At 35.2% G+C, this 115,343-nt stretch carries 108 protein-coding genes, 4 tRNA genes, 3 pseudogenes and 1 riboswitch (2 of these 116 cut by a window edge); of the genes and pseudogenes, 38 read left to right on the top strand and 77 right to left on the bottom strand.

Annotated elements, in window-relative coordinates:
- From speB to MKY00_RS27035, 4 genes are all read right to left on the bottom strand, one after another.
- On the bottom strand, nucleotides 1-115 hold the beginning of the coding sequence (speB, locus tag MKY00_RS27020) for an agmatinase (RefSeq protein ID WP_001209831.1). 758 nt of this gene lie to the left of the window's left edge; 115 of the gene's 873 nt are visible here — the first part of the coding sequence; its start codon is at nucleotides 113-115; its stop codon lies beyond the left edge, outside the window.
- A gap of 217 nt (nucleotides 116-332) precedes the next feature.
- A complete protein-coding gene (speE, locus tag MKY00_RS27025) occupies nucleotides 333-1,160 on the bottom strand; it encodes a polyamine aminopropyltransferase (RefSeq protein ID WP_000424696.1) in 828 nt (275 codons plus the stop codon).
- Nucleotides 1,161-1,324: 164 nt separating this feature from the next.
- The gene (locus MKY00_RS27030; RefSeq protein ID WP_000444220.1) at nucleotides 1,325-2,488 is read right to left on the bottom strand and encodes an MFS transporter; all 1,164 of its coding nucleotides are present in this window, start codon (nucleotides 2,486-2,488) and stop codon (nucleotides 1,325-1,327) included.
- Nucleotides 2,489-2,493: 5 nt separating this feature from the next.
- Nucleotides 2,494-2,901: a MerR family transcriptional regulator gene (locus MKY00_RS27035; RefSeq protein ID WP_000276568.1), complete on the bottom strand. Its 408-nt coding sequence runs from the start codon at nucleotides 2,899-2,901 to the stop codon at nucleotides 2,494-2,496.
- A 152-nt stretch (nucleotides 2,902-3,053) separates the two neighbouring features.
- Here MKY00_RS27035 and MKY00_RS27040 point away from each other — a divergent pair, with 152 nt between their 5' ends.
- On the top strand, nucleotides 3,054-3,779 hold the full coding sequence (locus MKY00_RS27040) for a glycerophosphodiester phosphodiesterase (protein WP_016719026.1): 726 nt from the start codon (nucleotides 3,054-3,056) through the stop codon (nucleotides 3,777-3,779).
- Nucleotides 3,780-3,878: 99 nt separating this feature from the next.
- Nucleotides 3,879-5,930 (top strand): transglycosylase domain-containing protein, encoded by a 2,052-nt coding sequence (locus tag MKY00_RS27045; protein ID WP_074585753.1) that lies wholly within the window; start codon nucleotides 3,879-3,881, stop codon nucleotides 5,928-5,930.
- A 129-nt stretch (nucleotides 5,931-6,059) separates the two neighbouring features.
- Here the strand turns inward: MKY00_RS27045 and MKY00_RS27050 are convergent, their stop codons facing one another.
- Complete coding sequence (locus MKY00_RS27050) at nucleotides 6,060-6,569, bottom strand: YwhD family protein (RefSeq protein WP_000136687.1); 510 nt, start codon at nucleotides 6,567-6,569, stop codon at nucleotides 6,060-6,062.
- 25 nt (nucleotides 6,570-6,594) lie between these two features.
- Nucleotides 6,595-7,269, bottom strand: coding sequence for a site-2 protease family protein (locus MKY00_RS27055; RefSeq protein ID WP_016719027.1), 675 nt, complete (start codon nucleotides 7,267-7,269; stop codon nucleotides 6,595-6,597).
- 112 nt (nucleotides 7,270-7,381) lie between these two features.
- Between MKY00_RS27055 and MKY00_RS27060 the strand changes: the two genes are divergently transcribed.
- Nucleotides 7,382-7,567: a 2-hydroxymuconate tautomerase gene (locus MKY00_RS27060; RefSeq protein ID WP_001147171.1), complete on the top strand. Its 186-nt coding sequence runs from the start codon at nucleotides 7,382-7,384 to the stop codon at nucleotides 7,565-7,567.
- Nucleotides 7,568-7,606: 39 nt separating this feature from the next.
- On the opposite strand, the gene MKY00_RS27065 is transcribed toward MKY00_RS27060, so the two are convergent.
- The 6 genes from MKY00_RS27065 to MKY00_RS27090 form a co-directional block, all read right to left on the bottom strand.
- Nucleotides 7,607-8,911, bottom strand: a complete 1,305-nt coding sequence (locus tag MKY00_RS27065; RefSeq protein ID WP_016719028.1) for an HD domain-containing protein — start codon at nucleotides 8,909-8,911, stop codon at nucleotides 7,607-7,609.
- 146 nt (nucleotides 8,912-9,057) lie between these two features.
- Nucleotides 9,058-10,002, bottom strand: coding sequence for an ABC transporter substrate-binding protein (locus MKY00_RS27070; protein ID WP_016719029.1), 945 nt, complete (start codon nucleotides 10,000-10,002; stop codon nucleotides 9,058-9,060).
- Between the two features lie 190 nt (nucleotides 10,003-10,192).
- Nucleotides 10,193-11,005: an ABC transporter ATP-binding protein gene (locus tag MKY00_RS27075; protein ID WP_000212064.1), complete on the bottom strand. Its 813-nt coding sequence runs from the start codon at nucleotides 11,003-11,005 to the stop codon at nucleotides 10,193-10,195.
- Nucleotides 11,006-11,020: 15 nt separating this feature from the next.
- Nucleotides 11,021-12,037 carry a FecCD family ABC transporter permease gene (locus MKY00_RS27080; protein WP_001260778.1) on the bottom strand — a complete coding sequence of 339 codons (1,017 nt, stop codon included), beginning with the start codon at nucleotides 12,035-12,037 and terminating at the stop codon, nucleotides 11,021-11,023.
- The gene (locus MKY00_RS27085; RefSeq protein WP_000388276.1) at nucleotides 12,034-13,089 is read right to left on the bottom strand and encodes a FecCD family ABC transporter permease; all 1,056 of its coding nucleotides are present in this window, start codon (nucleotides 13,087-13,089) and stop codon (nucleotides 12,034-12,036) included. The genes MKY00_RS27080 and MKY00_RS27085 overlap by 4 nt, the downstream gene beginning before the upstream one ends.
- 318 nt (nucleotides 13,090-13,407) lie before the next feature.
- Entirely contained in the window at nucleotides 13,408-13,632 is a 225-nt protein-coding gene (locus MKY00_RS27090) for a DUF1450 domain-containing protein (RefSeq protein ID WP_000526077.1), read from the bottom strand.
- 387 nt (nucleotides 13,633-14,019) lie between these two features.
- Between MKY00_RS27090 and MKY00_RS27095 the strand changes: the two genes are divergently transcribed.
- Complete coding sequence (locus MKY00_RS27095; RefSeq protein ID WP_000868373.1) at nucleotides 14,020-14,712, top strand: RsfA family transcriptional regulator; 693 nt, start codon at nucleotides 14,020-14,022, stop codon at nucleotides 14,710-14,712.
- 128 nt (nucleotides 14,713-14,840) lie between these two features.
- Nucleotides 14,841-15,686 carry a lipoate--protein ligase family protein gene (locus MKY00_RS27100; protein WP_000071956.1) on the top strand — a complete coding sequence of 282 codons (846 nt, stop codon included), beginning with the start codon at nucleotides 14,841-14,843 and terminating at the stop codon, nucleotides 15,684-15,686.
- A gap of 48 nt (nucleotides 15,687-15,734) precedes the next feature.
- Here the strand turns inward: MKY00_RS27100 and pta are convergent, their stop codons facing one another.
- A complete protein-coding gene (pta, locus tag MKY00_RS27105) occupies nucleotides 15,735-16,706 on the bottom strand; it encodes a phosphate acetyltransferase (RefSeq protein ID WP_000067214.1) in 972 nt (323 codons plus the stop codon).
- Nucleotides 16,707-16,961: 255 nt separating this feature from the next.
- Between pta and hemQ the strand changes: the two genes are divergently transcribed.
- The 4 genes from hemQ (at nucleotide 16,962) to gerQ (ending at nucleotide 20,232) form a co-directional block, all read left to right on the top strand.
- Entirely contained in the window at nucleotides 16,962-17,705 is a 744-nt protein-coding gene (hemQ, locus tag MKY00_RS27110; RefSeq protein ID WP_001287585.1) for a hydrogen peroxide-dependent heme synthase, read from the top strand.
- 196 nt (nucleotides 17,706-17,901) lie between these two features.
- Entirely contained in the window at nucleotides 17,902-19,179 is a 1,278-nt protein-coding gene (locus MKY00_RS27115) for a serine hydrolase (protein ID WP_175574673.1), read from the top strand.
- 173 nt (nucleotides 19,180-19,352) lie between these two features.
- The gene (locus MKY00_RS27120) at nucleotides 19,353-19,775 is read left to right on the top strand and encodes a cell wall hydrolase (protein WP_016719031.1); all 423 of its coding nucleotides are present in this window, start codon (nucleotides 19,353-19,355) and stop codon (nucleotides 19,773-19,775) included.
- 28 nt (nucleotides 19,776-19,803) lie between these two features.
- The gene (gerQ, locus tag MKY00_RS27125; RefSeq protein ID WP_000068646.1) at nucleotides 19,804-20,232 is read left to right on the top strand and encodes a spore coat protein GerQ; all 429 of its coding nucleotides are present in this window, start codon (nucleotides 19,804-19,806) and stop codon (nucleotides 20,230-20,232) included.
- Between the two features lie 30 nt (nucleotides 20,233-20,262).
- Here the strand turns inward: gerQ and MKY00_RS27130 are convergent, their stop codons facing one another.
- From MKY00_RS27130 to MKY00_RS27140, 3 genes and pseudogenes are all read right to left on the bottom strand, one after another.
- Nucleotides 20,263-20,631, bottom strand: coding sequence for a DUF423 domain-containing protein (locus MKY00_RS27130; protein ID WP_000688322.1), 369 nt, complete (start codon nucleotides 20,629-20,631; stop codon nucleotides 20,263-20,265).
- A gap of 64 nt (nucleotides 20,632-20,695) precedes the next feature.
- Entirely contained in the window at nucleotides 20,696-20,980 is a 285-nt protein-coding gene (locus MKY00_RS27135; protein WP_016719032.1) for a YwdI family protein, read from the bottom strand.
- 6 nt (nucleotides 20,981-20,986) lie between these two features.
- A pseudogene (locus tag MKY00_RS27140) lies at nucleotides 20,987-21,286 on the bottom strand (cation:proton antiporter regulatory subunit); the annotation flags it as partial.
- A gap of 139 nt (nucleotides 21,287-21,425) precedes the next feature.
- Between MKY00_RS27140 and MKY00_RS27145 the strand changes: the two are divergent.
- The 3 genes from MKY00_RS27145 (at nucleotide 21,426) to MKY00_RS27155 (ending at nucleotide 24,261) form a co-directional block, all read left to right on the top strand.
- Nucleotides 21,426-22,709: a purine/pyrimidine permease gene (locus tag MKY00_RS27145; protein WP_000847022.1), complete on the top strand. Its 1,284-nt coding sequence runs from the start codon at nucleotides 21,426-21,428 to the stop codon at nucleotides 22,707-22,709.
- Between the two features lie 225 nt (nucleotides 22,710-22,934).
- Nucleotides 22,935-23,756 (top strand): Cof-type HAD-IIB family hydrolase, encoded by an 822-nt coding sequence (locus tag MKY00_RS27150; protein WP_016719034.1) that lies wholly within the window; start codon nucleotides 22,935-22,937, stop codon nucleotides 23,754-23,756.
- A 211-nt stretch (nucleotides 23,757-23,967) separates the two neighbouring features.
- Nucleotides 23,968-24,261, top strand: a complete 294-nt coding sequence (locus tag MKY00_RS27155; protein WP_000953390.1) for a DUF3817 domain-containing protein — start codon at nucleotides 23,968-23,970, stop codon at nucleotides 24,259-24,261.
- Between the two features lie 38 nt (nucleotides 24,262-24,299).
- Here MKY00_RS27155 and MKY00_RS27160 read toward each other — a convergent pair whose 3' ends face one another.
- Genes MKY00_RS27160 through MKY00_RS27180 form a run of 5 tightly spaced genes read right to left on the bottom strand, consistent with a single transcriptional unit; the run spans nucleotide 24,300 to nucleotide 28,765 of the window.
- Nucleotides 24,300-24,977 (bottom strand): uracil-DNA glycosylase, encoded by a 678-nt coding sequence (locus MKY00_RS27160; protein WP_000432538.1) that lies wholly within the window; start codon nucleotides 24,975-24,977, stop codon nucleotides 24,300-24,302.
- Nucleotides 24,978-24,996: 19 nt separating this feature from the next.
- On the bottom strand, nucleotides 24,997-25,989 hold the full coding sequence (locus MKY00_RS27165; RefSeq protein WP_001206473.1) for an ABC transporter permease subunit: 993 nt from the start codon (nucleotides 25,987-25,989) through the stop codon (nucleotides 24,997-24,999).
- Entirely contained in the window at nucleotides 25,982-26,899 is a 918-nt protein-coding gene (locus tag MKY00_RS27170; RefSeq protein WP_016719035.1) for an ABC transporter ATP-binding protein, read from the bottom strand. The genes MKY00_RS27165 and MKY00_RS27170 overlap by 8 nt, the downstream gene beginning before the upstream one ends.
- Nucleotides 26,896-27,777: an SGNH/GDSL hydrolase family protein gene (locus MKY00_RS27175; protein WP_141114906.1), complete on the bottom strand. Its 882-nt coding sequence runs from the start codon at nucleotides 27,775-27,777 to the stop codon at nucleotides 26,896-26,898. Before MKY00_RS27175 ends, MKY00_RS27170 begins: the two co-directional genes overlap by 4 nt.
- Before the next feature lie 10 nt (nucleotides 27,778-27,787).
- Nucleotides 27,788-28,765: a LacI family DNA-binding transcriptional regulator gene (locus MKY00_RS27180; RefSeq protein ID WP_000181973.1), complete on the bottom strand. Its 978-nt coding sequence runs from the start codon at nucleotides 28,763-28,765 to the stop codon at nucleotides 27,788-27,790.
- A 98-nt stretch (nucleotides 28,766-28,863) separates the two neighbouring features.
- Here MKY00_RS27180 and MKY00_RS27185 point away from each other — a divergent pair, with 98 nt between their 5' ends.
- The gene (locus MKY00_RS27185) at nucleotides 28,864-29,490 is read left to right on the top strand and encodes a YczE/YyaS/YitT family protein (protein WP_000946665.1); all 627 of its coding nucleotides are present in this window, start codon (nucleotides 28,864-28,866) and stop codon (nucleotides 29,488-29,490) included.
- A gap of 23 nt (nucleotides 29,491-29,513) precedes the next feature.
- On the opposite strand, the gene MKY00_RS27190 is transcribed toward MKY00_RS27185, so the two are convergent.
- The 4 genes from MKY00_RS27190 to MKY00_RS27205 form a co-directional block, all read right to left on the bottom strand.
- A complete protein-coding gene (locus tag MKY00_RS27190; protein WP_016719037.1) occupies nucleotides 29,514-30,809 on the bottom strand; it encodes a homoserine dehydrogenase in 1,296 nt (431 codons plus the stop codon).
- 141 nt (nucleotides 30,810-30,950) lie between these two features.
- The gene (gene metA, locus MKY00_RS27195) at nucleotides 30,951-31,856 is read right to left on the bottom strand and encodes a homoserine O-acetyltransferase MetA (RefSeq protein WP_016719038.1); all 906 of its coding nucleotides are present in this window, start codon (nucleotides 31,854-31,856) and stop codon (nucleotides 30,951-30,953) included.
- A complete protein-coding gene (locus MKY00_RS27200; protein WP_016719039.1) occupies nucleotides 31,840-33,138 on the bottom strand; it encodes a bifunctional O-acetylhomoserine aminocarboxypropyltransferase/cysteine synthase in 1,299 nt (432 codons plus the stop codon). Before MKY00_RS27200 ends, metA begins: the two co-directional genes overlap by 17 nt.
- Before the next feature lie 92 nt (nucleotides 33,139-33,230).
- Nucleotides 33,231-33,336: riboswitch (SAM riboswitch) on the bottom strand.
- A gap of 271 nt (nucleotides 33,337-33,607) precedes the next feature.
- Entirely contained in the window at nucleotides 33,608-34,303 is a 696-nt protein-coding gene (locus MKY00_RS27205) for a YjjG family noncanonical pyrimidine nucleotidase (RefSeq protein WP_000760168.1), read from the bottom strand.
- A 106-nt stretch (nucleotides 34,304-34,409) separates the two neighbouring features.
- Here MKY00_RS27205 and MKY00_RS27210 point away from each other — a divergent pair, with 106 nt between their 5' ends.
- Complete coding sequence (locus tag MKY00_RS27210; protein WP_000868835.1) at nucleotides 34,410-35,081, top strand: transcriptional regulator YeiL; 672 nt, start codon at nucleotides 34,410-34,412, stop codon at nucleotides 35,079-35,081.
- A 61-nt stretch (nucleotides 35,082-35,142) separates the two neighbouring features.
- Here the strand turns inward: MKY00_RS27210 and MKY00_RS27215 are convergent, their stop codons facing one another.
- The 3 genes from MKY00_RS27215 to MKY00_RS27225 form a co-directional block, all read right to left on the bottom strand.
- The gene (locus tag MKY00_RS27215; protein ID WP_000246724.1) at nucleotides 35,143-35,769 is read right to left on the bottom strand and encodes an FMN-dependent NADH-azoreductase; all 627 of its coding nucleotides are present in this window, start codon (nucleotides 35,767-35,769) and stop codon (nucleotides 35,143-35,145) included.
- Between the two features lie 189 nt (nucleotides 35,770-35,958).
- Nucleotides 35,959-36,606 carry a response regulator gene (locus MKY00_RS27220; protein WP_000695782.1) on the bottom strand — a complete coding sequence of 216 codons (648 nt, stop codon included), beginning with the start codon at nucleotides 36,604-36,606 and terminating at the stop codon, nucleotides 35,959-35,961.
- Nucleotides 36,607-36,626: 20 nt separating this feature from the next.
- Nucleotides 36,627-38,198 carry a GAF domain-containing sensor histidine kinase gene (locus tag MKY00_RS27225; protein WP_000485089.1) on the bottom strand — a complete coding sequence of 524 codons (1,572 nt, stop codon included), beginning with the start codon at nucleotides 38,196-38,198 and terminating at the stop codon, nucleotides 36,627-36,629.
- A 135-nt stretch (nucleotides 38,199-38,333) separates the two neighbouring features.
- Here MKY00_RS27225 and pdxK point away from each other — a divergent pair, with 135 nt between their 5' ends.
- Nucleotides 38,334-39,158 (top strand): pyridoxine/pyridoxal/pyridoxamine kinase, encoded by an 825-nt coding sequence (gene pdxK, locus MKY00_RS27230; RefSeq protein WP_000174249.1) that lies wholly within the window; start codon nucleotides 38,334-38,336, stop codon nucleotides 39,156-39,158.
- An 83-nt stretch (nucleotides 39,159-39,241) separates the two neighbouring features.
- On the opposite strand, the gene MKY00_RS27235 is transcribed toward pdxK, so the two are convergent.
- The 8 genes from MKY00_RS27235 to MKY00_RS27270 form a co-directional block, all read right to left on the bottom strand.
- Complete coding sequence (locus MKY00_RS27235; RefSeq protein WP_016719040.1) at nucleotides 39,242-40,300, bottom strand: GGDEF domain-containing protein; 1,059 nt, start codon at nucleotides 40,298-40,300, stop codon at nucleotides 39,242-39,244.
- A 145-nt stretch (nucleotides 40,301-40,445) separates the two neighbouring features.
- The gene (locus MKY00_RS27240) at nucleotides 40,446-40,649 is read right to left on the bottom strand and encodes a YbdD/YjiX family protein (protein ID WP_000919824.1); all 204 of its coding nucleotides are present in this window, start codon (nucleotides 40,647-40,649) and stop codon (nucleotides 40,446-40,448) included.
- Nucleotides 40,642-42,717: a carbon starvation protein CstA gene (gene cstA / locus MKY00_RS27245; protein ID WP_341035406.1), complete on the bottom strand. Its 2,076-nt coding sequence runs from the start codon at nucleotides 42,715-42,717 to the stop codon at nucleotides 40,642-40,644. Before cstA ends, MKY00_RS27240 begins: the two co-directional genes overlap by 8 nt.
- Nucleotides 42,718-42,838: 121 nt before the next feature.
- The gene (locus MKY00_RS27250; protein ID WP_016719042.1) at nucleotides 42,839-43,555 is read right to left on the bottom strand and encodes a LytR/AlgR family response regulator transcription factor; all 717 of its coding nucleotides are present in this window, start codon (nucleotides 43,553-43,555) and stop codon (nucleotides 42,839-42,841) included.
- Nucleotides 43,556-43,821: 266 nt separating this feature from the next.
- Nucleotides 43,822-45,021, bottom strand: a complete 1,200-nt coding sequence (locus MKY00_RS27255; protein ID WP_016719043.1) for an MFS transporter — start codon at nucleotides 45,019-45,021, stop codon at nucleotides 43,822-43,824.
- A gap of 293 nt (nucleotides 45,022-45,314) precedes the next feature.
- Nucleotides 45,315-46,055: a WecB/TagA/CpsF family glycosyltransferase gene (locus MKY00_RS27260; protein ID WP_016719044.1), complete on the bottom strand. Its 741-nt coding sequence runs from the start codon at nucleotides 46,053-46,055 to the stop codon at nucleotides 45,315-45,317.
- Nucleotides 46,056-46,076: 21 nt separating this feature from the next.
- A complete protein-coding gene (locus MKY00_RS27265; protein WP_001221234.1) occupies nucleotides 46,077-47,186 on the bottom strand; it encodes a glycosyltransferase family 4 protein in 1,110 nt (369 codons plus the stop codon).
- Nucleotides 47,187-47,281: 95 nt separating this feature from the next.
- On the bottom strand, nucleotides 47,282-48,754 hold the full coding sequence (locus tag MKY00_RS27270; protein WP_016719045.1) for an O-antigen ligase family protein: 1,473 nt from the start codon (nucleotides 48,752-48,754) through the stop codon (nucleotides 47,282-47,284).
- Nucleotides 48,755-49,248: 494 nt separating this feature from the next.
- Between MKY00_RS27270 and MKY00_RS27275 the strand changes: the two genes are divergently transcribed.
- From MKY00_RS27275 to MKY00_RS30270, 3 genes and pseudogenes are all read left to right on the top strand, one after another.
- Nucleotides 49,249-49,881, top strand: a complete 633-nt coding sequence (locus MKY00_RS27275) for a trimeric intracellular cation channel family protein (protein ID WP_000924376.1) — start codon at nucleotides 49,249-49,251, stop codon at nucleotides 49,879-49,881.
- Nucleotides 49,882-50,131: 250 nt separating this feature from the next.
- Nucleotides 50,132-50,509: pseudogene (locus tag MKY00_RS30265) on the top strand (protoglobin family protein); the annotation flags it as partial.
- Nucleotides 50,507-51,313, top strand: coding sequence for a methyl-accepting chemotaxis protein (locus MKY00_RS30270; protein ID WP_369805093.1), 807 nt, complete (start codon nucleotides 50,507-50,509; stop codon nucleotides 51,311-51,313). The pseudogene MKY00_RS30265 and the gene MKY00_RS30270, both read left to right, overlap by 3 nt.
- An 84-nt stretch (nucleotides 51,314-51,397) precedes the next feature.
- Here the strand turns inward: MKY00_RS30270 and MKY00_RS27285 are convergent, their stop codons facing one another.
- Nucleotides 51,398-52,711: an ArnT family glycosyltransferase gene (locus tag MKY00_RS27285; RefSeq protein WP_016719046.1), complete on the bottom strand. Its 1,314-nt coding sequence runs from the start codon at nucleotides 52,709-52,711 to the stop codon at nucleotides 51,398-51,400.
- A gap of 298 nt (nucleotides 52,712-53,009) precedes the next feature.
- On the opposite strand from MKY00_RS27285, the gene MKY00_RS27290 reads away from it, so the two are divergent.
- From MKY00_RS27290 to MKY00_RS27310, 5 genes are all read left to right on the top strand, one after another.
- Nucleotides 53,010-53,522, top strand: a complete 513-nt coding sequence (locus MKY00_RS27290) for an acyl-CoA thioesterase (protein WP_000412121.1) — start codon at nucleotides 53,010-53,012, stop codon at nucleotides 53,520-53,522.
- Between the two features lie 212 nt (nucleotides 53,523-53,734).
- Nucleotides 53,735-54,463: a glycosyltransferase family 2 protein gene (locus tag MKY00_RS27295; RefSeq protein WP_000151538.1), complete on the top strand. Its 729-nt coding sequence runs from the start codon at nucleotides 53,735-53,737 to the stop codon at nucleotides 54,461-54,463.
- Between the two features lie 6 nt (nucleotides 54,464-54,469).
- Nucleotides 54,470-54,820 (top strand): DUF2304 domain-containing protein, encoded by a 351-nt coding sequence (locus MKY00_RS27300; RefSeq protein ID WP_001121774.1) that lies wholly within the window; start codon nucleotides 54,470-54,472, stop codon nucleotides 54,818-54,820.
- A gap of 344 nt (nucleotides 54,821-55,164) precedes the next feature.
- Nucleotides 55,165-56,145 carry a glycosyltransferase family 2 protein gene (locus tag MKY00_RS27305; protein ID WP_016719047.1) on the top strand — a complete coding sequence of 327 codons (981 nt, stop codon included), beginning with the start codon at nucleotides 55,165-55,167 and terminating at the stop codon, nucleotides 56,143-56,145.
- A 95-nt stretch (nucleotides 56,146-56,240) separates the two neighbouring features.
- The gene (locus MKY00_RS27310) at nucleotides 56,241-57,653 is read left to right on the top strand and encodes an oligosaccharide flippase family protein (RefSeq protein ID WP_016719048.1); all 1,413 of its coding nucleotides are present in this window, start codon (nucleotides 56,241-56,243) and stop codon (nucleotides 57,651-57,653) included.
- Between the two features lie 46 nt (nucleotides 57,654-57,699).
- On the opposite strand, the pseudogene MKY00_RS27315 reads toward MKY00_RS27310, so the two are convergent.
- Nucleotides 57,700-58,185: pseudogene (locus tag MKY00_RS27315) on the bottom strand (short chain dehydrogenase); the annotation flags it as partial.
- 88 nt (nucleotides 58,186-58,273) lie between these two features.
- Here MKY00_RS27315 and MKY00_RS27320 point away from each other — a divergent pair.
- The 4 genes from MKY00_RS27320 (at nucleotide 58,274) to MKY00_RS27335 (ending at nucleotide 62,970) form a co-directional block, all read left to right on the top strand.
- Nucleotides 58,274-59,827 (top strand): ABC-F family ATP-binding cassette domain-containing protein, encoded by a 1,554-nt coding sequence (locus MKY00_RS27320; RefSeq protein WP_029141243.1) that lies wholly within the window; start codon nucleotides 58,274-58,276, stop codon nucleotides 59,825-59,827.
- Nucleotides 59,828-59,919: 92 nt separating this feature from the next.
- Entirely contained in the window at nucleotides 59,920-61,371 is a 1,452-nt protein-coding gene (locus MKY00_RS27325) for an ArnT family glycosyltransferase (protein ID WP_016719052.1), read from the top strand.
- A gap of 201 nt (nucleotides 61,372-61,572) precedes the next feature.
- Entirely contained in the window at nucleotides 61,573-61,962 is a 390-nt protein-coding gene (locus tag MKY00_RS27330; RefSeq protein WP_016719053.1) for a GtrA family protein, read from the top strand.
- Nucleotides 61,963-61,998: 36 nt separating this feature from the next.
- A complete protein-coding gene (locus tag MKY00_RS27335; RefSeq protein WP_016719054.1) occupies nucleotides 61,999-62,970 on the top strand; it encodes a glycosyltransferase family 2 protein in 972 nt (323 codons plus the stop codon).
- 29 nt (nucleotides 62,971-62,999) lie between these two features.
- On the opposite strand, the gene MKY00_RS27340 is transcribed toward MKY00_RS27335, so the two are convergent.
- Nucleotides 63,000-63,872, bottom strand: coding sequence for a TetR/AcrR family transcriptional regulator (locus tag MKY00_RS27340; protein WP_061184145.1), 873 nt, complete (start codon nucleotides 63,870-63,872; stop codon nucleotides 63,000-63,002).
- Nucleotides 63,873-64,014: 142 nt separating this feature from the next.
- Here MKY00_RS27340 and MKY00_RS27345 point away from each other — a divergent pair, with 142 nt between their 5' ends.
- The gene (locus MKY00_RS27345; protein WP_016719056.1) at nucleotides 64,015-67,131 is read left to right on the top strand and encodes an efflux RND transporter permease subunit; all 3,117 of its coding nucleotides are present in this window, start codon (nucleotides 64,015-64,017) and stop codon (nucleotides 67,129-67,131) included.
- A gap of 28 nt (nucleotides 67,132-67,159) precedes the next feature.
- Here MKY00_RS27345 and msrB read toward each other — a convergent pair whose 3' ends face one another.
- The 6 genes from msrB to lytS all read right to left on the bottom strand — a co-directional run bounded on the left by msrB (nucleotide 67,160) and on the right by lytS (nucleotide 73,363).
- Nucleotides 67,160-68,125, bottom strand: a complete 966-nt coding sequence (gene msrB, locus MKY00_RS27350; protein WP_016719057.1) for a peptide-methionine (R)-S-oxide reductase MsrB — start codon at nucleotides 68,123-68,125, stop codon at nucleotides 67,160-67,162.
- A 99-nt stretch (nucleotides 68,126-68,224) separates the two neighbouring features.
- The gene (locus tag MKY00_RS27355; RefSeq protein ID WP_001166015.1) at nucleotides 68,225-69,259 is read right to left on the bottom strand and encodes an AI-2E family transporter; all 1,035 of its coding nucleotides are present in this window, start codon (nucleotides 69,257-69,259) and stop codon (nucleotides 68,225-68,227) included.
- 325 nt (nucleotides 69,260-69,584) lie between these two features.
- Nucleotides 69,585-70,277, bottom strand: coding sequence for an antiholin-like protein LrgB (gene lrgB, locus MKY00_RS27360; protein WP_000168869.1), 693 nt, complete (start codon nucleotides 70,275-70,277; stop codon nucleotides 69,585-69,587).
- Between the two features lie 34 nt (nucleotides 70,278-70,311).
- Nucleotides 70,312-70,743 carry an antiholin-like murein hydrolase modulator LrgA gene (gene lrgA / locus MKY00_RS27365; RefSeq protein WP_000104901.1) on the bottom strand — a complete coding sequence of 144 codons (432 nt, stop codon included), beginning with the start codon at nucleotides 70,741-70,743 and terminating at the stop codon, nucleotides 70,312-70,314.
- Nucleotides 70,744-70,875: 132 nt separating this feature from the next.
- Nucleotides 70,876-71,616 (bottom strand): LytR/AlgR family response regulator transcription factor, encoded by a 741-nt coding sequence (locus MKY00_RS27370; protein ID WP_000921835.1) that lies wholly within the window; start codon nucleotides 71,614-71,616, stop codon nucleotides 70,876-70,878.
- On the bottom strand, nucleotides 71,594-73,363 hold the full coding sequence (gene lytS, locus MKY00_RS27375) for a two-component system sensor histidine kinase LytS (RefSeq protein WP_016719058.1): 1,770 nt from the start codon (nucleotides 73,361-73,363) through the stop codon (nucleotides 71,594-71,596). The genes MKY00_RS27370 and lytS overlap by 23 nt, the downstream gene beginning before the upstream one ends.
- Nucleotides 73,364-73,691: 328 nt before the next feature.
- Here lytS and MKY00_RS27380 point away from each other — a divergent pair, with 328 nt between their 5' ends.
- Entirely contained in the window at nucleotides 73,692-74,990 is a 1,299-nt protein-coding gene (locus MKY00_RS27380; RefSeq protein WP_029141244.1) for an MFS transporter, read from the top strand.
- A 108-nt stretch (nucleotides 74,991-75,098) separates the two neighbouring features.
- Here the strand turns inward: MKY00_RS27380 and MKY00_RS27385 are convergent, their stop codons facing one another.
- Together MKY00_RS27385 and MKY00_RS27390 are read right to left on the bottom strand one after the other, a co-directional pair.
- Nucleotides 75,099-76,667, bottom strand: a complete 1,569-nt coding sequence (locus tag MKY00_RS27385) for a BCCT family transporter (RefSeq protein ID WP_016719060.1) — start codon at nucleotides 76,665-76,667, stop codon at nucleotides 75,099-75,101.
- Nucleotides 76,668-77,030: 363 nt separating this feature from the next.
- A complete protein-coding gene (locus MKY00_RS27390; protein WP_016719061.1) occupies nucleotides 77,031-78,101 on the bottom strand; it encodes a nitric oxide synthase oxygenase in 1,071 nt (356 codons plus the stop codon).
- A 215-nt stretch (nucleotides 78,102-78,316) separates the two neighbouring features.
- On the opposite strand from MKY00_RS27390, the gene sodA reads away from it, so the two are divergent.
- Entirely contained in the window at nucleotides 78,317-78,943 is a 627-nt protein-coding gene (gene sodA / locus MKY00_RS27395; RefSeq protein ID WP_000094046.1) for a superoxide dismutase [Mn], read from the top strand.
- A gap of 88 nt (nucleotides 78,944-79,031) precedes the next feature.
- Here sodA and MKY00_RS27400 read toward each other — a convergent pair whose 3' ends face one another.
- The 3 genes from MKY00_RS27400 to MKY00_RS27410 all read right to left on the bottom strand — a co-directional run bounded on the left by MKY00_RS27400 (nucleotide 79,032) and on the right by MKY00_RS27410 (nucleotide 81,863).
- Nucleotides 79,032-79,913 carry an NAD-dependent epimerase/dehydratase family protein gene (locus MKY00_RS27400; protein WP_033678606.1) on the bottom strand — a complete coding sequence of 294 codons (882 nt, stop codon included), beginning with the start codon at nucleotides 79,911-79,913 and terminating at the stop codon, nucleotides 79,032-79,034.
- A gap of 105 nt (nucleotides 79,914-80,018) precedes the next feature.
- Nucleotides 80,019-80,609, bottom strand: a complete 591-nt coding sequence (locus MKY00_RS27405; RefSeq protein ID WP_016719062.1) for an AmiS/UreI family transporter — start codon at nucleotides 80,607-80,609, stop codon at nucleotides 80,019-80,021.
- 435 nt (nucleotides 80,610-81,044) lie between these two features.
- On the bottom strand, nucleotides 81,045-81,863 hold the full coding sequence (locus tag MKY00_RS27410) for a putative glycoside hydrolase (RefSeq protein ID WP_016719063.1): 819 nt from the start codon (nucleotides 81,861-81,863) through the stop codon (nucleotides 81,045-81,047).
- A gap of 290 nt (nucleotides 81,864-82,153) precedes the next feature.
- On the opposite strand from MKY00_RS27410, the gene MKY00_RS27415 reads away from it, so the two are divergent.
- From MKY00_RS27415 to pelG, 5 genes are read left to right on the top strand one after another with little or no spacing between them, the layout of a single operon-like run.
- Nucleotides 82,154-83,377, top strand: a complete 1,224-nt coding sequence (locus MKY00_RS27415; RefSeq protein ID WP_000559343.1) for a hypothetical protein — start codon at nucleotides 82,154-82,156, stop codon at nucleotides 83,375-83,377.
- Nucleotides 83,377-84,297: a tetratricopeptide repeat protein gene (locus MKY00_RS27420; protein ID WP_016719064.1), complete on the top strand. Its 921-nt coding sequence runs from the start codon at nucleotides 83,377-83,379 to the stop codon at nucleotides 84,295-84,297. The genes MKY00_RS27415 and MKY00_RS27420 overlap by 1 nt, the downstream gene beginning before the upstream one ends.
- Nucleotides 84,281-86,113, top strand: coding sequence for a DUF2194 domain-containing protein (locus MKY00_RS27425; protein WP_016719065.1), 1,833 nt, complete (start codon nucleotides 84,281-84,283; stop codon nucleotides 86,111-86,113). Before MKY00_RS27420 ends, MKY00_RS27425 begins: the two co-directional genes overlap by 17 nt.
- A 3-nt stretch (nucleotides 86,114-86,116) precedes the next feature.
- Nucleotides 86,117-87,538 carry a GT4 family glycosyltransferase PelF gene (gene pelF / locus MKY00_RS27430; protein ID WP_016719066.1) on the top strand — a complete coding sequence of 474 codons (1,422 nt, stop codon included), beginning with the start codon at nucleotides 86,117-86,119 and terminating at the stop codon, nucleotides 87,536-87,538.
- Nucleotides 87,526-88,980: an exopolysaccharide Pel transporter PelG gene (gene pelG / locus MKY00_RS27435; protein WP_016719067.1), complete on the top strand. Its 1,455-nt coding sequence runs from the start codon at nucleotides 87,526-87,528 to the stop codon at nucleotides 88,978-88,980. Before pelF ends, pelG begins: the two co-directional genes overlap by 13 nt.
- 50 nt (nucleotides 88,981-89,030) lie before the next feature.
- Here the strand turns inward: pelG and galE are convergent, their stop codons facing one another.
- Both galE and trhA read right to left on the bottom strand, forming a co-directional pair.
- Entirely contained in the window at nucleotides 89,031-90,047 is a 1,017-nt protein-coding gene (gene galE / locus MKY00_RS27440; protein ID WP_000996533.1) for a UDP-glucose 4-epimerase GalE, read from the bottom strand.
- 186 nt (nucleotides 90,048-90,233) lie between these two features.
- The gene (trhA, locus tag MKY00_RS27445) at nucleotides 90,234-90,881 is read right to left on the bottom strand and encodes a PAQR family membrane homeostasis protein TrhA (protein WP_000995364.1); all 648 of its coding nucleotides are present in this window, start codon (nucleotides 90,879-90,881) and stop codon (nucleotides 90,234-90,236) included.
- Between the two features lie 164 nt (nucleotides 90,882-91,045).
- On the opposite strand from trhA, the gene MKY00_RS27450 reads away from it, so the two are divergent.
- The gene (locus tag MKY00_RS27450) at nucleotides 91,046-91,606 is read left to right on the top strand and encodes a DUF1836 domain-containing protein (protein WP_016719068.1); all 561 of its coding nucleotides are present in this window, start codon (nucleotides 91,046-91,048) and stop codon (nucleotides 91,604-91,606) included.
- 39 nt (nucleotides 91,607-91,645) lie between these two features.
- Here the strand turns inward: MKY00_RS27450 and dbpA are convergent, their stop codons facing one another.
- Nucleotides 91,646-93,091, bottom strand: coding sequence for an ATP-dependent RNA helicase DbpA (dbpA, locus tag MKY00_RS27455; RefSeq protein ID WP_016719069.1), 1,446 nt, complete (start codon nucleotides 93,089-93,091; stop codon nucleotides 91,646-91,648).
- A gap of 476 nt (nucleotides 93,092-93,567) precedes the next feature.
- Between dbpA and guaC the strand changes: the two genes are divergently transcribed.
- Nucleotides 93,568-94,551, top strand: coding sequence for a GMP reductase (gene guaC, locus MKY00_RS27460; RefSeq protein ID WP_000432432.1), 984 nt, complete (start codon nucleotides 93,568-93,570; stop codon nucleotides 94,549-94,551).
- 137 nt (nucleotides 94,552-94,688) lie between these two features.
- The gene (pepF, locus tag MKY00_RS27465; RefSeq protein ID WP_016719070.1) at nucleotides 94,689-96,506 is read left to right on the top strand and encodes an oligoendopeptidase F; all 1,818 of its coding nucleotides are present in this window, start codon (nucleotides 94,689-94,691) and stop codon (nucleotides 96,504-96,506) included.
- 37 nt (nucleotides 96,507-96,543) lie between these two features.
- Here the strand turns inward: pepF and MKY00_RS27470 are convergent, their stop codons facing one another.
- From MKY00_RS27470 to MKY00_RS27585, 24 genes are all read right to left on the bottom strand, one after another.
- Entirely contained in the window at nucleotides 96,544-97,422 is an 879-nt protein-coding gene (locus MKY00_RS27470; RefSeq protein WP_000713634.1) for a radical SAM/SPASM domain-containing protein, read from the bottom strand.
- A 136-nt stretch (nucleotides 97,423-97,558) separates the two neighbouring features.
- Nucleotides 97,559-98,038, bottom strand: coding sequence for a 23S rRNA (pseudouridine(1915)-N(3))-methyltransferase RlmH (gene rlmH / locus MKY00_RS27475; protein ID WP_001027003.1), 480 nt, complete (start codon nucleotides 98,036-98,038; stop codon nucleotides 97,559-97,561).
- Nucleotides 98,039-98,097: 59 nt separating this feature from the next.
- On the bottom strand, nucleotides 98,098-98,283 hold the full coding sequence (locus MKY00_RS27480; protein WP_001052835.1) for a CxxH/CxxC protein: 186 nt from the start codon (nucleotides 98,281-98,283) through the stop codon (nucleotides 98,098-98,100).
- A gap of 53 nt (nucleotides 98,284-98,336) precedes the next feature.
- Nucleotides 98,337-99,512, bottom strand: a complete 1,176-nt coding sequence (locus MKY00_RS27485) for a S1C family serine protease (RefSeq protein ID WP_000008058.1) — start codon at nucleotides 99,510-99,512, stop codon at nucleotides 98,337-98,339.
- A 63-nt stretch (nucleotides 99,513-99,575) separates the two neighbouring features.
- On the bottom strand, nucleotides 99,576-100,370 hold the full coding sequence (locus tag MKY00_RS27490) for an MBL fold metallo-hydrolase (RefSeq protein WP_000522836.1): 795 nt from the start codon (nucleotides 100,368-100,370) through the stop codon (nucleotides 99,576-99,578).
- Nucleotides 100,354-101,196, bottom strand: coding sequence for a two-component system regulatory protein YycI (locus tag MKY00_RS27495; protein ID WP_000383736.1), 843 nt, complete (start codon nucleotides 101,194-101,196; stop codon nucleotides 100,354-100,356). The genes MKY00_RS27490 and MKY00_RS27495 overlap by 17 nt, the downstream gene beginning before the upstream one ends.
- Nucleotides 101,177-102,493 carry a YycH family regulatory protein gene (locus MKY00_RS27500; protein WP_029141246.1) on the bottom strand — a complete coding sequence of 439 codons (1,317 nt, stop codon included), beginning with the start codon at nucleotides 102,491-102,493 and terminating at the stop codon, nucleotides 101,177-101,179. Before MKY00_RS27500 ends, MKY00_RS27495 begins: the two co-directional genes overlap by 20 nt.
- Nucleotides 102,490-104,331: a cell wall metabolism sensor histidine kinase WalK gene (gene walK, locus MKY00_RS27505; RefSeq protein WP_000755380.1), complete on the bottom strand. Its 1,842-nt coding sequence runs from the start codon at nucleotides 104,329-104,331 to the stop codon at nucleotides 102,490-102,492. The genes MKY00_RS27500 and walK overlap by 4 nt, the downstream gene beginning before the upstream one ends.
- Nucleotides 104,332-104,334: 3 nt before the next feature.
- Entirely contained in the window at nucleotides 104,335-105,042 is a 708-nt protein-coding gene (gene walR, locus MKY00_RS27510) for a cell wall metabolism DNA-binding response regulator WalR (protein WP_000971872.1), read from the bottom strand.
- 403 nt (nucleotides 105,043-105,445) lie between these two features.
- Nucleotides 105,446-105,518, bottom strand: a tRNA-Phe gene (locus MKY00_RS27515).
- A gap of 41 nt (nucleotides 105,519-105,559) precedes the next feature.
- Nucleotides 105,560-105,635 (bottom strand) — tRNA-Asp (locus MKY00_RS27520).
- A gap of 21 nt (nucleotides 105,636-105,656) precedes the next feature.
- Nucleotides 105,657-105,728: transfer RNA gene (locus tag MKY00_RS27525), tRNA-Glu, on the bottom strand.
- Nucleotides 105,729-105,741: 13 nt separating this feature from the next.
- Nucleotides 105,742-105,817 (bottom strand) — tRNA-Lys (locus MKY00_RS27530).
- Nucleotides 105,818-105,957: 140 nt separating this feature from the next.
- Nucleotides 105,958-107,247, bottom strand: coding sequence for an adenylosuccinate synthase (locus MKY00_RS27535; protein WP_000100224.1), 1,290 nt, complete (start codon nucleotides 107,245-107,247; stop codon nucleotides 105,958-105,960).
- 215 nt (nucleotides 107,248-107,462) lie between these two features.
- Nucleotides 107,463-108,824, bottom strand: coding sequence for a replicative DNA helicase (gene dnaB / locus MKY00_RS27540; protein ID WP_001286244.1), 1,362 nt, complete (start codon nucleotides 108,822-108,824; stop codon nucleotides 107,463-107,465).
- A 27-nt stretch (nucleotides 108,825-108,851) separates the two neighbouring features.
- Entirely contained in the window at nucleotides 108,852-109,298 is a 447-nt protein-coding gene (gene rplI / locus MKY00_RS27545) for a 50S ribosomal protein L9 (RefSeq protein ID WP_000864231.1), read from the bottom strand.
- Entirely contained in the window at nucleotides 109,295-111,268 is a 1,974-nt protein-coding gene (locus MKY00_RS27550; protein WP_001113898.1) for a DHH family phosphoesterase, read from the bottom strand. Before MKY00_RS27550 ends, rplI begins: the two co-directional genes overlap by 4 nt.
- A 78-nt stretch (nucleotides 111,269-111,346) precedes the next feature.
- A complete protein-coding gene (locus tag MKY00_RS27555) occupies nucleotides 111,347-112,228 on the bottom strand; it encodes a YybS family protein (protein ID WP_074585820.1) in 882 nt (293 codons plus the stop codon).
- A gap of 134 nt (nucleotides 112,229-112,362) precedes the next feature.
- A complete protein-coding gene (rpsR, locus tag MKY00_RS27560) occupies nucleotides 112,363-112,596 on the bottom strand; it encodes a 30S ribosomal protein S18 (RefSeq protein ID WP_000918873.1) in 234 nt (77 codons plus the stop codon).
- 45 nt (nucleotides 112,597-112,641) lie between these two features.
- Nucleotides 112,642-113,154: a single-stranded DNA-binding protein gene (gene ssb, locus MKY00_RS27565; RefSeq protein WP_000981966.1), complete on the bottom strand. Its 513-nt coding sequence runs from the start codon at nucleotides 113,152-113,154 to the stop codon at nucleotides 112,642-112,644.
- Between the two features lie 26 nt (nucleotides 113,155-113,180).
- On the bottom strand, nucleotides 113,181-113,471 hold the full coding sequence (gene rpsF / locus MKY00_RS27570) for a 30S ribosomal protein S6 (RefSeq protein WP_001233778.1): 291 nt from the start codon (nucleotides 113,469-113,471) through the stop codon (nucleotides 113,181-113,183).
- A gap of 191 nt (nucleotides 113,472-113,662) precedes the next feature.
- Nucleotides 113,663-114,763, bottom strand: coding sequence for a redox-regulated ATPase YchF (ychF, locus tag MKY00_RS27575; protein WP_000524669.1), 1,101 nt, complete (start codon nucleotides 114,761-114,763; stop codon nucleotides 113,663-113,665).
- Between the two features lie 115 nt (nucleotides 114,764-114,878).
- Nucleotides 114,879-115,076, bottom strand: coding sequence for a DUF951 domain-containing protein (locus tag MKY00_RS27580; protein WP_000436051.1), 198 nt, complete (start codon nucleotides 115,074-115,076; stop codon nucleotides 114,879-114,881).
- Nucleotides 115,077-115,096: 20 nt separating this feature from the next.
- Nucleotides 115,097-115,343, bottom strand: the 3' portion of a protein-coding gene (locus tag MKY00_RS27585; RefSeq protein ID WP_000365102.1) for a mechanosensitive ion channel family protein. It continues 635 nt past the right edge of the window; only the last 247 of its 882 coding nucleotides appear in the window; its start codon lies beyond the right edge, outside the window — the gene reads right to left on this strand; the stop codon is at nucleotides 115,097-115,099.

Raw genomic sequence — 115,343 nt, forward strand, 5'->3', positions numbered from 1 at the left:
GACGGTAACTTACTGTCCAATCCATAGGCATCCCATAAATAACTACCTTCGACTCTTCAAAACTTGGATGACTTTTAATAAATACTTTACCTGAATAAGCTTCATCAAAACGCATATTCTTTTCCTCCTTATGTGGAACTTAAGGTATCCCAACCTTTCATTATTTCTCAAATTTGGAGCGAGTTGCTCCTCTTTCTCGATTTACCGGGTCTTCTGTTTCATAAAAAGAAGACAATTTTCTTTACAGAAGTGTAAATAGCTAGCATGTTCAAGTCTTCTGGACAAACACCTTAAATGAGCTACTTACACTTTATTTGTTCCGTGCGATTCTCTTACTTAATTAAATCGCCAACAAATTTCGGTAATGCGAATGCTGCATTGTGTAATTCTTTTGTGTAGTATTTCGTTTCGATTTCGTGGAAACGCTCTTCACTTACTTCTAATGGATCATGTTTTTTAGATCCGATTGTGAACGTCCAAAGACCACTTGGGTAAGTTGGAATGTTCGCTGTGTATAAACGAGTAATTGGGAAAATCTCTTTTACGTCTTTAAACACAGTTGTAATTAGTTCTGGTGTGAACCAAGGGTTGTCCGTTTGTGCAACGAAAATACCATCTTCTTTTAACGCTTTTGAAATTCCAGCGTAGAAGCCTTTTGTAAATAAGTTTACTGCTGGTCCTACTGGCTCAGTAGAATCTACCATAATTACGTCATATTCATTTTCGCTTTCTGCGATATGTAGGAAACCGTCTCCTACTTTTACTTCTACACGCTCATTATCTAACGCGCCTGCAATTGATGGTAAGTACTGTTTAGAGTACTCAATTACTTTTCCATCGATTTCAACAAGAGTTGCTTTCTTTACGCTTGGGTGTTTTAACACTTCACGAATAACACCGCCATCGCCGCCACCTACAACTAATACGTTTTCAGGGTTTGGATGTGTAAATAAAGGTACGTGCGCTACCATTTCATGATAAACGAACTCATCTTTTTCTGTTGTCATAACCATGCCATCTAAAATAAGCATGTTTCCGAACTCTTCCGTTTCAACCATATCAAGTTTTTGGAATTCTGTTTGCTCCGTATGTAATGTGCGGTTAATACGCGCCGTAATCCCAAAATGTTTTGTTTGTTTTTCAGTGAACCATAGTTCCATCGTACAATCACGCCTTTCAATGCAAATTTATAATAGGGACATCATTAATGTCCCCTAACAAAAATAAAACAAAACATCCAAAAAGTATAGTTAAAAGTACAAAAATACCGAAAATATATTTTAGTCAGAGGGTTCTAACATATACATATAAAGAAAACCCTTTCTTAAGAAAGGGCTTTTCTCTCTACTTCTACCGGTTTTCGAATCGGAATTAAAATCATTACACAACCAACTAATACAACAATCCCACCTACTAAAAATGGACTTTGCGGTGAAACAGTGTGGCCGATAATCCCTGATAAAATGGGGGCAATTGCGCCACCTAACCAACGAACGAAGTTATAAACACCAGATGTAACAGATCTTTCATAAGGTGAAATATCCATTACATAACTTGTAAATAATGCATTATTTAATCCTGATGCTAATCCTGATAGAACAATTAATACAATTTGTAACCACATAATTTTCACGAAGAATAGTGCAATTAAGAACAGCGCAAATACGAGTAAACTGCCTTTCAACAATGTTTTCGGCTCATATTTCCCTTCTAGCTTATGTGCTAAAATTGCAGAACCGTAAGCTAACGCGAGTCCCCATCCACAAAATACAAATCCTAATTGAATAGCAGATAAATGCATAATAAGTGGTGAATATGCTAACACAACGAAAAATCCGTAGTAGTATAACATTCCTGAAATGGCGCCTTGCATAAACGGTTTATACTTCACCAGGTTAAGTAATTCCCCTACGCCTGCCGCTTTACGCTTCACTTTTCGCTCTGGTTCTTTCACAAAGAAGAAAACTAAAATAAATGCTAAGAAAATTAAAATACTCGTCGCAAAAAATGGGTAACGCCAAGAATGTCCACCTAATATCCCGCCTAATAATGGTCCACCTGCCATTCCTAAACCGATAGCTGCTTCATATAATCCTACTGCTTCATGAACTTCTTTACTTAATGCAATCAATAAAGTCATCGCCGTTGCGAAGAACATCGCATTCCCTAATCCCCATCCAGCGCGGAAAAGAGATAACTGAGCAATCGTTTGCGATATACCGCATATAAACGCAAATACAGTCACGATCGCAAGACCGATTGTCATCATTCGTTTATCACCAAATCTCGATGCAAATATTCCAGCTGGTAACATCATAATTGCCATCGTCAAAATATATGCTGTAAATAACATCTCTACTTGCCAATGCGATGCACCAATCTTTTCAGCAATAATCGGCAAAATTGGGTCGACTACCCCTATACCTGAAAAGGCAAGGAAAGTAGCCAACACTGTAATCAATCTCCCTAGTTTTTGTTTGCTCTCCATTTTGATTACTCTCCTTTTGTATTCTCTAAAAATGTCACTGCACGATGTAAGCTGTCTTCAAGTTCTCCCTTTACACGCTGCATTTGCTCCATCTTCTCGTCTAGCGTTTGCACTTGTTTTTCAAGCATCTCTTTAATTTCTTGAATCACTTCACGATCACGGGGATTCTCACTATTTCTTCTTTGCTCCATTCTTTCTTTTAACGATAAGAAATGCTGCATTTCTTGAAGCGTAATCCCTAACACTTCTTTCGCTTCCACAATTCTTTTAATTCTAGCGATATCTTCGTCTGTATACAGGCGAATGTTCCCCTCACTACGTTCTGGGGGATGAATTAAACCAATTTCCTCATAATAACGAAGTGTACGTTTTGTTAAACCAACTTGCTTTGTAACTTCATCAATCTTATACATGTTTATTCCTCCCTTCACTCGATTATTACATTTTACGTTAACGTTAACTTTTGTGCAACTGTTAGACTTTTGTAAATGTTTGTCATATTAAATTGTATTTTTTCAAAAGCAGTTTCATAATGAAAGAAAAGACATGATAAGGAGAATTTCACATGAGTAAACCACTTATTTTCGCTCATCGCGGCGTAAAAGGAACACATCCAGAAAATACGATGATTGCCTTCCAAGAAGCTGAACGCATTGGAGCCCACGGGATTGAACTTGATGTCCACCTATCAAAAGATGGTGAACTTGTCGTGATTCACGATGAAACAGTCGATCGTACAACGAATGATGTAGGTCTTGTTTCTGAAAAAACGGTAGAAGAGTTACAAGCTTTAGATGCCGGCAGCTATAAAGATCCTTCTTTCCATGAAGCAAAAGTTCCGACGTTACGAGAAGTATTTATTTGGTTATCTACAACAAGCTTACAACTCAATATTGAATTAAAAACAGACGTCATTCACTATCCAAACATTGAAGAAAAAGTTGTTGCTCTCGTTCGAGAATATCATCTTTCTAATCAAATTGTATTCTCTTCATTTAATCACGACTCTGTTTCATTATTAGCAGAAATAGCTCCTGAAATCCCAAGAGCAATTTTATATGACACACCACTTGCTGATCCTATCGCTGAAGCACGAACTAGAGAAGCAACTGGTTTACATCCAAACTTTGAGCTACTAACAAAGGAATTTGTTCAACTCGCGCAAAAACAAGGGTATGTTTTCCGCCCTTATACAATTAACGAATACAAAGATTTACAAACTATGATTGATTATGGCGTGGATGTCATTATTACCGATTGGCCAGCACGTGCATTTGAGCTCCTTTCTTAATTGAAGGAGCTCTTTATTTTCGAAATTTCATTGTTTAAAATAATCGAAAACCCTCAATACTAATACAATAATGTTTGTATGAATGAGGGGCTGAAAAAGATGAATCAAACTATGAATCCGAAACTTAAAAAATATAAACGTCTTTTCTTCACCGTAATGTTTTCTTCTGTTCTTTTTTTCGTTTTTTCCTTTTTTGTTATTATTATAGTTGCAAAAATTATGGGACCTCCTCCTGTCGCTGTCCCGCAAACAAGTGTATTTTATGCTAATGATGACACTGTTATAGGACAAAGTAATGAGATGCAAAAACGATACAATGTATCTCTCAATGAAATTTCTCCTTATGTAAAAGAGGCAACACTTTCTATCGAAGATCAAAGATTCTACAAACATCATGGCTTTGATATGAAGCGTATCGCTGGTGCCATTGTGGCTGATTTAAAAGCGATGGCAAAAGTCCAAGGCGCTAGTACGATTACACAACAGTATGCCCGTAACCTATACTTAGATCATGATAAAACGTGGAAACGTAAACTATTAGAAGCAATGTACACAATCCGTCTTGAAGTGAATTATAATAAAAATCATATTTTAGAAGGATATTTAAATACAATTTATTACGGGCATGGTGCTTATGGAATCGAAGCTGCGTCCCGTCTATATTTCGATAAAACAGCAAAAGAATTAACATTAGCGGAAGCTAGTATGCTTGCAGGTATACCAAAAGGACCTAGTGTCTACTCTCCCTTTTTAAAAGAAGATCGCGCGAAAGAACGACAATCTCTTATATTAGATGAAATGGTAGAACAAGGTTATATTACGAAGAAACAAGCAGCTTCAGCAAAGAAAGAATCACTAACTTTCGCTTCATTAGATACGAAAAAAGTCGCAGAGGTCGCGCCTTATTTCCAAGATGCTGTACAAGCTTCTCTTCTTCGTGATATCGGATTAGATGAGCAAGCCTTACAAAAAGGCGGCTTGCGTATTTATACAACGCTAGACCCGAAATTACAATCGGTTGCAGAGCAAGCTGTAAAAGACCACATACCTGACACGACAAACATACAAACTGCGCTCGTCTCTATGAATCCAAAAACAGGGGAAGTAGCTGCCCTTGTTGGTGGAACTGATTATAATACAAGTCAATTTAACAGGGCTACACAGGCCGCTCGCCAGCCTGGATCTACATTTAAGCCATTTCTATATTATGCGGCATTAGAACGAGGATTCACCCCTGCTACGCGCTTAAAAAGTGAATACACTGTGTTCACTTTAGGTGACGGTGTTTCAAAGTATAAACCGAAAAACTATAAAGACTATTATGCAGACGATTTTGTAACAATGGCGCAAGCTCTTGCGGTCTCTGATAACGTCTATGCCGTGAAGACCAATTTATTTTTAGGCGAAGACATTCTTACAAAAACGGCGAAGCAATTCGGCATTAAGAGTGCATTAAAAGACGTCCCTTCCCTCGCGCTCGGTACATCTCCTGTAAAACCAATTGAAATGGTTAACGCTTATAGCATGTTCGCAAACGGGGGAAAAGAAGTAAAACCTATTTTCATTCGCCGCATTATGGATCATGAAGGAAATATTTTATACGATGCTCATTTGGAGAGTAAACAAGTTCTTGATAAGAGCAAAGCATTTGTGATGGAAGAAATGATGACAGGCATGTTTAATAAAAAACTAAGCAGTTATGCTGCTGTAACTGGTCAATCAATGTTATCTAAACTATCAAGAACATATGCTGGAAAATCTGGCTCTACTGAAACAGATAGTTGGATGATTGGGTTTACCCCGCAACTCGTAACTGGCGTATGGGTTGGATATGATCAACCTAAATCAATTTCAAACGTAGCAGAACAAGGCTATGCGAAAAGAATATGGACCGATACGATGGAGAAAGGCTTAGATGGACAACCTAAAAAAGAGTTTAAACAACCAAGTGACGTCGTTGCAGTCGATATTAACCCTGAAAACGGGAAAATTGCTACAAAAAATTGCCCAATTTCAGTGAAGATGTATTTTGCAAAAGGTACAGAACCAACTGAATATTGTATGGATCACGTTGATGATAAAGAGGAATTTGAAAAGACAACTGAAGAAAAGAAAAAAACAAGTTGGTGGAAAAAATACCTTCCTTGGTAGAATATCCGGCTATTTCACTGAACGTGGAATAGCCTCCTAGTCGAATCGTTGATATACTTTCATACAACAAGCCAAAATAAAAAGGATGTCTCACTAGTCGATTGTTGACTAGTGAGACATCCTTTTCTTTTATTCACTTAATAAAGCACGGCGCAATTCTTCGCTAGATTCGTTCCAAATCGCTTCATTATGTTCTTTTAAGAATGTACCAAGTACTTTTTTAGATGATTCGTCCATATGGTCAACCATAATGTGACGCTTCAATGATTTATCCATTTTGTTTACGTGCTCTGGAAGTGACTTATATCCGCGGCGAATTTCACGGTCAACTGTCATTTCACAAGCTGTTACACCTGCATAATACGCACCTGTTGCTGTTCTTTCAATCGTTACCCACACAAGCCAGTATGGTTTTCCGTTTGGAACTTCATCTTTATTTGTTAAAAACTTAATACCTTTTTCTACTGTACTACGTGCATGCATCGCACCAATATCAACAAATGCTGTTTTCTCTAGTACATCGACAAATACGGGTGAAATGTTTTCTAGGCTTAATGCCCCAACGCCAAAACCACCATGTCCATCCGTTGAATCATTTTTCACGATATTAAAACCGATTTTTTTCTTTTTCTCTGTCATATGTAAAGTCCTCCTCACTTAATGATTATAAAAGGCCAAAGATAGGCGCAATAATACTGTTTAAAAATGCAAATACATATGGAATGACAACACTAAAAATAGGTTGGATTGTGTAATTACTAAGAGGTGTAATAACGAGAATTAATAACGCAATTGCCCCGTATTTTTCATACTGTGTCATTTTCGCGCGAATATTTGCTGGTGCTAAATCTTCCACTACGCGATACCCATCAAGTGGGGGGATCGGTAATAAGTTAAATACAAGTAAAACGATATTCAGCATAATAAAAATCTGGAAAAATTGAGCTAACGTATCTGCTACTGCAGATGGAATTGAGTATAATACACCAAATTTTAATAAGCTATACCAAATAATTAAACCGATTGCGCTTAAAATTAAGTTACTAATCGGCCCTGCAATTGAAACTAATATACCTGCAAGACGTGGTCTTTTAAAGTTATATGGGTTAACAGGAACCGGTCTTGCCCAACCAAATCCAAGAATTAATACTGCAATTAAACCTATAGGGTCTAAATGAGCCATCGGTGATAACGTTAAACGCCCTTGTCTCTTTGCTGTATCGTCTCCAAATTTATATGCTACATATGCATGCGCAAATTCATGCACTGATAATGCGATAATAATGGCCATTGCTACCAAAGGAATTTGGTGCAACGGGTATCTAAATAACTGATCCATGCTTCATCTCCTCTTCCATATGTCAAAAAAAGAAATTATTTGTTTTTTCGATTGTTCTTCCCCATAATCCGCTATAATAAGATTGTAACTTACATAAAAGGAGCGATTATATATGCCATACGTAACAGTGAAAATGTTAGAAGGACGCACAGAGGAACAAAAGAAAGCTCTTGCTGAGAAAGTAACAGCAGCAGTAAGCGAAACAACTGGTGCTCCTGAAGAAAACATCGTTGTTTTCATCGAAGAAATGTCTAAAAACCATTATGCAGTTGGCGGAAAACGCTTAAGCGACAAATAATTTCAAGTTTTTTCATAAGAAGCAGCCATTAGCTGCTTCTTATTTTCTTCCTTCTAGTAACTCGATGATTCTCTCTTTATATTTTCCTTTTCTTCCATCTTCATAGATTAAATCATGCGGGTAGAATAGCTTTTGATCCCTTCTCTTCTTACCAGTAATCGCCTCAACAATATCCGATTCACGTGAAAGCTCTCTAAGCTCTCCATTTGGCATAAGAAGTAAGATTGGCAGGCGTTCTTCTTCTTCACCAGCACGGTAAAAGTCGTACGGTAAGTCTGATGTTGAATCAACTACTAAATAGTATTCTGGATCGAGTCCAATCTTTTTAAATAAGCTACTTAATTCCATCCAATTATCTAAACCGTGCTTATCTGTAAACTCTACATATTTAAATAGATTTCGATTCATAAAACGACGGCATAGATCGCTTAAAATTGGATCTTCTTCGTCCTGCCATACTTGGAAGTAATAATACATAACGTTCTCGTCTAACTTTAAATAATCCTCTACTGTCACTTCTTCTTCAAATAAAGAATAGAAATGAACAGGGTGATTTTTAAATGTATAATACTTCTCATGCAATGATTTTGCACGGTGTAAAATCTTCGTTAAAATAACTTCAGCACTGCGCGTTACCGGATGGAAATATACTTGCCAATACATTTGATAACGACTCATAATATAATGCTCAACAGCATGCATACCACTATTTTTAATAACTACTTGATTCCCGTACGGACGCATAACACGCAGTATACGTTCCATATCAAAGTTTCCATATTTTACGCCAGTAAAGTACGCATCCCTTAATAAATAGTCCATGCGATCTGCATCAATTTGACTAGAAATCATGCTAATCGCTAATTTATTAGTAGATGTTTTCGCAATTACATCGGCTACCTTTTGTGGGAAATCTTTATCCACACGACTTAATACACGATTAATTTCCGTATCTCCAACGATAATCTTTTGCGTAAATTTCTCATGGTCTAATGAAAATACTTTTTCAAACGAATGAGAAAATGGACCGTGACCGACATCATGAAGCAATGCCGCACATAAACATAACAATCTATCTTCAGCATTCCAATTCGGTCTGCCATCAAACACATCATCAATCATACGACGAATAATTTCATATACACCTAACGAATGAGTAAAGCGACTATGCTCTGCACCGTGAAATGTAAAAAATGTCGTTCCAAGCTGCTTAATACGGCGCAAGCGTTGAAATTCTTTCGTTCCGATTAAATCCCAAATAACACGATCGCGCACGTGCACATATTTATGTACCGGGTCTTTAAACACTTTTGTTTCGCTGAGTTTGTCGTTTAAATATACCACTTTCCGACATCCCCCTTTCTTTACTGCATTCTTACTATATATTATAAACGAAATAGGAAACAGAAAGAAATGAAAGACTATATTAATTGCCCTTATATAAAGAAAAAAACCACTTTTACCGGAGTAAAAGTGGTTTTTTTTACACATTATTTCCCTAAAACGAACTCAGCAACTTCATCTAAAATCATTTCTTTACCTAGCGGGAAGTAACCTTTGTTTAAGTCTTCGTTTTTAATTGTAAATACGTGGTTATTTTTAACAGCGTTCATATTTTTCCAAATTGATTCTTCTTGGAATTCTTTTAGACGCTGAGAACCGTCACCAGTCGTAAATACGAATAAGTAATCTGGGTTGTAATTGATTAGTCCTTCTTTTTGTAATGGAACTAATGGTTTATCAGTCGGTGTACCTTCAACCGCTGGTAATTTTAAATCTTTAAAGATTACGCTACCGTAACCGTAGTCACCGTATACGCGGAAAGCGTTTGGATATGCAGCCATTTTCATGAATTTAGCATCGCCAGTTTTCGCAACGATTTTATCATGTAATTTGCTTGCTTTTTCATCATACTGTTTGAACCATTCTTTTGTTTCTTTCTCTTTACCGAAGATTTGGCCTACTTCTTCGAATTTTGGACGCCATTGGTCTAATGGAGTTTTTAACATAACTGTTGGTGCAATTTTAGATAATTGATCATAAATCTTTTCTTGACGATCGTTTACAAGAATTAAGTCTGGTTTTGCAGCAGCTACTGCTTCGATATTAATTTTATCGCCCCAAGCAGAGCCAACCGGTTTAACGTCTTTTAATTTATTTGCAATATGTGCATCAATTTTTTCTTGAGATGTATTAGCAGTAATAATTGGTTTCATACCAAAGATTAACAATTCTTCTGTTGAACCACTAAGGTCAGCAATTTTCTTTGGATTTGCAGGAATTTTAATTTCCCCTTTTGCATGTTGTACAGTGCGCTCTTCAGTCTTCGCATCTTTCGCATCTGCTTTTTTCTCTTCTTTGTTAGAACAAGCTGCAAATAGTACAGAAGTAACGACTAGTACCATTGCTAATAACGCCATTTTAAAATTCTTCATGTTTCCACTCCTTCTAGCTGTATTTCTCTTATAAGTTACAGTGAACTATAAGAAACAAAGTTAACAATTAATCAATATATATTTATTAATTGTTGTTTATGCCCCGTTCTAACGGGTGTTCAACTTCCTATTTACTAATAAGAAGCTCAACATCCATTAGAAGCCCCCCTCTTTACGAGGGGGATTCTATTTATGCTTTTTTACGCAATTGATTGCTAATCATCGCTAAATCATATGTTAAACAAATTGGTTTACAGTTTACTGGACATGGAACGATTTGAGCTTCAATCTCAAATACACTGCGAAGTGTTTCACTCGTCATCACTTCATCTGGCGTTCCTTGTTTCATTAACTTACCAGCTTTTAATGCAATCATATGATCTGAGAAACGAGAAGCATGGTTTAAGTCATGGATAACCATAACAATCGTTCTACCTTCTTCTTCGTTTAACTTTTTCAATAAGTTTAATACTTCTAATTGATGAGCCATATCTAAGTACGTTGTCGGTTCATCTAATACAAGTAATTCTGTCCCTTGTGCAAGAGCCATCGCAATCCATACGCGTTGGCGTTGCCCACCTGATAACGCCTCTGCTGGACGATTTGCGAATTCTGTCATTCCCGTCACTTCAAGTGCCCAATGAATGTAGCGATAATCCTCTTCTTTCAACGTTCCAAATCCTTTTTGATGAGGAAAGCGCCCATATGAAACGAGTTCAAATACAGTAAGGCCAGTTGGCACTTCTGCAGTCTGTGGTAAAATTGCCATTTTCTTTGCGATTTCTTTCGTTGGTTGTTTCTCGATTGCTTTTCCGTCAAGATAAACAGTACCTTTTTTCGCCTTCAAAATACGAGAAGCCGTTTTTAATAATGTGGACTTCCCACAACCATTTGGTCCAATAATTGTTGTAATTTTCCCTTCCGGAATTTCAACTGTTAATCCATCAATAATTAACCCTTCATTATAGCCAACAGATACCGCATCAACTGCTAAAGTTGCCATACAAAAAGCCTCCCTTTATTTTGTCCTCATAAGTAAGTATATAAAATACGGTGCACCAATTACAGAAATAACAAGACCGACCGGTATTTCTGAAGTTGTTAACACACTTCTTGAAATTACGTCTGCGAATAAAAGTAAAAACGTCCCTATTAGTGCAGCCGTAGGCAGCATAATTTGATGTTTACCACCAACAAGGCGCCTCGCTAAATGCGGAGCCATTAAACCGATAAAACCAATTCCTCCGGCAACAGCGACAGATGCACCAGCTAAACAAACTGCAATAAATAATAATTTACGTCTTTCTTTTTCTACATTTACACCAAGGCCAACTGCTGTGGAATCGCCTAGGTTCATTACGTTTAATATGTGAGCTTTACTAATAGCAAGTGGCATGAAAATAACCATCCATGGAAGTACACTTAGTACAAACTTCCAATCTGTGCCCCATAGACTTCCTGCTAACCAAATCGTAGCAAAACGGAAATCGTTAGATGTCATCTTCATAGAAAAAATTAAACTAACAGCACCAAACCCGGCTGCAACAGCGATACCAACCAGTATCAATCGAGTCGATGAAACACCATCTTTCCATGCTAGTAAATAAATAATAACAGCTGCTAATATTGCTCCAACTAGTGCGAAGAACGGAAGAATGAATACAGATAAAAATGTACCAGTTCCTACTTTCCCGAAGAAAAAGTAGACAAAGATAACAACTGTTAATCCCGCTCCAGCGTTAATACCGATAATACCTGGATCAGCAAGTGGATTTCGTGATAACCCTTGCAAAATCGCACCTGACATCGCTAAAGCAGATCCAACTAGTATAGCAATGACCATACGTGGCATACGGAATTCAAATAAAATAACAGACTGATCTTCAGCCCCCAGTCCAACCAATGACTTTAATACGTCCATTGGGGGTATTTTAAATGTCCCTGTATTTAAACTCACTAAAAATACAGTAACGATTAATCCTACTAAAATTGTTAAAACCGAAACGTTCTTTTTTGTTAAGACACTTGTCCTCACATTTTTCCTCTCCCTTCGTTACGTGCTAAGTAGAGGAAGAATGGAACCCCAATTAGTGCTGTAATTGCTCCAATTGGCGTTTCAAACGGCGGATTAATAACGCGAGATAACATATCTGCACATTCAATTAAAAGCCCGCCTAAGACCGCAGAACATGGAATAACCCATCTATAGTCTGAGCCTACAAGGAAACGAGTCATATGTGGAATGACAAGACCAACAAATCCAACCGATCCTGCCATAGAAACTGCCGAACCTGTTAACACAAGAACAAGTACTGTCCCGATAAATTTAATTAATGTCGTATTTTGACCAAGTCCAATCGCAATTTCTTCACCGAAGCTTAAAATTGTAATATACCTCGACATCATAATTGCAATGAAAAGACAAACTAGGCCAATCGGTACTAACATATTAATACTTTCCCATTTCACTCCAGCAACTCCGCCCGCATTCCACATACTCACCTCTTGGGCAAGATTGAAATATAGCGCAATTCCAGATGAAATGGCCCCTAATAAAGCACTAATTGCGGCACCCGCTAAAGCTAATTTCACAGGCGTTAATCCACCTGGCGAAGAAGATCCAATTCCATATACAATGCTCGCTCCAAACGCAGCACCAATAAAAGATGCGATAACGAACATTAAATAAGGTGAATTAGGGAAGAATGCATACATAATTGCAATTCCAAATACAGCTCCATCTGTAATCCCCATTAACGATGGTGATGCAAGTGGATTTCGCGTCATACCTTGCATAATTGCTCCTGATACCGCTAAAAAGGCACCTGCAACTACGCCCCCTATTGCTCTAGGCATGCGAAGTTCTTGAATTACGTTATGATGCGTAATAGAACCGTCAAACTGAAATACAGCTTGCCATACAGTCTTTAAACTAATATCTGCAGCACCAAACGAAATAGACAATGCCATGCTTAAAGCTAACAAAATTGTACCTGCTACTAAAATAATAGAAGCAATGAGCGGCCTGCTCTTAATCTCTTTAACATTCACATCTTGCTGTTCTATACTCCTTGCGCTCGCTTCCATCCCTCAACCATCCTAACCAACAACATATGTTTAATTTAATGAAATGAAATTTATTCTCAAATAGCAATAAAAAAATTAAATGAATCGGCCCTTTTCTGATAATGATTCTCAGAATCAGACACCTTCTATTCTACCTATCGCTTCAAAAGACTGTCAACCATTATTTTGAAATACAAATTCATATAGGTCGAGACCTTAATAAATAGATAATGCCTATCTGTCATGAACTATTATCATCACCAGTTAAGCTTTCTCAGAATAGATTCTTCCTCTTATGGGCATAAAAAAAGAAGAGTAATCTGTTCACTCTTCTTTTCCTTACTTATTTAACTTCGCTTCAATTTTTACAATTAACTCATCTTCTGTTGGCGCTGCAACTGGACGATTATTTACAAATGCGAATGATTTTTTACGGCCAGGGCCACAGTAAGACTGACATCCAACTTCAATCGTTGCACATGAATCTACTTTTTTTAGCTTTGGAATCAACGTTTTAACGTTCGTTGCCTGACAATCATCACACACACGAAATTCGTTTCCCATTATATAACACTTCCTCTATTTTAAACTTTTCTCAAGTACATTTAAAAATAAACACTAAATGGTATTTTACCGCTCTTTGAAGCTCGTTGCAAGTTTCCTTTCGACGCTCTTTCCTCATATAATGCTACATATTTATATGTTTTCCTACAGCAGCTTCCATCATTCTTGGCAAAATTTATCCCGCTTTAATGGGCAGTAAGATCCCCACCTCAAAATTCAGTGAAAGCAAAGAAGTTAGGTGGGGGATGAAGAACCTCCCCACTGATTAAAGTTTCACTTTATACCTCTCATCGAAATCTACCATATTTTTAAAAGCTTTGTATAAAAGCTCATTTTTTTGCCCATTATAAAAATAGGAAGTTCATAAAAAGAAAGGGAGTTGAATCTATGAAAGTAAGACAAGATGCTTGGACAGATGAGGATGATTTATTACTTGCTGAAACTGTACTTCGTCACGTTCGAGAAGGAAGTACCCAATTAAATGCATTTGAAGAAGTAGGAGACAGATTAAATCGTACATCGGCTGCCTGTGGTTTCCGTTGGAATGCTGTTGTTCGCTATAGCTATGAACAAGCTCTTCAACTAGCAAAAAAACATCGTAAAGATAAAATGCGTGCTGCAAGTGGTGAACAAGCGAAAAAACGTTTACTTTATACACCACCAGCTTCAGATTCGATAACTAATTATGAAGAGTTCGTACAAGAGGAATCAATTGTACAATATAAAGAAGCTACTCCATATCAAGAAACTACCGTTCCTGCTACAAAGGGCTCTATGACAATGCAAGATGTTATTTATTTTTTACAAACAGTCGGATCTTCAAATATAAAAGTGACAGCTCTTGAAAACGAGAATACGAGATTGAAACAAGAAATTAAATCACAAATCCTTCGAAATGAAGAACTAGAAAAGAAATTGGAAAAATTAGAAAAACAATCTCATACTGTACAAGAAGATTACGAAACACTCATGAATATTATGAACCGTGCTCGTAAGTTGGCAGTCATGGATGAAGAAGAACGTTCTCAAACATCTTTCCGAATGGACCGAAACGGTAATTTAGAAAAAATTGCAGAATAAAAAGGGTGCATATAATGCATCCTTTTTATTATTTCACCTTTAAACTTTCCCTTTATATATGAGGAAACTCCATTCTTCATTTTTTGCTATAATAGAGATTGTCATTTTAAAGATAAGGGGTTAGTTATATGAGCAATTCCCGTTCCATTTTATCTCAGCCAGAGTGGCGTATTGTAGACCAGTCTAGTTTGGGACCAACATTCCATGCATTGCAGTCATTCGCAATGGACGACACATTATGCACAAGTATCGGAAATGGTCAATCAGCTGCAACAATGCGTTCTTGGGTTCATCACAATACAATTGTTCTTGGCATTCAAGATTCACGCCTACCGCACTTGGAAGAAGGTATTTCCTTTTTAAAAGAAAACAACTTCAATGTTATCGTTCGTAATTCTGGCGGACTTGCAGTCGTACTTGATGAAGGTGTGTTAAACGTATCGCTTTTATTCCAAGAGACGGAAAAAGGTATCGATATTGATCTTGGATACGATACAATGTGGCATTTAATTCAGGAAATGTTAAAGGATTACGATGTTACAATTGAGGCAAAAGAAATCGTTGGTTCTTACTGCCCTGGTAGCTACGATTTAAGTATTCGCGATCAAAAATTTGCTGGCATTTCACAGCGCCGTATTCGCGGTGGTGTCGCTGTCCAAATTTATCTCTGTGCTACAGGAAGTGGCTCTGAACGTGCCGCACTCGTTCGTGATTTTTACAACCTAGCCATTCAAGGAGAAGAAACACGCTTTACTTATCCTGAAATTGTACCGAGTACGATGGCTTCACTTTCAGAATTACTTGGCGAAACCATTACAGTACAAGATTTAATGATGCGCCTTTTAAAAACACTGCAACAATTCGCTCCAAAGTTAACACCATCTCAATTAACAATAGATGAAATACCTTTATATGAGACGAATTTACAACGTATTATTGATCGTAACAATAAAGCACTTGGTTTAGAAAAATAAAGACCGTCGCTATTTTAGCGACGGTCTTTATTTCAATTCGTTATAGAATTAAAGTGCTTGAGCTGCTGTAATTAAAGCTAACTTGTACACTTCTTCTTCGTTACATCCACGAGATAGGTCGTTTACAGGCATGTTTAAACCTTGTAAGATCGGTCCTACTGCTTCGAAGTTACCTAAACGTTGAGCGATTTTGTAGCCGATATTACCAGCTTCTAAGCTTGGGAATACGAATACGTTAGCATCACCTTTAATTGTAGAACCTGGAGCTTTTTTCTCAGCTACAGATGGTACGAATGCAGCATCGAATTGGAATTCTCCATCTAGAGCTAATTCTGGAGCCATTTCTTTTGCAATGCGAGTTGCTTCTACAACTTTTTCTGTTTCTGGAGATTTCGCAGAACCTTTTGTAGAGAAGCTTAACATAGCAACGCGTGGATCAATGCCGAATAGTTCAGCAGTTTTCGCACTTTCGATACCAATTTCAGCTAAATCTTGGCTATTTGGTGCAATGTTAATTGCGCAATCAGCGAATACATATTTCTCTTCTTCACGTACCATGATGAATACGCCAGAAGTTTTTGTAACGCCTGGTTTTGTTTTAATGATTTGAAGTGCTGGACGAACTGTATCAGCTGTAGAGTGAGCTGCACCACTTACTAAACCGTGTGCTTTGCCCATGTATACAAGCATTGTACCGAAGTAGTTTTCGTCTTTAAGGATTTTGCGAGCGTCTTCTTCAGTTGCTTTACCTTTACGGCGTTCAACGAAAGATGCTACCATTGCATCCATTTCTTCGTATGTAGCTGGATCGTAAATATCAACGCCTGCTAATGTTAAATTCATGCTAGCAGCTTTTGCGCTAATTTCTTCTTTATTACCAACTAAGATTGGTTTTACTAACTCTTCTTTTGCTAAACGCTCTGCAGCGCCTAAAATTCTTTCATCAGTTCCTTCAGGAAGTACGATAGAAATGCCTTTTCCTTGAACTTTTTCTTTTACTGTTGTAAATAAGTTGCTCACGAATAAACCCTCCTACATATGTTAAAAAAACTCTATCTTTAAGAATACTTCTTTTCCTCTATATTTTAAACTTATAGCTCCCAAAAAATAGATAAAATAAAAATGATTATATTTTCATAAAATTCAGCCGTTAAATTCGCCTTGCTTAAACACTTAAATGTGACAATTTTATGCGCCAAGGTTTTATATAGATGATTTTAAAACTATATATGCTATAGTTAACGTGTAAAACTATCATTAACTGAGGTGAATAGAATGAGTGAAGCAACAACAACGTTAGATGGCTGGTATTGTTTACATGATTTACGTTCTATTGATTGGGCTGCATGGAAAACATTATCTAGCGACGAACGCGGACAAGCTGTGTCTGAATTTTTAAATGTCGTTGAAAAATGGAACGACGTAGCTGCTGCAAAAAAGGGCAGTCACGCAATGTATACAGTTGTTGGCCAAAAAGCTGATATTATGCTTATGATTTTACGTCCAACAATGGAAGAGTTAAATGAAATTGAGACAGAATTGAATAAAACAACTTTAGCTGAATATATGGTTCCTGCATACTCTTACGTATCTGTTGTTGAACTAAGCAACTACCTTCCAGCTGATGAAGATCCATACCAAAACCCACAAATCTTAGCTCGCTTATATCCTGAGTTACCGAAAGCAAATCATATTTGCTTCTATCCAATGGACAAGCGTCGCCAAGGTGATGACAACTGGTACATGCTTCCGATGGAGGAACGTAAGAAAATGATGTACAGTCATAGTAAAATTGGTCGCCAGTACGCAGGTAAAGTACGCCAAGTTATTTCAGGATCTGTTGGATTCGACGATTTTGAGTGGGGCGTAACATTATTCGCTGACGATGTTCTTCAATTTAAAAAGCTTATATATGAAATGCGCTTCGATGAAGTAAGTGCTCGTTATGGTGAATTCGGAACATTTTTCGTTGGAAACATTTTACCAGACGAAAAAGTAGAGAAATTTTTACACATATAAATCGTGAAAAAGGAACGAAATTCGTTCCTTTTTTTATTCCTCTCTATATTTCTCCTCAAAAAAGTTCTTTTTTCCGCAAATTTGAACAAAAATCGACAAATTCCTTTTAAATACCTTACAAAATTGTAACCTTTCTATATCCAAATTTATGCTAAAATGGTACGAGCTATATGCTAATAACGATGCGAAGGTGATAATGTATATGAAGAAAATCTTGTCTATTTTACTAGTGTTTCTATTGTCAATTTCTTCCTTAGGAGTAACAACATCCCATGCAGAAGAAAAAATACACATTGAGGCAGCTGCTGCACTTCTATTTGATGCAGATACAGGAAAAATACTGCATGAACAAAATCCAGATGAATTACTAGCTATCGCTAGTATGTCAAAATTAATTGTTGTTTATGCCGTGTTAGAAGCAATTAAAGAAGGAAAAATCACTTGGGATACAAAGGTAAACATTTCCGATTACGCTTATGAAGTTTCACGTAATAATGAATTCTCTAACGTGCCGTTCGAAAAAGGACGTCAATATACTGTAAGAGAACTATATCATTCTATCGTTATCTTCTCTGCAAACGGATCTAGTATTGCCTTAGCAGAACTTCTTGCAGGAAGTGAGAAAAACTTCTTAAATCTTGCAAATGAACATGCAAAAAAACTAGGGTTAAAGAAATATAAATTTGTAAACGCTACTGGTTTAAATAACGCTGACTTAAAAGGAAAACATCCTGAGGGTACTGATCCAAATGCAGAAAACTCTATGTCAGCTCGCGATATGGGTATACTTTCAAAAGCAATGATTACAAAGTATCCAGAAATGCTAGAGGATACAAAACAAAGATTTAGAAACTTCCCAGATAATCATCCGAAACCAATTCGTATGGAAAACTGGAACTGGATGTTACCAGGAGCTGCTTTCGCTTATGAAGGTACTGATGGTTTAAAAACTGGAAGTTCTGATACAGCTGGATACGGATTTACTATTACTGCTAAACGTGGTGATGTACGTCTCATTTCAGTTATTATTAAAACAAAATCAATGGACGAGCGCTTCACAGAATCTCGTGAGTTAATCGAATACGGGTTTAATAACTTCGAAAAACAAAAACTAAAGGTCGATAAAAACAATACACTCTCTGTAGTACAAGGGAAAGAAGATCAAGTAACTGTTGCACCGGAAAAAGAAATAACCGTAATTGCAAAAAAAGGTAGCAAAGCCCCTTATAAAATTGGAACTGAAGCAGATAAATCACTTGCTGAAGATGGTCATTTAGTTGCTCCTATTAAGAAGGGTGCCAAAGTAGGCTCCATTACGTTAGAATCAACTGATAAATATGGTTTCTTAGACGGTAGTAAAAGTATGAAAGTTACTGCAAAAACGACAGAAGAAGTTGAAAAAGCAAATTGGTTTGTGTTAACAATGCGCTCTATCGGTGATTTCTTCTCAAACTTATGGTCTAAAGTTTTTTAATAAAAAAGCTGGCTCACGCTAGCTTTTTTTATTTTCTACTCCCAATGTAAAACTTCGTTTGGTTGTCATATCTGACTCTTTTTCCTCATACGTATGAACTAGTAATTGTTACACACTTCATCTAGAGATAAACCTCTTTCCAAAAGGTATTCCAAAAAGAGAGGTGACACATAATGGGCGTTATCGCGCATAACGAAGAAGATGTTAAGTTACTAGCTAGATTGATGCGTGCTGAAGCTGAAGGAGAAGGGCCACAAGGAATGTTAATGGTTGGAAATGTTGGAGTAAATCGTGTCCGCGGGAATTGTTTAGACTTTAAAAATATTCGTAATTTACGTCAAATGGTTTATCAAAACCCTGGCGGTTTCGAAGCAACGCAAAAAGGATATTTTTATCAGCGTGCGCGTGAACAAGATATTGCTCTGGCAAGACGGACCATTCAAGGGCAGCGCTTTTGGCCTGCCAACTTTGCCTTATGGTTTTTTAGACCTGAAGGTGCATGTCCACCAACTTGGTATAACCAGCAAAACTCTGGTCGCTTCAAAAAGCACTGCTTCTTCCAGCCAAATGCTGGGGATTGCCCTAGCATATATTAAGGAATGAAAAATGAGGAGGGATTTTTGAATGGCACAGCAACAAAACCCGTATTACGGAACAGGTTTCTATCAACCATCTGGAACTTACGTACAACCGCAACAAATGACTCCACAGCAACAGCAACAACAGCAAGCAATGCAACAACAAGCTGCGCAAGCTCAATATGCTGTTTCTCAAGGTATGTTACCTCTAGAACAGTCATATATTGAAAATATTCTTCGCTTGAACAAGGGCAAGCAAGCCACAGTTGTAATGACTTATGAGCGTGGCAGTTCACTCGGTACACAATCCTATACAGGTATTATCGAAGCAGCTGGTCGTGATCATATTGTAATTAGTGAGCCAGAGTCAGGGAAACGTTATTTACTACTAATGATTTACTTAGATTATGTAGAATTCCCAGAAAGAATTACGTATTTGCCTGGTCAACAAGCAACTTATGCTCCAAGACCATAAAAAAAGCTGGCATATGCCAGCTTTTGTTTTTTATAATCCTTTTACAACTGCAGTTCCGACTAAGATCCATGCCACAATAAACGCTACACCACCAAGAGGTGTAATTGGACCAAAGAACTTAATACCCGTCGTACTTAATGCATACAAACTACCTGAAAACATAATAATTCCGGCTACCATAAGCCAGCCAGCAGTAGTTAAAAGTGATGATTGAATTTTATCCATCAATAAAGCAACTACAAATAGTCCGCCTGCATGAAACATTTGATATGTAACACCTGTTTTCCAGACTTCTAACATTTTTGCAGAAACTTTATTTTCTAAACCGTGTGCTCCGAAAGCCCCTAACGCAACAGATAGCCCCGCTGCAATACAACCTAGTAAAAAGAAAATTTTCATCTTAATTCCCCTTTTTTACTTTTATCATAAGCAATTTTTTCATATAAGCCAAACGATTTATCCTCTAAAAATCAAATAAAGAATTACCGTTTGCATCACTTTCTTTTATATATACTGGCTCATCAGAAACCGGTGCAATTGGTTGCATCGTGATTGGTTGTGATCCAATTATTTGTGATTGAATTTGTGGCTCTCTATACGTAGAAGATTCAACTGGCTCATCTAATAATAAATCACATAAAGCACGCACAACTAATACATGTTCTTTTGATTTTTGTCCTTCACTACTTTTTGCCTTTGCAATTTCATTCGCCATTTTATTTAAAATTTTATCACTCGATATTTGCATTCCTCGTCACCTCTTACTTTGTAGTTCTTTCTCAAATTGTCCCAGCTTCTCTACTGAACTAAATACTATTATCATATCATGTTCTTGCAGTTTTTCCTGCCCCGTTGGATTATGTATAACATTCCCCTTTCTCAAAATCGCTAAAATTGTTACATCAAATTGATTTCTCACATCACTCTCTAGTAATGATTTATTAGCTAAAATAGAGCCCTCGCCGACTGCAATTTCTTCAATTACAAATGACTGCTCCACACCATACAGTACTGTATCAATATAATGAACTGTTAACGGATTCGCAATACCTTGGTCATACATATAACTGCTATCCATAATTGCTTACGTGCATTCATATCATGTTTCAACTCTTTTCTCTATCTACAATCTTTGCCAGTGGAAATGAAATACATATATACTAGATACGGAATCTATGAAAGAGGTTGATATAATGAAAACATTTCTTTCCGCCTTACAATGGGCACTATTTATTTTAGCTGGGAGTCTTATTGTACCAATTAGCGTCGCAACTAGTTATGGTCTTGATGGCGCTGAAGCTATTGCATTCGTACAAAGAACATTATTTGTTCTTGGCTTTGCCGGTCTACTGCAAGCTATATTTGGACATAAACTTCCTATTCAAGAAGGTCCTGCTGGCCTTTGGTGGGGAATTTTCTCCCTTTACGCAAGTTTAGGTGTCGTATTATTTGGATCAAACAATGAGACACTTAAAGTTCTTCAATATGCTTTCTTATTAAGCGGTATCATTTGTATTATTCTTAGCGTTTTTGGACTTATTGATAAACTCGTTCGCTATTTTACACCGACAGTCATTGGAACGTACTTATTTCTTCTTGTTGCACAACTTAGTGGTTCCTTCTTAAAAGGAATGTTCGGTCTTGATGGAAAGCATACAGAAGTACAACCTAACGTATTTATTCTTTCACTCATTGTTATTTTACTATCCTTTTTCATCATGAAGCTACCTATTATCGGACAATATTCTGTTCTTTTCAGTATCGTTTGCGGCTGGATATTATTCGCATGCTTCGGATTATCTAATCCAATAACACCAGTGACAGACATAATCCGTTTTCCATCCTTATTTGTTTTCGGAATGCCTCGTGTTGAATGGAACATGGTAATTACGGTCATTTTCGTTACACTCTTACTTCTAACAAATATGTTAGCAAGTATTCGTGTTGTACAAAAGGTTGTCTCTAAATATGAAGAAAATGCTGCATCAGATCGTTTTAAACAGGCCGGTATTATAACGGGAATCAATCAATTACTAGGTGGCCTGTTTTCGGCTATCGGACCTGTCGCTATTTCTGGATCAGCAGGTTTTATTGCAACGACTAATATTTATAAACGCCTCCCATTTATATTAGGGTCAAGCTTTATTATTGTCGTTAGTATATTCCCAAAGATCACTTCATTCTTTGCAGCAATCCCAGTTGCAGTTGGTTATGCTGCCATTTATCCTGTATTTGCAAGCATGATCGGTCTCGCCTTTCGGGAATACGAAACGGTACAGGATAAAGAACGATTATTTAAAGTAGCGGGTCTGTCAATCTTCACAGGAATTGGGGTTATGTTCGTTCCAGCAGGAGCATATTCCACGCTTCCACCATTTCTAGCTTCATTCCTAAGTAATGGTCTCGTTCTTGGAGCTGTAATGGCAATCTTACTAGAAATACTATTTTCTCGTTCGACAGCAAAACAAGTATCGTAAATTGGAAAACTTCCATTATTGCACTCTACCTTTAGAGTTGTTACGATAAAATAAACATTTAATCATTGGGGTTTTGTCCATCCCCAATGATTATTAATTAATATGATGAGAAAAACACTCATAAAAATGAATCTACTTCTTTTTAAAGAGGTTCGATGTCTTACTATTATTCCTTACATCTCCATGAACATATATTTGATTTAAATAAAGAAAGGACTTTTCAATATGACTTATAAAATGATTGTTTTAGATTTAGATGATACTTTATTACGTGACGACCATACTATTTCACCTCGTACGAAAGAAGCTCTAATGACCGCACAAGAACAAGGTGTAAAAGTTGTACTTGCTTCCGGACGTCCAACGTTTGGTATGCGCAATGTAGCGAAAGAACTTCGTTTAGAAGAATACGGCAGTTTCATTCTATCTTTTAATGGCGCAAAAATTATTAACTGTAAAACAAACGAAGAAATCTTTAGTAGTACGCTATCTCCTGAAATCGTTCACAACCTATTTGAAATTAGTAAAACTGAAGATGTATGGATTCATACTTATATTGGCGATGATATCGTAACAGAAGAAAATAATCCTTATACTGAAATTGAGGGAGATATTACTGGTATGCCAATTGTTGTTGTAGATGACTTTAAGGCTGCTGTTAAAGAGCCAGTAGTAAAAGTATTAATGAATAAAGAAGCTGAACGCCTTGTTGAAGTAGAATCAAAACTACAAAAACAACTAGAAGGACAATTAAGCGTTATGCGTTCTAAACCATTCTTCTTAGAATTTACTGAAGCTGGTGTTACAAAAGGAACGAGCTTAAACCAACTGATTCAAAAACTTGGCATTAAGCGTGAAGAAGTTATCGCAATGGGCGATAGCTATAATGACCAAGCAATGATCGAATTCGCTGGTCTTGGTGTTGCAATGGGCAATGCACCTGATGATATTAAAGAAATTGCAAACTATGTAACAGATACAAATATGAACGATGGTGTAGCAAAGGTTGTAGAGAAGTTCGTACTAAAAAGAGAAGCACTTGTTTAATATTTTCATTCATAAAACCTATTTGAAGTCAAACACTTCAAATAGGTTTTTATTTAAATTACCATGCTTTTGTGACTATATTTTGAACTTTGCACTATTCTCGTAGTGTAAACTTTCTTTTTGTATATAATGAAACAAAATAGACTATTTTATTTTGAAAAAGAATACAAATTTACTATAAACAAGCATACGTTAAGGGAGGCCACTTTACATGTTATCTACACCAATCGGACGATTAAGAGCAATTGGACTTATTGAAGGGATTTCTTTCCTACTACTATTATTTGTAGCAATGCCATTAAAATATTTCGCAGGATTTGCAACAGCTGTTAAAATTACAGGCATGGCTCACGGTGTTTTATTTATTTTATTTATCTTCGCAGTAATTCAAGTAACAATCGTACATCGTAAATCAATTTTATGGGCACTTGGGGCATTCGTTTCATCGGTTATCCCATTTGGCACGTTTGTACTAGATGCAAAATTAAAGAACGAGCAACAATAATGAAAAGGTAGTTAACGACTGTTAACTACCTTTTTTATTTACAAATTTGGAATTTCCCAATCAATTTCCCTCTCGCCCATATTAGCTAAAATCGTATTTACTTTAGAGTATGGCTTACTTCCGAAGAAACCACGTCTTGCTGATAGTGGGCTTGGATGTACAGATTCGATAATGTGGTGCTTCGTATTTGTAATTAATTTTTTCTTCGCCTGTGCATGGCGTCCCCACAATATGAAAATAACTGGCTTTTCACGTTCATTTAATAGCTCAATTACGCGATCTGTGAAATGCTCCCATCCTTTTCCCTTATGAGAATTTGCTTCACCTTGTCGAACTGTTAATACAGTATTTAATAATAAAACGCCTTGCTCTGCCCACTTTACTAAATAACCGTTATTTGGAATATCATACCCATATTCATCTCGAAGTTCTTTATACATATTTAACAACGACGGTGGCGTTTTAATACCGGGTTGCACAGAAAAGCTTAAACCATGCGCTTGATTTGGTCCATGATATGGATCTTGTCCTAAAATAACGACCTTTGTATTTTCATAACTTGTATACTCTAGAGCGTTAAAAATATCTTCTTTCTTTGGGTAAACAACATGTGTACTGTACTCTTCTTTCAAAAAACCAGCTAGCTTACGATAATATTCTTTCTCAAATTCTGGTGCCAATAGTGGCCCCCAATCATTTTTTAAAACATTTTCCATGCTTTCACTTCCTGTCCAATTAATTCACCATATCCTGTTTTGTAAATACTACAAACGAAATAATAAGGGAAACAACTGCCCAAACCGTTAAATTCATTAAAGAAAACTCCATCGATAAACCTTGTAATGCAGGTAGTTTTCCTGATAAATAATCCGTTAATGATAAATTCACACTAAAAATATATTTCGCGCCTTCCCAAGATGTTGCGAACGAGCTTAAAATACCGCCTGCAATTAATGCAGCTAGCATAACGCCCATACCAGCTGGTGTATTACGAATTAAAACAGAGACCATAAATGATATAGTTCCGACAACGATAGCAACAAACCAAGCTAATCCATATGCCATCAAGATATATTGCCACTGCGGAATAAGATGTACAAAATTCGTATTTAACGTTTCCTTATCAATGACGAATCCTGTTAAAACAGGTAAATTCCATCCCGAGTATCCAAATACAAGCCCTGATAGTATGTAAGCAAACAAACCTACAAGAAACAGTATGAGCGAAATGAAAAATAACATCGTTACGTATTTACTAAGGAGTATTTTCCAGCGCCGAATCGGCCGCGTAAGTAACATCTTCATCGTCCCATCACTTCGTTCTCCTGAAACGATATCAATGGCGACAATCATTACGAGAAGCGGAATAAATAACGTAATCCCTTGTTCAATAAACGCTCTGACAAAAGTCGGTGCGCCCGGTGCCATCGGGTTAATATCATGATCTAAATAATATTGTTGCTGCTCAACTCTTACCTTTAACCAATCACGCCATTCTTCTGGCAACCTAGAATTGTTCAACCGGTTCTGAGAATCAACAATTTGCTGTTGTAATGAAACCTTCCAATCAGTTGTACCGAGCCTTTTCTGTGTCGTTTCTATTTCACGATACTGCGCGTACACAAAAAGTGGGATTAAGATTGCTAAAATAAGCATGACAACAAAAATACGTTTCTTGCGGTAAATCTTTTCTGATTCATTTAAAACTAGATTCGCAAATTCACGCATGCTGCTCCCCCCTTGTGAGTTCAATAAATAAATCTTCTAGCGTAAATACAAGTTCTTTAACGCTATGTACATCTATCTCGTTTTCTACAAAATGTTTATTCCAATTACTTATAGATGCGATATTCATACGGCATAGTAATCGATCACCTTCTATACTCACTTCTCTTACTTCCTCAGCATCTTCTAGCATATCTTTTGCTTTCCCAATCGGCGTAACAATCCATTCTACACGGTCACTTGCTGTTTTAATTAACTCTTCAACCTTGGCAACTGTTATCATCTTTCCTTTATGAATAATAGCAACGCGATCACATATCATTTGCACTTCACTTAGCAAATGACTGGAAATAAATACGCTCATATTTTCTTCTTTTACAAGCTTATGTATAAATTCCCTAAGCTCTCTAATTCCAGCTGGATCTAAACCGTTTGTCGGCTCATCTAATATGAGCAATTTAGGATTTCCAAGAAGCGCTTGTGCAATGCCAAGGCGCTGTTTCATACCGAGTGAGTATGTTTTTACCTTATCGTGAATTCTTTCATCCAAATGAACCATTTGAGCAATTTCCATAATACGTTCATCTGATATATCACCTAACATACGGGCAAATTGCTTTAAATTTTCCCATCCCGTTAAATATGTATACAACTCTGGGTTTTCAACGATACTCCCAATTTGACGCATCGCTTCTCTGAAATTTTCCTTAATCGAATAACCACCGATAGAAATTGTACCTTCTGTCGCCTTAATTAATCCGACTAACATTCGAATGGTAGTCGTCTTTCCAGCACCATTTGGTCCTAGGAAGCCGAACACTTCTCCTTGCGTTACATCAAAAGAAATATTCTCTACAAGAGTCTTCTTTCCAATTACCTTCTTCACGTCTCGTACGGAAAGTATCGTCGTCATTTTACCCCTCCTTGTTCTAGTTTTAATTTACTTGCTACATTTTGAACTAATCGGTCCGCCATATATGTATACCCTATTTCATTCGGATGAAAATGATCGGAGTATAATAAATCTTTCCCACGGTTTTGGAACAAATCAAATGTCGGTGTAATATACACATTTTTATTATTTACCGCCAATTTTTCTAAAGATGCATTCCAGTCTACAACAATGTTTGAAGACCCCTTTAAATCTTCTACATCTTCAAAAGGATTATATAAACCTAGCCAAAAAATTGGGCTATCTGTATTTAACTTACGAATTTCTTCTATAATTTTCTTCGCTTCATTTTGGAATGTTTCCGTATCAGGACGATACGTTTCTAAATCTATCTTTCCAAGCGATTCCCAGCCTGGAAATAAATCATTTCCTCCAATCGTTAAAACGATTACGTCTGCTTGTTTAATTGAATATTGAGCGCCACTACTCTCAATTTGTTTTAATAAATCAGGCATTTTCGCACCACTAACAGCTAAGTTCGTTAAGGCAACCTTTTGCTTATAATCTTTTTGTAAATCTTCTTTCATCCGTCCAATATAGCCAATCCCTTCTTTATCACCAACACCGCGTGTTAATGAATCACCTAAACTAACGATTTGTAACGTTCCTGTTTTCTTTTTCTCTTTTGCTACTACATCGGTCTTTTTAATTAAATTTGAAGCTTTCGGATTTAATACATCATTTACACCTGAAACAAAGCCATATGCAAATAAACAGAAAGATGCAATTGTAATGAGTAGAATTACTTTAACTACTTTTGATCTCATATCAAAACCCCTTTTAGCCCTCATAGATTGTCCATAATTATACCAAACGCAATTTTGAAAAGCGATTTTCAAACCTTATCTATTATGTTGTTTCCCTATGTACTAATTGTGGCAATAACTCTACGTGCTTTATATCGATTTGCTTATCATTAATCTTTTCATATAATAATTCAAATGCCTTCACGCCAACATTTTTACTACAATATGAAATCGTCGTAATACCTAAAATGTCTGCTACATCTTGATCATCACAACCGATAATCGTAATATCCTCTGGAATACGAATTCCTTGTTTTTTCGCTTCTGTTACCATTCCCGCTGCAATATGGTTGCAAGATACAAGAAACGCTGTTGGTTTTACTGACATAGAGGCCAATTCCCTAATTACATTACGCCCATCTTCCACCGTAAAACAGCCTTTAAACTTCCAAGCCTCTATCGGTGTTACAGCAATCTGTTGAAGCGAATCTTCATATGCTTGTTTTCTTCTTTGACTATTAATACTGTTACTTCTTCCAATGCAATACCCAATACTTGTATGGCCCGCATCTATTAAGCTCTTCATCCCGCGCGAAAACACTTTATAATAATCAATATGCACACTCGAAATGTAGTTCGAGTCTATTTCTTCACACATAACAATAGGACCAAATTTCGTATATTCTTCGAGCTTTTCCTTACTATTTGCCCGCGAACATATAATAACCCCATCAAGCTTTTTCATTTTTAACATATTCAAAATTTCTAATTCTCTTTCCTCGCTATAATTCGTCTGACAAAGCATCATATTATAATTATTCTTTGCTGTTTCCTTTGATATTCCCTCAATAATAGCACTATAATATTGGTCATTTACATGCGGTAATAAAACGCCAATGACATTCGTTTTCCCTTTCACTAAATGAATTGCATTCACATTTTGCGTATAGTTTAATTCTTCTATAATTGCTAAAATTTCTTTTCGCTTCTGTTCATTCACATATGGATGATTATTTAGTACACGTGAAACAGTTGAAACAGATACCCCAGCAAGTTCAGCAATCTTTCTTATATTCGTCATCTCATTTTCCCCTTCCCTGCAAAAATTCTCCCTTGACCTGGTAAGCTTTCCACAATATATCCTTTCCTAGCAAATACTTTTTGAAAGGATATACAACTATGCTTCGAGTCAAATTAGAACATATATTTTTCATTGGCGGTCTACTCATTCTCGCCATCGGCATTAATATGATGACGACAATTACTTCCTTTGGACTGAGCCCTTATGATTCCTTCTTTATTGCACTATATCAAAATTTTGGGATAAGTATCGGTTTTTGGATTTTCATGATTAACTTTGCTTTTACCCTTATCGTACTCTTTTGGAATAAAAAACAAATTACGATCGGTACAATTGTAACAATGGTTCTTATTTCTCTTTTTGTTGATTGGATTGGTTCCATTACGACTATTATGGACGCTATCCGTTCTCTTCCAAAATATATAACACTTATTTGCGGAAATCTATTCGTTGGAGCCGGTATTGGTCTTTACGTCTCTACAAATCTTTGCGCAGCACCTCAAGAAGCTTTCGTTTTAACAGTTGCTGAGAAAAAGAAATGGACATTTAGAAGGACAGAAATTTCGTTAGCATTCTTATTTTTAACATTAAGCTTCTTATTAGATGGACCTATCTATTTTGGAACAATCATTTTATCCTTTACAACAGGCTGGATTATACAAGCATTTATTCAAGTTGGTACACAAATTTTAAATAGAAAAAAACCTATTAAGCAAGCTGCTTAATAGGTTTTTTATTAGTAGAGATACTACTTAGCATCTCCTTCAATTCGGTAGTTTGCTTTCAAACAATCTATTTCTTCATACCCTTGCAACGTATGTAGAATATAATCATAATCAGCAAGAGAAGCACGATGCGTTACAATGACAATTTCAGCCTTTCCTTTCTCTTCAAGCGGCATTTGAATAATCTTTTCAAAGCTAACACCACGCTCAGAGAATAACGAAGTAATTTTTGCAAATACACCAATTTCATCTTTTACATGAAGTCTTAAAAATTTCTTTACAACAATTTCGTCTGGCTCTTTTAATACTTTTTGATATTGCGGGACTACAGCACTATTTCCTGTTACCCCTAATCTAATATTTTGCATTACAGCTACTAAATCAGAAACAACAGCTGTTGCTGTCGGTAAACTTCCTGCACCTGGTCCATAAAACATCGTTTCTCCAACTGCTTCACCATACACATATACAGCGTTATATTCGTTTTGCACGGCCGCAAGAGGATGTGTATTTGGGAGTAATGTCGGTTCAACTGTAACCTCTAATTTCTCACCATCTCGCTTCGCAAGACCGATTAATTTAATCGTGTATCCTAAACTCTTACTGTATTCAATATCTTCTTCTGTAATAGAAGTAATGCCTTTTACCTTCACATCTCCAAGCTCTACATTTGTAGAGAAACCAAGGGTAGCCAAAATCGTCATTTTTCTTGCTGCATCTAAACCTTCTACATCTGATGTTGGATCTGCTTCTGCAAATCCAAGTTGCTGAGCTTCTTTTAACACGTCGTTATATGCTCTCCCTTCATCTGACATTTTCGTCAAAATAAAATTTGTCGTTCCATTTACAATTCCCATTACTTTCGTAATAAGATCTGAAGAAAGTCCCTCTACGATACTTCGTAAAATCGGAATCCCTCCGGCTACACTTGCTTCATAAAACAAATCTGCTTTATTATCTTTTGCTACCGCTAACAGTTCCGCTCCATGTAACGCCATTAAATCTTTATTGGCAGTCACAACATGCTTCCCGCTTTGTAAAGCTTGTAAAATATACGATTTTGCGTCATCAATGCCACCCATCACTTCGATGACAACATCAATATTTGGATTATCTAAAATTTCATTTGCATTTTGCGTTAATAGAGTAGAAGGTACCTCTACTTCTCTCTCTTTTTCAATATTTTGTACTAGCACTTTCGTTACTTTTACAGGACAACCTACTTGGTGTATCAGTCGCTCTTGGTGATCTGTAATGATACGAACTACACCGCTACCAACTGTCCCAAGACCTAATAAGCCAACTTGAATTTCTTTCATAATACTGTCCACCCCTCAAAAATTGTGTTTAGATGAAATTATATGAGTAAAAAATCTGAAAAACAATGTTTTTAGAACATTCGGAAAAATATAAGTTAACCATTGCAGAGAAAACGTTGCCACGTGTTACACAATCTTTTTTTATAATACATAAGGGGTTTCTTGATACACGTAATAATTTAGCCAATTAGAGAATAATAGATTTCCATGGCTTCTCCACCTTACAAGCGGCTTCTCATTTGGATTATCATGCTTAAAATAGTTTTTCGGCACATCAATATTTAACCCTTTGTCACGATCTCGTTCGTATTCTTGCTTTAACGTATCACAACTATATTCACTATGACCGAGCGCAAACACTTGTCTTCCTTCTTGCCCAATAACAAGATGAACGCCCGCTTCCTCAGAGTTGGCTAATAACGTTAACTCCTTCACCGCTCTAATGTCACTCTCTCTTACTTCCGTATGACGAGAATGCGGGGCAAAAAACAACTCATCAAACCCTTGTAACAATTTCACATGTTGCTCACGAACCTCATGTTCAAACACACCAAACATTTTTTCCTTAAGAGGATACTTTTGAACACCATAATGATGATACAAACCAGCCTGTGCCCCCCAGCAAATATGAAGCGTAGATGTTACATTCGTTTTTGAATACTCCATAATACGTTTAAGCTCTTCCCAATAATCTACCTCTTCAAAAGAAAGGGTTTCAACTGGTGCTCCTGTAATAATGAGTCCATCAAATTTCTCATTCTCAATATCACGGAATGTTTTATAGAAACTCGTTAAATGTTCCTGTGCGACATTACGAGACAAATGCGATTCCATATGAAGTAAATGAACATCTAATTGCAACGGTGTATTGCCAATTAAACGAAGTAATTGCGCTTCTGTTTCTTGCTTTGTAGGCATTAAGTTTAATATGGAAATTTTCAATGCACGGATATCTTGTGTTTCTGCTCGCTCTTTTGTCATTACAAAAATATTTTCCTCCTGCAACACTTTGCGAGCTGGCAAATCTTTATCAATTATGATCGGCATGTTGTTTGCCTCCGACTAGCGCTGCTTCTAAATCTGCAATAATATCCGAAACATCTTCTATACCAACTGATAGACGAATTAAATCTGATGTGACGCCAGCTAAGCGCTGATCTTCAGCACTTAATTGTCTATGTGTTGTACTTGCGGGATGTATAACGCAAGTTCGCGCATCAGCCACGTGCGTTACGAGAGTTGCTAGTTTTACATTTGCGATAAATTCTTTTGCTGCTTCTAATCCTCCCTTAATGCCGAATGTTAAAACACCACTAGCACCTTTTTTCAAATACTTTTGTGCTAACGAGTAATTTTCATTACTATTTAATCCCGGATAATTCACCCATTCAATACGTTCATGATCAGCAAGCCACTTAGCAACTGCAAGAGCATTTTCACTATGACGCTCCATTCGTAAATGCAATGTTTCTAAGCCGATATTGCTAACATACGCATTAAATGGGCTCATACAGTTTCCGTAGTCTCTTAATAATTGAACACGTGCCTTCACAATATAAGCTGCTGCACCAAAATTTTGAACGTAACTTACGCCGTGATAACTTGGATCCGGTTCAACTAGTTCAGGATATTTCCCGTTTGTCCAATCGAAGTTCCCTCCGTCAATAACAATGCCACCTAACGAACTTGCATGACCATCAATATATTTCGTCGTAGAATGAACGATAATATTTGCTCCATGTTCAAATGCTTGGCATAAATAAGGAGTTGCTAATGTATTATCCACGATAAAAGGTACTTCCAACTCTTTCGCTGCATCTGAAAGTTCTTTGAAATTTAAAACGTTCATCGCCGGATTTCCTAGCGATTCTGCATAAACGAGTTTCGTCTTATCATTAGCAAGGGCCACAATTTCATCAGCAGTTAAATTCGGATTAAAGAATGTAACATCGATACCAAGCTTACGCAAACTCACTCCAAATAAATTAAACGTCCCGCCATAAACTGTGGAAGAACAAAGCAAGTGGTCTCCGCTACTACAAATGTTTAAAACAGCAAGCATAATAGCAGCCTGCCCAGAAGCCGTTGCAACAGCTCCTACGCCACCCTCTAAATCTGCTAGCTTTTGCTCAAATGCAGCTAAAGTAGGATTTCCAATACGCGTATATATATATCCTTCTGCCTCTAAATTAAATAAGGCTGCTAAATCATCCGAAGTATCGTATTTATACGTTGTACTTTGATAAAGCGGTAAAACACGCGGTTCACCATTCTTTGGCGTATAGCCACCTTGCACGCAAATTGTTCCTTTCCCCCATGATTCTCCCATCTCTTATTCTCCTTTCTTTTATACAAAATAAAAAACTGCCCCTTTCCTGAAAACAAGAAAGGAGCAGTTTGAAAACACGCTCTAAAGGCTCTTTCTTATCTCTCAGGGTTTATTACCTGCAGGATTTGGCACAATTCCGTTATACGGCTGTTGCCAAGGTTTCATCGGGCCTGTCCCTCCACCTTTTCTTGATAAGACTATGCAATTACCGTTGATTTTATAGCAATAATTTCCTAATGTCAATCAGTTTTTCTGAATGTTCTAAATTAACTACAAGGAATTTAATGTACATAACAAAAGAAATATATTCTATATTCATTTGAAAAAGACCTTTTAAAACCTTCACTTAATTTACTATTACAAACGATTCGAGCAGGTGCTATCGGAAATGCATTTCTACTTCCAAAACATAATGAAACTACCAATAAAAAATAGGCAGTAGAGACGAAAGTTCCACTGCCTATTCTCATTACACATGTTGCTTCAATAACGCGTATAACTCTTCAAAATTTTGCACTTCATATGTTGGCACAATCTCGCTATTATTACATTTCTTTTCTGGATTAAACCAACAAGTATCAATTCCCGCTACATATCCACCTTTCATATCAGCGCTTAACGAATCCCCAATAATGAGCCCTTCTTCAGGAACAAAGTTAGGGATCCTTTCAAAAACATAATCAAAATACTCTTTCATCGGCTTTTGATAACCTGTATCTTCAGAAACGAAAATATCTTGAAACAAGGCATGTAACCCTGCATTACGTAATCGTTTATCTTGCGTCTTAGAAATACCGTTTGTCACTATATATAAATCGTACTCACTTTGAATTTGATTTATAAATTGTAAAGCACCTTCCATGAGCTGATTTCCTTCTTCTAAGTAACTGCGATAATTATTTTCGAATAATATCCCATCTACTTCTTCCCCGTATTCTTTAAACAAAATTGAAAATCGTGTATTTACAACTTCATCACGACTTATTTCACCTTCTTCAAAAGCAGTCCAAAGACTTTTATTAATTTTTTTATATTGCGCTTCAATTTCGCTAGTTAGAAACATCCCTTTCTCTTCAAAAAGCATACGTAATGCCGATTTTTCTGCCTTTTGAAAATCTAACAATGTATCATCTACATCGAATAATAATGTTTTATATTTTTTCATAAGCCCTTCACACTCTCTTTTCTACAAAAACAAATTTACGTAAATCGTATCATTCTTTCTTGTAAAAATAATAGGAGATATCTCATACTAAACATGAGGTGAAAACATGAAAGTCAGCAGAAATAGCGAAGAAATCTCTCATTACATACAAACTTACAATTTCCATACTCTTTTTTCTTTTGATATCTTACCGTATGCTGAACTACATTCCTTTCAGAAAAGAGAAAAGATATGTAATGAAGGGGTCGATGTTCCTTATCTTTATTACTTAATTGCTGGGAAAGCAAAAATATATATGAGTCACAAAAACGGAAAGGTCTCTTTGATTAACTTTATTCAGGCACCTTCGTTCATTGGGGAATTAGGATTAATTGGCGTAGAATCTATTACGAAAACGGTGGAAGTAATTGAAGATTGTATATGCTTAGCGCTTCCTCTTAAGGATTGTCAGCATCTTTTGTTACAAGATGCTACCTTTCTACAGAAACTATGCAAATTTATCGGTGAGAAAACCATTACCCGAACAGAAAGTTATGCTAAAAATAATAGTTATCCGTTCGAAAATCGATTAGCGGCGTTTATTCTATTAACAGAACAAAATAACAGTTATATAGAAAAACATACCGAAGTTTCGGAATACTTAAATGTTAGCTACCGTCACCTTTTATATGTATTAAACCAATTTTGCCAACAAAATTACTTACGGAAAGATGGAAGAACCTATTACATACAAGATCGAATTCAGTTAGAAAAACTAGCTGACGAACTTAAAATATAAAAAAGTAGCATTAACGTTTATCTGTTAATGCTACTTTTTTGAGTGACGATTTTATTTTCAATTAAAATTTACTTGCTACTTTAGCTGCTTCTTCAAGACCAGCTGCAATGATTTCTTCTGCTTTATCTGGGAATTGATTATGTCCTTCAATAACTACTGTTTCCATGTTTGTTGCACCGAAGAAGCCCATCATGCTTGCTACATATTTAACAGCCATTTCTACTTCAGCTGCTGGACCTTCAGAATATACACCGCCGCGCGCGTTTAATAATGCAATCTTCTTATCACCAATTAAACCAACTGGGCCTTCTGGCGTATATTTAAATGTTTTACCAGCTCGGTTTAAATAGTCAATATATGTGTGTAATACTGCTGGAATCGTTAAGTTCCATAATGGGAAACCGAAAACGACTTTATCAGCTTCTAGGAATTGATTTAAATACTTATCAGCAACTGCTACTGCTTTTGCTTCCTCTTCAGTTAAATCAAATCCTTTACCTGCTTTGAATGTACCATTAATCATATCTACGCCTACATATGGTAATTCTTCTTTATATAAATCAAGTTCTACTACTGTATCATTTGGATGTGCTTCTTTATAGTTCGCTAAAAATGCCTCGTATAATTTCACACTAACTGCTTGTTCCGCTGGGCGGTTGTTTGCTTTTACAAATAAAACTGTTGCCATTGTTTTTCCTCCTACTACTCACTCTTATGTTGTTATATGCTTTTAAAAAGGTATCCCTTGTAATTGTTGTTTTGTTGCTTACAAACATATTTTATCTTTATATCAAGACAATTTCGTCCTCACATAGACGTATTTTTCCATAAAAAAAGTCCACCTTCTAAAGGCGAACTAGGTCTTACGACTTTCGTCTTATACAACTCCATTTTTCACTGCATATAATGCCGCTTGCGTACGATCAGATAAATTCAACTTACTCAAAATACTACTTACATGAGCTTTTACCGTTTTTTCTGTAATAACTAAAACAGAAGCGATTTCTTTATTACTCATCCCTTTCGCTAATAGCTGCAATACTTCATTTTCTCTCGCTGTTAGCACATCCACTTGAATAGAAGGCTCTTCTTCTTTTTCTTCTACAGGTAATGTTTGAGAGAGAAGAGCATTTGCTATATCAGGATGTAATTGAATATTACCTTTATATGCACTTCGAATAGCCTCAACAAGCTGATCCGGTTCTACATCTTTTAAAATATACCCGCTTGCTCCAGCCCTTAATGCTGGTAACACATGCGCCTGATCAGAAAAGCTAGTTAATACAATTACTTTCACATCTGGATATTCTTTTTTAATACACGCTGTCGCCTCAACACCATCCATTTCGGGCATATATAAATCCATTAGCACAACATCAGGATTCGTCTCCCCTACTTTTATTAGTGCCTCTTTCCCATTGCTTGCTTCTCCAACTAACTCTATATCTTCCTGTGTACTTAAGAAAAATGCTAATCCTTTTAAAACGACTGTATGATCATCCACTAACAATACTTTTATTTTCACAAACTTCCCTCATTTTCACATCATAATGGTACGTTTACTTTTACACTTGTTCTTTTTTTATCACTTACAACTTTAATTGTTCCACCGATTAATTCTACTCTTTCGCGCATCGTAGTCATGCCAAGTGATTTCTTCTCTTTTATATCCTTTTCTACAAAGCCGTTTCCTTGATCTACTATTTCTAATGATACATTCTTCTCCGTCACTTTGAAATAAATCGTCGCTTCTCTAACATTCGCATGCTTACTTACATTATTTAAAGCTTCTTGTCCAATTCTCCATAGCGCTTCCTCTACTACACGTGGTAAATCACGGACACCTGTAACTTGTTCCCGAATTTTCAATCCCAAACTTTCACCATATTGCTTTAAAGCTGGTAATAACCCTTTCTCTAAACCCGCTGGACGTAGTTGCCAAATTAACGTCCTCATTTCTTTTAAAGCTCCTTGCGCTAGTTCACGCATATCATGCAAAGATCGATCCACTTTTTCATTTTGACCTTTTAAAACTGCCTCAGCGCCTTTTGTCATAAAGGTTAACGAAAATAGCTTTTGTGAGACGGAATCATGTAAATCCCTTGCTAACCGATTTCTTTCTTCCATTCGTACAAGTTCACGCCGTTGCTCATTTAACCTTAAATTTTCTATCACGAAGGAAATATGATTTGTAATTGCTTGAAGTACATCTATCGTATTCACATCAAATTCACCATTATTTGAACTAACACATAAAACACCAAATATGTGCGTTTGAATCTGTATTGGTGTAGCAATAACCGTCCTATTAGAGGCTACCTTATGACTGACTTGATGATTTAATAAAATAGGTTCACCTTTTTCTAATGCTTCTTTCGCTGCTTTTTTTATATCCTCTTGCAATTCTTCCTGGCAATAAGATGCCCGCAAGGATAATTCTTTCTCTTCCCTAATAAAGAATGCGACTTGATTCCACTGAAACACTTCACCTAATTGATCTACAACTTTTTCAGGCAATATATTAAATTGATGAATCGTTCTTAAAACTTGAATGAACCGTTCTAATTTCACATAATAATGTGCTCTTCGCTTTTCATTTTCATATAACTTTGCTCGTTTTAAAGCCGTTCCAATTTGGAAGGCAACTGATTGAAGCAATACTAATTCTTCTTCTGAAAAATGTGTTTTACCTGGGCTTGCCACATTTAACAAACCAAATTTTTCTCCTCCAGCCTTTAAAGGAACCGTAGCATGATGAAGAATTCCTTCTGTATCTCCCCAATTATATTCAATTGCATTATTAATTCTTTTACATTCAATAATATTAACAGCTCGTTCTAATTTTCCATCAACAAAGCCACGTAAACACCAACATTCCCCTTCACACATCGGACGTTTGTTTTCATATGTAAGTGCCTCTGGTAATTGATAATCAATTAATTTTGTATACCTACCATCTTCATCCGCAAGAAATATCCATCCTGTCGTTAAACCTGTTACACTCAGCAATTTTTCTAGTACTGCTTGCAATACATGATATGTATCATTTGATGTATTTAATGTTTCTGCAATCTCTTTTAATATAACTAATTCATTTGTACGATTCTCTTGAAACATAATTCGTCTCCTACATACAAGATTTTACATAGTTCCTAACATAAATCATCTACTTTTCACTTTGTACTTATTCGTAACATTGATATAATGGTGAAAACATAGTTTTCATTATATCACCTGAGGGGGCTTTTCATAATGACATTAAATAAAGCACTTACTATCGCTGGTTCTGACACAAGTGGCGGTGCTGGTATACAAGCAGATTTAAAAACATTCCAAGAACTTGGTGTGTACGGAATGACATCTCTTACGACAATCGTAACGATGGATCCACATAACGGTTGGGCACATAACGTATTCCCAATCCCAGCTTCTACATTAAAACCACAATTAGAAACGACAATTGAGGGAGTTGGCGTAGATGCTTTAAAAACAGGTATGCTTGGATCAGTAGAAATTATTGAAATGGTTGCAGAAACAATCGAAAAACATAATTTCAAAAATGTAGTAGTTGACCCTGTTATGGTATGTAAAGGGGCTGATGAAGCATTACATCCTGAAACGAATGATTGCTTACGTGACGTTCTTGTTCCAAAGGCATTAGTTGTCACACCAAACTTATTTGAAGCTTACCAATTAAGTGGCGTAAAGATTAATTCTCTTGAAGACATGAAAGAAGCAGCGAAAAAAATCCATGCTTTAGGTGCGAAGTATGTCCTAATTAAAGGCGGTAGCAAGCTTGGTACCGAAACTGCAATCGACGTTCTATATGATGGAGAGACATTCGACATTCTAGAATCAGAAAAAATTGATACGACAAATACACACGGCGCAGGTTGCACATATTCTGCTGCAATTACAGCAGAACTTGCAAAAGGAAAACCTGTAAAAGAAGCAGTAAAAACTGCTAAAGAATTTATCACAGCTGCTATCCGTTATTCATTCAAGATCAACGAATACGTAGGCCCAACACATCACGGTGCATATCGTAAATTCGTTGTATCAAAAGAGCTTGTCTAACTTATAAATAAAAACACCCACAGAGTGTGTATTTCCCTCTCTGTGGGTGTTTTTATTTATAAGCTCTTCTGGTCATCCTATCTTTAAGATGCGGAACTAACCTGATTTCTACCATTTCTTTTGGAGTAATATAATGCATCATCGGCAGCTTGAATAAATTGCTCTGGTGATTCTTCATATACTGAAACGCCTACTGAAACTGTAATTTTTATTTTTGTTCCATTTAACAATTCGAATGAATGGTTTTCAACAGCTGTGCGAACTTTTTCCCCCGTATGCATTCCGTAAGCTAATCCCTTCTTTGGTATCAAAAGCGCGAACTCTTCTCCACCTTTTCGAAAGGACAAATTTGGGAACGGTGAAACTTCCCTTAAAATACTACCTATTTGCTTTAACACTTCATCTCCTGCAGGATGCCCATACGTATCATTTACACACTTAAAGTGATCAATATCTATAAGTAGTAAACAAAGTGAATCATTTTTCATACGCTTATTACCAATATGATGATTCATTTCTAAATCAAACTGCCTTACATTTCCTAAACCTGTCAATGCATCTATCGTTGCATATTGCTTCATCTTTTGAAATAACTCATTGGATTGTAATACATAATTTGCGCTTATAAATGTTATATAGCCTGTAATAACACTAGAAACCAAATATAATCCCACTATGTGAATATCTTTGATTAACCATATATATAGTGAGGGAATTAGAATAGATAAAATATATGTATGTAACCATACCCATTTTTCTCCTAGAGAAAGTTTTAGACGCGAAATAAAGATACTACCTATCCCTATCGCAATAATTGTATAAAAAGCTACTTGAGAAGCTAATGAATAATCCATAAATACTAACCTAGTTACTAAAATCATACTAACAGCTATAGTACTCGCTATTGGGCCACCAATTATAACGGCTAGAATAACAGCTAAGTAGCGTAAATCCAATAGGATGGTACCAACATGAACACCGAAATACATTAGTAATATACCTAATATTCCAGTAAGAATACCTACTACACATTTCTGCCAAAAAGAGAACCCTTCTTCTAACGGTTTATCTCTTAAAAGCTGACCTCCAATAAAAATAAAGGAAAGAATAATGGTTGTGTTTACAAATAAGTCCCTTAACATAAAATAATCTCCCTACTTTTCTATCTATCCCTTTCCTTATTTTATTGTATACGAAATACCTATAATTCCCAAAGCTTTTTATTTATTTTTTGCTGTTCCACGTGAAACAGCAAAAAATAAAAAGGACGAAAATTCGTCCTTTTCACTAACAACAGCGCGAGATTTTTCCGCCCTTTGCATTAAATCTTGCTTCTTGCGCTTCTGCAAAAAATTGTTTTTGACATACAACTTCTTCTTCTGGATGATGCTTTTTCATATGCTCTACATATGTTTCATAGCTTGGTACCCCAACAAGTAAGCTAATAAAGTGTTTCCTTTGTCCCCATACTTGCCGTAGTCTTTTAAGCATAGTTCCTCGACTCACTTTCATCTCTAGGGATATATGGTGCCTCTTTTAGCGGCATCGGCTTATTTCTTAATACTTGAATCCAAATTCGAATTGCAGAAATTAATACAGCGATTACAACGATCATAAAAATCCCACAAAGTGCCGCATCAATATAATCATTGAAAATAATTTGCTTCATTTGGGCAACATTTTTAGCTGGCGCTAACACTTTCCCTTCATCTAATGCTCCTTGAAACACCTTTGCGTGGGATAGAAATCCTATTTTAGGGTTTTCATGAAATAGCTTTTGATAACCCGCTGTCATCGTTACAATAAGCAATCCGACAGTTGGAATAAGCGTCACCCAAACATATGCCTTTTTTCCCATTTTGAATAAAATTGTCGTTCCAAGTAATAATGCAATACCTGCTAACATTTGATTTGCAATACCGAAAAGTGGCCATAATGTATTAATTCCACCAAGCGGATCAACTACCCCTTGATATAAGAAATAACCCCATCCTAATACACATAACGTTGTAGCTATTACATTCGCGAATGTAGAATCCGTTTTCCCAAATGGCTTATATACATGCCCTAAAATATCTTGAATCATAAATCGACCGACACGCGTTCCAGCATCAATTGTTGTTAAAATGAATAGCGCTTCAAAGAGAATCGCAAAATGATACCAAAATGCCATCATGGCCGTTCCACCTATTACTTGTGAGAAAATATATGCCATACCTATCGCTAACGTTGGCGCACCACCTGTACGTGATAAAATCGTTTGCTCTCCAACGTTTACAGCGAGATCTTTTAGTTCATTTGGTGTAATAGCAAATCCCCATGAGGAAATAACTTGAGCTGCCTGCGAGACATCTGTACCGATAAGTGCTGCAGGACTATTAATTGCAAAATACGTTCCCGGTGTTAATACACAAGCTGCAATCATCGCCATCGCCGCTACAAACGACTCCATTAACATTGCTCCATAACCGATTGGCTGTGCGTGTCCCTCTTGCTCAATCATCTTCGGCGTCGTACCTGATGAAACAAGAGCATGGAATCCAGACACTGCACCACAAGCAATAGTAATAAATAAGAACGGGAATAAGTTTCCAGAGAACACAGGACCAGTTCCATCAATAAATTTCGAAACTGCTGGCATTTGTAAATCTGGTGCTACAATTAAAATACCGATTGCTAATCCTACAATTGTTCCGACTTTTAAAAATGTACTTAAATAATCACGTGGTGCTAAAAGCATCCAAACTGGTAATGCCGATGCGATAAACCCATATACAATAAGCATTATAGCAATTGTTTCTCCGCTAAACGTGAACATGCTTGCAAGCGCTGGATTTTCCGCTACATACTGCCCTCCAATAAGAGACAGTATAAGTAGGATAATTCCAATTACTGACCCTTCACCAACCCGTCCAGGCCTAATGTAGCGCATATATACTCCCATTAAAATAGCAATAGGAATCGTCGCTGCTATCGTAAACATTCCCCAAGGGCTTCCGACAAGCGCCTTTACTACTACTAATGCTAATACTGCTAATAAAATAATCATAATGCCTAAAATACCAATCATTGCAATAAGTCCTGTAACAGGACCAATCTCATCTTTAATCATTTCACCGAGAGATTTACCATTACGTCTCATCGAAGCAAATAAAATGACAAAATCTTGCACAGCTCCAGCGACAACTACCCCTACAATAATCCATATTGTCCCTGGCAAATATCCCATTTGTGCCGCCAAAATCGGTCCTACTAAAGGCCCAGCCCCAGCGATTGCTGCAAAATGATGCCCAAATAATACCCATTTATTTGTCGGAACATAATCTTTTCCATCATTTAATGTATGGGCTGGCGTTTGCCGATTATTATCTAAACCGAATACCTTTCTCGCTATAAATCTACTATAAAAGCGATAAGCAACTGCATACACACATACCGCAGCTACTAAGAGCCATACGGCATTAATAGTTTCACCTTGTGATAAAGCTATCACACCAAAGGCACCTGCTCCTACTGCTGCAATAACTTCCCAAAGTAAAATCGACTTCAATGTTCTCACATACAATCCCCCCAATACTATTTCTTAGTGGGATTGTACTAAATTTTCTGAATATTTAATTTGAATCCTCCCTATCATGAAGGATTTTTAGTTTATCATGTTAAAAAATTCGCATTATCTGCTATAATTCAATTTTATTTCGAAGCCGTTTCACATAATTACGACTAACTGGAATCGGCTGTTCATCATATTTATCTAAATACAGATTATATGTGCCATTATAGTAAGGCTTTAACTCTTGTACATATGACATATTAATTAAATAACTTTTATGCACACGTAAAAAATCATATGCATTTAGCTTATTTTCTAGCTCCTGGAGTGTATATGTTGAAATATACTGATTATTTGTTGTATAAATTGAAACTGTTTTGTTTTCCTTATTTTTGCTTACATATACAATATCTTCAGGGAAAATATACCGAATCCCCTCTTGACCTTCTATCGGTAGTTTACGCAAATAGCTCTTTGCTTTCTCACCTTGCTCTTTAGCCATTCTATATAAAAGGAATTGCAAATCTTCCTCGCGAAATGGGCGTAGTAAATAATAAACTGCTTGAAAACGAAATGCTGTAATGGACTCTTCTATACCTTCACCCATAAAAATAAATTTCGTATAACAATTTACTTCCCGTAATAAACTCGCATATTCAAAACCCGTTCCATCTAGTAATTTTGAATTTAAAAAAACAAAATCTGGTGTATGCTTCTTCATCATAAATAATGATTCTGTTCCTGTATTTGCTTCAAAACATTCTACATTCCTTATATTTTTAATAAATTTTTCAACTAAACTTCTTCGCTCTTCTGCATCTTCCATGATCAGTAAAATTTTCATTTCTTCAACCACCTAATTCTTTTGTCCGTATGTCCTGTTGTATACATTCGCTTTTATAAGGAACATTCCCTTTTTCTTACTATACCATTATTTATCTAAAAAAACAGAAAAAAGGGAACCATCATGGTTCCCCCTGCCCTTTTATTTCGTTATTTGTAGGCAGTAAAACCCACTGAATGAGAAAACATGAGCTCTTAGTTTTACTACTCTAAAACATAATTGGTACGGACCAATAATTGAGATCACTTACCGATTAAAGTTTTACCTTATACTAATTCTCGTTGTTTCGTTTCTTGCCCAAGTATAATTACAGCAAATACGCCTATTAAAATTGATCCACAGAAAATCGTAAATATTAGTGATAGTGAAGCCTGTGAAGCAACTAAATATCCTACTAATAGCGGTCCAAGAATACCACCAATACGACCGAATGCTGCCGCCATCCCTGCACCTGTACCACGAATAACTGTTGGGTATTGTTCAGGTGTATAAGCATATAATGCACCCCAAGCACCTAAATTAAAGAATGATAGTAACATGCCTGCTACGATTAATACCGTTAATGACTCTGCTACTCCAAATAAGTAAGCACTGCAAGCTGTACCAATTAAATACGTAACTAAAACAAACTTACGACCAAGACGTTCAATAAACCAAGCAGCTGTGAAATAACCTGGCAATTGAGCTAACGTCATAATAAGTACGTATTGGAAACTTTTTATTAAACTAAATCCTTTTAATACCATTACACTAGGTAACCAAAGGAACATGCCATAATAGGAGAAAACAACAGAAAACCATAAAATCCATAACATAATTGTTGCCTTACGATATTCCCCAGACCAAACTGACTTTATATTTTCGATAACGGATGGCCTTTTTTCAACCTTTTGGAATCTTGGAGAATCCGGTAAATTCCATCTTAAATATAAAGCATATAGCGCTGGAATCGCACTTAATATCATCGCAACTTCCCAACCATATTTCGGTATAACAAAATACGAGATAAGAGCCGCAATTAGCCATCCACCTGCCCAAAAACTTTCTAATAACACAACTATTTTGCCACGTTCATGTGCTTCAACACTCTCCGATACTAATGTAGAAGCAACTGGAAGTTCTCCACCAAGCCCCATACCAATTAAAAATCGTAAAACAAGGAACATAGCAAGTGTCGTCGTTAAAGCCGTTAAACCACTACCGATAGAAAATAATAATAATGTAATAATAAAGACTGATTTCCGTCCTATTTTATCCGATAGTATTCCAAAAATGAGCGCTCCAACTGCCATACCAATTGAATTAATGCTGCCTATCCAGCCCATTTCTTGGGTACTTAATCCCCAATCTTTTTGCAGCGCTACCATTACAAATGAAAGCATTCCAACATCCATTGCATCAAATAACCATCCAAGCCCCGCTATACTAAGTAGCTTTCGCTTCGAAATTTCTTTCACCTTGCCCACAAGAAGTCCTCCTTACACAGCTGTCTTTACACATCATTTTACATGTGTGAATTGTATAAGTAAAATACTTTCGTGCAAAAAATTCTCCTTCATCATTCCCAAAAAGTAAAATACTTATCCGACTATTTGAGGGCAGTAAGGCCCCTCACCTCAAAATTCAGCTGAAGCAAAGAGAGATAGATAAAAAAACCATGGCCATTAAACACCCGATTAGTGAGTGTCCGCAATCGGTAGTAGATGAATAAAAACGCACTTTATTAAAAATGGACAAATAAAAAAGTAGCGATAGAACGCTACTTTTTTGAACGCATGACTTCTTTTAAAAATTCCGCTAATACTAACTGACGACGCCAACGCGTTGGATTGCTACACAATCTATAAAACCACTCTAAATGGATCGCTTGAATCCATTTTGGTGCACGTTTTACCTCTCCAGCCCATACATCTAAACTTCCGCCTACTCCAACGGCCATTTTCGTTTCTAAACGATGCTTATTCGTTTGGATAAAGTTCTCTTGTCTCGGGAAACCAAGTGCAACAAGCAATAAGTCTGGTTTTGCCTTTTGAATACGAGAAACAATATTCTCTTCTTCTTCTTGTTTAAAATACCCATCTTGTATACCCACAATAGATACAGCTGAATACGTCTTCGTTAAATGATCTGCTGCAGCTTGTACAACATGCGGTTTTGCACCTAATAAGAAAACTGATACTGGTTTATTGTCTTCTGATAACGACGCAAGTAAATTACACATTAAATCAAAACCTGCTACACGTTCCTTTACAGGTGTACCTAACATACCACTTGCTTTTACGACTCCAATACCATCAGGTGTAATTAAATCTGCATTTAATAATGTTTGATGGAATGCTTCATCCTTTTTTGCACACATAACAATTTCAGGATTTGCTGTTACTACCTGAAAAGTATGTGTTCGCTCCACTTCTAGTTGTTCTTTTAAATATTGGACCGTTTCATCCATTGTCATTGTAGAAAAAGGAACGCCTAGAATATCAACTGTTTGTACTGCCATAGTTAACTATCCTCTCTATCATTACAAGTTTTTCGCTATTAATTGCTTATATGTTTCCTTTGTATCTTCATATAGTTTTTGAAGTGAGAAGTTCATAATAGCATGCTCATAAATATGTTTCCCCATTGCTGCTAATTCTCCAGTTTTCCACTTATCATACGCTTCTTCTAAAGCTAATGCTAATGCCCTTCCATCATCTGTTGGCACAATCCATCCGTACGTTTCATCTACAATTAATGGTTCAATCTCTCCAGCCCTAGTCACAATTGATGGTACGCGTTGATTTGCCGCTTCTAATAAAACTAGTGGGAACCCTTCACTATGGGAGGTTAATAAATTCACATGTGACGACGCAAATAATTGTTTTACATCTTGACGATGCCCTAAAAACTCAACTTTATTATTAATCCCTTTTTCAGTAGCCAATGACTTTAGATTTTCTTCTAACGGGCCATCACCAACTAACAATACTTTAATTTTCTCTAATTTTGTTCGTTGTAACGCATCAAATAGAACTTCATGTCCTTTCACAGGATGCAATCGTGCTACTTGGATTGCCGTAAATACATCTTCATCAATATTGAACATTTCTTTTTTATTATAACCTTCTGCTTTTTCCTTATCGTATTCAATTCCATTATAAATAACATGCATCTTTTCATTAGAAATGCCTAAAGCAGCTAAACTTTTCTTTAATCTATTTGTTACAACAAAAAATAAATCTACATTTTTTAAGGCTTTCAAATTCAATTTCGTAAAAATCCAACCTTTTAAGCCTTGTTTAGTAAAGTCTTCAAATGGATCACTATGAATAGTCGTTACCCATTTTGCCGTTATTCTCTTTTTCATTAAAGAAACATAGAAATTAGCCCTAGGACCATGCGTATGAACTATATCAAATTTTTCATTATTAATGAATTCGCTTATATTCTTTAAAATAGATAAATCATAGCGGGATTTTTGTGAAAACACATGGACTTTTATCCCTAACTCTCTTGCTTCTTTCGCAACAATCCCATCTTCAAATACCGCTAATTCTACTTCACCAGTTGGAAACTGATCGAGAAGTGAAATAATATGTGTTTTCCCTCCCCCATCTTCTGCTCCTGCATTCATATGCAATATCCTCATATTTTTTCCTCCTTTAAATCCTCGCCACATTTCCATCTATCTTTATTTTACTGTACTAAAAAATAAAAGCTAACAAAAGTTAGCTTTTATTTTAATCATTCAATTTCTAAGTCTACAATTAGATAAGCTAACACCACTACAAAGTAGATCCCAACTCCTGGTGCTGTTAAAATATGTCCTGCAATATACGCAATACCTAATGCTAACAATAAGCTTGCTGCAATCATTCCATATTTTATATTAAATATCTCTTTAAACCTTGTAATAAATACTAGTAGGATTCTTAAGCCGTAATAAACAAATGGAATCATTAGTAATGCAAAACCAATAATCCCAAAGTCATAAAACCAATCATGGAAGTCCATTTCAATTAGCTTTGGATCTGGCTGCTTTTGTTCATTATATTTAAAATTACCTGCATAACCCATTCCTAATAACTTTTGTGACGTTGGCGCTTCTTTAAAGAACTGCTTATGTCTTTCTTCATATACTTGACGTCCGCTGAAAATAAGATTTTCTTGATTTTCTTTCTTTTGCTCTTTCTCAAGCTCTTTCTTAACTTCCTCTTCTATCTTTGCCTTTTCTTCTGGCTTTTCACCTTTATGATGAGTTTCTTCTTTTGCTTTAAGTTCTTGCTCTTTTTTCAGCTTCTCTTTAATTTCTTTTTCTTTTTGACCTTGCTGTGCCACATTTTGCTCTGATAAATAGTTATTGTGAATGCCCATATTTTGTGCTAATGGCGTTTGTTTAAACGTTCCAACTACACCAGCTAATAGGACAATAGCAATTACTGCATTAAGCGCAAGGGATTTTTTGTTCGGATTTTTTCTATCAAATAATAATTGTAGTACAATGATCCCGATTGCTGCCGCTAACGTAGCACCAATTGAGCCCATTCCTACTTTCGTACCGACCTGAATTAATGAGTAAATCATTAAAAACGATGGAATCCAATATAAAACGTGTTTCCAGCTCTTTGTCTTTTGAATAGAATATAGTACCACAATAGGGAAAATAATAGCTAAGATTGAACCTAGTTCATTCCCTGCATAGAACCAACCTCGAGAACCTACCTTCATCCATTCATAACTACCAAAGTCAGTAGATGTTGAAATAGAAATAACCATAATTGCGTTAATGATTAATGTAGAATATACAATACTATTTCGAACCTTATCACTAATATTAACTTTCTTTTTCAATGATTTTAAAGCTAAAATGTATGAACCCAGCATGATATATATATATAATGCTTTCGCAACGAATTTAACTTCTTCACCAAGTACAATAGGATCCTTAACTAGTTTGTTATTAATAAATCCTACCCCTAAAACTCCGGCTAATAATATAAGATAAATTAAAAACTTTCTATTTTCCTTCTCTTTTGCCTGAATTAAAATGTAAATACCACCAACAGCCATAATAAGGAATCTTACTAAAATTCCAACGGTAGCACTTGATTTTAATAAAGTGATGCTAAGAGACGTTAATAAATCTAAAACAGGCTGTAAAATAATAAAAAAGAGCAAAAACCGCTCAAATCTAACCCTAGCTTGATTTGCTAACATTCCAAGACCTCCATACAAAATCTTAACATTATCTTTTAATCATAATTTTTTATCATTCAAACACACCTAGCAATTATAACATAACTCATATTCAAATCGAGAACTATTTTTCCAGCTAAAACTAGCCAGGACAAGTATTAATCAGTAATAGAAATTACTGTCCTTTCGCTATACTCCCTATTTTTACAAAAACTATCTAACAACCATCCCCTTATTTTTGTCAGTATATACATATTTTTTTATCATTTTATACAGATGTAAACAACATACCTAACATTGTAACATTTCACCAATTAGGTAACACCAAAAAAATGTAAAATTAATCTTTTCATATCTTCTTCAAATTACTTTATAGCTATTTTCCAAACATTTTCAAACGCTTTCTTTATGTATTTTATCCGTTTTTCTACATGTAGCGAAAAGTAATTGTTATTTCCAATACTTTAGTGTATATTTTTTCTCTGGAACATCTTTAAGAGGAAGGGATTAAGGCCATGTTATTAATCGATATATTTACGTTTCTTGGCATTATCGCCGCTGCCATTTCTGGTACATTAGTTGGTTTAAAAAAAGATTTAGATTTATTCGGTGTCCTTTGTTTAGCTGTAGCTACTGCGCTCGGCGGCGGTATTATTCGTGATATTATGATCGGTAACCTGCCTCCCGTCGCATTTGTTAAACCCATTTACTTTTTCGTAAGCGTATTATCAGCATTATTTACTTGTATGTTTTTTGAGCGTATCAATAAACTTCAAGTTGTTATTATGCTTTCAGATGCTGTTGGCTTAGGCGTTTTTACAGCTATTGGTGCAAATGCGGCAATGTCACATCATGTTGACGCCTCATTTTTAGTTGTTTCAATGGGAGTCATTACAGGTATTGGAGGCGGTATTTTACGTGACATTTGCGCTCAAGATATCCCCTACGTCTTCCGAAAAGAAATTTACGCAATCGCTTCTATTTTAGGGGCAATTAGTTTCCTAATCACATATGCAATGGGGGCACACGTATTGGCTTTCTATGTTTGTTTATTGGTAACTTTCATTATTCGTGTTGTCACTGTCATATATAATGTACATTTCCCAGTTTTCTTTAAAACACATGCTAAAATTAATAAAGGTCATTAAGAGAATTCTATATGGAATTCTCTTAATTTATATACTATTCTACACACTAATATAGAGTAATTGTATATAAATATATATAATTATATTAGAACTAAAAAATGAAAACGCTTTACAAACAGGGGGAAGAACGATGCTTGGGGTTTTTAAAAAACATAACAATAAAACAAACGTAAGTATACTTGAATTAAGTAAGAATCAACAAATCACTTTTAACGTTCCTACTAATTCTGAACTGAAAATTCAAATGGATATGCTACATATTTCAAAAGAAGATTTACAAATCGTAAAGGTACTACAGCCTTTTATTTATGAAGAAATTGATTGGATTACTGAAAAATTCTATTCCAATATTACAAAACAGCCTAATTTAATTACGATTATCGAACGTTATAGCTCTATTCCAAAACTAAAGCAAACTTTAAAAACACATATAAAAGAATTATTTAGCGGAGATATGCATGAAGACTTTATTGAACAACGTGTTAGAATTGCAAAAAGACATGTACAAATTGGGTTACATAGAAAATGGTATACTGCCGCTTATCAAGAATTATTCCGCTCTATCATGAAGATTTTAAAAACGAAAATTACAACAATTGACGATTTTTCTTATTCTATAAACGTAATAAACAAATTACTTACTCTTGAACAAGAACTCGTTATTGCGTCTTATGAATCTGAATATGAAAGAATGCAAAAAGAACTTGAAAAAGAAAAAGAAATAACAGCTATGACCATTACGCATATTGCAACAGAACTAGCATCTGTATCTGAAAAAACAAGTGCTTCTATTCAGCAGTTAACCGCTAAATCTGAAACGATTGTAGAAATTGCTAAAACAGGTACGTCATTAGCTACAACATCAGAAGAAAAAGCAAATAAAGGTAAAGAACAATTAAATGAGCAAAATAAACGAATGGAATACATTCAAACGAACATGGAAACGATTATTACAGATACACATGAACTTCTCGATATTTCTAACAAAATTAACGAAATTATAGATATTGTAAAATCAATTGCCGAGCAAACAAATTTACTCGCACTAAACGCTGCAATTGAATCTGCGCGTGCTGGGGAATTTGGCAAAGGCTTTTCTGTTGTAGCTGGAGAAATTAGAAAGTTATCAGAGCAAACGAAAGAATCTATATTTAACGTTACAAAGCTCGTTGAAAAAACAAATGAACAGATTGTTCGTGTCTCTTCTTCCGTGAAACAAATTAGCTCTCTCGTATCTGAAGGAACTGATAGTATGTCTGCAACGGATCAATACTTCCAAGAAATCGTAAAAGACATGTCTAACTCAAAAGAACAGAATAAAAAAATTGAAAATGAGTTAGAAACCATTTCACAAGTAATGAAAGGAATTCAAGACGATTCCTCAAAAATGGCTCTAACAGCTGATAGTTTACAACTAGAACTGAACCGATAGAGCGATTACAGTAGCGATTTTTTATCTCTACTAGCTCTTAGTATTCATCTTCCATCAAAAAAAAGAATCCAATTTGGATTCTTTTTATTTTCTAAAGAATATTTTTTGACAATACACATAACTCATATAAACACCAAAGCTTTGCAAAATAAACAATGCTGGCACAATAAGATTATAATATGCCATATCGACTTGGAAGAGCTTTAACAATACGTACCCGCTAATTAACAATAAGAACAACATATATCCCTCGTTTTGTTGTTTCTTAATAAGGAAGTGTAATAGAGCTATAGTCATAAATAATGTTACCGCTATATATATCAGTTTTTCACATTTAAAAAGAATAGAATTTATTCCCTCATCTGAAAACTGATTTATCACCGGTTCTAAAAGTTTAAATCTTTCTCCCTCAATCTCTTTTAACTTTTGATCAATATGCTCTGTTACACTTTGATTTTTCGATACTTTTTCCTCACGTTGCGTTTTTCCAATTAAGACAGATTGAACATACGTCTCATTCGTAATCGTATATTGTGACAGTCCCATTGTCTTAATTCCATAATTCACACTAAAATGAGCACTATAAAACAGAATAAGTATCCCTATCGTCTTTAGTAACACTTTTTGTTTCGTTGCTGATTGAAACACTTCAATTAATAATACATATATCGTGATAAAAATAGGAAGAAATAATCCCATTGGGAAAATCATATTACTACATGCAAATAAAATCGCTGAAAACACCCACATATAAGGATGATCTAATCCTTTATGTAAAAGTATGTAGCAAGCAAAATAAAATAAAAACATTGCAAGTGACTCAGGAGTTAATACGGAACTCATGAATATATTTGGAATATACAGAGCATAAAATGTGGAAGCAATACGACCGCATTCTTCTCCAAAAACCATTGCCGCAATACGATAAATAAAAAGTGCAGTTCCTGCGCAAAATAACACATTAAATAGTTGCAAAGCAAATAATGTATTACCAAATATACGAATAATTACTGACTCATATATAATAAACGGCAAATGAGTTACAGTCCCTATATTATTACCAATTGCAATCTCCTTTGCAGACTCATACATCACTTTCATATCACCAATTATTGGAGCGTCTACAAATAACAGCATACTAAGCCTCACAAGTATAGATACACTTATAAGAAAAATAAGAAATTGTTTGTCTGTAAAACGATATTGTAGAATTGATGCCACTAACAAAATGAGTATGACGAAAATTGCCAATATGATTGTTACACTTGTTGTACTTCCTCCAAAAAATTGCTTACTTGTCTCAAATGCTGTCCAACAACTATAAACAAAAAATGCGAGCATCGCACCAATCGTAATTTTATTGAAGAAAGATGAAAAATTTGTTTGTATATGATTCATATGTCCATTGCACCTCTATTTCCATTCATAACAAAACGATTCTATCATGAATGGGTACACGGCTGATAGGGAATTTCTATGACAAATATATAGTCATTACTTTTTACTTGCAATGTAAGCGAATCCTCTTTTACACTACATTTTAGATAAAATAAATTTTCTTTCAGTTACATGAATACAAATACAGAAGTTTAAATAATCCTCTTTTGGAATACGCTTTACTTTATTAAATATCTAATATGAGTAATCCACTTACACATATTATTCTGATTGAAAACAGACTATAGGGGCTGAATATATGGAAAAGAAATTCATGCGAGAATCAAAAGCAATTAAAACAACACGTGTTTTTCCTAACGATTTAAATAATCACCAAACACTTTTTGGAGGGAAATTATTAGCAGAAATTGATAGTATTGCTTCAATTGCGGCTGCAAGACATAGTCGTAAACATTGCGTAACAGCATCTATTGATTCAGTTGATTTTTTAACCCCAATTCACCAAGCTGATTCTGTTTGTTATGAAGCATTTGTATGTTATACAGGGAAATCTTCAATGGAAGTTTTCGTAAAAGTAATCGCAGAAAATTTATTAGCAGGCGAGCGTAGAATTGCCGCCACTTGCTTCATTACATTTGTGGCAATAAAAGATGGAAAACCTTCGTCCGTACCACAAGTACTTCCTGAAACTGAGGAAGAACATTGGTTACACACAACCGGTTCAGAACGCGCGGAAAATAGAAAAAAAGGACGTTTAAAAAGTAAAGAAATGGCTGAGGTTTTAACTTTAAATAAACCTTGGAATATTTAATACGATACTCTTCCATATACATGCATAGGTTCTTTCTTCCTTGCATGTATTTTTTATACAAAATATTCTCTCTTATCCTTTTATTCTCAATCTGTTCTCTTAAATCATGCACCAGCTTTTCCTTTATTTTGTTATACTGTTAATGGTATATTAAATAAAGTTCGTTTAAAAATAACCATAATATGATTAAGTATATAAGGGATGGTGCGGTAATGACTATTGAAGTACCAATTTCAATACCAAAAACGTTAATTATTATTCCAGCGTATAACGAGGAAGAAGCAATTGCAGATACATTAACAAGATTATTAAAACTAAAACAGCATTTTACTGGATTAAGCATTTGCGTTATTAATGATGGATCACACGATAAAACAGCTCAAATCGTAAAAGAATTTCCTGTTCACCTTGTGAATTTACCCTATAATCTAGGTATTGGCTCAGCTGTACAAACTGGATATAAATACGCATATGAGAATGGATATGATATTGCGATTCAGTTCGATGCTGATGGACAACATAACCCAGATGATTTATATAAAATTATAAAGCCTATCGCTGAAGATGAATGCGATATGGTACTAGGGTCACGTTTTACAGAAAAAACAGCATATAAAGGTAGTATTTCCAGAAGAATCGGTATTTTTTATTTTACTGCCCTATTGAAAGTACTAACAAAACAAACATTTATGGATCCAACTTCTGGATATCGTGCTATCAATCGAGAAGTAATTACAATTTTTGCACACAATTATCCAAAAGATTATCCAGAACCAGAAGTTCTTATTCATTTAAAAAAGAAAAAACTTCGCATTAATGAAATATCTGTAAATATGCAAGAGCGACAAGGTGGACAATCTTCTATCACACCTTTTAAATCTGCATATTACATGATTAAGGTAAGTCTTGCTATATTGATGCAAAAAATCGTGAAAGGTTGATAATAAATGCCTATAATTACCTTTTCATTCATCTTTATTTTATTATTATTATTATTAATTATTAATTCTATTCGTCGCGGAACTTTAGAAACGAAATATGCTGTTTTATGGATTTTCGTTTGTATTGCAATGGCTATTTTAAGTTCTACCGATAAAATTATAAACTGGATTGGAAAACTATTAAAAGTAGAATATCCCCCTTCCATTTTATTTTTATTTGGATTATTATTCTGTTTCATCTTAATTTTTGACCTAACAAGAAAAATTTCTAAACAACATCATCAACTTGTAACATTAACGCAAGATTATGCGTTACTAAAGCAAAAATTAAATGCAACTGAGCCAGACAAAGACTAACCTAATAGTTCAAAACCAATATAAAAAAACCTCTTAATTTATTTCAAAAATTAAGAGGTTTTTTATTCTCAATAATCATTTATTCCCCTTCACAATCGTTACGATAAATATATCCTACTTACTAACTAAGTAAAAATAGTATAAATAAGAATTTATATACAATAAACATACTAAAGCCGTTTGAAATACGAGAATTAACCATAAGCCACCACCTTTTTAATAGAAAGTTGATTTACAAAGTTTATATGCGTTAAAATTATACAGATGTTCTTGTAATCTTCTTCCTTTCAAAAGGCTTGTATATATGGTGCAAGACATAAAAAACTTGAGGAGATAAAAATTCTATGATGGAACAAAAACAACTTGTTTCTGTTGTGATACCTCTGTATAACACGGAAAAATATATTGAAGAAACGATGCAGTCAATATTAGATCAAACATATAAAAATATCGAAATTGTAATTGTAGATGATGGGAGTAAAGATCAGTCACCTTCTATCGTAAAAAATCTTGCTGAAAAATACCCAGGGCAAGTAAAATACGTTCATCAAAAAAACCAAGGCGTTTCAGTAGCCCGTAATACAGGTATAGAAAATGCTAGCGGAGAATATGTCGCTTTCCTTGATAGCGATGACTTATGGCATCCAACTAAAATTGAGAAGCAAGTCGAAAGTATGCATAAAAACGAAATGGACGCGTGCTATTGTGGTTATATGAATTTCTACGAAGAAACAGGCGAGAAGGTTGAACATACAACAAACTTTGTTAAAGGTGATATGACAAAAGCATTCCTAACACATCAAGTTGTTGCTCAAACAAGTACTTGGATTTTCAAAAAATCTATCGTAATAGATCATAACATTCGTTTTACACCAGGATGTAGTTGGGGCGAAGACTTGGAGTTTTTATTTAAACTTATGAGTGTGACAAATGTATGCTATGTCGATGAATACTTAACATATTACAGAATCTTATCAGAAGGAAATCTTTCTTCTAAATATAAAGATTATGAATTAAAAACGGCAAAAGAGCTGGAAGTATTCAATCGTATGAAAGACTGGGTACATAATAAATCTCAAGATTTCATTACAAAAGACCCTCAGTCACTTATTGAGATTCTTGAGACTTATTTATTTCCTTATACAGTCATCAATAACTCTTGTATATATATTAAAGAAAACTCTCAATTAGATAAATCACAAGTTCAATTAATCAAAAAAGATATAAAGAAATATTGCCGTAAAATCTATTCAAAGAATGGAAAGCGTAGTAAAAAACTATATGCAATGCTTTGGTTTGTACGAATTAAATTTCTGTTTTCTTAAACTGAAAATATAACGATACTCTCTTTCTGTGAACAAATTAAAATTACAAATAGGACAAGCTAACCGGGTCCTAAAGAATAGAAAGGTCTTTTCTCATGAAAACAAATAAAATTCTAAAAAATGCATCCTACCTCTTTGTAGGAAACATTACTGTTCGTTTTGTACTGGCTATTGCAACAATTCTCTTTGCAAGATATGTTTCACCAGATGAGTACGGGATGTTTACAGTTGCATTAGCAGTTTCCGCTGTCATTTGCTATTTTACGGATGCAGGTTTGACACATACGTTTATGCGTGAAGGAACAAGAAGCAACGCGAACATTAGCGTATTAATAAGCAGTTATTTACGAATTCGTTTAGTATTAGCTATCGTAATTTCTGTGCTCTTCGCCATTTTCGCTCAGTTCTTCTACACTGATGCTTACTTACGTGCCATGGTATATTGGGTCGTACTACCAACTATGTTTGGAGCTACTTTACAAGGGGTTGGGATGGCCTATTTCCAAGTAACAGAGCGTATGCAATTCACAGCGATTATTTCTGTACTACAAGGTGTGACGGCCGCAGCTGCTCTTCTGCTAGGGATGTCATTTAAATGGTCACTTATGATGGTTGCTGCTATGTACGGAATATCTAGCCTTGTAACAGGAGTCATTGCCTTTATAATGACAATCCGCTATACAACAATTCATAAGGGTTGGAATAAAGGCATTTTAGATCAATTACTTATTTTCACAGTCAATGGCGTTATCATTATGCTTTTACCGCAGTTAGGTCCTATTATCTTAGAAAAAGTTTCAACGAAAGCACAAGTTGGATTCTTTGGGGCTGCCTATAAAATACCTGCTGTACTTTACCAAATACCTGGTGTAATTGCAGCAGCCTTTTATCCAAAATTGTTTGCTTTTGGAAACGAAAATAATATTGATGAACATAGAAAGCTATCTCAATTCGAATTAAAGCTTATGTCTTTCTTAGGGATGGGAATTTCTATCCCGTTTATTGCCGATCCAAGTTTTTGGATTGTAACTCTATTAGGTGAAAAATATGCACCAGCTGGTGATGCCCTTGCAATTTTAGCCTTTATGGTCATTTTACAATCTATCAACTATCCGCTTGCTGATAATTTAACAACAGCTGGTCAACAATGGAAACGTGCAACAACTATGGCAATTGGATTAGCTGTCGCTATCATAAGTTACATCATATTAGGTAGCCAATTTGGAATGATGGGAGCTGCTGTAGCTGCTATCCTCACTGAGATTACATTATTAATCGGATTTTCATTATTCGTTCGTAAAGGATTTTCATTACTATTCAAAGGAATAATATTCAATACACTAGCATTTATAATTAGTTATGCAATATACCGCACAGTACTAATTAGCTTACCACCACTAGTAGCTTTAGTACTTACTGGTATATTGTATGGCATTATTGGCCTTGCAATTGATCCACAAATACGTGGATTAATTTTAGGGTTTGTAAATAAAAAGCTAGGTAGATAAACAATAACAAGGCAAGCTTCTAAATTGTAAATAGAAGCTTGTTTTTTTACTTATATACAATTCCCCCTTCATAATAAAAGGTTCTAGGTACAACCCCAATATATTTCTCGTACTTCTCTCCACTTAATACAACTGATTTTTCCGTCAAATATAGTATTTCCACAAATTCATTGATCTGCTTATCAAACAGATCAATGAACTGGATCATTCCTCTTTTTACAGTTATTATTCGTTTTGTATATCCCGTTAATTCCCGTATGTGTTAAATCAATTCCTCACCTGTAATGGCACCATAACCTGATATGTTCCAATTTTGTCCATAGGCCTCGTCATGTGAAGCTAATTCAACTATTGCTTTTGCACCATCTGGTGTAAAAATATATTCACGGGCAATCTTTTTATCTTCAACAAAGCTAAACATTTTATTTGCAAGTATTCCTTTTAATGTATGATGGACAAGTGTGTTTTCTGCATTTGGACCATAAAAGTCTGGGAAATGAGCAATAAACATTCGTACATTAGCTTGTTTTGAAAATATATACATTTTGAAATGATGGCATTATATGAAAGAATTTAGTATCATGATTCAAGGTACTATTTCAAGTTGGACGGAGGATACTATGAGCTTATTAACAGTTGAAAAATTAGGACATACATTTGGCGATCGTACATTATTTAAAGATGTATCTATGCGATTACTAGCAGGTGAGCACGTTGGATTAGTTGGTGCAAACGGTGTTGGTAAATCAACATTCATGAATATCATTACTGGTCAGCTTATTCATGACCAAGGTCGTGTAGAATGGACACCGGGCACACATTACGGTTACTTAGATCAACATACGGTTTTAACGCCTGGACGTACAATTCGTGACATACTAGCGGATGCATTTTTACCGCTATTTGAAAAGGAAAAAGCTTTAAATGAAGTTACAGAAAAAATGGGAACTGCTACACCAGAAGAACTAGAAGAACTTCTTGAGCAAATGGCAGAAATACAAGATGCACTTGAAGCAGGTGGTTTCTATTTATTAGATATGAAAATTGAAGAGGCTGCACGTGGTCTTGGAATTGATGCAATTGGTTTAGATCGTGATGTTTCAGCACTAAGCGGTGGACAACGTACAAAAGTATTGCTTGCAAAGCTATTACTTGAACAACCAGAAGTGTTATTACTTGATGAGCCTACTAACTATTTAGACGTTGAACATATTCATTGGTTAACAAATTATTTAAAAGAATACCCACATGCATTCTTATTAATTTCTCACGATACGGAATTTATGAACAAATGTGTTGATGTTATTTTCCATCTAGAATTCACAAAAATGACACGCTATACAGCGACATATGAAAAATTCCTAGAACTAGCAGAAATCAATAAAAATCAACATATAAACGCTTATGAAAAGCAGCGCGAGTTTATCAAAAAGCAAGAAGATTTCATTGCAAAGAACAAAGCCCGTTATTCAACAACAGGTCGTGCAAAGAGTCGTCAAAAACAACTTGATCGCATGGAACTTATTGATCGCCCTGAAACAGCAATTAAACCTGAATTCTCATTTAAAGAAAGTCGTGCAAGTAGTCGCTTCGTCTTTGAAGGTGAAAATGTAGAAATTGGATATACACATCCGCTACTACCAAAGCTATCAATGACAATTGAACGCGGTGAAAAAATTGCTATCGTTGGATGTAATGGTGTTGGTAAATCAACGTTACTAAAAACAATTTTAGGTAAAATTAAACCTTTAAGTGGTAAAACAAGTCTTGGTGACTTCTTAGAGCCAGCATACTTTGAGCAAGAAGTTAAAGCTGATAATATAACACCAATTGATGATGTATGGAATACATTCCCTGGCCTAGACCAGCATCAAATTCGTGCGATGTTAGCAAAATGCGGATTAAAAAATGAACATATTTCTCGCCCGTTAAGTCAATTAAGTGGTGGAGAACAAGCAAAGGTTCGTTTATGTAAGCTAATGGGTGAAGAAAGTAACTGGCTACTATTTGATGAGCCGACAAACCATCTTGATGTTACAGCAAAAGCGGAACTTAAGAAGGCTATGAAAGCATATAAAGGAACAATTCTTCTTGTATGTCACGAACCGGACTTTTATGAAGATTGGATTACAAAGGTTTGGAACATAGAAGAATGGGCACAACAAAACTCTTAATTACCTAACCTGCCCTTTATACTGTAACTTAACGTACAAAGGGCAGTTAAGTTGAATCAGTAATAAATTTTGATAAGGGGTTTTCAAATATAATGGAAAGTACGTTCTCTCTCAAACTTAATACGTTTTTTGTGAAAATTTTATTAGTACTATGTCTAATTATTTCTGGTGCTATCACATGGCATTCGGTAGCAGTGATTAAAGAACATGATGATACTCGCCTCTTAGTTTTAGTACCAGTCCTTATTCTAATAGGTCTTGTATTTTTACTTTTTGGCTATATTTCGAATAAATATATGTCAAAATTGGCATTTTCTATCTCACTAATCATTTTGACTTTTTCTATTCGATTAATTTGGGTGCTCAATATTCAAACTCCTGTAGAAACAGACTTTGCAATGATGTACCATAGCGCTATACAAGCTGCTAAAGGAGACTTTAGTTTCGCACAAAATACTTATTATACTTCATGGGTTTACCAACTTGGATTTACAATGTACCAAGCCTTTATTATTAAGTTATTTGGCGAAGGGACGTTTCTCTTAAAATTTTTAAATATAATCTATTGTACAGGAACAACATTACTAATTTATAAAATAACTTCTTATATATTTAATGAGTGGTCTGGACGAATAGCTGGATTACTATATGCATTTTATATCCCAAGTATTGTATTGAGTTCTGTACTAACAAATCAACACCTTGCTGTATTTTTATTTTATCTAGGCTTCTATTTATTAATTACAAAAGGCCTAAGCAATAAGTATACGTGGATTTTTATAGGGGCTATCCTAGCTTTAGGAGACATCATGCGTCCACTTGGTGCTATAATCTTAATTGCAATAACTATATATGTCTTTTTGCAAGGTATATTAGGAAAATCAAGAAAAGAAATTTTTACTTCTGTAAAAAAACTTGGTGGCATTTTGATTGTATTTTTCCTTTTACATCAAATTGTAAGTTATTCATTTATATATTCCGGAATCACACAATACCCTCTATCTAATCGTGATCCGCTTTGGAAATTCACAGTAGGATTTAATCATGAAACAAAAGGTGGCTATTCTGGTACAGATGCGGAATATATTATGTCCCTTAAACTTGGCGAAGAACGAACTGCGGCTCAAAAAAAGCTAATTCAAGAGCGACTATCTGATCCACAGAAGGTTTTATCTTTATTTGGGGATAAATTTGTACTCATGTGGGCAGATTATGACTCCGCACCATTATGGAGCCTAGTAACATTGGAAAAGACAGATAAGGATATGGTGTCATTAAAAGAGGATCTTACAAAATATGAAAAGTATATGTATACTGCCGCTATGATATTTAGCACATTATCACTCCTTTATCTCATCCTAACTAAACAAAATAAAACACATTACACTCTATTTTTATTACTAATAATCGGTTATGTAGCTATTCATTTCTTAATCGAATACCAAACAAGGTACCGATACTTCATTATCCCTAGCTTTACAATAATTCAAGGCTACGGAATATATATTTTTTATAGTCTAATATCGAAAAAGAAATTCTCATAAAAAGAAAATAAGAAAATACCTTTCAAAATATTTATAATTACCCTCAATTTTACTTATAATTTACATTTTGAGGGCAAATTTTTTATGATTAATTTCATTTAAAACTTGAAAATATGGTATAATTTTTATTTGTTGTATATGAATAACACTTCTATATTTTTTGTTTTACTTATATATTATTATAAACATGAGGATATTATTATGGAAAAACTCTTAAAGTTTGGCTTAGTAGGGATCTTTAATACACTCATTACAATTATTAGCTTTTGGATATTATTAAAATTCGGTATGAACTACCTTATTGCGAATACCATTGCCTATTCAATTGGTGTTGCCAATAGCTACTATTGGAATAAAAATTGGGTGTTTAAACCTAATAATAAAGGTAAAGGCTCGTCAATGTTCTTTAAATTTCTAACTGTAAATTTAATTGTATATGCTTTTAATACATTATGTTTATTTATATTAGTAAATAAACTTACCTTTAATGCATTAATTGCACAGATCTTCGCAATTGGTTTCGGAATGGTTATAAATTTTGTCCTTAATAAAATTTGGACATTCAACCAAACTAAAAAGGTGACTAATTAAATTTGAACAACTTATTAAAAATACGGAGGATGCAACATGCAAAAATTAATTTCGGTTGTAGTTCCTATGTACTTCGAGGAAGAAGTAGCACAAGAATGTTATAACCGTTTAAAGTCCGTTATGCTTCAAAATAACATTAATTACGAGTTTGTCTTTGTAAACGACGGTAGTACAGATCGCACAATGGAAATCTTATCTGAGATTGCAGCAAATGATTACCGTACAAAAATTGTTAATTTCGCACGTAACTTTGGTCACCAAGTAGCTGTTACAGCTGGTATTGCTGCCGCAAAAGGTGATGCTATTGTAATTATAGATGCAGACTTACAAGATCCACCTGAAGTTATTCCTGAACTTATTGCAAAATGGGAAGAAGGATATGAAGTTGTTTATGCAAAACGTAAGCAACGTAAAGGTGAAACTTGGTTCAAACTTTTAACAGCTAAGTATTTCTATAAGTTCTTAAACTACATGTCTGATATCGATATCCCAAAAGATACTGGTGATTTCCGAATCATCGACCGTAAAATAGCTGATGTTTTCAATCAAATGACTGAGCGAAATCGCTTCATCCGCGGTATGATGTCTTGGGTTGGCTTCCGCCAAACGTATGTTGAATATGAACGTGATGAGCGCTTTGCTGGTGAAACAAAATACCCATTAAAGAAAATGATTAAATTTGCATCTGATGGCATTATTGCATTTTCGACAAAGCCATTACGCATCGTTATGTCTTTAGGTTTATTATCAGTTCTTATTTCTATAATTGTCTTACTATATACAGTTACTGTGAAAGTCTTTGGACATGGAACGCAAACAGGTTGGGCGTCTATTATGGTTGCTATTACATTCTTTAGCGGTATTCAATTACTTGGTCTTGGAATCGTTGGCCAGTATATTGCTCGTATTTATGACGAAAGTAAAAACCGTCCGATTTATATCGTAAAAGAAACAATTAACATTGATGAAGAAGAGACTGCACTGCAAAAAGAAAAAGTGAATGCATAATAAAAAGGTAACAATGAAAACTATCATTGTTACCTTTTTATATTGTAATAGCTCATAAGCCTCAAACGAAATTCTTTTAAAGTTGGATATGCCTTTAAATTAAACAACATCCCTTGGATAACCGGAATTCTTGGATTTTGCATCCTCATTTCTGCCTCCAAAACATCTAATGTAACAAGCAATTCCTCATCTTCTAATTGATCCGCTAAAGTACGTTTAAACACAATAATTTCTTTTAAAAAATGTTCCTTAACCTGCTCCTTAATAAGCTCTGATTTACAAAGAAATTCTCCAAGCTTTTCTTCATGTAACACAGGTTCTTCTGAAGATTCTACCAATCCATCTACTAAATGATCCACTCTTTTCAAAATAAAAGCAGAGACGTAAGATAAGTCTATTTCTGGCGCTTGTAAAATAATTAGTTCTAAATATCCACGGCATATGCCTTCTACCATAATGACTAAATCCAATAAATATGGCATAACCTTATTACCATAAATAGACAGTAAACTATTCCGATAAAATGCGTGAGACTCTAACTTCATCCGCATCATAAATTCTTCTACTTCTTTATTAAAAGGAATCGCATTTTCCCTTGCATGCATAATAATAAATTCTTTATGCTTTTGTATATCATTAAACTGACAATGCAATTGTTTTGCAAATTTTTCACGTGGCAATAACGACTCTTTTTCAATATCCATCATTTTGTTTTGAATCTTGTCATAGTAATATCGAAGTGTCGCTAATAAAAGTTCCTCTTTTGATTTAAAGTATAAATAAAAGGCTCCCTTAGATATGCCACAAGCTGTCACAATTTCCTGCACTGATGTCGCATTTACACCCTTAGTCGCAAATAACTTCATAGCCATCTCTATAATTAAGCGCTCTTTTTCTTTCATATCATGTCTCTCCTAAATTTAATCTCGCATCTTATTATGAATGTATTATACCATCCCTTTTCATTGACGGCTGACCAATCAGTCAGTTATATTATGTATTAGACTGACCAGTTGGTCAATATAATACAAAGGGAGCGCAAACATGAACAAAATTATTAATTTTTCGTTAAAAAATAAGTTCGCAGTTTGGCTACTAACCATTATCGTTACCATTGCAGGTATTTATTCTGGGCTGAATATGAAGCTGGAAACAATTCCTGATATTACAACACCTGTTGTAACAGTAACCACGGTTTATCCTGGTGCTACACCAGAAGAAGTAGCTGATAAAGTTTCAAAACCGATGGAAGAGCAACTGCAAAATTTAAGTGGTGTAAACATTGTTAGTTCATCATCTTTTCAAAATGCATCTTCCATTCAGGTAGAATATGATTTTGATAAAAATATGGAAAAGGCTGAAACAGAAATAAAAGAAGCTCTCGCAAATGTGAAACTGCCAGAAGGCGTAAAGGACCCGAAAGTTTCACGTGTGAACTTCAATGCCTTTCCTGTAATTTCATTAAGCGTAGCAAGTAAAAATGAATCTTTAGCTACCTTAACTGAAAATGTAGAAAAAAATGTTGTTCCAGGATTAAAAGGACTTGATGGGGTCGCATCTGTTCAAATTTCAGGTCAACAAGTAGATGAAGTACAACTTGTCTTCAAAAAAGATAAGATGAAAGAATTAGGTTTAAGTGAAGATACTGTAAAAAATGTAATTAAAGGATCGGACGTATCTTTACCACTTGGTTTATATACATTTAAAGACACAGAAAAGTCAGTTGTTGTAGATGGAAATATTACAACAATGAAAGCATTAAAAGAATTAAAAATCCCTGCCGTTCCTTCATCAGCAAGCGGTCAAAGTAGTCAAAATGCCGGAGCTGGTACACAAGTGCCGCAAATGAATCCAGCCGCTATGAACGGGATTCCGACAGTTACATTAGACGAAATTGCTGACATTAAGGAAGTTGGAAAAGCAGAATCTATTTCTCGAACAAATGGAAAAGAAGCAATTGGAATTCAAATTGTCAAAGCTGCTGACGCGAACACAGTTGATGTTGTAAATGCTGTTAAAGATAAAGTAAAAGAACTTGAGAAAAAATATAAAGACTTAGAGATTATTTCAACATTCGACCAAGGTGCACCTATTGAGAAATCAGTAGAAACAATGCTGAGCAAAGCCATTTTTGGTGCTATCTTTGCGATTGTTATTATTATGTTGTTCCTACGAAATATCCGAACAACATTAATCTCTGTCGTTTCCATACCACTTTCTTTATTAATTGCTGTATTAGTCATCAAGCAAATGGATATTACACTTAACATTATGACGCTCGGAGCAATGACAGTCGCTATCGGGCGCGTTGTGGATGACTCCATTGTTGTTATCGAAAATATTTACCGACGTATGTCGTTATCAGGAGAGAAACTACGCGGGAAAGATTTAATTCGTGAAGCTACAAAAGAAATGTTTATTCCGATTATGTCTTCTACCATTGTAACAATTGCTGTATTTTTACCGCTTGGACTAGTAAAAGGTATGATTGGTGAAATGTTCTTACCATTCGCTTTAACTATCGTCTTCGCTTTATTAGCATCGTTGCTAGTAGCAGTTACAATCGTACCGATGCTAGCTCACTCTTTATTTAAGAAAGAGAGCATGAGAGAAAAAGAAGTACATCATGAAGAAAAACCAAGTAAATTAGCAAATATTTATAAACGCATACTTGCATGGGCTTTAAATCACAAAATTATTACATCAAGTATCGCTATCCTTCTATTAGTTGGTAGTCTTGCACTTGTGCCAATCATTGGTGTAAGTTTCTTACCATCTGAAGAAGAAAAAATGATCATTGCAACATACAACCCTGAACCAGGTCAAACGTTAGAAGACGTTGAAAAAATTGCAACGAAAGCTGAGAAGCACTTCCAAGATAATAAAAACGTCAAAACAATTCAATTCTCATTAGGTGGCGAAAACCCAATGAGTCCTGGTCAATCAAATCAAGCAATGTTCTTCGTACAATATGATAACGACACGAAAAACTTCGAAAAAGAGAAAGAACAAGTCGTTAAAGATTTACAGAAGATGTCTGGAAAAGGTGAATGGAAAAACCAAGACTTCGGGGCAAGTGGCGGTAGTAACGAAATCAAGTTATACGTTTACGGAGATAGCTCAGAAGACATTAAGCCTGTCGTAAAAGATATTCAAAACATAATGAAGAAAAACAAAGACTTAAAAGATATAGACTCTAGTATTGCAAAAACATACGCAGAATACACTTTAGTCGCAGATCAGGAAAAGCTAAGTAAAATGGGTCTAACGGCTGCACAAATTGGAATGGGACTTTCTAATCAACATGATCGCCCTGTTCTGACAACAATTAAAAAAGACGGTAAAGATATCAATGTATATGTAGAAGCTGAAAAACAAAATTATGAAACAATCGATGACTTAACAAATCGTAAAATTACAACGCCGCTTGGTAATGAAGTGGCTGTAAAAGATGTGATGACTGTAAAAGAAGGAGAAACTTCGAATACAGTGAAACACCGCGATGGCCGTGTTTATGCGGAAGTAAGTGCAAAACTAACATCTGATGACGTTTCAAAAGCATCAGCCGCAGTTCAAAAAGAAGTAGATAAAATGGATCTTCCTTCTGGCGTAGATGTTTCTATGGGAGGCGTTACAAAAGATATTGAAGAATCATTCAAGCAACTTGGCTTAGCGATGTTAGCTGCGATTGCTATTGTATACTTCGTTCTTGTCGTTACATTTGGCGGTGCTCTTGCACCATTCGCAATTTTATTCTCGCTACCATTTACAATCATTGGAGCTCTTGTTGCCTTATTAATCTCTGGTGAAACGTTAAGTGTCTCTGCAATGATCGGTGCCCTTATGTTAATCGGTATCGTTGTAACAAACGCAATCGTGCTTATCGACCGCGTTATTCATAAAGAAAATGAAGGTCTATCAACACGTGAAGCTTTATTAGAGGCTGGTGCAACACGCCTTCGCCCGATTTTAATGACTGCAATTGCAACAATCGGTGCTCTTATCCCGCTCGCATTAGGATTTGAAGGTAGCGGCTTAATTTCTAAAGGACTTGGTGTAACAGTAATTGGTGGATTAACAAGTTCAACATTATTAACACTTCTTATTGTTCCAATCGTTTATGAAGTATTAAGCAAGTTTAAAAAGAAAAAAGTAAAATAACAAAAAAATAACCTCGCTAACTGCGAGGTTATTTTTTATTTCCAAACAAGATTAGGAAATCACCATAGCCTTCTTTTTCTAATTCCTCTTTTGGAATAAATCGAAGAGCTGCTGAATTTATACAATAGCGAAGTCCATTCGGTCCTGGACCATCTGGAAATACGTGCCCGAGATGTGAATCTCCTTCCTTACTTCTCACTTCTGTACGCGTCATATTATGACTCACATCCATTTTTTCCTTCACACTAGCTGACATAACTGGCTTCGTAAAACTAGGCCATCCACATCCACTATCAAATTTATCTAGAGAAGTAAACAAAGGTTCACCTGAAACGATATCTACATAAAGACCTTCTTCTTTATGATTCCAATACTCATTTCGAAATGGTGGTTCTGTACCATTTTCCTGTGTTACATAAAATTGCATCTCATTCAGTTTTTCCTTTAAATGAGCATTATCCTTTGGCCAATGTTGCTTAATAAACGCATCTCGCCCTGAGCCCTTACGGTATAACTCGTAGCGGAATTCATTTTTCTTATGATATCCTTGGTGATATTCCTCTGCGGGATAAAACGTAGCAGCTGGCAATATTTTTGTCGCAATCGACTTTGAAAAGCGCCCACTCCTTGCAAGCCCTTCTTTTGAAGCCTCTGCTTTTTTATGTTGTTCTTCATTATGATAAAAAATCACTGTTTCGTAAGACTGTCCGCGATCGTGGAATTGCCCACCTACATCAGTCGGATCAATTTGTCTCCAATATATATTTAATAACTCTTCATACGGCATTTTATTTGCATCAAATGTAATTTGTACTGCCTCATAATGTCCCGTCGTTTCTGAACATACTTCTTTATATGTTGGATTCTCTTTATGACCACCTGTATAGCCAGAAACAACCTTTATAATTCCTTCCATCTCTTCAAATGGCGAAACCATACACCAGAAGCACCCTCCAGCAAATGTAGCTAATTCTACCTTTTCATTTACAGCCATTCTTTCACCCCTATTCTATCTTCTCCTTACAGTATGGCATAAGAAACATCATGTTATAAAAGAAAAAGCATCGAACATCGATGCTTTTTTCTCTTCACTTTATTTTTTCCCAGCGTCCTTCTCCATTTCATCACTTGTCACATCTAAGACATCTAATAAGAAAATGAAGATTGGAATACCGATAATTAATCCCCATACACCTAAGAAGTGTTCCGAGAAGATTAATACCATAAACGTATAGAAAATTGGTAAGTTTGTTTTTTGCGACATAAACTTCGGATTTAACACGTAACTTTCAAGCGCATGAATGACTGTTACGATAACTAAAATATAAACAACGTACATAATACCGCCGATATTGTAAGCAATCATACAAAGCGGGAATAACGAAATGATAACCCCAGCTACTGGAATTAAACCAAGTAAGAAGATCATTAACGCTAAACCTAATAATTGTGGGAATCCTAATATCCATAATGCAATAACGGATAAAACGCAGTTAACAACTGCAATTAAAAATTGTGCTTCGATTACTTTTCCGAATGAACGTGCAAATTTCTTACCGAAGTACTCGATTTCAGTATAGAAAATTGCAAGTCTGCTCTCTTTAAATTTTGCAGTAAAAGCAACGATACGAGCTTTCTCCAATAAGAAAAATAAACTTAAAATTAAAGAAAGTAACACTTGAAGGCCAAATTTCCCAACATTCGTAATCGATTTATACAAAATGTCAACGCCTTGTCCTACATACTTCGAAAGTTCCATATGATTAACAGCATTAACTGCATACTTAATTAATTCACTGTCCGGTGGGTTTCTTAAAAATACGTTAAATTGATAAATCAATTGTGAAATTTGTATCGTTAATACTGGTAAATATTTAAATAGCGTAATAGCAATTCCGCCAATTAACATAACATATAGAAATGCTATAATGAGCTTTCGATTAATGGGCATAAAGTGGTCTAATTTGCGAGAAATAAACTTTTGGAATCGATCCATTAAATACGTAAGAATAAACGTAATTAATATTAAATTCAACATACTTTGCAGCCCATATAATACGAGAGCAAGTATTACTAATACGAGTAACCTCTGAAATCCTTTGCTTTGAAACAGGTTTTTTATTTGCATAATCGACGAGTACTCTCTCCTGTCCTATAAAGTAAAACGTTAATAAGTAGATTTTTCTCTCTTTTCTACTTTTAATTATTCATTCATATTAAGATTTTTATAAGCTCATTATACGCCTACCTTAGCAGATCTATAGTAGCTTACTTCTTATTTTACAATACAATGACCTAATTCAAAACGTATTCTACACAGTATTAATGAAGATTTAAGGAAACTTACATTTTTTCAAAATAGGTCTTACCACTACTGTAACATAAAAAGCAAGCTATCAGTAGAAATCTGTCCTACAAATAGCTTGCTTTTCTCATTTTTTAAGTAAGTTTTACTATCCAATGAATGGCATGAACATCGGTATGACAACTACCGTTACAACTCCAACTACTGTTACAGCAATACTTGCCATAGCTGCCTCTACTTCACCCATTTCAATTCCTACTGCCACTCCTAATGCATGACCTGCTGTTCCCAGTGCTAAACCTTTTGCAATTGGATGTTTCACTCTAAATGTTTTTAAGAATAACGCTCCTAATGCGTATACGATAACTGCGTTAAAGATTACTGCAAACGATGTAATTGCTGGTATACCACCAATACTTTCAGAGATTGGTAACGCAATTGCTGTTGTTGCCGCTTGTGGTAACATTGAATTCATTACTGCTGTATCTAGGCCAATTGCTTTTGCAACAATGAACACGACAATTACTGAACAAATAGATCCAACCACGATAGCTGATAAAATTTGCCACCAATATTTTTTCAACTTATCCACTTGTTTATATAATGGAATTGCAAACGCGATTGTTGCTGGCTCTAAGAAAAAGCTAATCATTTTTCCACCAGTATTATATTCTTCGAAAGTAAAGTTACCTACTTTTAAAAAGACAATCCCTAATACCATCGCTACGAATAATGGTGTGAATAAGAAGAACCCTTTTGAATGCTTGAATAATAATGTTCCGATTCCGTATGCGATTAATGAAACGACGATTCCGAAATATGGAGTCATTGTGCTTGCCATGTTCATTCCCTCCTAACAATATATACTAAAATGGTTACGCAACTTTTCCGTGCTTGCGTCCTTTATTTACTACTTTCAATTCTTTTGTATCTTCTGTTTCTTTTTCATCTTTTCCTAAAATAAATTGTGCAAATAATCCTGTTACAGCGAGTAAAATAACTGTCGCGACAACAATTACAGTTAAAATTTGTACAAAATATTGTCCCATTACACCAAGAGAATTAATAACCGAAATACCTGATGGGACGAAAAGGAATCCGATAATACCCGTTAAAGCTGTTCCAAGTGATTCAACTTGTTCCAATTTAATAACCTTTAAACATAATAGACTAAATAAAATGACTAACCCGATTACCGATGAAGGCATCGGAATTGGTAAATGTGTTGCAATAATATTAGAAATTAACATAATAGCTGAGAATATGAATGCTTGTGATAAGAAACTATATACTTTTTTCGTACTCATTTTGGCCACCTCTTTCGATTTGGTACCTTTATTGTATAGGATATAACCGCCTTGGTAAGCGTTTACATAACAGAACGTCAAATATACAGAATCAGTTACAAATATAAAAGGATGAAATACAAAAGCTGCTTCTTAAATACGAAGCAGCTTCTTGAGTTCTTTTGCATATGTACGACTAACAGGTACTTTTGATCCTTCTTTCATAATTAAATTATACGTAGAATTGAACCACGGCTGGATTTCAGTAATATGATTAATATTTGCAATAAAGCTACGATGTACACGCATAAAACTTGCTTGCGGCAACTTCTTTTCCAAAATCACAAGTGTATCGTGTGTTATATATGTGTCCCTCATTGTTTTTACTGTCACTTTTCCATCCACAAGCCCTACATATATAATATCTTCAATATTTACAAGTACAATTGATTCTTCAATTGGTAATGCTAATTTATGCATCTCTGCCGTTACATCTGCCCCTTTTATTTCTTGCTTCGTTTCTATTTGCGACTGCTTTTGTTTTTTATACTTCTTTAATGTTTGTACAATACGTTCTTCATCAAATGGCTTTAAAATATAGTCTAACGCATCTACTTCAAATGCTTGCAACGCGTATTGATCATAGGCAGTCGCAAATACAATGGCAGGTGGATTTTTCATCTTCTTTAATATATTCGCAATTTCAAATCCGTTATCATCAGATAACTGAATGTCTAGGAAAACAATATCTGGTTTGTTTTTCATTAGCTCTTCTAATGCATCCTCTACACAATCAGCCTCACCAATTATCTCAACTTCCTTCGTTCTTTCTAATAAATACTTTAGTTCATCGCGTGCTAACATTTCATCATCAACTACTAGTACTTTTAACAATCTGCTCTTCCTCCCCTACTTTTTTTGGAATAACAAAAGTAATCTCTGTCCCCTCATTTAATTTACTTTCGATATGAAGCATCGTTTCTTTTCCAAATAACCCAATAAGACGTTCATTAATATTATATAAAGCTGTTCCAGTCCCTTTCTTGGACGAAACTACCATCTTTCCTAATTGTTCTAAACGTTCTTCCTCAATTCCTTGCCCATTATCTTTTACTTCAAAATGAACCATACCCTCTTTTTCAAAAACATGCACTTCCACTTCGCACACTGGTTGCTTCTTCGGGAAAGCGTGTCGCAACGCATTTTCAACCAATAGTTGAAGAACAAATGGTGGTACTAAAGTTGTCTTTAGCTCATCCTCCATATACATCTTTACTTCATACTTATTTGGGAACCTTGCTTGTTCTAGCGATAGGTATGCCTGTACATGGTTTAATTCTTGTTCTAGTGGAATCAGTAACTGACGTGCGCCTTGCAAATTACAACGGAAATACACGCTAAGTTGTAATAATAACTTCCTTGCCTTCTCTACATCTGTTCGGCATAAAGCTGATACTGTATTAATCGCATTAAATAAAAAGTGCGGGTTAATTTGTGCTTGTAATGCCTTTATTTCCGCATCTTGCAATAATTTACTTTGCAACTCGGCTTCCCCTAATTCAAGTTGTGTAGAGAATATTTTTGCTAACCCTTCTGCTAATTCCTCTTCCACACGACTTAACTGATTAGGATTTTTGAAATACAGTTTTAATGTCCCTATCGTATTTCCATGTGAAGTTAGCGGAATAACAATCGCCGCTTGCAAAGGGCATCCTTCATGTTGACAATTAATGACCTCACGTGATTTTGCTTTCATTATTTTCCCTGTTTGTAACACTTCTTTCGACAAACCAGTTATTAAACTATGTGAAGGAATATGGTGATCTGATGCTAATCCAACATGAGCTAATATTTTCTCTGTATCTGTTAAGGATACCGCATCTGTTCCTGTAAAACGGTGAATAATTTGTGCCACATGCTTACACGATTCTTCTGTTAAGCCTTGGCGAAAATACGGTAACGTTTTATCTGCAATACGCAATACCTTATGAGTCTGAAGTGCCTTTGCGTTCTCTTCCTGACGCAATATAGCTTGTATCATAGAAAGTAAAATAAAACTTCCAAAACTATTTACAAGGATCATTGGTATCGCAATTGTTTTCACAATACTCATTCCATCCTCTACAATTAATAAGATCATAATCATTTCTAAAGAAACGATAAACACACTTAAAACCGCTGAAAATTTAGGCGTAATTGTACGATTATACTTTTTAAAAATGTATCCAATATAACCTGTTATAACCCCCGCTAAAATTGAAGAAATTGCACAACTTAGTGCAGTCGTCCCGCCAAGCATATAACGGTGAATACCAGCAATTGATCCTACTCCAATTCCGACGATAGGGCCACCAAGCAAGCCACTAATTCCAACACCCATAATACGTGTATTCGCGATTGTGCTCGATGAAGAAACCCCCTGTAGCCAATTTTCATTCATAATCGTATTTCCTGCTATTTCAATTCCTGTGTAATTGCTTACAATTGTAAACACCGAAAAAATACAAATAAGCTTAAGCTTATCTATATACCCATCTTGCTTATGAAGAAGGCGCCTGAACGTTTTAATATGAGAAAGTAAAAACCCTAAAATAACAATAAGCCCGACACGTTCAATCATCATAAGTACTAAATTTAGCATCTGTGATTCATTCCTTTTTATATGAGTTAGTTTTATTATCGGAAAATAATGAAGTGGGCGTCAAGAAGAATGAAATATCTTTTGCAATATTTTACACATAACAATTCCCGCTCTATTTGACAATCTAATAGAAGAGTGCTAAAAATAAAGTAATATAATACAGTCCTTTAACCCAACCCCGTGAGGTTGAGAAGGAAGTCGGAATATACTATACGTATGACCTATTTTAGGAATACGTATGCTTTTTTGGCCTTCTCATCATATCAGGTGAGAAGGCCTTTTGTTATTCTTCCATAGCGACTGTAGAAGAAAATAAGGGGGAGTAATGATGGACGTCACTACTGATGTACAATCAACAACAGAGGAAACGAAAGAGAAAAGATATAAAACATTATTTGGGTCTGCGTTAGGATATGCAGCAGAAGGCTTAGATATGTTGCTCTTATCTTTCGTACTCGTCTACATTTTAAAAGAATTTCATTTAAGCCCTGTTGAAGGTGGAAACTTAACTTTAGCTACCACAATAGGAATGCTAATTGGGTCTTATTTATTTGGATTTATTGCTGATTTATTTGGGCGTATCCGTACGATGGCCTTCACAATCTTACTATTTTCACTCGCAACAGCACTTATTTATTTCGCAACAGATTATTGGCAATTATTAATTCTTCGCTTTTTAGTGGGGATGGGAGTTGGTGGTGAATTCGGGATTGGAATGGCCATCGTAACTGAAACATGGTCTAAAGAAATGCGTGCTAAGGCGACATCTGTTGTTGCACTTGGATGGCAATTTGGCGTACTAGTAGCTTCACTCCTTCCAGCATTTATCGTCCCACATTTTGGATGGAGAGCTGTTTTCCTATTTGGACTTATTCCCGCTTTATTAGCTGTTTATGTACGAAAAAGTTTAAGTGAACCGAAAATATGGGAACAAAAACAACGATACAAAAAAGAATTGTTACAAAAAGAGGTTGAAGGCAGTTTAACAACTACTGAGGCTGAACAACTAAAACAAATGAAAAAGTTCCCACTTCGAAAGCTATTTGCAAATAAAAAAGTAACAGTAACAACTATTGGCCTTATTATTATGTCATTCATCCAGAACTTCGGATATTATGGTATCTTTACATGGATGCCAACTATTTTAGCGAATAAATATAACTATACATTAGCAAAAGCTAGTGGTTGGATGTTCATCTCTACGATCGGTATGTTAATTGGAATTGCAATTTTTGGAATTCTAGCTGATAAAATTGGTCGCCGTAAAACTTTTACAATCTATTATGTCGGTGGTACTATATACTGTCTCATTTACTTCTTCTTATTCACAAATCCAACATTATTGTTATGGGGCAGCGCATTGCTTGGATTCTTCGCAAATGGCATGATGGGAGGATTCGGAGCAATTTTAGCTGAAAACTATCCTGCTGAAGCTCGCTCTACAGCAGAAAACTTTATTTTCGGTACAGGACGTGGTTTAGCTGGCTTTGGACCTGTTATTATCGGATTACTTGCTGCAGGTGGTAATTTAATGGGCGCATTATCTCTTATCTTCATTATCTATCCAATCGGTTTAATTACAATGCTACTATGTGTCCCAGAGACGAAAGATAAAGTATTAGAATAGATTGAAACTGTACAGAGTACTATCCACTTCGAGAAAAGTAGTTAAATAAATAATAAAGAGGAAGCATTTCAAATGAAATGCTTCCTCTTTTTATATAAATACAATTATTTATTTTGATCTACTAGCTTTTTGGAACAAGAAGCTAGTTTTATCTTCTTCTTTTACAATGCCTTGTTTTAATGCTAGTTCCCCTGCAACTTTAGGCGCTAGCCATAGCATTGGGAGTAACAGAATGGATACCGGGACAGCTGTTACTACGATGAATGATTGCAAGGCGTTAATACTTCCCTCACCCATGTATAACAGAATTGCCGCAACTGCTCCCATAATAAGCGACCAAAAAATTCGTAAGCTAATTCTAGGATCTCCGTCTCCAGTCACTGCCATCGAAATCGAATAAGCCATTGAATCTCCTGTTGTCACTACAAATAAAATTGTTAGTAAAAGAAATGCCGGTCCAATAATATGAGAGAGTGGCAGTTGTTCTGTAATTGCAATCATAGCAGCTGGCATACCCGATTCACTTAATGCGCTTGAAATAGAACCAGGCTTCATTAATTCATAAAACACACCTGATCCTCCCAGAATTGTAAACCAAAATGTTGTAATAATAGGTGCAATAATTCCAATTGCAACGATGATTTCTCGAATCGTTCTTCCTCTTGAAATACGGCTCACTAAAATTGCCATCATCGGTCCATATCCAATAAACCATCCCCAGAAAAAGATTGTCCACGATCCTAACCAACCTGTATCACCGCGGTATGTGCTCATTGGAATAAATTCATTTATATAAAATCCAAACGAAGATACAAACGAATCAATAATAAATCCACCTGGTCCACATAATAATACAAATACCATTAATAAAATCGCTAATTTAACATTTAAATCGCTTATAATTTGAATCCCTTTATTAATTCCTGTTACTGCAGATATAGTAGAAACCGCAACTACACAAATAATAATTGTTAATTGAGTAGTAAAAACATCAGGAATATTAAACAATGCCTGTAGGCCATAACTTGCTTGTAAGCCTAAAAATCCGATCGGTCCAATCGTCCCTGCAGCTACCGCAATAATGGCAAATGCATCAATCATTGTTCCAAGCAAACTCTTTCGCAATTTCTCACCAAAAATAGGATATAAAAGCGTTCGAGGTTTTAACGGCATACCTTTATGATAATGCCCATACATCATAACTACCGCACTGATTGTACCTAAAATCGTCCAAGCCAAGAAACCCCAATGCATATAACTTTGTGCTAAAGCAGGCATTACTGCTTCTTTCGTTCCAGCAGATATACCTTCATGTATCGGCGGCACCGTCATCAAGTGGTACATTGGCTCTGCAGCTGCCCAAAAAACGCCACCTCCGGCAAGTAATGTCGACATAATAATAGCAAGCCACTTTGCCGTACTAATCTCAGGTTTTTCTAATCCCCCAAGTTTAACTCTTCCATATTTCGAGAATGCCATACACATTGCAACAATAAATGTACCAATTAACAAAACTTGCCAGAAGGCACCAAAATATTTAATTGAAGCTGCAAAACTGCTATTAATGACTCCCTCTACATAATTTTTATTTAAGAAAACTGCAATTACAAATAATAAAAGCGAACCACCACTAATAAGAAATACAGGCCAATCCGTTTTTCGACTCTTCATCCTCATTTACACTTCCTCCTTCCTCAGCAATCTAAAAAAACAACTTTATTATGTTTTATTGTTTACACCCAAAACACAATGATTATATAAGCATAATAATTCATCTATTTCCTACACACTTATGTTGTCCCTAAAAATATGCTAAATCCCTTATTTAAAAGAAATTTTCTATTCCTCTTACATAAAAAAGCAAAATAAAAGACCTTATATTTCTATAAGGTCTTCGAAACAGAAATTTGATTATAACATAAGGAACTCCTTGGTTCAAAAAGCTCCTTCCAAAAATAACCGAGGGTAAAGGCTTCCATTTGCTACGTAACAGTAGTTAAAAAAATTTATATTTTTACAGAAAATGCCCTATACTACAAACTATTTATGAAAAAAATTCGGCTTCAAAATTTCATTCGAATACGGTTTATGATAAATATGAGTGGTAGCTGGAGATAACGGCGGAATGAGCCACACCCAATTGCCCGTTACAACACGACCACAGGCAGCTTCTTGCTTCTCAAATTGCTGAAATTGTTGTGCCGCAGTATGATGGTCAACAATACTCACTCCTTGTTTTTTAAAGGAATATAAAACAGCCACGTTTAATTCAACTAACGCCTTGTCTTTCCATAACGTACCGTTTCTCGATGTATCCAAATCCATCATTTCCGCAACTGCTGGAAGTAAATTATAGCGATCATGATCCGCTAAGTTACGTGCCCCAATCTCTGTTCCCATATACCATCCATTAAACGGAGCTGCTGTATAGGAAATACCGCCAATTTCTAAGCGCATATCTGAAATCATTGGAACCCCGTACCATTTTGCTCCAAGTGACGAAATTGGGTATTCTGGGTGTTCAATTGGTACCTCTTTTACTTCTTCTTTCGGAATTTCTTTATATATAGGCGCTTTTCCATCTATAGAAAACACAAGTGGTAATACATCGAAATTCGTACCTTCTCCTTGCCAGCCAAGTTCTTGACAAAAATCTGTAAACACAGCGGAATGAGAGTCACCAATCACTCCCATTTCTGTTTTATATCCTGCATACCGAATCAATTGGTGATTATAAATTCGTATATTATTTTCTTCACCTTGATATTGCTTAAAAATTGTAATGGTCGGTTTCACTTTTCCGTCGTTCGTTGCATATTTAATATGATGAATTAATGCATTATATACACCTTCCTCATCATTTACTTCACGTGCATCTAATATGTGCATCTTACTCCAAAATAGTCTTCCGATACATCGATTACTATTGCGCCATGCCATTCGCGATCCGTGAACAAGTTCTTCAAATGTATGTTCATACGTCCCCGTCTTCTCTATTTCAACTCGAATTTCTTTCATGCGTTCTTCTATGAATTGTTCTTTATTAAGCTCTTTATAGCAAATCGTAATAAAATGACTCGCTTCCTCTATTAATTGCTTCGTTTTACTCATAAGCGATCTCCTTCTATTTCAACAAAACGTTACTACTTTACAGTATAAGCAAAAAGAATAAGAGTCACAAACGAAAGTCGAAGTGTTACTTTTATTGTACTATCTTTCAGAAAATTAAGAGATTACTATTGACTTTCATGAAAAATAGGTGTATTTTTTACTCAGGTAAATTATTTTTACCTAGACCAACTTTTAGAGAGAAAGGAGGAAATGTCATGTCTTCATTTCAATTGCCAAAGCTTTCATATGACTATGATGAACTAGAGCCATATATCGATAGCAATACACTTTCTATTCATCATGGAAAGCACCATGCGACATACGTAAATAATTTGAATGCCGCATTAGAAAACTATTCGGAATTACATAATAAATCTTTAGAAGAGTTACTATGTAATTTAGAAGCTTTACCAAAGGAAATTGTTACAGCTGTCAGAAATAACGGTGGTGGACATTATTGTCATAGTCTTTTTTGGGAAGTAATGAGCCCACGGGGTGGCGGCGAGCCTAATGGAGACGTTGCAAAAGTAATTGATTATTATTTCAATACCTTTGACAACTTAAAAGATCAACTGTCTAAAGCAGCAATTAGCCGTTTTGGAAGTGGTTATGGATGGCTTGTCCTTGATGGTGAAGAACTTACTGTAATGAGTACACCTAATCAAGATACACCTTTGCAAGAAGGCAAAATTCCATTACTTGTCATTGATGTATGGGAACATGCCTATTATTTAAAGTACCAAAATCGTCGCCCAGAATTTGTTACCAACTGGTGGCATACAGTGAACTGGGACCGGGTAAATGAAAAGTATTTACAAGCAATTCAATCACAAAAACATTAGTCGTGCGTATAAGGTAAGTTTGGTAATGTAAAATTAGTATTGTCGAAATCCTCCAGAATCCCCCGGATTGCCACCGGGGGATTTATGATCATTTCATTGCATGTATGTAATAATGTAATACTTTTTCTATTTCTATTTTCAACCCTCGGAACGGGAACCCTAATTCATTAGCTTTTCCATTATGTAATGTACAATTAGTCAATTCATTATAAGGTGCTACATGATCTCCTACTTCTTGAATGAGTGATTTTATTCCCGTATTCTCTTCTATAAAATGAATAATTTCCCGAGTAGAAACTACCCCGTTGCTACAAGCATTAATTGGCCCTTCTATGTCTTTCATCCCACACCAAGCTAAAAATTCCCCGGCTTCTTCTTCATGTATAAACGACAATTTTCCATCTAGATGATTCACTGCGACAGGTTCTTCTCTCACAATATGTTCAACGTAAAATTGTAACCTTTTCGTATAATCGTTTTCTCCAATAACAACTGGAAAACGAACTGCAACAACTGGAAATGTTGCTTGTTGAAATACAACTGCTTCGGCTAACCTCTTTCCTTCACCATAATTGAAGTCATTCCTATCTCCATACGCAATTGCATACTCGTACGGATCGAAGTCCTCTTCTGATAAACTTAGTGCTGGTTCATAGACAGCCATTGAAGATGTCATAACGTATTTTGTCGTTTTCCCTCGTAACACTTCACATATTATCTTCGCTGCGTTCGAGCTATAGCATAAATTATCGTATACAATATCATAACTTTTATCTGCTAGACGCTCTGCTAGTTGTTTTTCATCTTCTCTATCTACAATAAGTCTTTTTACTCTACTCCCAAAAGAATCTTCCGTAATTCCTCTCGTCGCAATCGTTACATCGTGCCCATCTTGCAAAAGTGCTTCTACTAAATGTTTACCAAAAAATCTTGTTCCCCCTAGCACCAATACTTTTTTCAACTTTATCATCCCCATTTCGATAAATTGTAAAATACTACCTCTCTATTATAAATGCTAACATATAAAAAGCATGGAACTCGTTTAACGATTCCATGCTTTTCTACAAAAAATATATTAACGTACTCGATATTTATAAATACAACAACAGAAGTATAAAATAGAAATTACAGATACATAAACCCATAATTCATATACGAATCCCTCTCCCCATACTCCCATAAAATAAAAGAGTGAAGGTAACGTCAATGTTACCCATGATTGTACGAAGGCAATCCTTCCAAGATATTGATTGATGTTCTTTTTTTGTGTATTTAATACAAAGAATAAATACCAAAGTAATGCCCACATAAACCACGTTAACGCATTCACAACATCGTGGAATTGAACAAATGAAACAACCATATAGAATAAAGCAATAATTGCTACCCAAATGCAGAACCACCCTAAACCGCTACTGTCCATTCCTTTTATAAAAGTAACACCTACATATAAATAGGTTAATCCGAATAAGAAAGTAGCTGCATATGAATATACCGTCCAATTACTTTGATCAGAAATCATGATTAAATAGAACGGAATAATAATTTGTAGTGCACCCACAAATAAATTAAAAACACCTGCACTTTTCATCTCTGCTTTTCCTAATATAACAAGACTATTTAAAAATAAAGCTGCACCCGAAAGTAATAATCCTACGTAACCCATATGTATTCGTGTGAAATTCTTTCCCTTTCACACTTTTAACCTCCCCACAATATAAAGTGATTCTTTATTATTTTTCTTCCTATTTCAAACTACATACATAATTTTTAATCTAAATAGGTCAGACTTCCTACCTTGAAGAACGCCAAATTTAAAACGCTTTCAATCATAAATAACCCTATCAGAACATTAATAGGATTCCTTGATTATAAACGTACTCTAACCATGACACAAGTATTGATGTTATTTTAAATATCACGTTTTTTATTTCTATAAAAATTAATAGGATAATGCACTTTTTCTATCTTATTCTACTAATTTCTAACATGGAATATTATAAAATGAGCTAGTCAGTAATACATTCATCTTTATAAGATAATCGTATACTGACCTAAACTTTCATAGTCAATATTGATAGTTTCTCATCCCTAATAATTGCTATTTATCATAAATATCATTCGGATTAATTGTAGGAATAAATCCATTTATAGAACTATATTTTTTAGATACGGTATTTGGAGTAACGGTAAACGTTACAATCTTATTACTTTGTTGTTTAAAATAGCGCATCCAATTTTGACTCCATTCATCTTTCGTAATAACTTGTTTATTGAAGTCCTCCCACAATACACCATGTATAAAATTCAAGGATGTATTTTTGATTGTGTCAAATCCCCAATTCTGTATAAGAAGCAAATCAGAATCAACACCTTTTATTTCTTTTAATAAATTTACATATGCTTCGCGAAATTTCCCTTGTGTAACTGGCTGATCATAAAAATAGTCATCAATATCACCAGCGGTATCTAAAAACACACCGTCTATTCCTTTTCCAATAACTTGCTGTTTCACTTTATTTACAACAATCCGCCGGTAATGTTCATCAGCTAAATTCATAATATATGTATCCCACTGCTCAATCTTCATTTTCTTACCGTCTCGATAATAATAGTCTGATTCAACTACTTGCGATTTATGCCACGATTCTAATTCTAAAACACTAACATACCCAAGGACTACTATTCCGGATTTTTTTAATTGCTGAACTTGCTCTTTCGTAAATGCATATGGCTCTATAATGACCATATCATACTTTGAAAGTCTCTCAATTACTTGCTCATTTGCTTCACCATAATAAATTTTATAACTTCGTACATTTTTTAAAACTGGTTCCACGACATTTGCTTGGGCGGATGTACTTGAGGAAAAAATAAAAGAAAATATAGCTAAAAAGTACATGGAACGTTTCCACTCCATAATAATATTACCCCCTATAAAACTGTAATTTTTTATCATTTTATATATTAATACAAGTATAGTAATACAATAACATTTTACATTTTTTCAAGCTCGATATTTAATAAAAAATTCCAATAAATACAATACATTAACAAAAATTAGAATTTATTTCACTTGAATTTACTACATCTCTGTTGATAAAATGATTTGGGCTTTATATATTTTAAAATAATTCTTTTAAATTATGTATTTTATTTCAGTGTACTATTCCTCAAAATTAAATTTGCAAACGAAAGAAGGGATTTTTTATGCACTATAGACAATCTAATTTATTACAAAAAATGATTGAACCTACGATTCTCTTTATTGCTCTATTTTTTCTCTCAATACTAACTGATTTTCTAACACCAACGTATGAATACTTCTTACTCTTATTTATTACATTAATTATTTCTAGCCGGTATGGCATATCTATCGCCCTTTTCACCTTTCTAGAAGCAATGATTTATATTTTTATAAGCGGTATATATAAAGAAGATGATATATTACTGTACTTTTATTCATTAGATTACTGGATTAATTGGATTTTCTTACTTGTTATTAGTTTATGTTGTGGACTAATGAGTACTGCACAAAAAGAACGGTATGAAGATGTACATATGATAAATAATGAGCTAAAAGCCGAAAATAAAGAATTAAAATATGTTGTGAAACAATTGGATGAAACACGTATTACACTACGTTCTCGTGTACTTGAATCAAATAATCACTTATCTAAAATGTATCATATGTTTAAAGCTTTAAATCATACACATCCTGAAATTGTACTCGATGAGGGAATAAATGTATTAAAAATGTATTTCGGAGCAAAAAAAATTGGTATCTATCACGTCGATAACAATAAACAATCACTTCGTATTAAATTAAGAGCAGAAACTGGTAAAAATACCTTACCTCAATCCATTTTTGTTAAAAATGCTTCGCTAGTCATCAAAAACGCTCTAGCGCATAATCGACCTTTTTTCCGTACAGAAGAGGATTTTCAAGATGCTCCACTTTTAGTTGGTCCCGTCCTATTCCAAGATGATGTACAATACGTCATTATATTAGACGAAATTGAATTTTCAAAAGTAACTTCTGAGCAATTCGAACTTTTCACATGGTATTTGCGCTGGATGGGTGATCGTTTACAAAACGCTTCTAATCTTTGGCTATCAAGTCAAGAGGATCGTACATTCCCTAAAACGAGTATTTATTATGAAGATGAATTTGAACATTTACTAAAAATAGAAAAGAAACGGTACGAAACATTATCTTATCCATATTCCTATTTTGAATTTACTGTTCCACAAGATTCTTTAGAAATGATAAATTCTATTTTAAAAGATCATTTGCGTGATATTGATATATTCGGTTATAGCACGACCAAACAAAAAGTTATGATTCTATTACCTGGCACTGAAGAAAAGTTTTTATTACCAGTCCAAACTCGTATACAAAACGCTCTTTCTTCTAAAGGAGTGGTATGCTAATGATTTTACTCCTTCTTTACTTTATTTATGCTATTTTGGTTTTTCTTTTATTTCGATTTACGAAAGGTTTGATTACTGAAGATAAGAAAGGAATTATTGAGTTTTGCTTGATTATCTCTCTCCTTTTCCCGCTTGTCGGACTTATTGTATCAGCAATCATGTTATTACTGAATATAAGACGCTCCAAGACCGAGTGGTTACAGCAATACTCTGAGTATGTTTCCTTTCAAGTTGATCATTATGAAGATATTTTGGCATCAGCAAAACAAGATATGGACCTAATTTCATTTTCTTCTGGATTAGAACTAGATAAGCCTGAATTACATAAACAACTCATTGTACAGTTAAGCTCCTCCCCTATTTCCAATGAAGGAGGCTTATTGAAAGAAGCCATTCATCATAAAGATCCTGAAACTGTACATTACGCAGCAACTACTATTAATTTACTAAATGAACGGTACGAAAAACAGATCGAATACTTAAATAAGCAATTTCTACAAAATCCACAAAATGAAATTGCAAAAGAGTTGGTTTCTAACTATTTAAGATATATAGACAGTGGTCTTCTTTCTAATCAGCAAAAGGAAAAAATAATCGCCGAATTTATGAATTTTATTACACAAAGTGTAGAACTATTCCCTACCGAACCTCTTTATCCTTTCCACCTTGGAAATCTGTTTCTACATACAAAACAATATGCAAAGTCTGAAGAACAATTTTTAAATCTTATTCATTTCTATCCTGAATCATATTACGGTTACGTTGGGTTACTTGAAATATATTATGAACAAAAGTTATGGGACGATCTCTATAACTTAATCAATAATCTAGCAGCTGCAAAAAGAGTTCATATACTACCGCGTAAATATCAATTATTTGTAAGACAGTTTGGAGGCGCACACATTGAAAAAGGGGATTAATATATATATCGGAATTGTTAGTATCATTTTATTTCTCTTAATTATATCTATCCTTATATATCGAACAGAAAATTTCTATCAAAAGTTTTCTGTTCCTAAAACTAAAGAAACAGATACTGTTAAAACACTCAAAGCAAAAGATGTAGCCCAAAATGGACAAAAAATGCAATTATACGTTTTAAAAACGGATAATACATTAGGGCAACAAGTCGAATTTAATACGAAAAAGGCAATGGATTACGCACACCTACACTACAAAGATATTACAGCTAATGAAATTAAGGGACTTACTCCCTCTCCCTATACAGGAATTATTATTACAGGTGAAATAATGGCACAACTTCCACAAGCTGATATTCAAAATTTTGTACAAATGGGCGGAAGGATTATTATCGCAAACCGACTTGATTCAGATCCTTCCTGGAACACATTATTTGGTATTACAAAAAAAGAAGGCTTCAAAGATGTGAAAGGATTAACCTTTGAAGAAGTTTTATTCCCTGGTTATCCTGATCTCTCAAGTTCTTCTCCATTGTTCACTCATAGCTCAATGAATATTACGCTAGATGAGAATACAACTAATACTTGGATTACTGCAGAAGATACTCCCATCCTTTGGACCAATGACTACGGTGAAGGAAAAGTCTTATATTGGAATACAACAGCATTGAACGATAAATTAGGTAGAGGTATGTTCGTTCAATCACTGGGTACTATTTTCCCGACTTTCGCTACAGTACAACTTGGAGCGGAGATTATGTATATCGATGACTTCCCATCTCCAATTCCAAGTGGAGAACTAAAAAACTTAACAACAGAAAAAATTTCTGTTGAAGAATTTTATAAAAAACATTGGTGGAAAAATATGAAGGATATCTCTGAAGAGCTTGATATTAAATATACAGGGGTTGCAATTGGCACATACCAAAATAAAGTAACGCCACCCTTTGAAAATTTTACAGGTAAAAATAGAAATACCTATTTATTATTTGGGAGAGAATTATTAAGTCACGGTGGAGAAATCGGTATTCATGGCTATAACCATCAACCTTTATTATTACCACCAGACCCAGTAGATAAAGCACTTGAATATGTTCCATGGAATTCAAAAGAGGACATGGAGAGATCCTTAGATGCTTTACAAAAACTCGTGTATAACTTCTTTCCAAACGAAAAACTAAAAACCTATGTACCACCATCCAATATTATAAATACAACTGGATTAAGTGCATTAAACGACGCAGTTCCAACTATGGAAACAGTTGCTTCCCTATATGTGGGAAGTAAAAGTAACGGCAGTTTAATTCAAGAATTTGGACCAGACGAGCACAACAAAAATATTTATCACTTCCCACGTATTACGAGTGGCTATGCTATTTCAGATGAAGAACAATTTATTTTAGCTGATGTTACCGCAAATTTAGGGGTTATCTCACATTTCGTCCATCCAGATGATATCCTTGATGAAAAACGTTCGGGTAATTTAACGTGGGAAGAATTATTTAAAGCTTATAAAACGACAATTAAAGAAATACGAGAAAGATATCCTTATATAAAAAGTATGACACAAAGTGAAGCAACTGCTTCCATGAAAATTTATCAAACTGGTGATTTAACTGTTTCTTATGAAGATGATGCTGTTCACATTGCATATAAAGGATTACCAAACCACACTGCAACGATTATACGTGTGGAAGAAGGGAAAAAATTGAAAACCGGTTCATTCCCATACGGCACAGTTACAAAGCTAGATTCACAAATTTATAGCGTTATATTAAAACAAGCTAACGCTACAATTCCAATTAAAGGGGTATAGCAGATGAGAATAGGTTTAGTCGTTGAAGGAAGTTATCCTTTTGTCAGTGGCGGAGTAGCAAGTTGGGTACAAATGATCATCCAACAATTTAAAGAACATGAATTCACCATTTTTGCGATCGTACCGCAAATAAAAACAGAAGAGGAATATCAATATGAAATTCCTAACAATGTAAAAGATATCATTATGATTCCCTTACAATCAGAAAGTGACCCAAAACATATAAAAACCAATTTAACGACTGATGAAGTACAAACACTTCAAAAATGGTTTACATTCCAAGCTAACGACACAGAAGCATTACAAATATTAGGGAACAAGCAAAAGCTAGGAACACTACATTCCTTCTTCGAAAGTCGTGAATTTTATGAAATAGTGAAAGAAAGCTATTTGTATGAAGAAAGTAGCGGTTCTTTCTTAAATTACTTTTGGATGTGGAGATCTATGTTCACACCAATCATTCAAATTTTACAAATTGATTTTCCTGAATTAGATCTTATCCATTCTGTATCTACAGGCTATGGTGGGCTTCTTGGAGCTGCAATTAGTGCCAAATCTGACATACCATTTATTCTAACAGAGCATGGTATTTATTCTCGGGAACGTGAAGAGGAAATACTCCAATCAACTTGGATACCAATCGAATACAAAAAAAGATGGGTTTCTTTCTTCCATCATTTATCTCACCAAGCATATGAACAAGCTGCTGATGTGATTACGTTATTCGGACGGAATAGTGCATATCAAAAAGAACTAGGAGCTCCGGCCCATAAACTAAAAATTGTTCCAAATGGTGTTACTTTATCTGACTATAAGGGGCTACGTAAGCCAAAACATAATTCAGATAAACTCATTATTTCTGCTATTATACGAGTTGTGCCAATTAAAGACGTAAAAACAATGATTTATGCAGCTAAATTATTATTAGAAAAAGATATTCCGTTTATCTTCTACTTATTAGGTCCTGATACAGAAGAACCAGAGTATGCCCAAGAATGTCGTGATTTAATTCAGCAACTTGGATTAAAAGAACATGTAATAATGACTGGCAGAGTAAACATTAAAGATTACTTAAAACAAACGGATATTCTCGTATTAACTAGCATATCTGAAGGGCAACCACTAGCTATGTTAGAAGGAATGGCATCGGGATTACCATGGGTTGTTACAGACGTTGGTTCTTGTAAGGAGTTAATTTATGGACAAGATGAAGATCCTTACGGCCAATGTGGCTTTGTTGTACCACCTGTATCTCCTGAACAAGTTGCCACCCACTTAGAATGGTATTATCGCCACCCTGAATCCATTCAACAATTTGGAAACAATGGGCGTAATCGTATTGAAGCATATTATCAATTATCAGGTGTTGTTGATAGTTATCGTAAGCTTTATTTAGAAAGGGGTGCGAAAACATGGCAGGTATAGGATTTCGATTACAAAAATTATTTCAGGAAGACTACTATTCTTCAAGGGTAAAAGCTTATGGATTTTCGTTATTTGTTACAGCTGGTCCTTGGTTAGTCGTTATTTTAGCAGTAACAACTATTCGATTCATTTTGAATTTATTTCATTCTATTTCAATTGAAGAACAGCGCCTTTTCACTATTTCAATTTCATATTGCTTTATTTTTTCTCAAATTATTTACGGAGCATTGCAGCTCATTGTAACTAGATATGTAGCTGACCTTTTATACGAACAAAAAGCTGATAAAGTATTTTCTTCATTTTTAGGAATGACGAAGATCACACTTTTTTTAGCTATTATGTTATGGCTTTTGTTTGCATTTTTCACACCGTTAGCTTTATATTATAAAATCGTGATGCTATTTTTATTTTTAGCTTTAAATATCATCTGGATTCAGTCCATTTATTTAACAGCAGCTAAAGATTATCAATCAATTGCACTGGCATTTTTAATCGGATCCATTTTTTCCCTATTAGGAATTATCCTAGTAGCTTACTGGCACCCTACACTTGGGTTAGAACATGGATCTGCCCTATTGCTTTTAATTTCTTTTACACTCGGTACTTTCATTACACTAGTATGGTTAAGTATCGTTATTGTACGAATGTTTCCAAATAGTGATGCTACTGAACAATTTACCTTTCTGTCTTATTTAGATAAATATCCAGAATTATTTTGGTCAAGCCTCTTTTACAATGTGGGTATTTGGGTATGTAATTTTGTTATTTGGTTTGGAGACGGTCGGGGAAATATTGAAGACACATTTATTTATCATCAAATTTATGATACTTCTGTTTTCTGGGCGTATTTAAGTATTATCCCAACCTATATTTTCTTTGTAGTATCCATTGAAACGAGGTTTTATGAAAGATATAAAAAGTTCTTCGGTTCGGTAAACAATGGTGGAACATTACATACGCTTTTACAATTGAAAGATTCCATGAACTTTGTCTTAAAGCAGGAAATGGAACGTATACTTCGTAATCAAGGTATTTTTTCCTTACTTATTATTTTTATAATATGGATGTTTAGTTCGCAATCTGGAAAGACAACACTTAATTACTCTATTCTGCAATTAACTATAGTTGGTGCTTATGCAAATGGAATGGTGCTCGTTATTACATTACTACTCCTATACTTTGAGGATCGTAAAGGGGCATTTCGAACATCAGCTATTTTCTTTTTTACAAACTTGTTATTAAGCCTTATCCTGCTTCCATTTGGATTCAATGGTTACGGCATTAGTTTCGCAGTTGGATCTTCTATTACATTCCTATATGCTATTTCTAGGCTCTTTACTTACATTAAAGATATTGATTATTATACATTTTGCCAGTCAAATATTCCTATAAAACAGCGGACCTTTTTTACCAAATTAGCTAATAAACTTAACGGGAAATAAATACAAAAATGCCCTTTGCTCATGCAAAGGGCATTTTTTGTATCTACATATTAAACTTCCAAATAGCCATTTTTATTATTTGATTGCCATCTCCAAGAATCTGCACACATTTCTTCTAATCCACGTTTTGCTTCCCATCCTAGTTCACGTTTTGCCTTTGATGCATCTGCAAAACATATTGCCACATCACCAGGACGACGCTCTGTAATTTTATAAGGAACTTTTTTTCCTGAAACCCTTTCAAATGCTTCAACCATCTCAAGTACACTATACCCTGTACCTGTGCCCAAATTATAAGCATCTACTCCTGTTGTATTCAGTACTTTCTCTAGCGCTTTTACGTGACCTTTTGCTAAGTCTACAACATGTATGTAGTCACGGATGCCTGTTCCATCTTTCGTTGGGTAGTCATTTCCAAATACACTTAATTCTTTTAGCTTACCTACTGCCACTTGTGTAACATATGGCATTAAGTTATTTGGAATTCCATTTGGATCCTCTCCAATACGTCCACTTTCATGTGCACCAAATGGGTTGAAATAGCGGAGTAACGCGATACTCCATTCTCTATCTGCAAATGCTACATCACGCATAATTTGCTCAATCATTAATTTCGTTTGACCATATGGATTTGTTGCACTTAATGGAAACTCCTCTGTAATCGGTGACGTTTCCGGGATACCATATACAGTTGCGGATGAACTAAAAATCATCTTCTTTACATTATGTTTCTGCATTACTTCACATAGCACTAAAGTGCTCGTAATGTTGTTATGATAATATGTTAATGGAATTGCTACTGATTCCCCTACAGCTTTAAATCCTGCAAAGTGAATAACTGCTTCGATTGCATTTTCTTCAAAAATTGCGTCAAGTGCTTCTTGATTTAAAACATCTTCTTTATAAAACTTAAATTGTTTTCCTGTTATTTCTTTCACTCGATTTATAGATTCTACCGAGCTATTCGAAAGATTATCAACTACTATAATTTCGTAACCGCTATTTAGTAATTCTACACATGTATGACTACCAATATACCCTGCTCCACCTGTTACAAGTATTGCCATAATTATAGTCCTCCATATTTCATTCATTATAAACTTCTCAAAGTATATCACATATTTCTTATCCTATGTTTAATATGCGAACACAGAAACTTACATTTTATCCCATAATAATTTTATAACATATACGATTCCAATCAAGTAATAAGAAAAATGCCACATAATTTTTGTTATGTGGCGTTTTTCTTATTAAATTACGTAACAATATACACTTAGAAAATGTGCAAGACTACCTAATAATACAAAAACGTGAAAAATTTCATGATGTCCCATATATTTAAACTCTAGCCATTTTGGCTTTGTTCCATAAATAAATCCACCAATTGTATAAAAAATGCCCCCAAGTACTAAGAAAACAATGCCTCCTGTACTTAAATTCTCAGCTAACGGTGCAAAGAATAAAACAATTAACCAACCCATCGTAATATAAATTGCTGTCGATAACCATCTTGGACAATTAAACCAAAACATTTTAAACACAATGCCACAAATCGCAGTTGCATAGACTAAACAAAATAATAACAAACCACTTGCTGAATTTAATGTAATTAAGCAAAAGGGTGCATATGTACCTGCAATTAATATAAAAATCATAGAATGATCTAGCTTTCTAAAGAAGTAAATAACACGTTCATTGGCCACAACACTATGATATACAGCTGATGCCGTATAAAGGACCATCATTCCAATCCCAAACAAAATAACAGCTGTAATTGCAGCAAATGATGGCATCTTGATAGAAACTTTCACAAGCATAGCTAATAAGGCAATAAATGATAATATCGCTCCACCTAAGTGAGTAAATGCATTAACTGGTTCCCTTACATAAGCATTCATAATAACACCCCTCATATAATTACATGTAGTTTCAATAACTACATGTAATTATATACACATTTCTTTTTAAGGTCAACATTTACATTTTATTTGTTTCGTAATACCATATTTAAGGATGTATTAGACATTAAGTTCCACTAAGTTATAAAAGTGAGGGATTCTACGTGGAAAATATAAATGAATTACTTGAGACATTGCATTTAGAAAAAAATATTAAACTTGAGGATATTCCAAATGTTGACTTATATGTAGATCAAGTTGTCCAACTATTTGAGAATACTTATGCAGATACAACGAGAACTGATGATGAAAAAGTATTAACAAAAACGATGATTAATAATTACGCAAAAGGGAAACTATTCATCCCTATCAAAAATAAAAAATATTCAAAAGAGCATATGATTTTAATTAGCCTAATTTATCAATTAAAAGGTGCTCTTTCCATTAACGACATAAAAAGTTCATTAGAAACTATAAATGACTCCTTATTAAATGATGATTCATTCGAATTAAATACGTTATACAAAAATTATCTTGCTCTTACTAAAAGCAATGTCGAAAGCTTTAAACAAGACGTAAATAACCGTGTTACAGAAGTAAATGAGATTTCTTCCTTAGAAGACACAAAGCTAGAAAAATTTCTACTACTAACATCCTTCGTGACTATGAGTAATATGTATAGACGTTTAGCGGAGCAACTAGTGGATGATTTAAAAGAATCATAAATAAAAAACTATCCACCTATTAAAGTGGATAGTTTTTATTTACTTAATTGCTTCATGAACTTTTAGTTGTTTCCCTTTAATCGTTGTAGTCTTCATGACTTTCAAGACAAGTGGTCCTTTTCCATTTAATATTTCGACGTAAGAAACATTATCTTGTATCGTAATAATACCTATATCTTCTGCTGTAACACCTTTAATTTTAGCAATTGTACCGACGAAATCTACCGCCCTAATTTTCTTTTTCTTCCCGCCATTAAAGTACAGCTTCATAATGCCTTTGTTGATGTCTGCATTTTTATCTTTCTTTATAATTGGTTTAGCATGTATCTTTTCTTCAAATGCAGCTTTCCCTTTCATAACTTCTTCTTTTGAAGGTCCAATTGCCTTTGGAATTTTAAAGCCAATATACTCCTCAATCTCTTCTAAAAATCTATTTTCATATGGTGTTATAAATGTAATAGCTTTTCCACTATTTCCAGCTCGTCCCGTTCTTCCAGTACGATGTACATAGCTTTCTTTTTCAAGTGGAATATCATAATTAATAACATGTGTAATATTATCAATATCAATTCCTCTCGCAGCTACGTCTGTTGCTACTAAATAACGGAATTTTCCTTTTCTAAAATCATCCATGACTTCAAAACGATCTTCTTGTACCATACCACCATGTATTTTGTCACAAGGATAGTTAGCTCGTTTTAATTGTCTATATACATGATCTACATTTTCTTGTGTACGGCAGAAAATAATACAGCTATCAGGATTCTCAATCGTTGTTACATCTTTAAGTAGTGAAAGCTTCTCGTCTTCTATCGCCTCAAAAAGGGTATGTTCAATTTTATCCGTCGTAATCCCAGCCACTTTAATTTCAATATGAGTTGGTGCATTCATATATGTACGTGATAACCTTTCAACATCTTCCGGTAAAGTTGCTGAAAATAGCATTGTCATTCTATTTGTAGGTAATTCATCAATAATTGCCTCTACTTGATCGATAAAGCCCATGTTTAGCATTTCGTCCGCTTCATCAATCACTAAATATTTTAATCGCTCTAAAGAAAGGGTCCCTTTTTCAATATGATCCAATACACGCCCTGGAGTCCCTACTACAATATGCGTCTTTTGCTTTAACTCTAATTTTTGACGTGCAAATGGGGACTTACCATAAATTGCGGCGGCTTTAATTCTTTTGAATCGCCCTATATTTGTAATATCTTCTTTCACCTGTACCGCAAGCTCTCTCGTTGGTGTTAAAACTAATGCTTGTGGTTTATTCTCTTCCCACTCCACCATCTCACAAAGTGGAATACCAAATGAAGCTGTTTTTCCACTTCCCGTCTGGGACTTCACAACAAGATCCTTCTTTTGTAATGCGACTGGAATAACCTCACCTTGTACTTCTGTTGGATGATCATACCCTAACCCAGTAAGTGCCCTTACAATTTCTTTACTTAATTTATACTCAAAAAACTCTTTTTTACTCATATATTAACCTCATTTTATTCTGTATTATTTTCTTTTTTATCTTTTGTATACGTTACTATCGCCCTACTTATTATACTTGAAACCTCACATAAAAAGATGGATTATGCCAGATTCATCTTTTTACATAGAAATAAACCTTATCATTTCATATATTGTTCAACTACTTGATAACATCTTTTGCTCGTATTGTTAGCATTAACCTTTTCATAGAATCCTACATCCACTCCAAAAAATAAAAAGAATACATACACCCTTGTATAATTATCTTAATTTTTCAACCCTTTTTATAAACGAACAATACAAACAAAAAAACGTTTTAAATTCGTTTTTAACGTTGTTTTTTAGATATAAAATCTACTTTTTAAAAAAACGTTAAGAAATCCTTTGACTTTTTAATGAAAACAATGTAAATTATCATATGGACGAACATTTTTGATTAATAAAAATAAAATATTCGTATTTTAGGGGTGTAAATGATGGAAAACGTATTCGACTATGAAGATATTCAATTAATTCCTGCAAAATGTATTGTGAACAGCCGCTCTGAATGTGATACAACTGTCACTTTAGGTAAACATAAATTTAAATTACCTGTCGTACCTGCAAATATGCAAACGATTATTGATGAAAGAATTGCAACTTATTTAGCTGAAAATAATTACTTCTATATCATGCATCGTTTCCAACCAGAGAAACGAATCTCATTCATTAGAGATATGCAATCACGTGGATTAATCGCTTCTATTAGCGTTGGTGTAAAAGCGGACGAGTATGAATTCGTACAACAGTTAGCTGCTGAACACCTTACACCTGAATACATCACGATTGATATCGCGCATGGACATTCTAATGCTGTAATCAACATGATTCAACATATTAAAAAGCATTTACCAGAAAGCTTCGTTATCGCTGGAAACGTTGGAACTCCAGAAGCGGTAAGAGAATTAGAAAACGCTGGTGCTGACGCAACAAAAGTTGGTATTGGACCTGGTAAAGTTTGTATTACTAAAATTAAAACAGGCTTTGGAACTGGTGGTTGGCAACTAGCTGCACTTCGCTGGTGTGCAAAAGCTGCAAGTAAACCAATTATCGCTGACGGTGGTATTCGTACACATGGCGACGTAGCTAAATCTATTCGATTTGGGGCGACTATGGTTATGATCGGTTCTCTATTCGCTGGTCATGAAGAGTCTCCAGGGGAAACAATCGAAAAAGACGGCAAACTTTATAAAGAGTACTTCGGTTCAGCTTCTGAATTCCAAAAAGGTGAGAAGAAAAACGTTGAAGGTAAGAAAATGTTCGTTGAGCATAAAGGTTCTTTAGAAGACACTTTAATCGAAATGGAACAAGATCTTCAATCTTCTATCTCTTACGCTGGTGGAACAAAATTAGACTCTATTCGTACTGTGGATTATGTAGTCGTGAAAAACTCTATTTTCAACGGTGATAAAGTATATTAATTTTTAAATTTAACTCGAAGGACAAGCAGTTTTATACTTGTCCTTCTTTTTCATATATAGAAATGTAAAATATTTTCATTTTACTGAATTTTCTAGTATTATGTTTTTAAATACTTATAATAAGGGGGATATAGCAAATGAAAAAAACTATTGAGAAACGTCATATTCGTGCAGACGTTCCTACTGAATTAACATGGGACCTCTCTGATTTATACGAATCTGATAAAGAGTGGGAAACTGCATTACGTGTATTAACAGATGATATAAAAAAACTTGATGCGTTTAAAGGTCAATTACACACTAGTCCCACGACCTTATTACATTGCCTACTTTTAGAAGAAGAGCTTTTAATGAAGTTAACAAAACTATACTCCTACGCAAATTTAAAAGAATCTACCGACCGTACAAATCCAGTTATTCAAGCGAACTCTTCCAAAATTTCCGCTTTATGGACGAAAGTACATACGGCGCTATCCTTTATTCATAATGAAATTCTCTCATTAGAAGAAGGAACAATTGAAAAATATTTAACTCAAGAAACAAAACTTGAACCTTTCCGTAAATCATTACTAGACATATTACAAAAAAGGCAGCACACGCTCTCTCCTGAAACTGAAGAAGCACTTGCTGCACTCGGCGAAGTACATAGTTCTCCATACAAAATTTACGGTATGACTAAATTAGCCGATATGGATTTTAACTCCATACAAGACGAACAAGGAAATGAACTTCCTGTCTCATTTGCATTATTTGAAAGTAAATATGAGTTTTCTCCAAGCGTAGACATACGCAGAAAGGCATACTCATCATTTGTGTCCACTTTGAAGCGATATAAAAATACCGTGGCAACAACATATGCTACCGAGGTAAAAAAACAAGTAACACTCTCTCGTTTACGCAAATTTGAATCTGTTACTCATATGCTTTTAGAACCTCAAAAAGTTCCACTTGAAATGTATAACAATCAACTCGATATTATTTATAAAGAATTGGCGCCTCATATGCGCCGTTTTGCAAATTTAAAAAAGAAAGTATTAGGACTCGATCAAATGCTGTTCTGCGACTTACATGCACCTTTAGATCCCGAATTTAATCCAGCAATTACTTACGAAGAAGCAGGAAAAATCATTCAAGAATCTTTACAAGTACTTGGCGATGAATATAGTGCCATTATCGAAAAAGGATTCAAAGAAAGATGGGTCGACCTTGCAGATAACGTAGGAAAATCAACTGGAGCATTTTGTTCAAGTCCATACGGTTCTCATCCATACATTTTAATTACATGGCAAAATACGATGCGCGGCTGCTTCACATTAGCTCATGAATTTGGGCACGCTGGTCATTTTTATTTAGCAAATAAAAACCAACGTATTATGAATGTACGTCCATCTATGTACTTCGTTGAAGCACCATCTACAATGAATGAATTACTATTAGCCCAGCATTTATTAGCGACGAATGACGATAAGAGAATGCGCAGATGGGTAATCCTGCAACTACTTGGCACATATTATCACAACTTTGTTACTCACTTACTTGAGGGAGAATATCAAAGAAGAGTATACAGCCTAGCAGAAGAAGGTGGAGCACTTACAGCTACAACTTTAACTGAAATAAAAACAAATGTCCTTTCAACATTCTGGGGAGATTCCGTAAAAATTGATGAAGGTGCTGGCTTAACTTGGATGCGTCAACCTCATTATTATATGGGCTTATATTCTTACACGTATTCCGCAGGCCTCACTGCATCTACTGCAGTAGCTCAAATGATTAAAGAAGAAGGACAACCTGCCGTTGATCGCTGGTTAGATGTACTTCGCGCTGGTGGTACGATGAAACCACTTGAATTAATGAAACATGCCGGAGTCGATATGTCAAAACCAGATGCAATCCGCAGAGCTGTTTCTTACGTTGGTTCCTTAATTGATGAATTAGAGCGCTCTTATCAAGAATAAAAAATAAGCCCTCGCTTTATGAGGGCTTATTTCATATTTACTTTCCAAATCTTTTACGGTATCCACATTTTCTACATAGCTCTTCAACTGCAACTCTTCTAGAAAATCCATCAACAATGTTTGTTGCTCTTTCACCTTCTATAATGTTAGAAAATGAGTCATTATTAATATTCCCAAGATTAATGATTCCCTCACCATCTAAACAACAAGGAATAACCGTTCCGTTCGCTAAAATACCAGCTTGATTTCGAAGCCCGTGACAGAATCCTTTTCCATCATCCTCTTCTTCATGCAATGCTGGCCACTGGAATTCATAGTCTTGATTAATAAAGACACGTTCCGCAATTTTTATACCTTTTCCTGGTGTAAGCTTCTCTTCAATTTGATAAGATAGATCAAACTCATTTTCAATGATGGATAATAACTCTCTATTCTTCTGAATTTCAGCATTCGTTTTATTATCCTGCGTTAAATTCCATAATCTTAGTGAAACAATTAAATCTGATTGACTTGTCGCCTCTCTAATGAAGGAAAGTATACTTCTTACATACCCCTCTTTGTCTTGTGAACCTGGGTGCCCATCAAAACTATGCAGTGAAAAATTCATTTGTCTTAAAGCAGGCTTATTTAACAATCTATGCCTTCTCTTATTAATTAACGTTCCGTTCGTTGTAATATTAACTTTAAACCCTTTTTCATGGCTTAAATCTAACAATTGATCTATTTTTGGATGCAGCAACGGCTCACCCTTCACGTGCAAATAAATGTAGTCTGTGTGTGGTTTAATTTGGTCTAACCTTTTTGCAAAATCCTCCACAGAAATGAATTGCTTCTGTCTTTCCGTCGGCGGACAAAAGCTGCACGCAAGATTACATACACTCGTAATCTCCAAGTAAAATTTCTTAAACTTCTTCACCTTTAACTCCTCACTTCTATGACTACTTATACTTTTTCCTCTTCATATTACAGCATACTTTTTTAGAAATAGAAACATACTTATTTTAGGAAATATAGAAAACGGCCACATCTGTAGCCGTTTGAATGTACTATTACTATTTATGATACGGTTCCCCACGATTAATACGAAATGCTCTATACACTTGCTCAAGCAATACTAATCGCATTAATTGATGTGGTAGTGTCATCTTTGAAAAAGAAAGAGATTCATTTGAACGTTTCATTACTTCTGAACTTAGTCCAAGTGATCCACCAATTACAAAGGCAACTTTACTCTTCCCATATGTAGCAAGACGATCTAAGCTTACTGCAAATTCTTCTGATGATTTTTGCTTTCCTTCTATCGCTAACGCAATGACATGCGTATCATCAGAAATTTTATCTAGTATACGTATACCTTCTTTTTCTTTTACAATTAACATTTCTGCTTCACTTAAATTTTCTGGTGCCTTTTCATCTGGCAATTCAATTACTTCTACTTTTGCGTATGCAGATAATCGTTTTAAGTATTCTGCTATACCTTGTTTTAAATATTTTTCTTTTAATTTCCCAATTGAAATAATCGAGATATTCACACGTATTCCCCACCTTACAAACATGTTATCCACATAACTTATCCACATATCCACAATTGTTACCCACATATTGTGTGAGAATCTGTGTTCGATACAACATATGTCGCCTCATTTTGACAAAATTCACATGTTTTTTTCTCTTTTTCTGAGTTATCCACATTGTTAATAACCGGTGGCACTTCACACTCATCCACAATAATATCTAAAGCTAATTCAACATGTTCTAAACAACAAGGTAAGTTCATATTCTTCACCTCACTTTTCTACAATAGAAAACAGGAGGTAGGCCCTCCTGTTTTTAATACTTTTGAATGCCTAGTTTAACCGTTGTTGTTGCTCGTTTTGTACCACGATAAAACGTAAGAGTCATTTTATCATTAATTTTTTTATCATATAAGGCCGTACGGAATCCGATAATATCGCGAACTGGTTTCCCATCTACTGCTACAATCACATCGTGTTCTCGCAAACCAGCATCTGTACCTGGCGAAGGACTTTTCACATCTAAAATGCAAACTCCCTCTGTTACATTGCCTGGTAAATGCAATGTTTTTGACCAATAGTAGTTTGGAATTTCATTTAATGATCTCAGTTCAATTCCAACATACGGTCTTCTTACTTTTCCGTACTTCTCTAATTCATTCATAATTGGAACAGCTCTAGTAACAGGAATAGCTAGCCCAATTCCTTCTACTTCTTTTGCCGCAATTTTCATTGAGTTAATACCAATTAATTGACCCGCTGCATTTACAAGCGCACCACCACTATTACCTGGATTGATTGCTGCGTCTGTTTGCAACACTTCTACTTGCCAATCATAATGTCCATCTTGATCTAAATCTACAGGGACAATACGCTCATTAGCTGAAATAATACCTTGTGTGACAGTTCCAGAAAATTGGAGCCCAAGTGGGTTTCCAATTGCAATGACTGGTTCTCCTCTACGAACAGTATTAGAATCGCCAATCTCAATTACTTTTTTCACATGCTTTGCATCTATCTCTAGTACAGCCAAATCTGTGACTACATCGGTTCCTAATACCTTTCCTGGAACCTTCTTACCGTCACTTAAACTTACTTCAATACGATTTGCTCCAGCAACAACATGATTATTCGTTACAATATAAGCTTGACCATCTGTCTTCTTATAAATTACACCTGATCCCGTACCTGCTTCTGAATCTGCCTCTGAAAAATTATCTCGTTGAATATTAATAACTCCAACAACAGCTTCAGACGCACGATCAACAGCATCCACAAAACTAATCTGTTTAATGCCTTGAGCTTCCGCCATATTACTTCCACTTGCTTCAGCTTGCGGAAACGCGTCCGTATCATTTGAAAATAAAGGAGCTCCAAATGCAAATAACGAAGCTCCTACAATTGTTCCTGCTATGCTAGAAATAACAATACCTTTATGCTTCTTTTTCCTTGCACGTTTCATACGATAATTTTCTCCATCAATAAAGGACATATTTGTTCACCCATCTTCCTGAAAACAACTATATTCACCTTTATTGTTTACTAAAATGGAGAATTATACGTATTGAATTTTTGTAGGCATTTTTGGATCTGTATCGTGGATTTCAAAAGCTTCTCCCACTCCAAATCCCTTTTCCTCTAATACTTGTGATACTGACATACGCGCCAATTCTTTCATGTTATTATCTAAACTTAAATGGGCTAAATAAATATGCTTTGTCTCATCTGTAATTACATCCGCCATCGCTAATGCAGCATCTTCATTACAAACGTGCCCCACATCGCTTAAAATACGTCGCTTAATACTCCATGGATAGCGTCCCATACGAAGCATTTCCACGTCATGATTGCTTTCAAACACGAAAGCATTAGCCCCCTTAATAACACCTTTCATACGGTCACTCACGTATCCTGTATCTGTAATAAGAGCTAACTTTCTATTATTGTTATGAAAAGCATAGAACATCGGCTCTGCCGCGTCATGTGAAACTCCAAATGACTCGACCTCAATATCACCGAATGTTTTTACATCACCAACTGAGAAAATAAACTTTTGCTCAGTTGGGATATTTCCTATTAAGTGTTCCATTGCATTCCATGTTTTCTCATTTGCATAAACAGGTAAATCATATTTACGTGCCAATACACCTAATCCTTTAATATGATCACTATGTTCATGTGTTACAAGAATACCCGATACATCGTTTATATTTAATTCTGCCTGTTTAAATAAAGCCTCAGTTGCTTTACCACTTAAACCTGCATCGACAAGTAACTTCTTTTCATCTGTTCCTACATATAGCATATTCCCTGTACTTCCACTTGCAAGTACGCTAAAATGCAATCCCATTCTTTCTCACTCCAGTATGTTCATCAACCACTTGATTTTCCTTTTCCCCTAATTCCATAACTTGTCCTTCAATTGCATTTACAAAGAAGTCCTGCTTCTGCTCCGTCTTTAAGTTCCACGTTGGAGCAAGTACTTGGTTATTAGAAGTAGATGCGGTAAGGTTTGCATAACCAATTTGCGCTTCTTTTACATGTGTATTACCATGAATTTTATTTTTTAAATACAGATTTTCTAAAGCAGTTTGGGCAGTAATAATTTCTTGCTGTTTCGTTTTTTCACTTTCGCCCATTTCTTTTAAACCTGTTAGCATCGTCTGCGTGTACGACACAAGTTCATTTTTTTCATTTAATTCCACAACAATCATTGCCTGATCGTTATAGAAAATAGGCTTATCTTTATATTTTTGGAAGAAGTAAATTTTAGAGTCTTTCATCGCCCCAAACTCATACTTTTGTCCATCTAATACATAGTTCTTCAAAAAATCATTATACTTATCTTTGGATAAAGATTTTGTATTTAAAAAGGGCTCTTTTAGCTTACTTTCTATCTTGTACATATTTTGTATATGCGCCGTTTGATTTTTTAAAGACTGTACGTCTTCTTCTTTAAATGTCTTGTTTTCAGCCCTAATAAATGACTCTTTTTTCGGTTCTTTAGGAAAATTACCCATAGTAATTTTGTTTGCTTTTAATTCTTGATCTATCTTTGTTTCTGCAATAAGCTCCAATTGATTACTATCTTGCTTTTGAATGAATTGAAAAATGAGAAAGAGGTCCAAAACAAAAAAGGTCACAATAAATATGGTTTTAATCCGATCCCAATCCATTTAGTCCTCCCTCATTCCACTCATATATTTTTTGTTTGCCAGCTTCATCTTCAACAAACTTTACATACCAAATTGGCTGTAGTCGCGCTACTTGCCCATCTAGTGATAATTTGTATCCAATCCCAATATCTTTAATAGATCTTTTATCTACCGCGGCATTATTTTCTAAGGATGCTATTACAACATGACCTGACGGAAGAGTAACCTTCTGCTCTATACCTTTCGTATTTAAAGAAAGCAACGGTCTTTCATATTCCATTACTTCTTCCGATCCCCATACTTGTCTCAATTCAGCTAATCCATCTGTATTGAATACGGGATATCCATCTTCCTGTAAGCGGAATACTGTCTGTCCTTTATTCATATAGTCCAAACGATATGAATCCAAACTCCCACTGTGACCATTTACAAAATCAAAACTTTTTTGTAAAAGCATTAAATTATCTGGCTTTTTCTCACTTAAAACAGAAGAATTTTTATACTTTAGCATATGCTGATCGTTTTCAATCTCCATAGACCTAATACCATCTGTAAATATTTCTTTCGATCTCTCGATAATAGGGCTTAAATAACGTGGATCACTAAAAAGAGCATTCTTAAATGTATCAACCGCCAAATTAGATGAAATATATGTTATATTACTTAATTCTGTCGTTCCATCTGGTAAAAATAACTTTTTCATATCATTAATTTGATAGTCAAAATAAGGTTTCGCTGATACTATAAATTGATTTTGTGCATTTACAATATCTTTTAAATACACACCACTTAATTTTGCTTCATATATTCTAGAGTTATCACCATCAGAAACAAAATTAATTTTAATTTCTTGATCCCTACTTCTAGAAGGATCAAGAATAATTCGATTAAAGTGTTTAGGCTTAGCTATACTTTTTTCTTTCATACTAAACATAGATTTAACTGCATCAAATGGGATGTTGGTAGGGAAAATAAGTTCAATTTTCCCTTCACCATGAACATAAGAAAGGAAGTCAGCCTTAGCAATCGATATCTCTTTGAACTCATGTAATTCCCCTGCTTCCAAAGTTCTATAGATTGATTCTATATCTCCCTCTCTTTTGCTCCCGTAATGATTTTTATCTTTATGCACGATGATAGAAGTAGGACGGACAACATCAGCGATTTTAGTTTGAGTATTTCCCTCATTCCCCTGTACAAATTTTGCATTTTGCATAGATGTGGAATCTGGCACATACGTCCATAAGTTAAAAGTAAGAAATAGACTAATTACAACTAAATTAATTAAAACTATCGTTTTAACATTCTCCATACTCATTCCCATTCGTCCTCTTCATCTGCTGCCATAGGCAATGTGAAATAAATCGTTGTCCCTTTTCCTTCCTCACTCTTTGCCCAAATCGAGCCACCATGTGCCTCAATCATTTCTTTCGCAATCGCTAATCCAAGTCCTGTACCGCCCATTTGTCTTGAACGTGCTTTATCTACGCGATAAAAACGTTCAAAGATTTTATCAACGTTTTCTTTCGGAATACCCATTCCTTGGTCACTTACACTAATCTCTAATAATTCTCCACGATCACGTAAACGATATGTTACGGTTCCACCTTCTGGCGAATACTTTAATGCATTCGAAATAATGTTATACAATACTTGCGTAATTTTATCCGTATCCATATCAATAAATCGAGATTTTTTAGAGAAAGATCGTTTGAAGCTTACGTTTTGCTCTTTAGACATTTCAAAACGATCAATAATGTTATTAAAGAAGTCAGTAAAGTCGACCCATTCTTTCATTAAACGATGTTCTGTACTATCGAGTTTAGATAGTTGCAATAACGCATTTACAAGTCTAATCATTCTTTCTGTTTCTTCTTGTGTAACTGTTAAAAATTGTGGTGCAATATTTGGATCTTGCCATGCACCGTCTGTAAGTGCCTCTAAGTAACTGCGCATTGTCGTTAATGGCGTTCTTAATTCATGAGAGACGTTTGCTACAAACTCGCGGCGTTCTCTTTCTATACGCTCCTGCTCAGTCACATCATATAATACGGCAATTAAACCATTTGCTTTCCCTGTCTCTTTTTGAATAACAGAGAAACTAGCGCGTAAAATATATGGCTCATTTCTCGTACTAAAATCTAATAAAACAGAATCCGGCTCTTCGTATAAATGATCGAGCGTAAATTCTTCTTGTATTCCCAATACTTCTAAAACAGATTGATCGAGCGCCGTTTCACGCGAAACATTTAGCATCTTTTCCGCAGGATCATTTAATAAAATAATGTCCCCTTTTCGGTCAGTAGCAATTACTCCATCTGTCATATGTGATAATACGGATGACAATTTGCGTCTTTCACTTTCTGTTGAAGAACGAGCTTGTTGTAATTTTTTTGATAAATTATTGAAAGATAATGCTAATTGTCCAATTTCATCATGGCTGTGCACTTTTACTTTTCTTGAATAGTTTCCTTTTGCCATTTCAATTGCTTGTCTTCGCATATCAGAGATTGGTCTCGTAATCGTTTGAGCTAACAAAATTCCAAGTACAGCTGTTACGAGTAATGCAATAACGGTTCCAGTCGCAAAGATTTGATTAATATCCTTCATCTGCTTATAAACATCTTCCATGGATGCAACAACGTAAATAGCACCAAGTGCATCTTTGTTGTTATCATCCATAATAGGAGTAATCATAACTTGTACACGGTGACCTGTACGACCATCCTTCTCAATTTTCACTTCTGGTTTTTTTTGTACCAATACCCGCTGAACAGCTATATCAGTTGACGTTCTATTTACCTTGTTTTGCTTTGACTCATCTGAAATAGCGAGCAGCTTTCTATTCGCATCAAATACACTTACCTCTTGAATATCCTTCTTTCGATCAGAGGCAAATTTTCGAATAGAAGTTTTAATCGTTTCACCTGTTGATTCTGTCTCTGCTTTTGTATAACTTTTTTTAAACTCTTGTTTCAAGTTATACGATAATAAGTTCGTTTGTTGCGTTAAAGAATCTCTAAAACCTTGTACAAGACTCTTTTCTAACTCTCTTACGAAATATACCCCAATAACTTGCATAGCTATCAATATTAATAGCATATATATGAGTACAAATTTTAAATGAATAGATTGAAAAAAACCAACTTTCTTCATATACTATTCCTGCTCTGGGTCACGCAAGTAATACCCTACTCCACGTCTAGTGACAATTAATGTAGGATGACTTGGATTATCTTCAATTTTTTCACGTAGACGACGTACTGTTACATCCACTGTACGTACATCTCCAAAATAGTCATAACCCCAAACTGTTTGCAATAAATGTTCACGTGTCATAACTTGTCCTAAATGTTTTGCTAAATAATGTAATAGCTCAAATTCACGGTGTGTAAGCTCAATATTTTCCTCACGTTTCGTTACACTATACGCATTTGGATTGATAACAATTGGTCCAATAACCATTTCCGTATTTTCTTCTTTTTCTGCCGCACCACCTTGCTGATGGCGACGTAAATTCGCCTTCACGCGAGCAAGTAATTCCCTCGTACTAAATGGCTTCGTTACATAATCATCTGCCCCAAGCTCAAGTCCTAATACTTTATCGATTTCAGAGTCCTTCGCTGTAAGCATAATAATCGGCATTTCTGAGCTTTTACGTATTTCACGGCAAACCTCTAAGCCATCCTTACCTGGTAGCATAATATCTAATAAAACCATATCTGGTTGTTCTTCAGTTGCTTTTTCAATTGCTTCATCACCATCATGCGCCATTACAATTTCAAAACCTTCTTTTTCTAGGTTGAACTTCAAAATATCTGCAATCGGCTTTTCATCATCAACTACTAAAATTTTCTTTCCCATCATCGTTTATTTCCTCCTTATAAAGTGAAGCTTTAATCAGCCCTCACCAATTGGGCTTTTACGGGCAGCCCTCCCTCCACCTAGCTTCTTTGCTTTCGCTGAATTTTAAGGTGGAGGCCTTACTGCCCATTAAATAGCGGGGTAAAAATATGGTCAATATCCCTAAACACATTGATGTCTACATAGTATGTCCCTATATGACCGCATCTTTTGCTTAAGTACTTTCTCCTCTATTCTCACAGACTCATGTATGATCCACTTTTACACGGAATCCTATACGATCTATAGAAAAACCTCTAGCTTCAACTGCTAGAGGCTCCTCATTCTATTTTAAAATAACTACTCAATTTTGTAAAATTACACAAATAAAAAGGATATTAAGTGGGCCCACTTAATATCCTGAGAGTGGCTCGGGACGGAATCGAACCGCCGACACGAGGATTTTCAGTCCTCTGCTCTACCGACTGAGCTACCGAGCCAAAACTATATATAAAACCACTAATGGTGGTATAAACAAAAGTGGCGGTCCCGACCGGGGTCGAACCGGCGATCTCCTGCGTGACAGGCAGGCATGTTAACCACTACACCACGGGACCAAAAATGAACATAAAAAAACATGACCCGTACGGGATTCGAACCCGTGTTACCGCCGTGAAAGGGCGGTGTCTTAACCACTTGACCAACGGGCCACGAAAAATAAAATGGTGAGCCATGAAGGACTCGAACCTTCGACCCTCTGATTAAAAGTCAGATGCTCTACCAACTGAGCTAATGGCTCATACTCACCAACGTCATATTTTCGTGACGACAAGATGTATCATAACATGTTTTATTTATTTTTTGCAATACCTTTTTTATTTTTTTATAAAAAATAAGAAAAAACTCATGCGGACATGAGTTTTTTCTTAAAAATATCAATTAAGCTTCGTATACGTTACGAACGATATTCGTTTGGTTACGATCTGGTCCAACTGAGAACATAGATAATTGAATTCCTGTTAACTCAGAAACACGTTCTACGTATTTTCTTGCATTCTCAGGAAGCTCGTCTAATGATCTTACACCAGTAATATCTTCTGTCCAACCTGGAAGCTCTTCGTATACAGGCTCACATTTCGCTAAAATGTTTAAGTTTGCTGGAACTTCATCGATAACTTCGCCATTGTATTTGTAAGCAACACAAATTTTAAGAGTTGGAATACCAGTTAGAACGTCGATAGAGTTTAATGATAAATCTGTTAAACCACTAACACGACGCGCATGTCTTACAACAACGCTATCAAACCAACCTACGCGGCGTGGACGACCAGTTGTCGTTCCATACTCACGACCAACTTCACGAATTTGATGACCAATTTCGTCATGAAGCTCCGTAGGGAATGGACCATCACCTACGCGGCTTGTATATGCTTTACATACACCTACAACGCGAGTAACTTTTGCAGGACCAACTCCAGTTCCAACTGTTACACCACCAGCAATTGGGTTAGAAGATGTAACAAACGGATACGTACCGTGGTCGATATCAAGCATAACACCTTGTGCACCTTCAAATAATACACGGTGATTATTATCTAATGCATCATTTAATACAACAGACGTATCACACACATATTGCGCGATTTGTTGTCCGTACTCGAAGTACTCTTCGAAGATTTCTTCTACACTGAAACCTTCTGTATCGTACATTTTTTCAAACAAACGATTTTTTTGTGCTAAATTGCGCTCAAGCTTCTCTTTAAATGCTTCACGGTCTAAAAGATCAGCCATACGAATACCAATACGAGCAGCTTTGTCCATATATGCAGGACCGATACCTTTTTTCGTTGTACCGATTTTGTTATCACCTTTACTTGCTTCTTCTAACTCATCTTGTTTTAAGTGATAAGGCAAAATAACGTGCGCACGGTTACTTACGCGTAAATTATCAGTACTTACACCACGATCGTGTAAGTATTTTAACTCTTCAAGTAATGCTTTCGGATCTACTACTAAGCCGTTTCCGATTACACAAATTTTCTCTTTATAGAAAATACCAGATGGAATTAAGTGTAATTTATATTTAACTCCGCCAAAAACAATTGTATGTCCTGCGTTATTTCCACCTTGATATCTTGCAACTACTTCCGCATGCTCAGAAAGAAAATCAGTGATTTTACCTTTTCCTTCGTCGCCCCATTGTGTTCCTACAACTACTACTGAAGACATTATTAAAGCACCTCCGCAATTTTCAAACGATCTATTCAAACAATATAATTGTACCAAAACCGAAAAAGAAGTCAACCAAAAAACGAACATTTTTTTACCAAAAAACTTTTTCGTTCGTAAGAATTATATTTTCACACTATGAAAGCCTTATCTTTTCTATAAAAAAAAAGAAACACATCTTATTATAAGAAATGCGTTTCTTTTTTATACTATCGTTATGCCGGCGGCGCATGTCCATCTTCGAAGCGACGTTCTAAGTTAACGAACTTATTGAACTCTTTAACGAATGCGAGCTCTACTGAGCCTACTGGACCATTACGCTGCTTTGCAATAATAATTTCAATCGTATTTTTATTTTCCGTTTCTCGGTCATAGTAATCTTCACGATATAGAAAGGCTACGATATCGGCATCCTGCTCGATACTTCCCGATTCACGAATATCAGACATCATCGGACGTTTATCTTGACGAGATTCTACACCACGAGATAACTGTGACAAGGCAATAACAGGAACTTGTAATTCACGCGCAATCCCTTTTAGTGTACGAGAAATCTCAGATACTTCCTGCTGACGGTTCTCTCCTGATTTCCCACTTCCTTGAATAAGCTGTAAGTAGTCAATCAAGATCATACCAAGACCCTGTTCCTGTTTTAATCTACGACATTTTGCTCGAATCTCATTTACTTTAATCCCCGGCGTATCATCAATATAAATACCAGCATTAGAAAGGCTACCCATTGCCATCGTTAATTTCGCCCAATCATCAGAAGTTAACGATCCGGTACGAAGTCTTTGTGCATCAATATTCCCTTCTGCACAAAGCATACGCATAACAAGCTGATCAGCACCCATCTCTAGACTAAAAATCGCTACATTTTCATCCGTTTTCGTCGCTACGTTTTGTGCGATATTTAATGAAAATGCCGTTTTACCTACCGACGGACGTGCCGCCACGATGATTAAATCATTTCGTTGGAACCCTGCCGTCATCTTATCTAATTCAGTAAATCCAGTCGGTATCCCGGTCACTTCACCTTTTTGATTATGCAAAAGTTCGATTTTATCGTAAGCATCTACAAGAACGTCTTTAATATTTTGGAATGCTTTCGCATTCGTCTGATGAGATACTTCTAATATTTTTTTCTCAGCCTCATTTAAAAGACCATCCACATCATCTTCTCTCTCATATCCATCAGACACAATATGAGTCGCCGTTCGAATTAAACGACGTAACAGTGCTTTTTCAGCGATGATTCTTGCATAATACTCTACGTTAGCAGCAGTCGGAACAACTTCTGCTAATTCTGCTAAGTAAGAAACCCCACCAACTTCTTCTAGTAATCCTTGATCAGCCATCGCTGACGTCATCATTACTAAGTCAATTGGCTCCCCCTTATCAGATAGCCCAAGCATGACTTCAAAAATCTTTTGATGTTTCGTTCGATAAAATGAGTCAGGTACCAACAGTTCCGATGCTGAAGTTAATGCATCCTGATCAATTAATATAGCACCTAAGACTGCCTGCTCAGCTTCTATATTATGCGGAGGGGTACGATCAGCCATTACATCACTCATACGCAATCCTCCTTGCTTAACTTAGTTTTATTGTTCACTAACATGAACTTTTACTGTTGCTGTTACTTGCGGATGCAATTTCACAGTAACGTTTGTATAGCCTAACGCACGAATTGCATCATCCATTTCAAATTTACGCTTATCAAGTTTAATATTGTGAGATTTTTGCATTGCATCTACGATTTGTTTACTTGTGATTGAACCGAATAGACGGCCGCCTTCTCCAGATTTAGCCTTTAATTCTACAGTTAATTTCTCTAACGTTTCTTTTAATTGTTTTGCATTTTCAAGCTCTGCTGCTGCATCTTTTTCTTCTTTGCGCTTTTGAGCTTCTAAAGTTTTCATACTGCTATTTGTCGCTTCAGCAGCTAATCCTTGTTTTAGTAAGAAGTTATTTGCATAACCATCTGGTACGTTTTTTACTTCCCCTTTTTTCCCTTTACCTTTTACGTCTTTTAGAAAAATTACTTTCATGATTGTGTGCCTCCCTGTAAATAGTCATCAATAACAAATCGAAGCTTCTCCTCAGCTTCATCTACTGTAACATTTTTCATTTGTGTGGCTGCATTCGTTAAATGCCCGCCACCACCTAAGTTTTCCATAATTAGCTGCACATTCACTTCACCTAAAGACCTGCCGCTAATTCCAATGAAATTCTCGCCACGTTTTGCAATAACAAACGATGCAATAATTCCTGTCATTGTTAATAATGTGTCCGCTGATTGCGCAATAAGCACTTGATCGTAGTAATCATCGCTATCAACTTTTGCAATCGCAATTCCATTTGTATAAATGTACGCATTTTTAATAGCTTTTGCAACCCGTAAATACTGATTCATATCTTCTTTTAAAAGCTCTTGTACAAGTACAGTATCTGCACCGTGTGAGCGTAAATAAGAAGCCGCATCAAACGTACGAGCACCTGTCCGGAATGTAAAGCTTTTCGTATCAACAATAATACCTGCTAATAATGCTGTTGCTTCTAACATTGTCATTTTTAAATTTTTCGGTTGGTATTCAAGTAATTCCGTAACAAGCTCTGCCGTAGAAGAAGCATATGGCTCCATGTAAACAAGCAACGGATCCTCAATAAAGTCTTCTCCTCGGCGATGATGGTCAATCACAACTACATTTTCAATTTTGCGTAACAGCTTTTCTTCCATCACCATTGAAGGTTTATGCGTATCAACAACAACAAGTAAGGAATCATCATTTGCAAATTCCATCGCTTGTTCTGGTGTAATAAAGTGAGACCATAACTCTTCATTTTGTTTCACTTTATCCATTAAACGCTTAATTCCCTTATCAGAATCATTTTCATCGAGCACAATATATCCTTTGCGCTCATTTAATTGCGCTACCTTTAAAATACCAATCGCAGCACCAATTGCGTCCATATCAGGAGCCCTATGCCCCATTATAATGACATTGCTACTTTCTAATACTAAATCCTTTAATGCATGCGAAATCACTCTGGCACGTACACGAGTACGTTTTTCCACCGGATTTGTCTTACCACCATAAAACTTAACTTTACCTGTCGCTTGTTTAATAGCTACTTGATCTCCACCACGCCCAAGCGCAAGATCTAAACCTGATTGAGCCATTGCCCCAAGCTCGGATAAAGGTAAATCACCGGATCCAACACCTACACTTAATGTAAGTGGTATATTCCTTTTAGATGTTTCTTCACGTACTTGATCTAAAATGCTAAATTTCCCTTTCTCCATCTGCGCTAAAATACTTTCATTTAACACAACGAAGAATCTTTCTGAAGATGCACGTTTTAAATATGCCCCATACTTAACGGCCCACTCATTTAGTCTTGATGTTACAAGACTTGTTATATTCGTACGTAATTGATCATCCAACCCTTGTGTAACTTCATCATAATTATCTAAATAAATGACAGCTAAAACAGTACGTTGATCCTCGTACATCTTTTCAATCTCTGTTTGTTCTGTTACATCAAAGAAATAAATTAACTTTTCTTCTTTCCTTACAAAGACACGAAACTTTCGATTATTTAAAGAGACTATATCATCGGACGTTTCTCCCTTAATAAAAAGAAGTAACGTTTCTGATACATCATAAAGGTGCCATCCAGCTAATGCATGCTGCCCCAGACATGAAGATAAATAAGGATTTGCCCAATCAATCCCATAATCCTTATTGTATAACAAAATACCAATTGGCATCTGGTTAAATGCCTCATTACTCACTTTCTTTACCCTTGTAATCATATCTGTCGTATGTTTTTCAAAATTCTTTTGGAAAGTAAGTTCAAATCGTACAACAACAAAAAGGACGATACAAAAAATAAAGAAGGAGACTATCCCCATTAGTAAATGAAAATAACAGAGAATTGAAATGAGCACAAACACAAAAAATGCCAATACGTAAACAGGATATAAAAACCACTGTTTCTTATAAAATTCAGGCATGTATACAACTCCTATAAAGTAAAACTAACTCACCTTCCAGTTAGTAATACAGATTAAAATAGTATAAGGAATATTATTTTATCCTCCTATTTTAGAACGCAATGAAATCCCTAAATCAATTATACCTAAGATTGTCACAAGAGGAAACAGCATCGGGATAAACATGCAGGCGATAAAACTAATAATAGGAACCCCTTTCGTAAAACCTTTGCTATGCGCTAGAAAAGTGATAAACGTCAGGCCTTGCAGCACTAGTAATAAAGCAAATATGACATATAGGTTAGAAAATACCATATGTAAATATGATGTCGGTTCTACTTTTATAAAAGTTGATAGCAAAATAAATATAACGTAATACCAAACAATACTCTTTGGTAATTGTATATCTTTGAACTTAGGCCAAGGTATAACATCATGCTTTAGCTTTTTTAAAGCACTACCTGATATTATTATGGTAATCCAAGAAAGACATACAGAAACCATCACAAGTATACTCGGGAATACCGCTTGTAATATATCATTCATTTGTACAAATAACTCTTTTTGCTCTTTACTAATCGGCATACCAGCAACACTTGCTATCTTTTCACTTTGCACTACGCTTTTATTAAACATATTTTGTATTTGCTTTATAAAATCTATGTTAAAAAACTTTATACTGGCAACATAAATGAGCATAATACTGATTAAGTATGCAAGTGAACCGGTTATTAAAATCTCCAATGGCTTTCTTTGTTTTCTATACATGCACCCTAAAACAATACCCATCAACCCAAATACGACCGTCTTTACTAGACCTATCGGCTGACTTACAAAAACAACAATTAAAAATGCAGCCGTAAAAATTACAAATGCATTCGATAATTTATATCTTATCGTTAACAATATAAATGGCAACGGCAATGCAAACGTTACAACTGTACCTAAAATCGGAACATACATAGATATAAACAATAACATTACATATATAGCCAACAACGCGGCTCCTTCAGTAATAAATCTCGCTTGCCTCACATTTTAACCTCTCTTTCAAAAAAGAAAAGCATAGCAAAATGCACAGTAGAGTCCGACTCTACTGTGCATTTCATACGCTATTATTCACCAACATATGGTAAAAGTGCCATTTGACGAGCACGTTTAATTGCAACTGTAAGTTTGCGTTGGTATTTTGCGCTTGTTCCTGTTACACGACGAGGTAAAATTTTACCACGCTCAGAAACGAAACGTTTTAATAAATCAACATCTTTATAATCGATGCGAGTGATGCCGTTAGCTGTGAAGAAACACACCTTACGACGTTTCGCACGTCCACCTTTGCGTCCTGCCATGTCTATTTCCCTCCATTCTTTGTTAAAACTAACAAATTTACTGTATTAGAACGGTAAATCGTCGTCGGAAATGTCGATCGGTTGACCTACATTTGAAAATGGATCGTCATTCTTCGTAAATCCAGAGTTACCTTGGTTACCTGAATTACTAGATTGACCAAATGGGTTAGAGCCTTGGTTACCGAAACCAGCTCCTGATGGTTGCTGATTAAATGAACCGCGTTGCTCCCCACCGCCATTACGCGGCTCTAAAAATTGTACGCTTTCCGCAAGAACTTCTGTTACGTATACACGTTTACCATCTTGTCCCTCGTAATTACGAGTTTGAAGACGTCCATCTACGCCTGCTAAGCTACCTTTTTTCAAATAATTTGCTACGTTTTCTGCTTGTTTACGCCATATTACACAATTAATAAAGTCAGCTTCACGCTCACCTTGTTGATTGGCAAATGCGCGATTCACAGCTAACGTAAAAGTAGCTACTGCAACACCATTGGGCGTGTAACGTAAGTCAGGGTCCTTAGTTAAACGACCAACGAGGATAACACGATTCATCAATCGAACCACTCTCCCTTATATATCAATTATTTTTCTTCTTCTTTAACAACGATATGACGAAGGATGTCTTCGTTGATCTTAGCTAAACGGTCGAATTCGTTAATCGCTTCTGCGTTAGATTTCACGTTTAAGATCATGTAGAAACCTTCACGTAAGTCGTTGATTTCGTAAGCTAAACGACGCTTACCCCACTCTTTCGTGTTAATGATTTCTGCACCATTGTTTGTTAAAACACCTGCAAAACGTTCAACTAAAGCTTTTTGAGCTTCTTCTTCAACGCCAGGACGAATGATGTACATAATTTCGTACTTTCTCATTACACTTTCACCTCCTTTTGGTCTAAACGGCCCATAATGGGCAAGGAGCAATTAATTTATAGTAATTACTCACGAGTTTAGATTATATCATAGTAAGTTAGATGAATCAACTCACCCATACATAAAAAACTTGGCAAACATATAATATATTTGCCAAGCTCATATCTTTATTTTTCCTAGGAAATATTAAATTAAACGTTAAAACGGAAGTGCATAACATCTCCGTCTTTTACGATATACTCTTTTCCTTCTAAACGAACTTTACCAGCTTCTTTTGCAGCTGTCATAGAACCATTTGTCATTAAGTCTTCGTAAGAAACTGTTTCTGCACGAATAAATCCACGCTCAAAGTCTGTATGAATTACACCAGCACATTGTGGTGCTTTCATTCCTTGTTTGAATGTCCATGCACGTACTTCTTGTACACCAGCTGTGAAGTAAGTAGCAAGTCCTAATAAATCATATGCAGCACGAATTAATTGATCTAAACCAGATTCTTCAATGCCTAGTTCTTCAAGGAATACCTTTTTCTCTTCTTCGTCTAACTCAGCGATTTCTGATTCGATCTTTGCACATACAACGATTACTTGAGAGTTTTCATTCGCAGCAAATTCTTTTACCATTTGTACATATTTGTTTTCAGAAGGATCGATTACATCGTCCTCACTTACGTTTGCTACATATAACATTTCTTTCGTTGTCAGTAAATGAAGGCCTTTAACAATCTTCATTTGTTCTTCTGTAAATTCAACAGTACGAGCCGGTTTTCCCTCTTCAAAAGCTTCTTTTAAACGAACTAAAATTTCATGCTCATATACTGCTTCTTTATCTTTTTGTCTTGCTAATTTCGCAACACGTTCGATACGTTTATCAACAGATTCTAAATCGGCTAAGATTAGTTCTAGGTTGATTGTTTCAATATCATCAATTGGATCTACTTTCCCTGAAACGTGCGTAATATTTTCGTCTTCAAAACAACGAACAACTTGGCAAATTGCATCTACTTGGCGAATGTGAGATAAGAATTTATTTCCTAAACCTTCGCCTTTACTAGCACCTTTTACGATACCTGCAATATCAGTAAACTCAAATACAGTCGGAACAGTTTTTTTCGGTTCTACTAATTCCGTTAATTTATTTAAACGCTCATCTGGTACTTCTACAATTCCTACGTTTGGATCAATTGTACAGAATGGATAGTTTGCAGATTCTGCTCCTGCTTGTGTAATTGCATTAAATAAAGTGGACTTCCCTACGTTAGGTAATCCAACAATCCCAGCCGTTAATCCCATATTTTTCACTCCTATGTCTCAATCTTTCATCATTATAGATAGTAACGAAAAAAATGACAAGTTTCCTCCAAACGAAAAAAAGTAACAGCTACCCACTGCAACTGTTACTTTCTCTCTATTCTTCGTGCTTCACAAGTATTTTTTTTACCTTACGATCAAACTCTCTTCGAGGAATCATTACTGAATGGTCACATCCCTCGCACTTAATGCGGATATCCATTCCCATACGAATAATCTTCCAACGATTCTCACCACATGGGTGGGCTTTCTTCATTTCCACAACATCATACAAGTTATACTGCTTTTGCTCCATTCTCCAAACCCCTCTCCATACTAAATTGCTTTTTCACTCACTAATTCTTCACGATTATATAAAACCATACGTGGATATGGAATTTCAATACCATGTAGATCTAGACGATTTTTAATTTCTTTACGAAGTGCTCTCGCAATAACTGCATGTTGCATTGGCTCTACTTCAGCAATAACACGTAATATTACTTCTGAAGCAGCTAATGTTTGCACACCTAACAATTGCGGTGTTGTTACCATTTTTTCGTACTTTGCAGGTAATTCTTGT

Origin of the sequence: Bacillus sp. FSL R9-9834 (genome assembly GCF_038006905.1) — a bacterium.
Classification (GTDB): domain Bacteria; phylum Bacillota; class Bacilli; order Bacillales; family Bacillaceae_G; genus Bacillus_A; species Bacillus_A pacificus.

What these genes read in the sequence shown, in the direction of transcription:
- MKY00_RS27145 (WP_000847022.1), top strand. Translation starts at nt 21,426, where the DNA reads ATGAAAACATTTCTTTCCGCCTTACAATGGGCACTATTTATTTTAGCT.
- metA (WP_016719038.1), bottom strand. Translation starts at nt 31,856, where the DNA reads ATGCCGATCATAATTGATAAAGATTTGCCAGCTCGCAAAGTGTTGCAG.
- MKY00_RS27405 (WP_016719062.1), bottom strand. Translation starts at nt 80,609, where the DNA reads ATGGGTTACGTAGGATTATTACTTTCGGGTGCAGCTTTATTTTTAAAT.
- MKY00_RS27400 (WP_033678606.1), bottom strand. Translation starts at nt 79,913, where the DNA reads ATGATAAAGTTGAAAAAAGTATTGGTGCTAGGGGGAACAAGATTTTTT.
- MKY00_RS27055 (WP_016719027.1), bottom strand. Translation starts at nt 7,269, where the DNA reads ATGGATCAGTTATTTAGATACCCGTTGCACCAAATTCCTTTGGTAGCA.
- MKY00_RS27295 (WP_000151538.1), top strand. Translation starts at nt 53,735, where the DNA reads ATGACTATTGAAGTACCAATTTCAATACCAAAAACGTTAATTATTATT.
- MKY00_RS27190 (WP_016719037.1), bottom strand. Translation starts at nt 30,809, where the DNA reads ATGAAAGAAATTCAAGTTGGCTTATTAGGTCTTGGGACAGTTGGTAGC.
- MKY00_RS27030 (WP_000444220.1), bottom strand. Translation starts at nt 2,488, where the DNA reads ATGGAGAGCAAACAAAAACTAGGGAGATTGATTACAGTGTTGGCTACT.
- galE (WP_000996533.1), bottom strand. Translation starts at nt 90,047, where the DNA reads ATGGCAATACTTGTAACAGGTGGAGCAGGGTATATTGGTAGTCATACA.
- MKY00_RS27385 (WP_016719060.1), bottom strand. Translation starts at nt 76,667, where the DNA reads ATGAGGATGAAGAGTCGAAAAACGGATTGGCCTGTATTTCTTATTAGT.
- MKY00_RS27200 (WP_016719039.1), bottom strand. Translation starts at nt 33,138, where the DNA reads ATGGGAGAATCATGGGGGAAAGGAACAATTTGCGTGCAAGGTGGCTAT.
- MKY00_RS27070 (WP_016719029.1), bottom strand. Translation starts at nt 10,002, where the DNA reads ATGAAGAATTTTAAAATGGCGTTATTAGCAATGGTACTAGTCGTTACT.
- MKY00_RS27090 (WP_000526077.1), bottom strand. Translation starts at nt 13,632, where the DNA reads ATGGGAAACGAATTTCGTGTGTGTGATGATTGTCAGGCAACGAACGTT.
- gerQ (WP_000068646.1), top strand. Translation starts at nt 19,804, where the DNA reads ATGGCACAGCAACAAAACCCGTATTACGGAACAGGTTTCTATCAACCA.
- MKY00_RS27210 (WP_000868835.1), top strand. Translation starts at nt 34,410, where the DNA reads ATGAAAGTCAGCAGAAATAGCGAAGAAATCTCTCATTACATACAAACT.
- MKY00_RS27095 (WP_000868373.1), top strand. Translation starts at nt 14,020, where the DNA reads ATGAAAGTAAGACAAGATGCTTGGACAGATGAGGATGATTTATTACTT.
- lrgB (WP_000168869.1), bottom strand. Translation starts at nt 70,277, where the DNA reads ATGGCAAGCACAATGACTCCATATTTCGGAATCGTCGTTTCATTAATC.
- MKY00_RS27495 (WP_000383736.1), bottom strand. Translation starts at nt 101,196, where the DNA reads ATGGATTGGGATCGGATTAAAACCATATTTATTGTGACCTTTTTTGTT.
- lrgA (WP_000104901.1), bottom strand. Translation starts at nt 70,743, where the DNA reads ATGAGTACGAAAAAAGTATATAGTTTCTTATCACAAGCATTCATATTC.
- msrB (WP_016719057.1), bottom strand. Translation starts at nt 68,125, where the DNA reads ATGGCTGTAAATGAAAAGGTAGAATTAGCTACATTTGCTGGAGGGTGC.
- MKY00_RS27185 (WP_000946665.1), top strand. Translation starts at nt 28,864, where the DNA reads ATGCTTCGAGTCAAATTAGAACATATATTTTTCATTGGCGGTCTACTC.
- MKY00_RS27115 (WP_175574673.1), top strand. Translation starts at nt 17,902, where the DNA reads ATGTATATGAAGAAAATCTTGTCTATTTTACTAGTGTTTCTATTGTCA.
- MKY00_RS27420 (WP_016719064.1), top strand. Translation starts at nt 83,377, where the DNA reads ATGATTTTACTCCTTCTTTACTTTATTTATGCTATTTTGGTTTTTCTT.
- MKY00_RS27165 (WP_001206473.1), bottom strand. Translation starts at nt 25,989, where the DNA reads ATGCGTGAATTTGCGAATCTAGTTTTAAATGAATCAGAAAAGATTTAC.
- MKY00_RS27040 (WP_016719026.1), top strand. Translation starts at nt 3,054, where the DNA reads ATGAGTAAACCACTTATTTTCGCTCATCGCGGCGTAAAAGGAACACAT.
- MKY00_RS27390 (WP_016719061.1), bottom strand. Translation starts at nt 78,101, where the DNA reads ATGAGTAAAACGAAGCAATTAATAGAGGAAGCGAGTCATTTTATTACG.
- MKY00_RS27480 (WP_001052835.1), bottom strand. Translation starts at nt 98,283, where the DNA reads ATGAACTTACCTTGTTGTTTAGAACATGTTGAATTAGCTTTAGATATT.
- MKY00_RS27335 (WP_016719054.1), top strand. Translation starts at nt 61,999, where the DNA reads ATGCAAAAATTAATTTCGGTTGTAGTTCCTATGTACTTCGAGGAAGAA.
- MKY00_RS27325 (WP_016719052.1), top strand. Translation starts at nt 59,920, where the DNA reads ATGGAAAGTACGTTCTCTCTCAAACTTAATACGTTTTTTGTGAAAATT.
- rpsR (WP_000918873.1), bottom strand. Translation starts at nt 112,596, where the DNA reads ATGGCAGGACGCAAAGGTGGACGTGCGAAACGTCGTAAGGTGTGTTTC.
- speE (WP_000424696.1), bottom strand. Translation starts at nt 1,160, where the DNA reads ATGGAACTATGGTTCACTGAAAAACAAACAAAACATTTTGGGATTACG.
- MKY00_RS27320 (WP_029141243.1), top strand. Translation starts at nt 58,274, where the DNA reads ATGAGCTTATTAACAGTTGAAAAATTAGGACATACATTTGGCGATCGT.
- MKY00_RS27100 (WP_000071956.1), top strand. Translation starts at nt 14,841, where the DNA reads ATGAGCAATTCCCGTTCCATTTTATCTCAGCCAGAGTGGCGTATTGTA.
- MKY00_RS27265 (WP_001221234.1), bottom strand. Translation starts at nt 47,186, where the DNA reads ATGAGGATATTGCATATGAATGCAGGAGCAGAAGATGGGGGAGGGAAA.
- MKY00_RS27275 (WP_000924376.1), top strand. Translation starts at nt 49,249, where the DNA reads ATGTTATTAATCGATATATTTACGTTTCTTGGCATTATCGCCGCTGCC.
- MKY00_RS27330 (WP_016719053.1), top strand. Translation starts at nt 61,573, where the DNA reads ATGGAAAAACTCTTAAAGTTTGGCTTAGTAGGGATCTTTAATACACTC.
- walK (WP_000755380.1), bottom strand. Translation starts at nt 104,331, where the DNA reads ATGAAGAAAGTTGGTTTTTTTCAATCTATTCATTTAAAATTTGTACTC.
- walR (WP_000971872.1), bottom strand. Translation starts at nt 105,042, where the DNA reads ATGATGGGAAAGAAAATTTTAGTAGTTGATGATGAAAAGCCGATTGCA.
- lytS (WP_016719058.1), bottom strand. Translation starts at nt 73,363, where the DNA reads ATGCTAAATTTAGTACTTATGATGATTGAACGTGTCGGGCTTATTGTT.
- MKY00_RS27150 (WP_016719034.1), top strand. Translation starts at nt 22,935, where the DNA reads ATGACTTATAAAATGATTGTTTTAGATTTAGATGATACTTTATTACGT.
- MKY00_RS27240 (WP_000919824.1), bottom strand. Translation starts at nt 40,649, where the DNA reads ATGCTTAAAAGACTACGGCAAGTATGGGGACAAAGGAAACACTTTATT.
- hemQ (WP_001287585.1), top strand. Translation starts at nt 16,962, where the DNA reads ATGAGTGAAGCAACAACAACGTTAGATGGCTGGTATTGTTTACATGAT.
- MKY00_RS27225 (WP_000485089.1), bottom strand. Translation starts at nt 38,198, where the DNA reads ATGTTTCAAGAGAATCGTACAAATGAATTAGTTATATTAAAAGAGATT.
- MKY00_RS27490 (WP_000522836.1), bottom strand. Translation starts at nt 100,370, where the DNA reads ATGGGATTGCATTTTAGCGTACTTGCAAGTGGAAGTACAGGGAATATG.
- MKY00_RS27345 (WP_016719056.1), top strand. Translation starts at nt 64,015, where the DNA reads ATGAACAAAATTATTAATTTTTCGTTAAAAAATAAGTTCGCAGTTTGG.
- MKY00_RS27285 (WP_016719046.1), bottom strand. Translation starts at nt 52,711, where the DNA reads ATGAATCATATACAAACAAATTTTTCATCTTTCTTCAATAAAATTACG.
- ychF (WP_000524669.1), bottom strand. Translation starts at nt 114,763, where the DNA reads ATGGGATTAACGGCTGGGATTGTTGGATTACCTAACGTAGGGAAGTCC.
- MKY00_RS27500 (WP_029141246.1), bottom strand. Translation starts at nt 102,493, where the DNA reads ATGAGTATGGAGAATGTTAAAACGATAGTTTTAATTAATTTAGTTGTA.
- MKY00_RS27300 (WP_001121774.1), top strand. Translation starts at nt 54,470, where the DNA reads ATGCCTATAATTACCTTTTCATTCATCTTTATTTTATTATTATTATTA.
- rpsF (WP_001233778.1), bottom strand. Translation starts at nt 113,471, where the DNA reads ATGAGAAAGTACGAAATTATGTACATCATTCGTCCTGGCGTTGAAGAA.
- MKY00_RS27340 (WP_061184145.1), bottom strand. Translation starts at nt 63,872, where the DNA reads ATGAAAGAAAAAGAGCGCTTAATTATAGAGATGGCTATGAAGTTATTT.
- MKY00_RS27215 (WP_000246724.1), bottom strand. Translation starts at nt 35,769, where the DNA reads ATGGCAACAGTTTTATTTGTAAAAGCAAACAACCGCCCAGCGGAACAA.
- MKY00_RS27075 (WP_000212064.1), bottom strand. Translation starts at nt 11,005, where the DNA reads ATGGCAACTTTAGCAGTTGATGCGGTATCTGTTGGCTATAATGAAGGG.
- MKY00_RS27580 (WP_000436051.1), bottom strand. Translation starts at nt 115,076, where the DNA reads ATGGAGCAAAAGCAGTATAACTTGTATGATGTTGTGGAAATGAAGAAA.
- dnaB (WP_001286244.1), bottom strand. Translation starts at nt 108,824, where the DNA reads ATGAGTGATGTAATGGCTGATCGTACCCCTCCGCATAATATAGAAGCT.
- pelG (WP_016719067.1), top strand. Translation starts at nt 87,526, where the DNA reads ATGGCAGGTATAGGATTTCGATTACAAAAATTATTTCAGGAAGACTAC.
- MKY00_RS27235 (WP_016719040.1), bottom strand. Translation starts at nt 40,300, where the DNA reads ATGTTAAGGGACTTATTTGTAAACACAACCATTATTCTTTCCTTTATT.
- dbpA (WP_016719069.1), bottom strand. Translation starts at nt 93,091, where the DNA reads ATGAGTAAAAAAGAGTTTTTTGAGTATAAATTAAGTAAAGAAATTGTA.
- MKY00_RS27260 (WP_016719044.1), bottom strand. Translation starts at nt 46,055, where the DNA reads ATGGCAGTACAAACAGTTGATATTCTAGGCGTTCCTTTTTCTACAATG.
- MKY00_RS27060 (WP_001147171.1), top strand. Translation starts at nt 7,382, where the DNA reads ATGCCATACGTAACAGTGAAAATGTTAGAAGGACGCACAGAGGAACAA.
- MKY00_RS27160 (WP_000432538.1), bottom strand. Translation starts at nt 24,977, where the DNA reads ATGGAAAATGTTTTAAAAAATGATTGGGGGCCACTATTGGCACCAGAA.
- sodA (WP_000094046.1), top strand. Translation starts at nt 78,317, where the DNA reads ATGTCTTCATTTCAATTGCCAAAGCTTTCATATGACTATGATGAACTA.
- MKY00_RS27180 (WP_000181973.1), bottom strand. Translation starts at nt 28,765, where the DNA reads ATGACGAATATAAGAAAGATTGCTGAACTTGCTGGGGTATCTGTTTCA.
- MKY00_RS27045 (WP_074585753.1), top strand. Translation starts at nt 3,879, where the DNA reads ATGAATCAAACTATGAATCCGAAACTTAAAAAATATAAACGTCTTTTC.
- MKY00_RS27535 (WP_000100224.1), bottom strand. Translation starts at nt 107,247, where the DNA reads ATGTCTTCAGTAGTAGTTGTAGGAACACAATGGGGCGACGAAGGAAAA.
- pepF (WP_016719070.1), top strand. Translation starts at nt 94,689, where the DNA reads ATGAAAAAAACTATTGAGAAACGTCATATTCGTGCAGACGTTCCTACT.
- MKY00_RS27050 (WP_000136687.1), bottom strand. Translation starts at nt 6,569, where the DNA reads ATGACAGAGAAAAAGAAAAAAATCGGTTTTAATATCGTGAAAAATGAT.
- MKY00_RS27410 (WP_016719063.1), bottom strand. Translation starts at nt 81,863, where the DNA reads ATGGAGTGGAAACGTTCCATGTACTTTTTAGCTATATTTTCTTTTATT.
- MKY00_RS27555 (WP_074585820.1), bottom strand. Translation starts at nt 112,228, where the DNA reads ATGTTATTGTTTATATCTATGTATGTTCCGATTTTAGGTACAGTTGTA.
- guaC (WP_000432432.1), top strand. Translation starts at nt 93,568, where the DNA reads ATGGAAAACGTATTCGACTATGAAGATATTCAATTAATTCCTGCAAAA.
- MKY00_RS27270 (WP_016719045.1), bottom strand. Translation starts at nt 48,754, where the DNA reads ATGTTAGCAAATCAAGCTAGGGTTAGATTTGAGCGGTTTTTGCTCTTT.
- MKY00_RS27250 (WP_016719042.1), bottom strand. Translation starts at nt 43,555, where the DNA reads ATGAAAATTTTACTGATCATGGAAGATGCAGAAGAGCGAAGAAGTTTA.
- MKY00_RS27120 (WP_016719031.1), top strand. Translation starts at nt 19,353, where the DNA reads ATGGGCGTTATCGCGCATAACGAAGAAGATGTTAAGTTACTAGCTAGA.
- MKY00_RS27170 (WP_016719035.1), bottom strand. Translation starts at nt 26,899, where the DNA reads ATGACGACGATACTTTCCGTACGAGACGTGAAGAAGGTAATTGGAAAG.
- trhA (WP_000995364.1), bottom strand. Translation starts at nt 90,881, where the DNA reads ATGAATGCTTATGTAAGGGAACCAGTTAATGCATTTACTCACTTAGGT.
- MKY00_RS27035 (WP_000276568.1), bottom strand. Translation starts at nt 2,901, where the DNA reads ATGTATAAGATTGATGAAGTTACAAAGCAAGTTGGTTTAACAAAACGT.
- MKY00_RS27155 (WP_000953390.1), top strand. Translation starts at nt 23,968, where the DNA reads ATGTTATCTACACCAATCGGACGATTAAGAGCAATTGGACTTATTGAA.
- MKY00_RS27415 (WP_000559343.1), top strand. Translation starts at nt 82,154, where the DNA reads ATGCACTATAGACAATCTAATTTATTACAAAAAATGATTGAACCTACG.
- MKY00_RS27085 (WP_000388276.1), bottom strand. Translation starts at nt 13,089, where the DNA reads ATGGAAGCGAGCGCAAGGAGTATAGAACAGCAAGATGTGAATGTTAAA.
- MKY00_RS27380 (WP_029141244.1), top strand. Translation starts at nt 73,692, where the DNA reads ATGGACGTCACTACTGATGTACAATCAACAACAGAGGAAACGAAAGAG.
- MKY00_RS27130 (WP_000688322.1), bottom strand. Translation starts at nt 20,631, where the DNA reads ATGAAAATTTTCTTTTTACTAGGTTGTATTGCAGCGGGGCTATCTGTT.
- MKY00_RS27310 (WP_016719048.1), top strand. Translation starts at nt 56,241, where the DNA reads ATGAAAACAAATAAAATTCTAAAAAATGCATCCTACCTCTTTGTAGGA.
- MKY00_RS27290 (WP_000412121.1), top strand. Translation starts at nt 53,010, where the DNA reads ATGGAAAAGAAATTCATGCGAGAATCAAAAGCAATTAAAACAACACGT.
- MKY00_RS27135 (WP_016719032.1), bottom strand. Translation starts at nt 20,980, where the DNA reads ATGCAAATATCGAGTGATAAAATTTTAAATAAAATGGCGAATGAAATT.
- MKY00_RS27485 (WP_000008058.1), bottom strand. Translation starts at nt 99,512, where the DNA reads ATGTCCTTTATTGATGGAGAAAATTATCGTATGAAACGTGCAAGGAAA.
- pdxK (WP_000174249.1), top strand. Translation starts at nt 38,334, where the DNA reads ATGACATTAAATAAAGCACTTACTATCGCTGGTTCTGACACAAGTGGC.
- MKY00_RS27305 (WP_016719047.1), top strand. Translation starts at nt 55,165, where the DNA reads ATGATGGAACAAAAACAACTTGTTTCTGTTGTGATACCTCTGTATAAC.
- pelF (WP_016719066.1), top strand. Translation starts at nt 86,117, where the DNA reads ATGAGAATAGGTTTAGTCGTTGAAGGAAGTTATCCTTTTGTCAGTGGC.
- MKY00_RS27550 (WP_001113898.1), bottom strand. Translation starts at nt 111,268, where the DNA reads ATGCCTGAATTTTATAAGAAACAGTGGTTTTTATATCCTGTTTACGTA.
- rplI (WP_000864231.1), bottom strand. Translation starts at nt 109,298, where the DNA reads ATGAAAGTAATTTTTCTAAAAGACGTAAAAGGTAAAGGGAAAAAAGGG.
- MKY00_RS27205 (WP_000760168.1), bottom strand. Translation starts at nt 34,303, where the DNA reads ATGAAAAAATATAAAACATTATTATTCGATGTAGATGATACATTGTTA.
- MKY00_RS27355 (WP_001166015.1), bottom strand. Translation starts at nt 69,259, where the DNA reads ATGCAAATAAAAAACCTGTTTCAAAGCAAAGGATTTCAGAGGTTACTC.